This is a genomic window from Paenibacillus sp., from assembly GCF_035645195.1.
GTDB lineage: Bacteria > Bacillota > Bacilli > Paenibacillales > YIM-B00363 > Paenibacillus_AE.
This window is the reverse complement of record NZ_DASQNA010000022.1, coordinates 1-115,343: the sequence shown is the minus strand read 5'-3', so window position 1 is coordinate 115,343 and position 115,343 is coordinate 1. Positions and strand designations below refer to the sequence as shown.

Here is a 115,343-nt window from a genome sequence, read left to right as displayed (position 1 = left end):
TGGATACGTTTTATTTAGGCGCTCTCTTAACGAACGAGCTGCCCTCCTTAATGGAAACCGCAGCCGAGGCGCGCGGGCGAGGAACCGGCATCCTGGCGGCCGGGGCGGTCCCTGAAGAGCGGAAACTCGAGTTCATGCTCGCGATCGAAAACATCGAGCGATCCGTCTCCGAAATGATGAAAGCTCGCGACCAAGCGCTCGCCTACAATCCCGCTTTGAAGCAGGAATTGGAGCAGCCGGCGGCGGCCAGCCTCGAGACGTCCGCGGAGTTCTCCAACCTTGTGCAGGAGCAGTTCGTCGAAGGCGCGTTGTCGATGCGGCCGGCCGACTATTTCGAGACCGGCACGCGGACGATCGACGCGGCGTCCGTCTTGTTCGACGCAACGGCCGCGTCGCTCGACCGGCTGCTCGACGAGCGGATTCGCGAGGTGCGTACGCGCGCCGCCGTCGTAGCGGCCGCCTTGCTATTGGCGTTCGCGGCGGCGGCGCTGCTGTTCGCCGGGTTTTACCTCAGCGTTCGACGGACCGTGCGGGAGCTCGGCTCGCGCGCCAAGGAGCTGGCGGAGGGGGATTTGTCGGTCCGGGTCGCCTTGGAGACGAAAGATGAACTGCTTGCCGTCGGCGCGGCGTTCAACGAGATGGCGGAGCGCATCGGGAGGCTGATTCGCGCGAACCGCTCGATGATCGAGCAGACGACCCATTCGGCGATCCACCTTCGCTCGACTTCCGAGCAAACGATCGCCGCCGCGGAGGACATTACCGAAGCGTCTCAGCAAGTCGCCGTCGGCGCCGAGCGCCAGCTCGACGCTGCGTCCGAGACGTCCCGGGCGATGGAGGAAATGGCGGCCGGCGTGCAGCGTATCGCGGAATCGACGTCGGAAATTTCGGATTTGGCCGGGTCCGTCGTTTCGAAAGCGCGGAGCGGCGGCAACCTGCTCGGCCTCGCCGTCGAGAAGATGGAACACATCCACCGGACCGTCAACCGTTCGGCGGCGACGGTGCGCGAATTGGGACTCCGCTCGGAGACGATCGGCGCCATCACCACCGACATTACCGAAATCAGCGCCCAAACGCAGATGCTCGCCCTGAACGCGGCGATCGAGGCCGCTCGGGCCGGAGAAGCCGGCCGCGGATTTTCGGTCGTCGCCGACGAAATCCGGAAGCTCGCCGACCGCTGCAAGGAATCGGCGGACTCGATCGCGCGGTTGGTGACGGAGATCGTCGCCTCCGTGCAGGAGGCCGACGCGGTAACCGGCGAAGGCAAGGCCGCGACGGACGAAGGCATTCGCGCCATCGACGAGGTGAGCGCCATGTTCAAGAACATCATGACGTCCGTCGAGCAGGTGGCTGTCGAAATCGGGGAGGCGTCCGCCGCCTCCGAGGAGCTGTCGGCCGGCACGCAGCAAGTCGCCGCCTCCGTTGCCGAGCTCGCTTCCATCGGAAGAGAGGCGCTCGGCCGAACGCAGACCGTCTCCTCCTCCAGCGAAGAGCTGCTGTCCGCGATGGAGGAAGTGCAGGCGATCGTCGACACGCTGACGGAGACGTCGGTCCGACTCGACGAGGAAATGAAAAAATTTACGATATGACGGAAAAGCCCCTTCGGGCGAACTGCGGTCCCGTAAGACGAACGCCGGCGACAAGCGGCCTCTTGCGCGCGCAATTCCATGCCGAAGGGGCTTTTTTTTGTCTTGACTTTCCAGTATGGCGATCTTACAATCTCAAGTATTCAATAAAATAATTGAATAGATAGGCGGTGTCCGATGCATTCCCCTCCAGAGTGGAAGGAATCGTTTTATCAGGAGCTCTCGCGAATCGGCAAATGCTTCTCCAGCCCGAGGCGTCTGGAATTGATCGACCTGTTGGCGCAGAGTCCGAAATCCGTCGAGCAGTTGGCGAAGCTCTCCGGCATGAGCGTCGCGAACGTCTCGCAGCATCTACAGCTCTTATATGAAGCAAGGCTCGTCCGATTTACGAAGAAAGGAAATTACGTCATTTACGAGCTGGCCGGCACCGACGTCGCCGCCGTCGTCTTGTCGATGCGCGAGGCGGCCGAGCGGCGTTCGGCGGAGATGCGTCTGATCAAAGAACGGCTCGTCCGCCCTCACGACGCGCTGGAGGCGATCCCGCTGACGGAGCTCAAGGCTCGCCTGGACCGGGGCGAAGCGCTGCTCGTCGACGTTCGGCCTCGCGAAGAGTACGAGGCGTATCACATTCCTGGAGCCGTCTCGATCCCTTTCGACGAATTGGAGCGGCACTTATCATCCCTGCCGGCCGATCGCGATATCGTCGCGTACTGCCGCGGGCCGTACTGCATGATGTCCGCGCAGGCGGTCGAGCTGCTGCGCCGGCGCGGGCTTCGGGCGCATCGCCTCGAAGAAGGCGTTCTCGAGTGGCGGGCAGTTATGGATGCGGAGAAAGGCGGGACGAACGATGTCGCATGAAGCCTATATTGAATCGCCGGACATGAAGAAGCGGCTTTACAAGAGAACGCTGATCATCGTCGTTCTCTCGCAAATTTTTGGGGGCGCCGGGCTGGCCGCCGGCGTCACGGTCGGCGCGCTGCTCGCGCAGGATTTGCTCGGCAGCGACAGTTTCGCCGGCATCCCGTCCGCGCTGCTGACGCTCGGCTCCGCCGGGGCCGCGATGATCGTCGGAAGGCTGTCGCAGCGGTTCGGGCGCCGCGCCGGACTGACCGCGGGGTTCCTCGCCGGCGGTGTCGGCGCGGTCGGCGTCGTCGCCGCCGCCACGATCGAGCATGTCGCCCTGCTGTTCCTGTCGCTGCTCGTGTACGGCGCGGGCACGTCTACCAACCTGCAGGCGCGGTACGCCGGAACCGACCTCGCGAAGCCTGCCCAGCGGGCGACCGCCGTCAGCATCGCCATGGTGTCCACGACGTTCGGCGCCGTCGCGGGACCGAACCTGGTCGACGTCATGGGCCGCTTCGCCCTTTCGCTCGGCATTCCGGCGCTCGCCGGGCCGTTCTTGCTCGGCGCCGCGGCTTTCCTCGGCGCCGGGATCGTCCTGTGGCTGTTCCTCCGCCCGGACCCGTTCCTCGTCGCCAAGGCGATCGCCGAACGGGAGGACGCGAACCGGGCCGCTTCGCCGTCCGGCCCGGCCTCCGCGACGCCCGTTCGAGGCCGCGGCGTCATCGTCGGGGCGGCGATCATGCTGCTGACGCAAATCGTCATGGTCGCCGTCATGACGATGACGCCGGTGCACATGCAGCATCACGGCCACGGGCTGCGCGAGGTCGGCGTCGTCATCAGCATCCATATCGCCGCGATGTTCCTGCCGTCGCTCGTCACCGGCGTGTTGGTCGACCGCATCGGCCGGACCGCGATGGCGATGGCCGCGGGCGCCGTCCTGCTTATGGCCGGCCTGCTCGCCGCCTTCGCGCCCGCCGACTCGGTGCCGCTCCTCATCGCCGCGCTGGCGCTGCTCGGCCTCGGCTGGAACTTCGGCCTCATCAGCGGCACGGCGCTGATCGTCGACGCGACTCCGCTCGCGTCCCGCGCCAAGACGCAAGGAACGATCGACGTGCTGGTCGCGCTCTCCGGCGCCTCGGGCGGCGCGCTGTCCGGCATGGTCGTGGCGCACTCGAGCTTCGCCGCGCTCTCGCTCGGCGGCGGCATCCTCTCGCTGCTGCTCATCCCGGTCGTCGTCTGGTCGCGCCGCTCCCCGGCGCCCGCAGCAGCGGGTCGGGGAGCGCAGATGTAGCGCCAATATCAAAAAGGCTGCCTCGCGGCAGCCTTTTCCTTTTGTATCAAACTACTTCGTCAGCACGATATGCGCGACGGTGAGCGGCGGCAGCTCGTATTCGAACCGATTGCCTTCGATGCCGTCGACGCCGGGGCGCTCCGTAATGTCGGGGCTCTCCGCGTCGAACGCGAAGACGCGCGCCGACGTGTATGCCGTATCGCCCGCGATGTCGAACACCGCGTTCATCGCATGATCATAGTTTTTGTTCATGACGATCAGGTGCAGTTCGCCGTCGTTCCCTTCGAAGACGGAGCCGTAAATCGAGCTGTTCTCGATATTGTTCGTCTCCGCCTTCACCGACGTATCCCCGAACGTCGATTCGCTGCCGTCGTAGTTCGTGAACAGCTTGACAGCCGCGGAGACGTAAGGCGCGAACTGCAGGTGGTTCGTCATTTTCCAGAAGTTCGCGAGGTACACGCCGTATTTGCCGAAGATCCCCATGACATCCGCGTGCGCCACGCCGCCGTACACGTTGTCTTCCCCGCCGTAGTTATATTCCGTAATGGCGATTTTCGTGCCCGGATTGTATTTATCGATCGACTGCTGGACGCGCGGAATGATTGGCAGGAACGAGCTGTACCATTGCCCGATCCAGCTGTTCTCCGTATACGTCGGATCCCACAGCGACCGCGGCGCCTGCATGCGCGCAAGGTTCGCCTCCAAGTTTTCGTACGAACCGCTGTCCGTAATGCGATAGCCGCCTGCGGAAATTTCCGGATACCAGTGGAAGTCGACCGCGTCGAGCAGACGCTTCCCTTCCTGGGCCGAAGCGGCGCGGAACTGATCCAAGTAATAGTCCAAATACCAATCGTAATTCGACTTCAGCTGTTCCCAATCCGGTGCGGCGTGCATGCTGTGCAGCTCGTCGAAGCTGTAGGCGACCGGGCCGTACATTTCTGCGGCGGGATCGACGTTCTTCACCGCCTTCGTGAGGGCGATGCCCTTCGTCAGCACCTCTTCGGCACCCGGCTTCTCCGGATGCATGTACGGATGCGTATGCTTCCAGAGGCTCGGCTCGTTGTCAATTTCATACCCTTTGATGCCCGTCGCCGCCGACGCGCCGCCGAAACGATGCACTAAGGCGTTCACGAATTCGTCCATATAAACGGCGTTGTCGTTCAAATCCGGCGTCAAGCTGAACGGCGCGTTCTTCGCCGCGTACACAGGCACCCAGCGGTTCGACGGAGCGGTCTCCGCCGCCGACACGGAGCCATTCTTGTCGGCCGCGACGTAGCCGGCCGTTTGCAGCGTCGCCAGCGTATACGCGCCCTGCTCCAGCGACTTCTGGTGGAATCCCGCGATGCCGATGCCCGGTTCGTCCATGTTCCCGCCCCACGGCACGCCGCCGTAATACCACGGCACGTAGTTGTCGCTCTGATGGAAATAGTCGTCGCCCGCGTTCGAAGCGTTCGTTTCCCAATTGTACGTCGACATCCGGTTGCCGCCGATGCGGCGCGAGCCCCAGTTTTCCGTGCCCGTCAAGTCCGCGTTCGTGCCGTAAATGTACGGCGAAATCGGCTTTCGGTCTGCCGTCGGATCGACCGTGAACTCAACCGTGAATTCGCCGGTCGGCGTCAGCACCGTGTTCGTGACGATCGGCGCGCTCCACGGTCCGACCGCCGCGCCGTCTTTCGCGCGGACCCGGTACGTGTGCTTCGTGCCCGGCGCAAGGCCGTTATGCGTGTAAGCCGCCGCCCCGCCGACGTCGATCACCGCGCCGTCCGCTTCCACCTCGTACGCGACGTCGGCGTCTTCCAGCCGATCCCACGTCAGCGCAATCGACGTCGACGTCGTCTTGCCGCGCACGTTCTCCGGCGCCGGCAGCTGCCGCAGTCCGGTCGTCTTCACGGTGAGCGGCGCGCTCCAGATGCTGACCGCATCGCCTTTGCGAGTCCGCACTTTATACGTATGCTTCGTGCCCGGCTGCAGCCATTCGTGCAGGAAGGATGCGTCCGCGACGTTGCTCGTCACTTTGCCGTCGGCTTCGACGTCGTACCCGGTCGCTCCCTCCACCGGATTCCATGCGATGCGGATGCTCGTATCTTGCGGCTCCGCCGCAATGCCTTCCGGCGCCGGCGGAATGTCGTACAGCGTCGGCTCGACGCCCCAGACCAACGCGGAACTATGGTAGCCCGTCGCCTGCGCATTGGCCGTCATGGCGCCCGCAGCGTTGTACGAGTAATCGTTCGTCTGGTTGAACGTCGACCAATCGCTTTTGTTGATCCACGTATAGATGCCGACCTTCTTGCCCGGTTCGAGCGAGCCCGCTTCCGCCGCGAAGCCGACCTCCAAGTAATAATCGGCCTTCTCGGACGGAATCGGCATTTTCACGAATTTCGTCTGCACGTACTGCTTCGGCGCCGTCGTCCAGAACCCGATCGAGAGCGGCTTCTCGCCGTCGACCGTGAAGTAGTAGCGCATCGTGACGTCCTGCAGGCGGACCGCAGACGTACCGACGTTGTAGACTTCCAGTTCCGGCGTAATCATCTGCGTCGTCGACGACGCGCCCGTCTTCGTCTTCACTTCGAGCAGCGCGCCGCCGGTCTGCTCGTTCGTCGTGCGCACCGTTACCGCCGGGCTCCATGCGCCCGGAGCGCCCGCCGCGTCCTTCGCCCGCACCCTGTACGCATGCGCGGTGTTCGGCGCGAGGCCTTGGTGCACGTACGACGGGTCGACGACGTTCTCGGTCACGACGCCGTCCGCTTCAACGTCATAGACGGATGCGCCGGACACGCGGTCCCATGTGAGCAGCACGCTTCGATCCGTCGGCTCGCCCTTCACATTGCCGGGAGCCGGCAGCCCCGCGGGAGGCGCCCCGCCGCCCGTAATCTCGAACGTCGCCGCGCCGGCGTGCCACTTGTGCATGCCGCTCCAGCCGGCGCCGAAGATGCCCAAGCTGACGATGTACTTGCCGGCCGGCAGCGTCGACGGGATGCTCCATGCGAACGGCACCGAGGTCGTCTCTTCCGCCGTCAGCTGGATGTCGTCTTTGAACGCTTGATGCACTTTCTTCAGCGACTCGTCGAAAATTTCCACATCCACCAACACCGATGTGGTTTCGGATGACGTGACGTATACGTCCACGGCGACGGTGGACCCCGCTTCCGCCTTCGCGGGCGTCACCTGTGCCGAAGTCTCCATCGTTGCCGCCGACGCCGGCGTCGGCCGAAGCGGCCCCGCGGCGCCGAACAGCGCCGTCGCCGCCACGGCGATCGCGAGCAGCGCCGCCGCTTTTTGTTTCCATTGTTTTTTCATGCGTTTCCCCTTCCTTTGCGGCGCATTCGCCGCGTAACCCTTGAATTCATGTGCCGAAGGTTATTGTATAGGATCGCGCACCGCGTGTTTGTGTTCTGCATCACACTTTGGAAAATATTTACTCGCAAGGGCATCGGACGGCACGGCAAGCCGCGCGCAAGCCGCGAAGCGCCTCTCCCGATTCGGGCGAGGCGCTTCGCTTTGCCGCTTCCGTCACTTCACGATGACCTTCGCTTCCATGGCTGGATGAATGCTGCAGTAATAGACGTATTCGCCGCTTTCCTTGAACGTATGGGACCACGACGCTCCCGCCAATACGTCGCCGCTGTCGAAGCGGCCGTCCAAATCGGTGATCGTATGCGGCTCTTTGTCCTTATTGATCCACGTCACTTTGGTGCCTTTGGCAATCGTCAATTGTTTGACGGAATACACGTTATTTTGAATATATACGGTGGTACCCGATCCCGCCGCTCCATGTCCGGCTGTTCCGTGTCCGGCATCTCCGTTTCCGGTATGATGATCGTTATGCGCGGGCGTAGGCGAAGCCGCAGCCTCCTCCTCCCTTTCAGGAGCGACCTCCATCATCGTGTGCATCCCGCCCGGATACACCCCGTTGTTGAGATTGTCGATGATATTATGGCTGTGGATCGGAAAATGTCCGGCCTGGGTCACCGTCATCAGCAAATCGTAACGCTCGCCCGGTCCGATCAAAATCGTATCCTTCTCGTATGGCTTCGGCAGCGGGCGGCCGTCCGAGGCGATGACCTGGAAATGGTGACCGTGCGTATGGATGCTGTGGGCCTGATAGCCCGCATTGATCAGCCGAATGAGCACCTTCTCCCCGACCTTCGCCCGAAGCATGGTGTTCGGGTCCCGCTCCGTGTCCGGGTACGCCTTGCCGTTAATCGTGAAATACACCGGACGGAAATCGGTTTTATCGTAGGCCCGGCCTTCCTCAACGGCTTTATGCCATACCGGATCCAACTCGTTCAGTTGGAGCGTATACTCCCGGTCGTACGCCGGACCGCCGGTCCACGCTTCCTTCGCGCCGCCCTTGGCCTTGACGATGAACGCTCCGTGCATGCCCATCTGCAGATGCTCCGCCGTATCGACATGGCAGTGGTACCAATAGGTGCCCGCGTGGGTTGCGGTAAACCGGTAGGTGAAGCTTTGGCCCGGTTGAATCGCATGAGACGTATGCGGAACGCCGTCGTTCTCCTGATCGGTGTCGAGTCCGTGGAAATGTACGGTATGCGCCACGCGTTTGATTCCTTTGACGGACGGGCCGATGTTCTCGACGGTCACCTCGACCCGGTCTCCTTCGTTCACCGTTAGCGTGGGAGCGGGGTACGCCGCGCTCCCTTGTTTATTGCTGAGGCTGTATCCCCAAATATAAATCTTCTCGCCGTCGGGCATGGTCGTGTAGCCGTCCGTTGCGTATAGCTTAAATTTCTTGACCGCCTGCTCGGCGGCCGGCTTGGCGGCCGGCGCCGCGGCGAGGAGTCCGCCGGCGGACTTCCCGGAGCCGCCGAGCGCAGCCGACGCCAGAACCAGCAGGAGGATCGCCCAATATACTGCTTTACTTCGCATGATTGTGGCCTGCATTCGCTTGCTTGACGCCTACATTCGCATAGAAGGTCTGGCTGCCCCCATCCCAAGCGTACGAGCCGCCGAGCAGGCGCACGATATCCTCCGGCGAGGCGTAGCTGACGCCGTCGATCGATACGACGGTTCCTTCGTCCGCCCCCAACGCTTTCCCGTTGACGACTACATTTATCCGCTTCCCCTTCTTAAGTCCTGCAGGGAGCTCGTGCTTCCCGCCGACATTCGCGACCACCGCGGACAGCGCGTCATTCCACTGCACGTCGCCGCCGAGCGCTTTCATGAACGGCACGATGGCGGTGATCAGCTCGCCTTGATGGAAGCGAGGGAGCTTGCCGTCGAACGCGAGCGGTTCGCCGTTCACAACGACCTTAGGGGCGCCCTTCGGAACCACGACGATTTTGCCGGTCATGCCTAATCCCGCGAAGATCGGATCTTGATACTCGTAGACGCCTGCTTTGGTGAACGTCAGCTTGTAGGACGAATGGAAGAGCAGGCCGGAGCTGACGAACCCCGTACCGTCGAAGGTCGGACCGCCCGCCGGGGCCATCGCCGCCATATTCATCTGCCCGTCGACCAGCGCGGCAAAATCGTCCGGCTTGTTGAAGACGACCATATGCCCCTCGTGCGTGTCGTTGATCCATTCCACGCTGTCGCCTTCGTTAATGACGATCGTATCCGGCGCATACCGATTGAACAAGATTCCGTCCGCCGCGACGCCGGCGCGCACGGTGTAGGTAAGCGAGCCGTCGTCGTTCCGAACGTATTGGACTTCGTCATGCATCGCGCGGAGCGCCTGCGCATGCTGCTTATAGTTGTGGATGGCTTGGTTGACGGCCGCCTTCTGCTCCGCCTTGCTCGGAATCGGCTGGCCTCGGGGAACGACGACGACAACGCCCTTCATGTCCGGATGCAGCACGCAGTAGAACGAATACGCGCCCGCCGACGTGAATTTCACCGTGTAGGACTGACCCGGGAACAGCATGCCGGAATTGAGCAGCCGCGTTCCGTCCCAAGCGACGCCGCTGGCGTCGGTAGGCGCGGCCGATGCGGGGTTTTCCGGGCTGAGCGGCGCCTCGCCCGCCAGGAACGTGACCGTGTGCGGGGCCAGGGCGTCTTTGTTCGCGAACGTCACGGAATCCCCCTCATGCACATACACAATGTTCGGCACCATGGTCGACAAATGCAGGTCTCCGTCTGCCATTTGCCCTACGGCTACTTCGTAGACGGCGCCTTTCTGCGCCTCCTCGGCCCCTGCCGAGCCGAATGCAGCGAACGCGACGATTAACGACAGTACGACTGAACTCGCCTTTTTCATTCTTCAATATCCTCCTCGTTTATGGAAACATCACTCTTCGGATTATAAAGACGTTGCGAGCGGCCGAATATTATCCTCAGGGTGAATTCGGGAGTATACTAAAGTAGAATCTACGGCCGCCGGGACCGTGCAAAGGCGGCCCGCAAACGACGAATCCCCTCCAAGGAAACCGAGGCGCGCTCATGCGCAGCGGTCGGTTTCCTTGGAGGGGATTGTATTTTCGCTCATGCGCCGAACCACTCCGGCAGCTCGCGCCCCGGCAGCGAGCGGTCGACGACGAAATATTCGTACGCCTTGAACCGGCGGACGGCGTCCTTCCCGGCCTCCCACAGCCAAGAATCCATCTCGGTTTGGGACCGATGCGCGCGGAACGCGTTCAGCTTCTCCCGCAGGCTGTCCCGGACGTCGACGCGGACGACGTCCGCCGCGGCGAGCGACGCCGCCCACTCGGCATGCCGCAGCGGGTCGCCGAACGAGATGTACAACAGCGCCGGCCCGTCCGCGCCGAACGTCTCGACGGCGGAGCGCGCCGCTTCGCCGATCGCGCAGTGGTCGGGATGCCCGCCCCACGCCGGGTGGAACGTCAGGACGACGTCGGGCCTGCGCTCCTGGATAATAGCGGCGAGCCGCGCGACGAGCGCCGGCCGGTCTTCGTATTCGACCGTTTTGTCGCGGATGCCGAGGAAGATCGGCGCTTCGATGCCGAGCCGGCGGCACGCTTCGCGCAGCTCTTCCTCCCGAATCCGCGGCATCGATTCGCGGGTGATGCGCGGCGGATAGCCCATGCGCCGCCCCATCTCCCCGCGGGTCGCGGAGACGACCGCGACCGACGCGTCCCGCTTCGCGTAATGCGCCAGCGTGCCGCCGCAAATGAACGTTTCGTCGTCGGGATGGGCGAACAGTCCGAGAATGCTTTTTGTTCCTGCAGTCATGTTTTCCTCCGCCCCCTTATGCCTCGAAACGTTCCGTACTCAGCTGCAGCCCGCACGTGAGCCGCCCCAGCTCGTCATGCCCGGCGAGGAGCAGCCGCCCCGGCTCTTCCGCCATGTGCGTCAGGCCTTCCGCGCGAATCCACCCGTCGCCCTTAAGGCGCAGCGCCACCCGATAAGGGCCGGAGCCGCGCACGTAAGCTTGTTCGATCGCCGCAGTCACGTTGCGCACGAACGCCCCCGGCGTCACCTCTACATGAATGTAAGGAGTACGCCCTTCATACGCTTGAAGGACCGTCTCCAATCGTTCGATCTCGATCGGCTGCATCGTGCGCCTCCCCTTTCTATCGCTTGCCCTTTCGTTCGCCCTACAGCAACGGCAGCTGTCTTGCCTCCAAAATTTCGTTCGCCGTCATAACTCCCGTCTTCTCTTGCACGCAGAGGCTAAGCAGGCGATCCCGCTCCGTATTGCCGCAAAGAATGTACCCCGCCCGCGACATCAACTCGTTCGCCTCCAGCAAATCGAGCTCCAGCGCGAGGCACAGCTTGATCGTCAAATCCCGGCTGATCGTCGCGTTCGGCCGCAGTTTGTTGTTCAGCAGCTTGTTCAGATAGCTGTACTCGATGTTGGAGCGCTCCGACAGCTCTTTCACGGTCGATACCTTGGCGAACGCGATGCGGTTCAGCTCTTGCGCGAAGCTGGCGTGCGTCGCCTCTTCGCGCAGCATCTCTTGGATTTTGTAAACCATCGCATGCTTATCGATCGCGGCGACCGCGCCGACGGCGGCGCCCGCTCCGTTCAAGCCCGGCGGCGTTCCCCCGCGTTTACCGGCCAAGAGCGCCTGCGATAACGTCTTCACCAGTTGGATCGCGAAGGTGAACGGTTGGAAGGCGATTTTCGATAAAGCGTTCTTTATCGCCAGCGACGACCGAATATCGAGTTCCAGATACGGGAGTACGCTCTCGAAGCGATGCCGGTGCTCCTTATATACTTGCAGCTCCCGAACGTCGGGCATCAACATAGTTTTCTGCGTGCTTAAAAATTGCTCCGTCATCAGGATTTTGTCGACGATGCTTTCCCCGTTGCGCATGCTCATCCTCCAACTTTATGGTCTGCCAGACCATCCCTGCTTCAAAGTATCCTCCTATACTAAAAATATAGCAAGCACACAAACGAACCTTTAGGAGGAACCCCATGATGAGCAACGACGAGAAGCAAGTGAAGAAAAACTTTTGGAAAAAGGCGAAGCAGACCGCCGGCAAAGTCCCCTTCGTACTGGACGCCGTCGCCCTCTACTTCTGCGCGCTGGACCCGAAGACGCCGACCGGCGCGAAAATCGCGATCTTCGGCGCGCTCGCGTACTTCATCTCTCCGCTGGACGCCGTGCCGGACCTTCTGCCGGGCGGGTTTCTGGACGACGCCGCAGCGATCGCGACCGTCATCATGACAGCCAAAGCTTACATTACGGAGGACCATCGCCGGCAGGCGCTGGCGTGGCTGCGCGACGCGGACGCGGACGAAGAGCTGCAGACGGCATAAAACAGGCGCGCGCCGGGTTCGGCGCGCGCCTTCATTTATGATATAACGTTCCGCCAGCTGCCCGCTTCCGTAATATCCTCCGCGCCGCGGACCGCGTACGCTTCGCACACGAAGCCGGGCACCTCGCGCCCGTCCGCGAGCTCCACCTTGCCGATGCCGAGCGGCGCCGGGATGGCGGCGGCGAAGCCGCCGAAGGTCTTGAGCGGCATCCGCCACAGCTCGAGCCGGATCGACGCGCCCCCTTCCTCGCACCGAATCAATCCGGGCTTGGCGGGCGTCGTCGGCAGCTTTACGAACCGGTACGCCGGAGCCGTGTCGGCCTCCTCGACGAACGCCGCGCCGCACGCGCGCATTTGCGCTTCCAGTGGAAAGCCGCGCATATGGAGGCCGCAGACGGCGACGAGCGTCGAAGGCTCCTCGGCCGCGGACCGCCCGACCCACAGCTCCGCTGCGCCGCAGACGAGGTGCTCTTGATCCGACAAGCCGAACAGCGTAATGCCGAACGGCATGCCTTCGTCCGCGAGCCCCGCCGGCAAGGCGACCGCGCTCAGGTCGAGCAAATTGCAATGATTCGTGTATTTCCCCAAATTGCTGTTCGTCGCGATCGGATCGTGCCGCACCTGCTCGCGCGTGTACGTGCCGCCGACCGTCGGCATCGCCAGCACCGCGTTCCGCAGCAGCTTGCGAGCTTCCGCCTTATACCGCTGCAGCTTGTGCATCGCTTGGAACGCGGCGCTGGCGGTGTGCCGCTCCGCGGCGCCCGACCGGAGCACCCGCTCGGTCACCGGGAACGCCGTCCCCGGATGGCCGTCGACGAATTCGCCGAGCGACGCCCATCGTTCGGCGACCCAAGGGCCGTCGTACAAGATCGACGCTGCGTCCTCGAACAGCTTCGTATCGATGGTTTCGACCGGCAGGCCGAGCGACGTCAGCCGCCGGACCGCCTCGCCCCAAGCTGCGGCGTACTCCTGCGCGAGCGGGCCGAAGAACGCGGGCGGCTCCGCGGGCAAAAGGATGCGCGAAGGCGGCAGCGAGTCCGAACGCGCGATGTCGCGCGACCACGGGTCGCCGCCATGCGCCCCTCGCGCCGCCGCGTCGACGGCCAGCGCGTCCGCGAGGCTGTGCGCGAACACGGTGATGCAGTCGAGGCTCGCGCACGCCGGGACGAGGCCCTTCGTCGGCCATGCGCCGACGCTCGGCTTGTAGCCGACGAGCCCGTTGAGCGCCGCGGGCACCCGGCCGGAGCCGGCGGTATCGGTGCCGAGCGAGAACGCCGCGTGCCCTCTCGCCACCGCGACCGCCGAGCCCGAGCTCGACCCGCCGCTCAGCCATTCGGGCCGCAGCGCGTTCCGCGTCTCGCCGTACGGGCTGCGCGTCCCGACGAGGCCGGTCGCGAATTGGTCGAGATTCGTCTTCCCGACCGGAATCGCCCCGGCGTCGACGAGCCGCCGCACGACCTCGGCATGCGCCTCAGGCACGTACGCGAACTCCGGGCACGCGGCCGTCGTCGGCATGCCCGCGACGTCGATATTGTCCTTCACCGCGAACGGGACGCCCCAGAGCGGCGCGGCGGAGCGATCCATCCGCTCGAGCCGCTCGAGATACGGGCGAAGCGCGTCCGCCGAAGGCGGCGTGATCCAGATCGGGTTGTCCGCGTCCGCCTGCGCGCGCCGGACGACCTCGCGGATCGTGTCTTCGGGCGCGATCGCGCCCTTCTCGTACATGTCCTGCAGCCACTCGATGGTCAACTGCTCCGGAAACCGAACCTCCCCCATATCGCCTCGCTCCTTTCTCTATTGCGCCAAACCGATCAACAGCTGCCCCGCTTGGACGCCGTCGCCCGGCGTCACATGCACCGATTCGATGCGTCCGTCGCCGGGCGAACCGATGGAGAACTCCATCTTCATGCTCTCGACGACGACGAGGACGTCGCCTTTGCTTACCTGCTGCCCAGGCTCCACGTTCACCTTCCAGACGCTGCCCGGCAGCGAGCTCCGCACCGGAACCGCGCCCTCCGGCAGCTCGTCGTCCGCGAGCGGCTTGCCTGCGTCCTGTTCGCTGACGTATTCGTCCAATCCGAGCGCCTTCCAGTTCTCGCGCTCCTGCTGGAACGCGGCCCGCTGGCGCTCCTTGAAGTCGCCCGCCGTATCCTCGATCGACTGCAGGAAGTCCAAATATTCACCGAGATCGAACGTCGTCTCTTCGATCTCGACGTCGAACCGGCCGCGCAGGAAATCTTCGCGAAGCTTCTCCAGCTCCTCCGCGGACACCGGGTAAAAGCGGATTTGATCGAAGAAGTTGAGCAGCCACGGCTTGCCGGCCGGGAAACTCGCCGTCGACCGCAGCTTGTTCCACATCTGCACCGTCCGGCCGACGAATTGATATCCGCCCGGCCCTTCCATGCCGTAGACGCACATGTATGCGCCGCCGATGCCGACGGCGTTCTCCGGCGTCCACGTGCGCGCCGGGTTATATTTCGTCGTCACCAGCCGATGACGCGGATCGACCGGCGTCGCCACCGGCGCGCCCAAGTAGACGTCGCCCAGCCCGAGCACGAGGTAGCTCGCGTCGAACACGATCCGCTTTACGTCGTCGAGGCTATCTAACCCGTTGATGCGCCGGATAAATTCCAGGTTGCTCGGGCACCACGGCGCGTCCGGCCGCACGTTCTGCTGGTACCGCTGAATGGCCAGCTGCGTCGACGGATCGTCCCACGACAGCGGCAGCCGAACGATGCGCGACGGCACCTTCAGCGACGCGAGCGGCGGCAGCGTACCTTCGAGTTCGAGCACCCGCTCGCACGCCTCGCGCGACGTCATGCGCGCCGGGTCGAAATGGATTTGCAGCGACCGGATGCCCGGCGTCAAATCGATCGCCGGGAAATCGGCGCAGCCGCGCACCGCTTCCATGAGCGCGTGCACTTGGAACCGGAGCTTCAAATCGAGCTCCATCTCGCCGTACTCGACCAGCAAATATTGGTCGCCGCTGCAGCGGACCGTCAGCGGGACCTGCCGTCCCGGCCCCGCCTCGAGGCGCGCCAATACAGGATAAGACGGCGCAAGCTCAAGCTCCTCGCTCGTCGCCGCGGACAGCGTCGACAGGCCGTACGCCGGCAGCGCCTCCGCTTCGCCTTCGCCGATCGCGGACAAGAATCGCTCCTGCGCCTGCCGCAGCGACTCCGCCTCCTCCAGCGTGACGAGGCGGAACGACACTTTATCGCCCGGATGCAGCTGACCGAGCTTCCAGAACTCAGCGGACGCGACGGTCACCGGGCAAACGAATCCGCCGAGGCTCGGGCCGTCCGGTCCGAGCAGGATCGGCATGTCGCCGGTGAGATCCAAGGCGCCGATCGCGTACGCGTTGTCGTGAATGTTCGACGGATGCAGCCCCGCTTCGCCGCCGTCCTCCCGCGCCCAGCGCGGCGCCGGCCCGACGAGCCGCACGCCGGTGCGGGAGCTGTTGAAGTGGACCTCCCACACCGTCGACGTCAGCTGAGCCAAGTAGCTCGAGTGCAGGAACTCCTCGGAGCAGTGCGGCCCCGGAATGGCGCCGATCGTCCAGCTCCGGGCGATGCCCGGGCGGGACGCCGCGGGGAGCGGCCGATCGAAGGCTCCGGCGGAATACGCCGACGAGTCCGCCGACGCCGCCGCAGCCGCCGCTTCTGCCATAGCCGCAGCCGCGTCTCCCGCCGGCTCCGCCACGCCGAGCACGTCGCCCGTGCGAAGCGCCCGCCCGCCGTGCCCGCCGAAGCCGCCCAGCGTGAACGTGGACGCGCTGCCGAGCACGAGCGGCATGTCAAGGCCGCCTTGCACGAGCAAGTACGCGCGCATCCCTTCCGCGGCTTCGCCGAACTGCAGCGTCTGTCCGCGCCTTGCCGCCATCGGGCGGTACGGCTCGACCGGCTTGCCGTCGAGCGTCGCCTGCATGTCGGCGCCCGCGACGCAGAACAGCAGGTCGTCGCGGAACCGATAGGCGCCGCCGCGCAGCGTCATTTCGAGCCCCGGCGCCCCGTCGGGATTGCCGAGCAGCCGGTTGCCGATGCGGAACGACAGCGGATCCATCGGCCCGCACGGCGGCACGCCGACGTCCCAATAGCCGATGCGGCCCGGCCAATCCTGCACCGTCGTCTGCACGCCGCCGTCCAGCACTTCGAGCGCACGCTCCGCCGGCTGGAAGTCGTTCAGCATGCGGGTGAACACCTCGCCCGAACGGCAGCCTTCCGACGTAAGCAGCGCCTGAATATATTGCAAATTCGTCGTCAACCCATAAAAACGCGTCTCCCGCAGCGCCTCGCCGAGAAGCTCCAGCGCCTCTTCGCGTGTGTCGCCGCGCACGATGATTTTCGCCAGCATCGGGTCGTACAGCGTCGTCACCGTCATGCCGTCCCGCACCCACGTCTCCACCCGCGCCGACGCCGGCAGCTTCGCTTGATCGAGCTGCCCCGCGCTCGGACGGAACCCCTGCAGGCAGTCTTCCGCGTAAATGCGCGCCTGAATGCTGTGGCCCTTCGGCTCCGGCACGAGGGAGGCGAGCCCGGTCAATTCGTCGGCCGCCTCGCGCACCATCCATTCCACCAGATCGACGCCGAGCACCTCTTCCGTCACGCCGTGCTCGACCTGGAGGCGCGTATTGACCTCAAGGAAGTAAAACTCGCACGTCTGCGGGTCGTACAAAAACTCCACCGTGCCCGCGCTCCGATACCCGACCTCGCGCGCCAGCCGGACGGCGGACGCGAGAAGCTCCGAACGAACTTCGGCCGGCAAATGCGGCGCCGGGCTTTCCTCGATCACCTTCTGGTTGCGGCGCTGAATCGAGCAGTCCCGCTCCCCGAGCGCGACGACTTCCCCGAACCGGTTGCCGAAAATCTGCACCTCGACGTGGCGCGCCCGCTCAATGTATTTCTCGAGAAACACCCCGCCGTTCTTGAAATTCGCCTCGGCCAGGTGGCACACGGCGTCGAATGCGCTGCGAAGCGCTTCTTCGTTCTCGCACACGCGCATGCCGATGCCGCCGCCGCCGGCCGTGCTTTTCAGAATGATCGGGTACCCGATCCGGCCGGCTTCCCGCACCGCTTCGTCCAAGCGCTCGATGAGCGCGGTGCCCGGCAGCAGCGGGACGCCGGAGCGAATCGCGAGCTCCCGCGCCGAATGCTTCAGTCCGAACTGCTCCATCTGCTCCGGCGTCGGTCCGATGAAGGCGATGCCGAGCTCGCGGCACCGTTTCGCGAACGCCGCGTTCTCGCTGAGGAAGCCGTACCCCGGATGGATCGCTTCGGCCCCCGTCCGAATCGCCGTCTCGAGGATCAGCTCCGCGTTCAAATAACTGTCCTTCGCCGGTCCTTCGCCGATGTACACCGCCTCGTCGGCTTGGTCGACGTGCAGGCTGTCTTGATCCGCTTTCGTATATACGGCCACCGAACGAATCCCCATGCGGCGGAGCGTTCGTTCGATCCGCACGGCGATCGCGCCGCGGTTGGCGATGAGCACCTTCGTAAACATGCGCGTTCCCCCTCTGCTGCCAGCGCGAAATTTATCGATTTATCGATCCCAAATCAGCAAACGAATCGGCGTCGGGTTGTAGGCGTTGCACGGATTGTTCAGCTGCGGACAGTTGCTGATCAGCACCGTCGTCGCCGTCTCCGCCCGCAGCTCGACGTACGCGCCCGGCGAAGAAATGCCGTCGGCGAACGTCAAATCGCCCTCCGGCGTCACCGGCACGTTCATGAAGAAATTAACGTTCGGGGCGAGATCCCGCTTCGAGAACGGCTCGCCGCGCTCCGCCAGCTGCAGTATGAACGTGTCGCGGCAGCTGTGCATCGGCAAGGTGTCGTGCGAATACCGCACCGTGTTGCTCTGCGCGGAGCACGCACCGCCCACCGTATCGTGGCGGCCGCACGTGTCCGCGACGATCGTCAGCAGCGTCTTCCCGGATTCGGCGAGCAGCTTCGACCCGGCGGCCAAATACAAGTTGCCCTGCGCCAAAATCGTTTGGGCTGCGCTGTAATGGTCTTCGGGATTGTTCGTATCGTAAAAGAGCGTATCGGCCGCTTGGTTGCCTTCGAGGTCGACGATGCGCAGCACCTGGCCCGGCAGCAAATCCTTCATCCAGCCTTCGCCCGCCGGAATCGTCACATCGTACACGGCATCTTCCGCGGCGCGGTCGCTCTCGACTCGTCTGATCTCCGTCGTCATCGCGCATTCCCCCTCAAAGCGAGATACTCCCATGTATTTTCGAACGCGCGGCGGTTCTCCCCGCGGTGATTGACGCAGCGGTCCGTCGCCGGATCGACCGGCTCCGCCGGCAGCACTTCGATCGTGACCGGCACGGAAGGGTACGTCTCGCTCGGATCGAGCGGATGCGGCGTATTCGAGACGACGAACAGCGTATCCAGCTCGGTACGCAGCGTGACGGTCGCTCCCGCCGGGCAATGCCCGGGCACGAACCGAAGCGCGCCGCCTTCCTCGCATACGACCTTGGAGAACAAGTTCACGACCGGTACAAGATCCCTCAGCCCGAGTCCGTTGCGCGTAAGCTCCGCCGCGAAATTGTCCCGTGCGTTCTTCAGCCAGCCGTTGCGCAGTTCCTGGTACGTCGTCTTGCCGTATTTGCGCTCCGTCAAATCCTTCGTCGTGATGCCGCCGAGCGGGTCGTGCCAGCCGAGGCTGTCCTCCACGATGCTCGCCAGCGCGCGTCCGTTGTCGCTCATGAGCACGTTCCCCGCCGTCAAATGCGCGGTATACTGCGCCTTCAGCGTATCCGGCATGTTGTACCGCTCCGTCAAATCGTCCGCATGATACAGCAGCGCCGCCACATTCGCCCCGGCTTCCGCCGTCGTAAACCGGACGAGCTTGTTTTTACCGACCGTCCCGGACCATTTGCCCCCGGGCGGAATCGTTTTGCTCCAGATGATGTCGTTCATGCGCGTCGTCCTCCTTCGAGATGAATAAGAAAAAGCCGGGGAACAAGATCTCCCAGGCTTTTATCCTTCCGTGTTAATACGAATCCGCGGACCCGTATCCCCGTCTCTCGGACCAGCCCCGGCGCGGCGCCGGCGGAACCCTAGACAGGTATTCGATATGGAATTGTGCGGAAAAATCCCGGACTATACGGCAAGCGCCCGTTTGGCGAGCAAATACACGAGGGCGTGCGCCGCCAGCAGCGCTTCGACGCCTGCCATCCACAGCGCCAACGCGACTCGCCGTCCGGCGCGCCCGAGGTACCGCTGCCTGCCGACTACCCCCTCGGCCGCCGCGTGCGCCTGCCGCCGAAACCGGCTCCGTCCTTCGCGGTAAAGCTCATCCATCGGTTGCATCCCGCTCGCCTCCTTAATGCTTCAGCAGCGCCTGCAGCTCTTTCTTCAGCGCCAGAAACTCGGGCAGCTGCCGCGTCGCTTCCGATCTCACCCCCGGGAACTCGACCCGATGCTCGCTGATGATGCGCCCCGGGTTCGCTCCCATGACGCAGATGCGCTGCGACAAAAACACCGCTTCTTCGATATCGTGGGTGATGAACACGACGGTCGTTTTCTCCTTCTCCCACACCTCGAGGAGCAGCTCTTGCATCTCCAGCTTCGTCTGCGCGTCGAGCGCGCCGAACGGTTCGTCCATGAGGAGCACTTTCGGCTTGTTGGCCAGCGCCCGCGCGATGGCCACACGCTGCTTCATGCCGCCGGACAGCTGTTTCGGGAACGCGGTCGCGAACTTTTCGAGCTTGATCATTTTCAAATAGTAATCCGAGATCTGCCGGCGCTCCAGCAGCGGGGTGCCGTTCAGTTTAGGGCCGTACTCGATGTTTTGCCGGACGTTCAGCCACGGGAACAGCGTGTACCCTTGGAACACCATGCCGCGGTCCGCGCCCGGGCCGACGATGGACTCGCCCTCGAGCCGCAGCTCCCCTTCCGTCGCGTCTTCGAGCCCCGCCAAGATGCGCAGCAGCGTCGATTTGCCGCAGCCCGAAGGGCCGAGCAGCGTCAGAAATTCGTTCTTTCCGATCGTGAGATCGATGCCCTTCAGCGCTTCGTACGCCGCTTTGCGGGCGCGGTACGTTTTGCCGAGACCGGCGATTTCGATTTGCTTCGGTCCCGCCGCTTGCAGTGCAGCCGTCATGCGTTCCGCCTCCTTACGCCCAAGGGAATAATCGTTTTTGCAAGTATGCGAAAATTCGGTCGCTGATCAGGCCCAGCAGGCCGATCACGATGATGCCGACGAAAATTTCTTCGGTATTAAGGAACCGCTGCGCCTTCATGATCGCGTAACCGAGGCCGCTGTTGACCGCCACCAGCTCGGCGACGACGAGGTACGTCCACGCCCAGCCGAGAATGAGGCGAAGGGTCGTCACGAGCTCGGGACGAATCGCCGGCAGCAGCACCGTCTCGATCGCCTGCCAGCGGCTCGCGCCCAGCGTGAACGACGCCTGCAGCAGATCGAGCGACACGCGCCTCGTCACGTCCGCGACCATCAGCACGAGCTGGAAGAAGCAGCCGATGAAGATGAGCAAAATTTTCGCCCATTCGCCGATGCCGACCCACACCATAAGCAGCGGGATGAAGGCGACCGCCGGCATGTAGCGGATGAATTCCATCGGCGGTTCGATGACCGCCGAGCCGACCCGGAACGTCCCCGCCAGAATGCCGATCGGGATGCCGATCAGGCAGGCGAGCAGGAAGCCCGCGCTGACGCGGAATACGCTGATGCCGATATGCGCCCAATATTCCGCCGTGCCGAGCTGATGCAGCATCTCTAACAGCACGAGGTGCGGCTGCGGCAAAAACACGGGGTTGACCAGCTGCAAGTAGCTGATCAGCGACCAGATCGCCACGATAACTGCGAAGGAGGAGATGGCGAGGCCCGTGAACAGGGAAGGACGAATCTCTTTAAAAATCCGCATTTTCTTCGGCCCCCTTGCCTTGGCGACGCTCGTCACGCCGTTTGCGATTTGCATCTTCTCACCTCTCCGCTAAGTCTTGCACGAACTTCGGCTCCAGCACCTTCGTCAAATCCGGAATGTCCTGCAGCATATCGAGATTTTTTAAAAATTCGGCCGTCGTTTGCCCGGTGTAATGCAGCGATTCGTACGTGTCGCCGTGCTCGAACGCCTTCAGGTTATCCTCCAGCGTAAACAGCTTGATGCTTTCCATGCCGAGCTTGAAGTCCTCGACCGTCGTTTCGGCCTTCGCCGCCATGATTTCAAGCCCTTCCTGTTCGTTGTCCGCGTACCAAGCGACCGCGTCGAACCAGGCGTCGACCACCTTCTGCACGTCGTCCGGCCGGCTCTCGACGACGTCTTCCTTGAATACGAGCAAATCCGGAATCAGGCCGGGCGTATCTTTCGAAGAGAACAAAATTTTGCCGTTGCCCTCTTTCACCGCGATCGTCTGGAACGGCTCCCATAATACCGACGCGTCCGTCTTGCCGCTGATGAATGCAGGCCCCGCGTCGTTGACCGTCATGTTCACATAGTTGACGTCGCCCTCCGACATGCCGTGCTCCGCCAGCGCGGTCAGCAGCAGCAGATGGTCGACGGTGCCGAGCTCGGTCGCGATCGTCTTCCCTTTCAACTCCTCGATGCTCCCGATCTCTTGCTTCGCGACGATCGCGTCGCCGCCGAACGAGTTGTCGTTGACGAGCACCGCCTTCAGGCCGATCCCTTTGGACGCGGGGGCCAGCGTGTCGCTGAGCGTCTGGCTGTTGGCGTCCACCTTGCCCGTCGCCAGCGCTTGGAGCGAATCGCTGTATACCGGAAACCATTCCAGCTGCACCTCGACGCCGTGTTTATCGAAGAACCCCTTCTCTTCGACGACGTACCAGAAAAACCAACCCGGCCAAGGGCTGAGCGCGATTTTGAGCGGTTCGTCAGACGATGCCGCCTGCTTGCCGGAGCATCCGCCCAAGATCAGCGCGATGGCCGTTATGAAGGCAAAGACGATCCGCAGCGTGCTTGTTTTGGTCCTCTCCATGTCCCCACGTCCTTTTTTTTCATCGATTTTTATAAGAGATAAGACACGGCGGTGCATTCTTATCTCTGAAATGAAAAAAGCCGCGGGAGTGTGTGACCTCCCGGGCTTTTATCCCTCCGTGTTATATGAACGTTCACCGCGTTCATACGCCGTCTCTCGGACCAGCTCGGGCGTTTGCCCAACGGAACCCTAGACAACTTCATTTTATGTTATTATTTCTTACATCCAACCTCGTTTGCTGCTGTTGACTGAATTATATGTTACATTCCCGAGGCGAGTCAATACGTTTTTTATCGGTTTTCATGACTTTTGTTTGAATACATAACACGGCGAGTTACGTTGTAGCCTAACTATCCATTTATTTGAGGTTCGCACCGCGCGAAAAGACCCGAGCGGGCTGCTCGGGTCTGGTCTTATGTCCCTCGCTTTTTCTCAAGGAACGCCTGGAATTTCTTTTTATCCAATACGTAGGCATACCGCTGCTCGGAGCTTTCGTCGACAAACACCGTGCCGACTCCCGTGACCTCCAGCCTTCTTTCCGCCCCGTCGCGCCCCTCAATTACGATCGTATAGTTCCAGTCGGCAGCGGCTTCGCCCGCGGCCGGACGGGCGCGATGCAGAATATCCCCCAGCTCGTTCAAGTCCTCGGCGCCGCTCGCGACGGCGACGACCTTCTCTGCTCCTGGCGTATAGACCGTCACTCGGACGACTTCGCCGCGGCGAAAGTCGAACGGCTCCGCCTCCTCGAACAACTTCCCGATCGGATGCGCGCCCGATGTTCCCGAAGGCTCGCCGCCGCCGGACGCCGGTCCGCATCCGCCGAAGACAAGCGCCGCCGACAACAGAATCGCCCACCGTTTCCCCACGATACCATCCCCCCTCACCACACATTGACGCGCGTTGGGGAAAGAAGGTTGCCGCTATGCGCCCCGCCCGAAATACCGGTTTGCGAGGCTGTCGTACAGCCGCTGCGTCGCGTCAAGCGCCTGGCGGACCGCCTCCCGCTGCGCATCGATGTCCGCGGCGATGTCCGCGAACCGGCGCTGCAGCTCGAGCGGCGGGACGACGATCCGGCAGCCGACGATGCCGTCCTGTCCGATCGTCGTCATCGTCGATCGTTTCGCCTTCGCCGCTATCTGCCTCCTGAACCCGTCGGTCATCGTCTGCGCCTGCATAAATACCGGATGCACTCGGCGCAAGTCCAGCCTCGTCCGGATGATATGGCATTCGAACATCGTGTTCGGCCTCACGTCCCGCGGCACATAGGCGCATTTCCCGACGCCGGCTTCGGTGAGCGACGACCTGCAGAACAGCAAATCCCCGTAAGCCGCTTGAAACTTGGCGATTTGCGCGGGATCGGCCTTGACCCGCCGCAGCTTGCCGAGTTCGCAGGCGCGGCGGTCGAGGAAGTCGTTGATCCACACGATTTCGGCGTTGCCGTCCTCGGCGTAGGCGTCGGTTTTGGCGAAGAAGCCGTTCTGCGCCTTCGCCGCGAGCACGTCGCCGAACCGAGCGGCGTCCCATCCTTTCTCATTGACGGCGGGATCGCCGAACAGGTCGTGAAACGCCGACCGCGCGAGCAGCTCCAGCTCGTTCAGCTGCCGCCGGCGCAGCTCCGCCAGCTCGGCCGCCTCGCGCATAACCTCTGCGATGCGGCGCTGCTCGTCGGTCGGCGGCAGCGGAACGGCCGCTTCCGTCAAATGGCCGAGCTTGATATATTTGACGACCCCGCCGACCGATCGGCTGCGCAGCGCTTCCACGTAATGGTTCAAGAAATGGTACAGGTAAGGCACGTGCAGAACTTCTTTATCGATCGATTCGATAATGTAAGTTCGCTGGTAGGCATCGAACTTGCCGTCGTAATATTTCACGTGCAGCTCCCCGTTGCCCCCGACGAGGACGCACTCGCAGTCGTAGCTATAGGTATCGATTTTCAAGGTTTCCCTCGAGCAGGTGAAGAACGGATACCGCCCCTCCGCCGAGCTTGCGCCTGCGTCGAGCTTCCCGGTTCGGATGATCGCTGCGTCGCCGAGACGCGCCGTTACCCGGCTACTCACGGAGGAGCCCCCTCAGCCTCTCGGTCTTCGCGGCGATGTCGGCGTTCATGCGTTCCAGACGGTCGAGAATGACCTCGGGCGGTTCGAAGTCTGCCTTCCCCTGAACGACCTCTTTGTACCGCCGTATCGACAAATCGTAATCGTTCGCGGCGATCTCGGCCTTCTCGACGAAGAAGCTTTGCTCCGTCCGCCGCCGAAGCGCTTCGGCTTCGAGCTTGCGGAAGCGCGCTTCGATGTCGGGGAGATCGCCGGCGTCGATTGGCGTCCGTTTGTCGTCCAGCGAGTACCCGTCCGATTTCATATCGTAAAACCAAACGCGGTCCGTGCCGCCTTCGCCCGTTTTCGTAAACAGCAGAATCGCCGTGCTCACGCCCGCGTACGGCTTGAACACGCCGCTCGGCATCGCGATGACCGCCTGCAGGCGGTGGTTGTCGACGAGCTCCCGCCGGAGCGCTCTGTGCGCCTTCGACGCGCCGAACAAGACGCCCTCCGGCACGATGCAGGCGCAGCGCCCGCCCTTCCGGAGCATGCGGAGGGAGAGCGCCACGAACAGCAGCTCCGTTTTCTTCGTGTCGCACACGGACTTCAGGGCGTCGTGGATGGCGTCGCCGTCGACCGTCCCCGTGAACGGCGGATTCGCCAGGACGATATCGAACGCGTCGGAGAGATCGTTCCGCTTCGATACGCTGTCCGCGTAATCGATGTTCGGCCGCGTGATCGCGTGCAGCATCAAGTTCATCGCCGACAGGCGCAGCATCGTCCGGTCCGTGTCGAATCCGGTGAACATCTCCCCCGCGGCATGCGCCCGCTGCTCGGCCGTCATGCTCGGCCCGCAGTTCGCCCGGACGTATTCGGCCGCGGAAACGAGGAAGCCCGCCGTCCCGCAGGCCGGGTCGCAGATGGTTTCGCCCGGCGTCGGCGCGATCAAGCGCACCATCAAATCACGAATATGCTTCGGCGTGCGGAATTGGCCGTTCCGCCCGGCCGTCGCCAGCTTCCCGAGCATATACTCGTACACGTCGCCCTGCATGTCCAGCTCCCGAACGTCATGCTCGTACAGCTCGTCCAAGCCGGCGACGATTTTGTGCAGCACATGCGGGGTCGGGATCAAGAAGACGGCATCCTGCATGTACCGGGCGAACGCCGTCGCGTTGTCTCCGTTCAGCGTTTTGATGAACGGGAACACCTTCGTCCCGACGATGTCGAACATCCGCTGCGGGTCCATCGTCTTGAAGCGGCTCCACCGCATGGACTGGCCTTCCTCCGTGGGCGGAAACCGCCTCGGCTCCGGCCGGCCGCCGGCCGCTTCGGCGCGTTCGGCCTCCCGCTCCTTCTCGTCCAGCGATCGGATAAACATCAAATACGTCAGCTGCTCGATCGCCGTCAACGGGTTGGCGATGCCGCCCGCCCACAGATCCGTCCAGAGGCGGTCGACTTTGTTGCGAATTTCTCCCGTCAGCATGACTTCCCCCAACTTTCCGCAAGCCTCTCGCTCGTGTTATGTATGCTCAATACATTCAACGCCGCTCCGGAAAAACCTTTTTCGGCTTGTCCCTAAGGGCTCTCGACCAACGAAAAAAGGGCCTTGCGGCCCCTCTTCGTCCTTTACGCCGACGCCGTCGCGTCGACATGAAGTTTGCCTGTCCGAAGCCCGCGGACGAGCGCCGCGCCGAACGTCAGATGCGCGCCGAGCGTCACCGCCCAGTACGCCGGAATCAAGACGAACGGGAACGGATAGCCGACGACATGCGACGCGAATACGCCGAGCATGACGAACGCCGACAGCGCGTACAGCGCGGCCGTCGTCTTCGGCATCATCCCCGCCTCCCGCGCCATGGAAATCAGCAGAGCCATGCCGAGCACCCACAGCAGATTGGAAAAGTCGATCCGCGACTCGACGATTTGGAAGACGGTCAGCTGAATTTGCCGCAGTGTCTCCCGCTGCTCCTCCGTCGCGGCGGCGCCGTACCGCCGGGCCATGTCCATCGCCGCCGTCCACTGCACGTTCCCCGCCGACATCGGGATCAAGAAGCCGAGGCCGGTCGCGCCGAGGAACGTGCCTCTCATCGGATACCGCCCCTTGAACGCCCCCGCCGCGGCGATAAAAAACACCGCTACGGTCCCCCACAGCAGCGTGATCGCAAGGCCGAGCAGCCGCAGTCCAAGCGGCTCCTGCGACGCCGCGACCATGTACGCCTGCTCGACGGGAACGCCGCCGGCTCTGCTCAGCAGCATGCCGATCGAGACGAACAGCAGCAGGACGGGAACGGGCATGACGAACATCCACCGGGACAAAAAGCGCATCCACCGCATTTCTACATTTTCTTTCATCGTTATCTCTCCTTTCCATCACAGCTTACTGGAAAGGAGAGGCGCACGATATTACCCGGTAGTAGAAGACCGCAGTATACTTTAGGAGGCTTACAAGAAATACTCGGGGTACAAGTCGCGCACGGACGGGTCGAGCTCCATGCTTTCAATTTCTTGCAATTCAGCCTCGCCGGCAAGACCGAGCGCGTCCAACAGCGCAAGGTAGTGAAGCCGGCGTTCGCCCGTCAACGGCTGGAGCAAATCGGCGGCCTCGTATTCCAGCTTCGCGGACGTCAGCTCGCAGTTTCGATGATGCAATCTGGCCAGCCGATAATGATGCTCGGCGCGCATCGGCTCGACGCGGGTCGCCTCCGTCCACTCTTCCTGGCTACGAGGCATCCCTTCATAGACGCTCGGCCGCTCCGGGACGGAATAATCGTCGAAATGATCGACCAGCACGCCCACTGCGCGTGTGCCGACCTCCGTCGCCGCCTCTACGCCTTTGTTCAAAATCGGAGCCATAAAGGAAACCATTTTTTTGACCGAAAACGATTCGCTCATGACCGCCGTTCCTCCTCGGAAATTCGGATTTGGAAGAGCGCGCGTTTCGCCCGCGCGGAGCTTCCGAAACGAATGAGCTCCAACAATCTGTGCGGCGCATACGGCAGCGGCTCGTCCAACTTCGTGTATTTCATTACCGTCGTGTCGAGCTCCGCGATGTCGTCGGACTGGGCAACGAACGAGGTCAAATCCACTTCGTCGACAAGCGCGGGGTTGTTCAGCACCAGCTTTTTCACCGCCGCTACCGACGCCGCTATCGAGCCTGAGCACAGCAGGCCGCAGGCGTCCTCGGAGTATGTGGCGATCCGCTTCCAGCGGTTCGCGTAGGCCTTTAAATACTCCTGATAAATATCAAGCGTATACAGCTTGTTCATAATATTGACGAAAGGGATTCGCTCCGCGAACTGGGACGTCTTGACCGCCGCTTGGTAGATCGCGTCATACTCAAAATGGCGCCCTTGGATATGCCCGAGCTCCCTGCCGAGAATGAACGCCAATTCGTCGTTCGTAAACTCTTCGACGAGCGCCGAGCTCAATTCGATCCATTGGAAGTCGACGCCTTCGGTATGAGAACGGTAATACAATTCCTCATAAATAAACACTCGAGGCGTCGGAACGCCCAGCAGACGCGACAGCTGTTCCGTCATCCGATATACTCTAGCGAACTGCTTTGGTCCTGCTTCCGCCGTCTTGCCGAGCAGATCCGGAAAATTCGCTCCTTGCTCCATCTGTCGGTAGTAGGTTAATAACGATTGACGATGCGGAACGAGCTCCATATACTCTTGCAGCGCCCGATTCGCTTCGGAATGAGCGTACGTTTCCGGACGGAGCCGGAATTGGCCCTTTATCAACCTTTCCCCGGGTTCCAACCAATCCTTCAATTCGGCCTCAAGAGCCTTTCGCATGCGCTTCCTCGGCCTCCTTCTCGATGCTGTCAATCGCCTGCCGAAGCTCCTCCAAGGCGGCAAGCCGCTCCGGCCGATTCTCCCGGTTTGCGTACTCGCGCAAAGCCGCCCTCTCCCTCCGGACGGCGGCGTCCGCCCATGCGGCGACGACGCTCCGCAGCTTTGCCGCAGGCGAATCGCCGCCGGACGCCGGACGGGCCAAGCGCGCCGCGCCCTCCATCTCGCCGTCTTCCAGGCGAAATCTCTCTTGCGCCGCCGCGCGGACGGTTGCGGCAAGCCGCTCCCAATCCCCTTGCTGTTCACCTATGAACGCGACGATTTTCTCGGCGTCCTGCAGCGCTCGGCGAATCGCCGAGCGGGCTTGCTCTTTCCGTTCGGCCTTGTGTCGCCCCGCATGCCGCAGCTCATCGATCTCCGCTTGCAGCGCTTGCCGAAGCTGTCGAATTCGCCGCCGGAGGCGGAAGCGTTCCGTATCGGCCTGAACTTCCGCCCGCCGGCTTGCCAGAACGCGAACGGTTTCCGCGACCGCCTCCAACCCTTCCCCGGTTTTAGAGGAGATGTAATATACTGGATCCAAGGACGGCTTTACGACGTTTATTTTCTCTTCAATATAACGGCTAACTTCCGCCTGCTCTTCCGGATCGATCCGGTCCATCTCGTCCGCAGCGAACCGGTGGCGTTCGTTCGGCACCCATTCCTTCAACGAATCGTACCCGATGCCGTCGCTCCGGCTGACCGGCTGCGTAGCCCGGATGACTTGGACGACGAAATGCGCCTCCGCTTCCAGATCGTAGCGGCCGCTCGCGTCCGGCTGCGCGAAACGCACCTCGCTGTCCCCTTCCGCGAGCGCTCCCGCCCAAGCCTCGTAGGTCTTCGGGTGCGCCCCGGCAACGCAGACGCGAAGCGCTCCGCCACCCCCCGATCCCGTCAAAGGCGCCTCGGCCTGTTCATGCGTTCCGTATAGCTCCCGAACGCACGCATTCAGCCGCTCATGCCATTCGGCATAATTGTCCATTCTCGATGATCACTCCTCGGCTGACTTGGCATGTCCACAATTTCATTCGATGCCGGGCGTCGGCGAACGCTTCTGCCATGCGTTCGCGTTCCCGCTCGAGCTCCGCCGCGGACCGAAACAACTCCTCCGCTCGCGTCTCGACAAGCTTCGTATCGCCTTTCAGCAGATGAGCCGCCTCGTCCGGCAACTTCCGCACGGCAGCGGACAACGCATCGGCGAAGCCGCTGTAGGAGGAGAACGCCGCCGCATGCAGCCGCTCCGCCGTTTTCCCCCCGGAATCCGAAATTTCGCGCCTCAACTCGGATCGCACATCCTCCAGCACCTTGTTCGTTCCGTTGAAGAAGGAAGAGATGCCATGGAACAACCCCGCAAACATGCCTCCGGAACCGAGCACCCGGACCGAATACGTCTGGCTGTCGACGAAGCGCCGCGCCGGCTCGGAAGCGGCTTGAACGATGCCGAGCCAAGGAACCGGTTCGGAGACGACCGCTCGGCGTTCGTCGAATTCGCTCTCCTCCCCCAACGCAAGCAGCCGCCGCGCCATCGCCCGGTCGACGCAATACTGCATCGCCTCGTATGAAGGCTGGATTCGCTGCATCAAGCCCGCTACATTCTCCCGCAACTGCGGCGTTACATGCTCTTCGGCCCACGCACGAACAATCTCCTGCAGCTTGCGCTCCACTTGCTCGCGCAGCGTTTTATAATCGAAGCCGATGTAGACGCGGTCTGTCTGCTGCTCCATCAAGGCGGGGAGTTGCTCGTGGACGTACCGTTCCAACCGCCCCTTCAGTGCCGCATGCTCGGCAGCGAGCGTGCGCTGCAGCTTCGTTAGCTCCCCCCGGACATCTTCGCGCTGCGTCTCTAATCGCTCTGTCAGCGCCCGATACCGTTCCGCTTGCCCGCGCATGGCGGACGTCCGTTCCGACGCGGCGCGTTCCTCCTCCGCCATCGCCTCCGCGAACCGGCTTGCGAATCGCTCGAACCGAACCGCGTACGGGCGCGGCGGGATTAGTCCGGCGAAGTCGCGCCGAAGTCGTTCCGCCATCGACGGATCCCTGCTGTTGAACACGAACAGCGGAGGCTCGCTCCCTAGCAATTCGGACAAACCGCCCCGCACATGCGCGACGATGTCATCCAGTTCCTCCGGATCCAGCATGTCGCTTTTATTGAGCACGAACGCGAATCGATCCGGTTCCATATCCGGCAACGCCAGCAAGCCTCTGAGGATGTCCGATTCCGATCCGGTCAGCGGTTTGGTCGCATCGATGACCATGACGATGCGGTCGGCCGCTTCCGCATGTTCGTTCACGAGTTTGGCTTGATTGCTAAAATCTAAAAAACCGGGCGTGTCGATCAGAGCAAGCCGGTTATCGGCCAGCCATGCGTTCGGCAACCGAAGCCGAGCCAGCCAATCCTCTCCAGGATTGCGCTCGGCGTTGAACGCAGTCAGCTCGGCCACCCGTTCCCACGGCACTTTCTGCGTTTCCCCGGCGTCCGGGCGGAACAACTCGGCGGCTTCCTGCTCGCCGGCGGAGAGAAACACGAGCATCGACGTAGTGGGGAGCGACTTCGTTTTCAGCACTTTCCCGCCAACTAGGGCATTGATCAAGCTGGACTTCCCGTTGTTAAACGTGCCGATCAGCATGATTCGATAATTCGGATCCCGCTCCCATCGAACCAGCCGCCTGAACGGCTCCCCGTTCCCTCCGCAATCTTCGATGGCTTCAGCCAACTTCTCAACCTCGTGCAGCCAAGGAAAATCCGCGGCGACGGGGTCCTCCTCCGACGGGACGCCGACGCGGAGCAGCGTTTGGTCCAACAAGGCGCGCCTAGCGTCGCCGGGATCGCCCTTCTCGAGCGCGACCTGAAGCCGGACGCCCCCTTCGAACGCCGCAGCGCGCCGTCGCAGCAAAAGACCGTATACCATCATAATCCAAGCAATGTCGGCCGAATGACGCTCGCGCAGCTCGCCGTCCCCGTCGAACAACCCGCTCAACTCGGCAAGCAGCTCCACAGCGTCCGCAAGACGCGGGACGATGGCGGACTGACGTACCGTCGGCAGCAGCGTTGCTTTAACATATGCGGCAAGTTCATCGAGAGCTTCGTACGGTACGGCGTCGTACGCCGTGTTCGCAGCTTGCGACCATCGCTCTAGGCGGCCATCGCGGAATAATGCCTCCAACAGCGTGCGGCACGGCGCGAACGACGCGATTTCGCCAACCTCCGTCAGAAGTCTAATCGCTCGGTCCGCCCAAATGTCGCCGGGCGCGCGTACATACTGCTCCGTACAATGCTCGAATGCAATCACGAAATTCCCGCCCGCCGTCCAAAACCGATACGCCTCTTCCGCAGCATCCTCGTAATCGGGCTCCGAACGCAGCACGTCGCGGAGATGGGACTCCGCCGAGGCCGCTTCGCCCAAGGCCGCATAAAGCCGGTACAAGCGCCAGTGCTTCTCCAAATATAGCAACGTGCCGGGCGAACACGTCATCGCCTTGGCATAGACGATTGCCGCCGCCGTCTCGCCGGCCGCTTCCGACTGTCGGCTCCGGTACAAATACGTCCATGGGTGGAATGCCTTCGGCAAGCCCGTCCACTCTTTCATCGCCTGCTCGCGTTCGTCCGCCGCCCAACAGGTTTCCCCCACGGCATAGTGCAGCTCGGCAAGGGAATGTTGGATGCCGTTCAACCGGTTTAATTTCTCCGAATCGTACGACCGCCCCGACTCCGCCTTCCATTCCGTCTCCAGAACGGCTAGCTCCGAGCGAAGCCAAGCCAGCATCTCGGAGGGTTCGGACGGGGGCGGCACGTTCCGCCGCACCGCGAGCCACATCGAGAAACGCCCGGCCAGCAGGGCTGCTTCCCGCGTCGCGTCCGTCCCCTCGGCCCGAACGGAACGCGCAGCCGCCCCCTCCGATGCCTTCATCGCGCGATATAGCCGTATCTGTAAGTCAAGTGACGGCATAGTCCGCTGCGACCCCTCGGCGGCCGAGCTCCTTCAGCACTGCTTGAAGCTTCGACGACACCGCGCCCGACTGACGCAGCCGCTCCTCGTAATAAGCTTTCTTCGCGTCGATTTCGCCGGCCAATTTCCTCTTATTCTCGATTGTTTCCTTTTGCGCGGCTTGCATATTTTCGATCCGGGCATTCATTTGACCGCTTAAGGCCGCGACGAATTGTTCGCAGGCGTCCTCCATCTTCTCCGAGATCGACTGTTTAATTTTAAATGCGATCTCAGGCTCCATTTGACGCAACTTCTGCACGATCGCTTTTTTCTCTTGACGATCGCCCCATACGACAATGCCGAAAATGGATGCAGCCATGCCGATCGCCCACGGAATGAGAGCCAGTCCTCCCGTAGCGAACAGACTGACGAGGAACGGGACGCCGAACCATGCTCCGATGCCCATCAGCAGCTGCTTGCCCCCAACGGAGGCGTCTCGTTCGAACACGCCGTTCAGATCGTACAACCGCGTTGAATCCAGCGCATCGATGGAGAGCTGATCGTACCGAAACCGCTCCAACTCCTCCATTAACCGTTCGGATCTCGTTTGCGCCTGCTCCATCATGTCCCTGAGCTGCTCGGAAATGCGCGGCAGCACGGCGCGTTCAAGCTGCTTGCGTAGCGCTTCGTGGAAGATTGCCTCGACTTCTTCCTTGAATTGCCCGGATTTGTATCTGTTGTGGTCGATGCGCTCGATATCGTTCACGGCCATCGCCGTCGCCTGACGGATGTCCGCTTCGTACAGGCTCGGCAGACTTTGGAAGCCGGAACGAACGTCGGCGATCAACTGATGCCGATGCGTTTCGAACTGCCGCAGTCTTTCGGCGAACGCAGCCTCTTGCTGCAGCAATTGCTGCAGAGGCGTATCCAACCCCGCGTGCTTGACGACGATATTGTCGTACAGCTGTTTCAGCTCGAGCAGCGCCTTCACGACGGCATTGCGGATCATGAGAATGCCTTTTTCATTGACGAGGAAATCCATTAAGTCGCCCTCGAAAGACAGAAATTGGGCCAGATAGTCGTTATTCGAGTCGCCGTTCACCTTGGCGGAAAGCGCCTCCCTCGCCGACAGCGCGTACAAGCGCGGTCGTCCGATCGCGGGCAAGCTCTCGATCAGCTTCTCTCTCGTGTAATCGACGATTTCCTCGGGATCCTCGCCGTCGTCGATGATCGAGTCGATAAAATTGAGCGCAATGAAAATTTTTCCGATCTGGTTGGCCAGCAGACGGTCCTCCAAAAACACTTTCTCGCTGTACTTGTACGGACGCCTAGCGTCCATCAGTAAAATCGCCGCGTCCACCTTCGGGATGAGGTTGTAGGTAACTTCCTCCCGCTGCTTGTCCAACTCGTCGACGCCAGGCGTATCGATGATGACGACGCCGTCCTTCGTGAAGGCGCAGGGGTACTGAATCTCGATATGCTCGATCTTGCGCGCTTCTTCGGCGCCCGCCCGGTCAAGCGCGGTGGCGAACGTTTTGATCTCTTCCAGCGGGATCGGTTTGCGGGTTCCGTCTTTGTACACGGCCGTAGCTTGGGGCGCCCCGTCCTGAATGATGCCGAGCGTTGCCGTTGTAGGCTTTACTTTGGAAGGAAGAAGAGCTCTTCCTAGGAGACTATTTATAAAGGTAGACTTCCCTGAGCTAAATTCGCCGACCACGATAATTTGGAATCGGTTATCTTGCAGCTGATTCGACAGGCGTTGAATCTGGTTCGTATTCATGCCTTCTTCCCAAAGCAGTTGCCTAATTTGTTCAAAGCGGGCCAGCGATTCCTCCCGCAATGAGCCGTAGCGTTCCTTCGTCAGTTGTTCACCGTTCATCATGCAGCTGTCCCCCGACCGTTGAAATGGTGAAATAGACCCAGACCCCCTCAAAACCCTTTCGGCTGCTAGCCTCTGCTGTTCTTACGCTTGTAGCCGATACGCGAGTCGATATTCGGGTGTCCCCCGCCGTTGCGGTACGAAGGACCAATAATATTGGTGCCGCGAATATGCTGCTTTACGTAATGCGGCCTTACCGTTGTCGTGGACGGCGTATAGTTCGGGATTTTTTGTTTCGATTCCATCGTTGCGCCCTCTCCCTAATATTGATTAGTAAAGTTTGGTAAAGCCTGCCTACATTATAATGAGCGCATTCGCAGTCTGTCTACCGGCTTTGCCGTGCGTCAGTCTCGTCGGAATGCAACATTCAGCCGGAATGCGTCTCATCAAACAACAAAGAGATTCGTTTGCGGCGGAGGCGGCTATCGCCTGTGGATATAGCGGTTGTTCGCTCAGTTTTTATCCACAGCGTTATCCACATGATACACACAGCATGTTAATAACTTATCGGATAACAAAACGTATGCTTTGTATATCCCACCCCATTCAGCCATGGTAAGATGGAAGAACTATGAAATTTGTACTAGGATGTGAACCTTTTGTTCGTGCTGCGCTTTGCGCTTCGGCTCTGCCGTCCGTACTGGATCTCGCTGCTGCTGGTTGCGGCTTGCATTATCGTCGAGACCGCATACATTGCCGCCTCCCCTCTTAGCTTCCAGTTCCTGATCGACGGCGCGTTCCCGGCTAAGGACGTCAGCCTGTTTTCGCTGGTTTTAGCGCTGCTCGTCGTCGGCGGAATCGTCTACCTCGGCGCGGGCCTTCTCAGCGATCGCCTGTTGGCCAAGGCGAACGAGCGGGCCGTTTACGACTTGCGCGAGAACATATTCCGCCACGTGGCGGCGCAATCGGAAGAGTTCTACCATCGGTTCGACCAAGGGTCGCTGATGAACCGGCTGACTTCGGACATTGCGGCCGTCGACCGGACCATCTCGGGCATTCTTCCGCGCTCGTTCCGAGAAACGCTCTCCCTTCTGATCGGGTTGAGCTTGCTGCTGCAATTAGAATGGAAGCTGACGATCGTCATGGCGGCGGGGTCGGTCCTGCTGTTCGCAAGCCCGTATTTGCTCCGGCGCAAAGCCGAGCGGAGCTCGGAGCATTATCGGGTCGAGAATGACGCCTATATCGGCTTGATCGACGAAGTGCTGAAAGGCCGGCGCGTCGTGAAAGGCATGCATGCGGCGCCTTATATCCTCGGCAGGGTCGAACAGCGGTTAACCTCCCTGATGAGCGCCGGCATCCGGGTCACGTTCGTCTATGCTCTGCTCGACCGCCTTCCGTTGACGGCTTTCCTCGCGCTTAACGCAGTCATGATCGGCTTCGGCGGGTATTTCATCTTGCAAGACGACTTGTCGGTCGGCGCGTTCATCGCCTTCTATACCATCTTCCTGAACGTCGGCCAATCCGTCTCGTCGTTATCGCAGATCGTGCCGAGCCTGATCGAAGCCGGCGTCAGCTTTCGGCGCATCGACGAGGTACTGCGGCACCGCTCCCCTCTGGCGCTGCCGAGCCGGCCGAAGCCCTTCGCGGGCGTTCGCAACGAGGTCCGCTTCCGAGATGTCTCCTTCGGCTACGACGAGAGTTCGCTCGCGCTCGACGGCGTATCGCTCGCGATTCCGGCCGGCGGCATGACGGCGTTCGTCGGGCAGAGCGGCTCCGGGAAGAGCACGGCGCTGCAGCTGCTGCTGCGGTTCTACGACCCGAAACAAGGGGCGATCGAGGCGGACGGCGTCGACCTGCGGGAGCTGAGCGAAGCCGATTACCGGCGGCACACCGGCGTCGTCTTCCAGGATTCGTTCTTATTCAACGACACGATTTTCGAAAATATCAGCCTATCGCGTCCCGGCGTCACCCTTGAGGAGGTCCGCGCCGCGGCCGAAGCCGCCCGCATCCGCGAGCTGATCGAGCGAATGCCCGACCAGTACGAAACGATGGTAAAAGATTTCGGCGGCCGCTTCTCCGGCGGCCAGCGGCAGCGGCTCGCGATCGCCCGCGCTCTGATCGGCGATCCGCAGCTGCTTGTCCTCGACGAAATTACTTCCGCGCTCGACCCGGCGACGGAAGCCGACATCAACGAGCTGATCTGGCGCCTCCGAGGGGAACGGACGATCGTGACGGTCACGCACCGTCTCGCTTCGGTAAGGAACGCCGACGTTATCGTCGTCTTCCGGAACGGCCGCGTCGCGGAGAGCGGCACCCACGACGAGCTGCTGGCGCGCGGCGGGCTGTACGCCGATATGTGGGAGAAGCAGCACGGGTTCGTCTTGTCCGCCGACGGCTTCCTGGCCAAAGTCGAGGGCGAAAGGCTGTCGAAGCTGCCGTTCTTCCGAGGCATTCCGGCGGAGCAATTGGAATCGATGTCCGGCTTGTTCATTACGGAGACATACGATGACGGGCACCGGGTGGTCCGGGAGAACGATGCCGGCGATAAGTTTTACATCATCGTGCGGGGCCGCGTCGCCGTGGAGAAGGCCGGAGTGCGCGTGGCCGTGCTGGAGGACGGGGATTATTTCGGCGAAATCGCCCTGCTGAAGGATATCCCGCGCACGGCCGACATCGTCGCGATCGGTCCGACCGTCCTGCTGTCCCTGCGCCGGGATCAGCTGTTGGAACTGACCGCCGCATACCCGTCCATTCGCGGCGTGTTGGAACGAACGCTGGAGGAGCGAATGAAATGACGCCTTTCACATATATGTTGTGCGGGGAAGACGATGCGTTGTGGGACGATTACTTCCTGCTGCTGATGGGACGCTATGCCGAATTGAAACTGCCTTACGAGTTTCGCGTGGCGTTCAGCTTTATCGGCGACCCGATCATCCAGGGCGATGCGCTTCTCGTTCGCGATGCCGACGGCCGTACGGCAGGCGTCCTCGGGTTCATCTTCCTTGACGGAGAGGATGGAACGCCTGCCGCCGTCTGCCAAGCGGAAGCGTTGTACTTGCGGGAGGAGGTTCGCGGCTCCGCTGCGTTCTTCCGGCTGCTCCAAGCGTTCTCCGCTTACCTTGCCGAACAGGCGCCGGGGGCGGGGACGATCCGGTTCTGGTCGCCGGCCGACCGGGCGGACCTGCGCAGGCTGTTCGGAAAGTTCTGCCGGCTCGTCAAGACGAACGACAAAAGTTACGGACGCATCGACCTGTTCGAGACGTCCCCGGCGCGTCTTGAGCAGTATACGTCCCGAAGGGCGACGACGTCTTGATCGTGGCGAACAGCCTGCTTCGAGGAAGGAGCGAACGAACATGAACCCTTTCCGAACCTATATTTGCGAGGACGATGCGGATTTCGGGCGATGCATGACGTTTTTGTTGGAAACGAGGCGCTCGGCCGACCCCGAACTTCGGACGGCGGACGCATACACCGCGATGCTGCGCATTCTCACGTACGGGACGTTACTCCGTTTCGAGGATGAACGGGGGGATGTGATCGGCATCGTCGGGTATACGATGGGCACGCCCCAAGGAGAGTACGAGGATCGCCAGATCGCTTACATCGAATACTGTTTAATGCCGGTTTCGCGGCAAGGCACGACGTTCTTCCCGAAAGGCCTCGGCATCTTGGTACGGACGATTCAAGAACGGCATCCGGAGGCTGTCTGGATGACTTTCGCCGCCGCGGAGAACCATCGCCGAAACAATCGGCTGTACGCCAAGTTCTCCCGGCCGAACGGGCAAATCGAAGCTCCGGGAGTAAAACTTAATCTGTATACCGCCCTGTTGGCAGACATTGCCAACTACGCCGCAAAATTCGATTGACAGTCCTTCCCATCTCGCATAGTATGGGAGGAACAGGAAAAGGGGGGGATTCGTTGTGGTGGTCATGCCGGGGAACTGGAAAACTTCAAGTCAGAAGCTTGGAAGCAAATCGGATCCGAAAAGTATTTCGTCGAATAACGGGGATAAGCGCGCGTAAAATCCTGCCGCAGTCACGAAACGCATATAAATATCTCGTAAAAAAACGCTCCAGACCCTTATGGTCGCGGAGCGTTTTTTGTCGATCGCTGCGTGATCGTCGTACCTCTTACGAAACCCCCGGAAAGCTCCCGTCCCCGCCCGACACGGAACGCGCGGCCGCGCCGGAAGAACCGGAGGCCGAAGCATCGCTTTCCATGTAAATCTGGCGGAGGACGTCGATGCCGTCGAACAACAGCCACTCCTCGACGATTTTGCCGGCCTTGATTTTGTAATGATTCACGCCGAAAATTTCGATCGGTTTGCCGCTCGGACGGCCGAAGTAACCCATGCCCTCGTGAATTCCCTGAATGCGCCAACGGACCGCCACGTCCCATTCCGTATCGGAGCCCCGGCGGTTGCAGGTGATGCGGTCGACGTGCGTTTTGCCGTTCGGAATGGAGGCGAACAGGCTGACGAACATGCCCTTAATTTCCGCCGCCCCGATCAGGTCCCGGTTGCACACGTAGTGAACCACCGCGTTCGGATCGTAAAATTCATGCACGTAATTGAACGATCGGCGCTCCCAGATCCGGTTGAGCATGGCCAGCATGAAATCGCCGACCTCGAATTCCTCGAACTGCCGCTGGTAAATTTTCGGCGGCAAGCCGATTTCGGCCGTTTCGGGGAAGCCGAAATGAAGCGGAGCCGTCAGCGTCTTCGTCCCTTTGGCGAGCCCTTTCGCGACCTCGACCGGATCCAGCCCGAGCTGCTGGACCATATGGTACGTGTCCATCACGAGCCATTCTTCGTAAATTTTATTGTTCAAAATCATGCAGTCCGCCGTCGTGCGGAAGACCACCTTTTTGTTCGTGGCCGGCCCGTACAGGCTGTCGCCGATATTCGTGCCCATCGACTTGCCCCGATGCGAGGTGAAGAAGCCCTCTTTATCGTTCCCCGACCAGATGACGCTCCACCCGAGCCCTTTCCGATCCGGAAACGCGTGCAGCGTCTGCAGGGTGCCCGATACGACTTCGTTCACCCCGTGGCTGTTAATCATTCCCTTATGCACGGAGACGTTATGGCTGTACGTTTCGTAGATAAGACCGATGTCTTTCTCTTTCCAAATTTGCCGCGTAATCTTGACGATGTAATCGACGATGTTGTTATAAGCCGGGTCGAAGCCTTGCATACTCTGTTTCTTCTGCAGGCTTTCGGGCAAATTGATGTAGTCGTAATCGTCGTTCGCGTCGATCATGTTTACTTCTTCCGCGTCCGCGTAGAACACGTTGCTCTGCGTTACGCGTCTGACCGTCCAGTCGCTCGCCCGCGCCGCGGCCGCATCGCCGCCGTTTTTCAATTTGCCCGCGGACGCTTCCGCCGCCGCGCCGTTCGCGGACAAGCCCGTTTCCTTCGAACCGGCGTTGCTCTTGTTTTCCATTCCCAACCCATCCTTTTCGCAAAAATGTCATGAGCCGCAAGTAACGGCTCCTCAGCGGCGCCGGATCATCCCCGCCCGGCTTCGCTTGTCCGCGCGAGAGCGTCGAACATGCGCGCTTCCCGCTCCGCATAAAACCCGGCCAGCGCGGCCTGCTCGTACGCGCAGGCCGCGCGAATCAACGTCTCCTCGGCCCGGTGGGCGGCGGCCAGCTGCAAGCCGACGGGCAATCCGTCCGGGGTCAGCCCGCAGGGCATCGACAGCGCCGGATGGCCGGTGATGTCGTATAAGCAGGTGAAGCGGATCATGCACAAGTCGACCGACTCCGCCGAGCCGTCCGGAAACAGGCATTCCCGCTGCCCGATCAGCGGAGGCGGCGCCGGCATCGTCGGCGTCACGATGACGTCCACCGACTCGAACAGCTTGTCGAGCTGCGCCGTCATCTCGCTGCGCTGCCGCATGGCTTCCATATACGCATGGGCGGACGCCGCCTTGCTGCGGGCGAACGTCTCGGCCGCGCCTTCGCCGTACAGCTCAAGCGAAGAAGCGATCCGTTCGCGATGCGCGTACCCGACCTCCGGCGTAGCGATGCCCGTCGCGACGGCGACCGCATCCTCCGCGAACGACAAATCGATCTCGACCGGTATCGCGCCCAGCCGTTCCAAGTCCGAGAGCGCGGCTTCGAACAGCGCTTTGACGGCGGGATCGATGCGCCGATAGACGAAAGCTCGCGGCACGCCGACGCGCAGACCCCGGATATCGCCTCGGATCGCGCCCGCGTAACGCCGTTCCGCCGCGCCTTCGAGCAGCAGCGCGAGATCCGGTACGTTCCCCGCGATCGGTCCGGCATGATCGAGCGTCCACGACAGCGTGTCGATGCCGTCCATCGGAAGCAGCCCGCGCGTCGGCTTCAGTCCGACGACGCCGCAGCAGGCGGCCGGCACCCGGATCGAGCCCGCCGTATCCGTACCGATGGAACCGAGGCAGAAGCCCGCCGCGACCGAAGCGGCGGAGCCGCTGCTCGATCCCCCAGCCGTCCGCCGAATATCCCAAGGATTGCGGACCGTGCCGTAGAACGGGTTGTCGGAGGTAATGCCGAAGGCGTACTCGTAGAGATTCGCCTTGCCTATAGTTACGCAGCCGGCCCTCTCCAACCGGCTCGCGATTGTCGCGCTCCGATCCGGCACGCGGTCGCGGTCGATCCGCGAGCCGTTGGTCGTCCGAATTCCCGCGGTATCGATGTTGTCTTTGTGCGTAATCGGCACGCCCGGAAGAGCTGCGTTCCCGCCCTCGGCTAACAGGCGGCTTGCCGCTACGGCCTGGCGAAGGGCCGATTCGGCGGTGACGGTAATGATCGAGCGATAGTCCTTGTCGAGCGCCTCGATCCGATCCAGATAAGCCCGGACGATCTCCGGCGGCGAGAACAGGCGCTTTCGGTAGCCTTCCAGCAAAGCGCTAATGGTGTTCCATTGCACGAAAACTCTCTCCTTTGCCGCTCGGGCGGTTCGCATCCCCGCTAGCAGGCCGCGCCGAAGCAAGCTCCGGCTTCACTGCGGCCTCTTGCCGCGCAGGCAGCAAAAGCAGCGTCAACGCGGCGCCGGCGGCCGACAGCAGCCCCCACGCGATAAATCCCGCCGCTTCGGACGCGCTTTGGACAAGCAGTCCGAGCAGGAGCGGTCCCGCGAACACGCCCAGCGAATACATGCTCTGAAAGAAGCCCATGCGCGTCGTCCGCTCCTGCGGCTGCGCGCGCGCCAGCACGACCGACATCAGGAACGTGAACGCCATGCCGTAGGCGACGCCGGCGACGGCCTGCAGCGCGAACAGCGCGGGGAGCGCGTTCGCCGCCGGCATCAACAGGATGGCGGCGCCCTGCGCGGCGAAGCCGACGACGCCGGTCCGGGTCAGCCCCAAGCGGCGGTACAGCCACGGACACAGCGCGGTGGACAAGGCGAACAGCGCCAGATGGGTATTCGCCAGCCAGCTGACGGCGATCGGGCCCGCCCCGAGCCGCTCGGCCATGAGCGGTGTGAACGTATCCCGCGTCCCGTACATCGTCATCTGCACGACAATGCCGAGGAGGGAGATCGCCCACAGCCTTCGGTCCGCGCACTGCCGGCTCAACGTCTACCGGTCGTAGGCAGGGCCGCCCGGCCTCGTCTCCTCCTCTCTCAGGAAGACAGTGAGCGTCAGCGCTAGCAGCGCGGCGACTACCGCCACGGCGAAGCCGGCCGAATAACCGCCGGCATGAATGACGAGCCCGCCGATCGTCGAGCCGGCGAGCGAGCCGAGAGGCGTGGCCGTCGAGATGAGGGCCATCGCCTTGGCGCCGTCGCGGGCTGCGAAGTACGAAGCGAACATCACGGTGTAAATTACCCAGACGGCGCCGGCGAGCCCGTTGCTCAGCTTGCCGATGAACAGCGTCGCCGGACCCGGCGCGAGCCAGGCGGCGGTCCAGCACACGATCGTCAGGACGAACCCCGCCTGAATGAACGGCTTGCGCCTCGCGACGAAGCCCGACGCAATGCCGAGCGGCAGCCTCGCGAACACCGAAGCCAGCCCGGTGACGCCGACGACGGTTCCGATCATCGCCGCCGGAATGCCCAGCGAAGCCGCATAAGAAGCTACGAACGGATCGAACGCCGTAATGCTGACGAAAAACAGCAAGCTGATGACAAAAAACAATGCCGCTTCTTTCGCGCGGGAGCGGCCCGTAACGGCCCCGCTCATATGCAGGCCGCCCCGCCGCGGCTCCATCCCTTTCCGCTCAAGTGGCTCCCTGCCCCCGTTCCCTTATGAGCCGAAGCTCGTTCCGCCGCGGCTCGGACGGGTCCGATACTCGCTCGGCGTCACGCCTTCCGCCCGCTTGAACACTTTGATGAAATATTTATCGTTCTGGTAGCCGACCGCATCCGCGATCTCATAAATTTTCAAATGCGGGTTCTCGAGCAGCTCCTTGGCTTTCTCGATCCGCACCTGAGTGACGAAATCGGTAATCGTCAGGCCGAACTCCGTTTTGAATTTTCTCGAGATATACTCCCGGCTGAGGTAGAAACGGTCGGCGATCTCCTGAAGCCCGACGTCGCGCTTGCAATTGTCCCGCAAATACTGCGCGATTTCCTGCATGCTGTTCTTTTCCTTCTTGAACCGCACATCATGCAGCTTGCGGATCAGCTCCCTGAACTGCTTTCGCTTTTCCTCGCGGAACTTGGGGAAGGAGAACGCGCCGTCCTCGTCCCAATACGCATGGCCCGGATATAAGCCGGCGCCGTCGTAAATATCGTATTCCTGCAGACAATTGGCCTGCAGGAGCGCATGCTGGCTCTCCCAATTGTTCAAGCGATCCAGCGTCATGCCGCCCGAATTCCGCACCGCTTCGAAGATCGTATCGAGCAGCCGGTCCATGCTTTCCGCGCTGCCGCTCTGGAGCGCCCACTTCAGATCTTGGGCGTAATCGAGCAGCTGATAGGCCGGACGCGTCTCGGCCGTTTCGCAGTCGACGGGCGGCTGCCGGTCGAACGCCGTCTCCAGGTTCGACTTCATCAGCGCCGCGCGCGCCGATTCGTAAGCGTCGACCGCATGCTTCGACTCCCGTCCGGCGGCGAGGAGGACTTTAATCCCAAGCTTCTGCCGAACGGCGGCGACGAGGCGCCTTGCGATCGCGTTCCTCTCCTTGCCTTGCCATAGCAGGATGACCAGCTCGTCGTGCTTGGCTGCGTGGCGGAATGCGACGCCGGCCCGCTCAAGGGCATCGTTGCAAACGGGCAGCAGCGCCGCGAAAGCTTGTTCGACATTGCCTTCGAACCGTGTGCAGGCCAGGGGCCGAACGGTCATAAGCCAGATCGTCAGCATATCGACCCCGAGCCGCAACCCGAACTCGCGCTCCAGCTTCTCCGCCGCGTCCGGCGCCGGAGAACGCTGCAGGAGATCGGAAAGCAGCCGGTCCCAGTACAGCGGCTTCGCTTCGTTCGCGACGCGGACGCTCTCCAGCGCCGACTGCCGGCTCTCCGCGTCCCGCTTCCATTCGTTCACCGCGCGCTCCAGCGCGTCGTTCAGAACGTCCGGCTCGATCGGCTTCAGCATATAATCGAAGCTGCCGTACAGGATCGCATTTCGCATATAATGGAAATCGTCATACGCGCTGATGACGATCGTCTTGCTTCCCCCGGCGTGGCGCGCCAACCATTCGAGCAGCCCGATGCCGTCCAAATTCGGCATGTTCATGTCGGTGAAGATGATCTCCGGCCGGTGCGCTTCGATCAGCAGCTTGGCTTCCTCGCCGTCTCTCGCCTCCATTACCTCTTCAATGCCGAACCGCTCCCATTGCGCAAGCATGCGGATCACGTCCCGCACGTGCTTCTCGTCGTCGATGATGATAGCTCTCATTCCGCTCCATCTCCTCCTTCGAACTCAATGGGAAGCCGAATCGTTACCAGCAGCCCGCCTTCCCTCCGGTTCTCGAGCTGCAAGCTGCCGCGGGCGCCGTAGTACAGTTTCAGGCGCAAATAGACGCTCCGCAGGCCGATATTCGCTTCCTCGCCCGGCTCGCTCCGTTTCTCCTCGCGCAAGCGGCGGTCAAGCTCTTGCATGCGCCCGGGATCGATGCCCGGCCCGTTGTCGGCGATCCGGATGACGAGGCTGTCGCCCTCTTTCCGGCCTTCGACGCGGAGACGGCCTTTCTTGCCGGTCTCCGTGCCGATGCCATGCTTGAAATAGTTCTCGATGACCGGCTGCAGCAGCATTTTCGGCAAGAGGGCGCGGAGCGCCTCCTGCTCGAAGTCGATGGCGTACTCGAACTCGTCGCAATACCGCTCCTTATGAAGCAGGAGGAACGCCTCCGCATTGGCAGCCTCCCGCTTCAGCGTCACCTTGTCTTCGTCCGTATTCATGCTGTAGCGCATAATCTTCGATAGATTCGTCACGAGGGTATACACCTCCGCGCCGCGATTCTTCAAGGCGAGCGAGCCGATCGACTGCAGCGCGTTGTGAAGAAAATGAGGGTTGATCTGTGACTGCAGCACCTTCAACTGGTTCGTTTTGTTCTCGATTTCAAGCTTATACTCCCGGTCGATCAGATGGTTGATCCGACCGATCATCTGCCGGAAGCTTTCGCCGAGCACCCCGATTTCGTCGTGACCCAGCGACTTGAAGCCGACTTCCATCTTGCCCTTCTCGATGCGACGAATGTTTTCCACGAGAATGCGTAGCGGCGACGTAATCCGGAAGGAAAAGAGCACGGCCGCCAGGACGGCGAGACTGATGCCGACGACGCCGAAGGCGATGTTGATTTGCGTAATCCGGTTGCCCTGCCGGAACAAATTTTCGTACGGAATGCTTTTGAGCAGAATCCAGCCCCCGCCTGACCGTTCGATCCGTTCATAGATGACGATTCCCCTCCGGTCGCCGCGGCCCCACACCAGCGTCCCGCTTCTCTCGCGGGAGCTGATGACGCGTTCCACGAGCTCGGGGTCGCTGCCGGCGGCATCCGAGACGAAGACGGGTTCCCCCTCGGACGTCAGGATCGAGAAATGCTCCTGCCCGTCCGTATACAGCTTTCGGCCGATCTCGGCAACCTGATCGGTCGCGACCTCGATCGTGAAATACGCGAGGAGATCGCTCTTCGGCGCGTCGGTCAACGAGCGCATAATCGTGAAGGCGCGGCTTCCCGCCGCCCCGTCCTGGATCGTCTCGATATAAATCCGATTCGGGCTCCGTGCGACCTTGGCGAAGTCCACCCGCTGTTTTTCCGTTATGCCGGTGAACGTCACCTGGCTTTTCGACACGAGAATCGTCCTGTTGTCTTTGATCAGGGCGATGCTGACGCGCCGGATCCCCTCGTTGGCATACAGCACCTGCGTCAGACGGCTTCGGACCGTCCAGAACGTCTCGTAATCGTCCGCTTGGTCCGCCGTCCGCAGGAAGGCGATAAAATTGGGATCGCTATAGAAGGTAAGCGTAATGTCCATCAGTTCATCCATATAGCTTTCGAGATGAACCTTGCCGAGACTGAGCAGATTCACGTTCTCTTGGACGAATTGATCCTTAAGCGAATCCCGAGTGTAAAAATAGGTGAACAGCACGGAGGACGCAAACGGCAGCACGCTGATGGCCAGAAGCAGAATGACAAGTCGGTTTCGTAGGTTGGTCCGGATCATCGGAAATCTCCTGTCCCTGTCTTAAATTCGCTATGAATCTACTATAACAAATAGCAGCCTCTGTCCGTCGCGCAAACCGTCCGGCCTCCGCCTGATTCCTATTTCAATTTGTTCCAGCTCGCCTGCATCGCGTTCAACACGTCGCTCCACTCGGTGCGTCCTACGGAATATTCCTGCAGCGCGGAGGCGAATTCCTTGTTCGCGCCGTCCGGCCAGCTCGTCCAAATCATTGGGATCGTCTTCCCGGCTTTGGAGTACGAGACGATGTCCTGGCTCAGCGGCGAAAGTTTATCCGTCGAAATGTTGTCGAACGCCGGGATGAAGCCGAATTGTTCCGTCATGTAGCGCTGCGCCGTTTCGGAAGATACCATCCAGTTGAGGAACGTCTTGGCTGCCTCCACATGCTCGGAGTTTTTGTTGACCGCCCAGTTGTTCGGGACGCCCGCCACGATGCGGTCGGATGCCGGTTCGTCGTTGATCGGCATCGGCAGAATGCCGATATTCAAATCCGGCGCGATATCGGCGATCATGCTTTCGACCCAGTTGCCCTGCTGAAGCATCGCCGCCTTGCCGGAGGCGAACAGCGTAACCTGCGTATTGTAATCGGTCGTCAGCGGATTTTCATTGCCGTACTCCATCGTCGTATCCATTAGCTGCTGGAACTGCTGGAAGATCGCGTTGTCCGGGATGGTCGCCGCGCCTTCGTTCAGCTCATTGATGAAGCCCGCCGGATCCTCCTGCTGCCCGAAAGCGACGTTCGTGAAGTGGCTGCCGATAATCCACCATTCCGCGAAGCCGTTCGCGAACGGGGTAATGCCGGCGTCCTTCAGCTTCTGGGCGGCCGTCCGCAGCTCCGTCAGCGTCGCCGGCGGCTTCTCGATGCCGGCCTTCGCGAACAGATCCTTGTTGTACAAATAACCGTAACCTTCCATATTCATCGGCATACCGTAAATTTTCCCATCGGTATCGGTCATGCCGTCGCCGGTTCCCGGCAGCAGATGGCCGACCCAAGGCTGGTCGGAAAGATCGGCCAGATGTTCCTTCCAAAGCTGCATTTCCTTCGCGCCGCCGTTGTTGAAAATATCCGGACCTTCGCCCGAGGCGAATTTCGCTTTCAGCGCGTCCATGTAGCCGGTGCCTCCGCCGACCGTCTCCGCTTTGACCTTAATGCCCGGATGCTCCTTCTCGAATTCCTTGACCATGGCTTCGAATTTGTCGGCGATTTCCACCTTCAATTGGAATACCGTAATCTCGACCGGTTCGCCCGATGCCGCGCCGGACGCGGCCTCGTTCGCATCGGCGCTTCCGCCCGCGCTGCCGTTCGAACTGCCCCCCGTGCCGCCGCAGGCAGCGACCAAGGTCGCCAGCGCGAGCAAGGAAATGCTCATTAATTTTGCTTTCTTCATGTCCCTAGACCTCCCAAAAGGTTGTATGTAGTTTCCTTCAGCCGTTATACGGCCGTGGATGCTATACCGCTTACTTGCCCGAGCCTGCCGCGATGCCCCTGATAATGTGCTTTTGCAGCAATAGGAAAAAGACGACGATCGGCAGCGTACCGATCACAAGACCCGCCAGGCCCAAATCCCATTGTTTGTTGTATTGGGCGAACAAAGCGCTCATCGCCACGGGGATCGTCCGAAGCTCCGCGTCCTGCAGCATGAGACGGGGCAGCAGGTAATCGTTCCAGAACCACAGCGTGTTCAATATCAACACCGTGACGGTGATCGGCTGCAACAGCGGAAATACGATCCGCCAGAACACCCCGAACGGGCCGCAGCCGTCGATGCCGGCGGATTCCTCGATTTCCAGCGGCACGGTCTTGACGAAACCGTGGTAGAGGAACAGCGTCATGGAGACGCCGAATCCGAAGTACATGACCACGAGGCCCGGGAGGCTGTTCACCAAATGCAGCGACGCGCCGAGCTTGACGAGCGGAATCATGATCGTCTGGAACGGGATGACCATGGCGGCAACGAAGAGCGCGAACAGCGCCTGACTGAATCGGCCCGGCGTACGAACGAGATGCCAAGCGGCCATCGAGCTGATGATCACGAGCCCTACGTTGCTAAGGACCGTGACCAGCAAAGAGTTCCAGAACGCCCTCGGAAAATCGAGCAGCGTCCAGACGCGCGAGAAGTTGTCCACGACCAGTTCCTTCGGCAGCGCCGCCGCGTCGATCAGAATGCCCGCATTATCCTTGAACGCATTCATGACCACGAAGTAAAAAGGAACCAGGAAGAGAAGTCCGAGCATAATGGCGAACGTTTCGAGCGCGAAGGTTCGCGCCGTGTAGTTCCGTTCCATCTACGCCTCCACCTCCCTTCTCTTCGTCAGCGTCACCTGCAGGAGCGTAATGACCGCGACGACGACGAAAAACACGAGCGCTTTGGCGGACCCGATGCCGTAGCGGTTATTCGTAAACGCTTCGGCGTAAATGTTCATGGCCACCGACTCCGTCGAGTTGAACGGCCCGCCGCCGGTGAGCGAGTAATTCAGATCATAGATTTTAAAAGCATGGGACATGGACAGGAAGAGACAAATCGTAAATGCCGGCGCGATCAGCGGCACGACAATCTTCCTTAAGACGGTCCAACCTCTCGCCCCGTCGATCCGGGACGCCTCGAGAATGGATTGGTCCACGCCTTGCAACGCCGCGATATAGATGACCATCAAGTACCCGCTCTGCTGCCAGGCGAAGACGATGACGATGCCCCAGAATGCCGTCCCGGCGTCGCCCAGCCACGGAAGCTGGAAGAACGGAATTTGGGTGGCGCTGCCGACGGCCGCGAAGCCTTTGATGAAGATGAACTGCCAAATAAAGCCGAGCAGCAGGCCGCCGATTACGTTCGGCATGAAGAAGACGGTGCGGAGCGCGTTCCTCGTCTTCAGCGCCCCGTTGAGGAGAAGCGCTAGGCCGAAGCCGACCAGATTGCTGATCAACACGGCGGCAAACGTGAATTTGAAGGTGAACAGGAACGACTTCGCAAACTTATCGTCCTTCGTGAACAAGTCGACAAAGTTCTGGAGTCCCACCCAAGAGACGGCGGAGCTCACGCCGTTCCACGACGTAAAGGAGTAATAGATGCCTACGGCAAACGGAATGATCTGAATCAAGAGGAAGCAGAGGAGCGCCGGTCCCACGAAAGCCGCGAACACCAGCCACTTGTTCGGCTTCGCCCTGCGGTCGGTGGAGGCGCGCGGCCGGACGGCTTGCTTCGCAACCGCAAGTTCGTTCATGTTGCTTCACCTCTCCCGGTAGTAATGATTGCTTTCGGTGCGTTTCATCGACTGCCTGTTAACGTTTTCAAATATAACATCCTTCGGAGCCGAAAGTCCGTTCCTCCATCATGGAAATTGGAGGAACGGCTTGCCATGTCTCCCGTCCCTATTTACCGGCCGCAATCTCCTGACGAACGTCCAGCTCCCCGGTAAGACGGATGTTGGCCGACCGCAGGTGACCGATGAGCCCTTCGCGTTCCGACTGCCGCACGCAGTGCGGCGCAAGCCGTTCGACGCCCGCCTGCTCGATGCGCTGGTACGTGACGACCTTCAGGAACGTACCGACCCAAACGCCGCCCGTATATTTGGCCGCCTGGTTCGTCGGCAAAATGTGGTTCGTTCCGCACACTTTGTCGGAGAAGACGACCGTCGCCTCTTCGCCCAGGAACAGCGAGCCGTAGTTGGTGAACTTGTCGCGGTGCAGGTAAGCGTCCTTAATCTGGACATGAAGGTGCTCCGACGCCAAATCGTTAGCCGTCTCGATCGCTTCTTCCAGCGTACCAGTCACGATCACCCGTCCGCGCTTCTCCCACGACGCGCGTGCCGTCGCCGCCGTCGGCAGCGTCTCTAGCTGCTTCTCGATTTCCTCCATTACCGCGAACGCCAGCTCGCGGCTCGTGGAAACCAGAATCGCCTGCGTATGAACGTCGTGCTCCGCCTGAGCCAGCAGATCGGCGGCCACATACGCCGGCTTAGCCGTTTCGTCCGCCACGACCAGCACTTCGCTCGGACCTGCCAGCAGGTCGATGCCGACCGTACCGTGAACCTGCCGCTTCGCCTCGGTGACGAACCGGTTGCCGGGACCGGTGATCTTGTTGACCGGACGGATCGATTCCGTACCGTAAGCCAGCGCGGCGATCGCCTGGGCGCCGCCGACCGCGAAGATTTCGTCCGCTCCGGAGAGATGGGCGGCGACGAGGACCGCGGGATGGATGCGTCCTTCCTTCGTCGGCGGCGTGCACACCCGGATCTGGGAGACGCCGGCGACCTTCGCCGGAATGATCGCCATCTGCGCGGAAGATAGCAGAGGATAACGGCCGCCAGGGACATAAGCGCCGACCGCCTCGATCGGGATGACGCGCTGGCCGAGGAACACGCCCGGGATCATCTCCTGTTCAAACTCGGTCAGGGTGCGGCGCTGCGCTTCGGCGAACGCGCGAATGCGCTCGATCGAGAACGCCATATCTTCGAGCAGCGTAGCGGGCAGCTGCTTCTTCGCCGCCTCGATGTCGTCCATGGAAGCTTTCAGATCGTCAAGCTCCACGCCGTCGAACTGCCGCAGGAACGATTTCAGCGCGGCGTCCCCTTCGCTTTTGACCCGTTCGATGATAGAGGATACCGTGGCTTCAAGCTGCCCTTTCTCCGCTTGCGCTGCCGGCTCCTGCTCTTTTACGATTTCAATCATGCTTGCTCCCTCTTTCCATGGCAGAATTGCTTTCGTGTGATTTTCATTATAGAGAGATATGGCATAGGGAGACAGAAACGTAATTGACTGAAATGGTATACTCCATTGATCGATGTGAGAATACGTTACATTTTTGATTGACAGCGCTTCAACCGCCCGGCTATATTTACGACGATAATATTCAGGCCAAGCCGTGTTGGCCGACTTTTTGGGCGGGGGGAAAGAGGCGTGGCATTTAACAGCCTGGTCATTCGAATGGAACTTGATCATGAGAAGGTACATTTCGGCGAGGTGGCTTCGCTCATCGGGCGAAGCGGCGGCGACATCATCTCCGTCGACGTCATTCGGTCGGATCGCGCCTATTCGGTTCGTGACATTACGATCGATGCGGAGGAGCGCCAGCAGGACGCCGTCGTGGGCGCGCTTCGCGATCTCGCGGGGATTCGCATCGTCAACCTGTCGGACCGTACTTTCCTCGCTCATCTGGGAGGGAAGATTTCGATCCAGCCGAGCATGCCGATCAAAAATCGGGACGATCTTTCCAGGGTGTACACGCCTGGGGTAGCCCGCGTATGCGCCGCGATTCACGAAGACGAGAGAAGGGCTTATTCGCTCACCATCAAGCGGAACACCGTGGCCGTGGTCACGGACGGCTCGGCGGTGCTCGGGCTGGGCGATATCGGTCCGCATGCGGCCGCGCCGGTCATGGAGGGCAAGGCGATGCTGTTCAAGCAGCTGGCCGGCGTCGATGCATTCCCCATCTGCCTGGACACCCAGGATACCGAAGAAATCATTCGCACCGTCAAGCAAATCAGCCCTATCTTCGGCGGCATCAATCTCGAGGACATCAGCTCGCCTCGATGCTTCGAAATCGAGTCCCGATTGATCGAGGAACTGGATATCCCGGTCTTTCACGACGACCAGCACGGCACGGCCATCGTGGTGACGGCGGGTCTGATCAATGCGCTTAAGCTTACGGGGAAACGTATGGAAGACATCCGCGTGGTTGTGAACGGAATCGGGGCCGCGGGAGTTTCGATCTGCAAAATGCTGCTTGCCGCGGGCGTTACCAAGCTGGCTCCCGTAGACCGGGACGGCGCGATCGTCAGAGGATCGGACTATGCGCATCCCATGTGGAGGTGGCTCGCGGCCCAGCCTCAGGTGGAGCCGGAGGCGGGTTCGCTGAAGGAAGTCATTCGGGGGGCGGACGTCTTCATCGGCGTATCGCGCGGCGGCTTGCTCGACCAAGACGATCTGAAGAACATGGCCGAAGACCCCATCGTGTTCGCCATGGCCAACCCCGTGCCGGAGGTCGCGCCGGAGCTCGCCCTCCCCATCGTCCGCGTGTTCGCTACCGGCCGAAGCGATTACCCTAACCAGATCAACAATGTCCTGGCGTTCCCGGGCATTTTCCGGGGCGCGCTGGACTGCCGGGCAAGCATCATCAACGAAACGATGAAAATGGCGGCCGCGCAGGCGATCGCCGACACCGTAACGGCTCAAGAGCTGGACGAGTCCTACATCATCCCGAGCATCTTCAATGAGCGCGTCGTTGCCGACGTCAGAAGCGCCGTCATCGCCGCCGCGATTCGTACCGGCGTCGCGAAACGCATTCCGCCCGATTTCAGAATGTAGGAGAAGCTCAAACTAGACTTGATGAGGTAGTCCATACGAAATTCTCCCCCTTCGCATAACTTGTTCTTAACAATTTCTTAAAAAAGAGTGATGTAGAATGGGGAGCGTTCCAAAACGAATCAAACGGAAATTGAACAAGGACGTCAGAAAGTGGATAAAAAAGAAGAAAAAAATAAGCTCCGGCAAAAACCGAGTCGTGTACGATCTAAATAACGGCTATGTCCTAAAGGTCGTGAGAAGCAAAGCCGGAATCGGGCACAATCGGCGCGAGATCAAAGTGTACAGGTCATCGGGCTCTTCTATTAGAAAACACCTTGCCGAAATCAAAGATTACGGGAACCTGTGGTTAATCATGAAGAAGTATGATAAGAAGTTCCCGAAATCATCGAAAGCGTACAGGAAAAAATTGAAGAAGCTCAAATCGAAGTTTCGCAGAAAAGGGATCGATCCCAAAGATATGTTTAATCGGAACCATAATCCGAAAGTGAAAAACTTGCGGTTGAACCGCAAAGGAAGGATCATTGTCATCGATTACGGGGATTTTAAATTTAAGAGGTAAGCGCGCTTATACGTTTCAAGCCGGCAGCCCCTTCGGCTGCCGGCATGACTTTGCTCGGACTGTACTAGTCATCCATTCCCTTACCGTCGAGAATATGAGGCAAATATTTCTCGATCCTTGCCTCTCGCGTTTTGGACTGTTTGGGTTGCGAGAAATGAAGGAGGTACGCCCTTTGGCGCCCCGGCGTCAACGATTCGAACGCTGTCTTCAAATCCGGGATTTCCACGAATTTATTATGTAATTCTTCCGGAATGGCGTAATCCGTATTCTTTTTATACTCCACTTGCAAGCCGGCCTTTTCCGCTTCGATGGCTTCGTCGATATACGCTTTTATGATCAGCTGCATCTCGTCGATTTGTTGAATGTTCGTGAACCGAATCTGGCGCGCCGCCTGTACGTTCTCCGTTTGTTGGACCAGAATCCCATGGGGATCTTTCAGCAAGGCGCCCTTGTGAAACAGAAGCGCGCAATACTCTTTAAATCCATGAATGAGAACGACGTTCTTGTTCTGGTACGTGTAACAAGGATGCATCCACTTAAAATCCTCGGTCAGTTCGCAGTCAAGAACGATATTTCTTAACCTCTCGAACTCTTCCTTCCACTTTTGGGCCTTGTGGAAAAACGGGTCAATTTTAGGGTTTCTTATCCCTTTTGTCATCAGGACACGCCTCTTTTCGCATCGCACTCATAGCGCTTATCGTTCCAATGCCTTTTCAAGCTCGCCGCACCATTTGCTCCACCCGTACTTTGCGCCATTGAGCGCTTGGTCATTCGAAATTCCGGTCTGTTCGAGATGAAGGTTCACCGTTCCGTTCCCTAAATCCTGCAGCGTCCAAGTGACCGTATGCTTCTCGCCGCCGGCCCACGTATAGGACAACCGGGTGGGTTCCTCCACGATCAGCACTTCGCCTTCGATGACCCCGTTCCAATATTCGGTCGGCTCCGTCCGAAACTGAAACCGGTGACCGACGACCGGCTTAAAATTATTTTCCATCGGCTGTCCGGTGTGGATGTTGCATACCCATCGGGCGAGCTTGCTCGAATCGGTCAAGGCGGACCACAGCTTCTCGATCGATGTCTTGTACTGAAAATCCAAGGATAATGTAAGACTCATAGTTCTTCCTCCTCCAATAATTGGTTTAGGCGCCGCAGATTCGTACTCCAGAACTTGCTGTAGAAGGCCACCCAATCATGAACTTCGATCAAAGGGGCGGCGTTGAGACGATACCGCGTTTCCCTGCCGACCTTGCGGTCGACGACCAGTCCGGCCTCTTTCAGAATGGACAAATGTTTGGATACCGCGGTTCGTCCCATCGGAAAGTGCGGCGTTAATTCATGAAGCGGCTTCTCCCCCGCCTCTGCTAACAGACGAATCAATTGGCGCCTCGTGGGGTCTGCGATTGCATCGAACACATCCCGCGCCGTTGTATGATCGTTCACAACAGCCCTCCCCGCCGTGATTTCGGTATAAGATTCTAAATGTAGTATGAAGGGACAGCCGTTACTGCAACACCTCCTGATAATTCCAACCGGACACCATTTAGTTTCCTTTTTGATTGTATGACACCTTTAGGTGTCCTGTCAAACGCAAAAGAAAAAAGACTGCGGAGCCCGAGAGATGCCCGGGACTCCGCAGCCTTTTCCTGTTATGAATGAATCGGGGTCAACCTTTGACCGCGCCGATGGTCATGCCCTTTACGAAGTACTTTTGGAAGAACGGATATGCGATGAGAATCGGCACGACGGCGATGACCGCGATGGCCATGCGGAACGTTTCGCTCGGGAGCTGCGCGACGCTTTCGCTCGCGTTCGAGGCGAAATCGCTGTTGCTAGCCAGGAACTGAATATCGCTCATCAGCCGGTTCAGCACGTTTTGCAAACTGAACAATTGCGGGTCCGTCACATAGATTAACCCGTTGTTCCAGTCATTCCAATACGCCAGCGCTTGGAACAGCCCGACCGTAGCCATAATCGGGAGCGACAGCGGCAGGACGATCTTGTAGTACATCTTAAACTCGCTCGCCCCGTCGATGCTTGCCGACTCCAACACCGGTACCGGAATGGTCGTCATGAAAAATGTTCGCATGAGCAGCACATTAAAGCCTTTCATCAACAGCGCCGGGACGATCAACGCCCACAACGTATTTTTAATTTCGAACACCTGCGTGTAAATCAGATACGTCGGCACGAGTCCGCCGTTAAACAGCAGCGTGAAGAAAACCAAGAAGGCGAAGAACGTGCCGCCCGGCATGTCCCGGCGCGATAACGGATAAGCGAGCAGCGAAGTGATCAGCAAGCTGACCGCGGTTCCGACGACCGTGATGAACACCGTAATGCCGTACGCATTAAAAATCAACGCAGATTGCTGCCATAAATACTCATATGCGGCAAAGCTGAATTCCTTCGGGAAGAAGGAATACCCATGCTGCAAAATCGCCTGCTCGTCCGTAATGGAGGACATCGTCAATAACACGAACGGAAGCAGACACGAGAGAGAGAACAGAATCAAGACTGTATGGGCCGCCACCCGCCAAGCTGCAATTTCTTTATTCACGGAGATCCTCCTTAGAACAACGCGTTCTCTTTGTTGATTTTACGGACGACATAATTGGATGCCAGGACGAGCGCGAATCCGACGAGCGATTGGTAGAAGCCCGCCGCCGAGGACATTCCGATGTTGCCGAGCTGCAGCAGGCCTCGGAACACGTACGTATCGATTACGTTCGTGGTGCTGAACAATGCGCCCGCGTTCATCGGCACTTGGTAGAACAATCCGAAGTCGGAGTAAAATATGCGTCCGATCGCAAGCAGCGTCAGCATAATGATGACCGGCATAATCAGCGGCAGCGTAATCTTACGGATTTGCTGCCACTTCGATGCGCCGTCCAGCGTGGCCGCCTCGTAATACTCCGGATCGATGCCGATAATGGCCGCCAAATAAATGATGCAAGCGTACCCGGCCCCTTTCCAAACCTCGACCGCGGTCAGAATGAACGGCCAATACTTCGGTTCGTTGTACCAAGCGATCGGGTCGATGCCGAGCAGCGGCAAAACCGTCTTGTTCATGAAGCCGCTCTCCATGCTCAGCAAGGAGAATACGAGATAACTCACCAACACCATGGAAATGAGGAAAGGCAGAATGATGACCGTTTGGTAGAACCGAGAGGCGAGCTTGCTTTTGATTTCATTGAGCAAAATCGCAAGGCCCACTCCGACGATCAGATTGAACACGATGAAAGCCACGTTGTACAAAATCGTGTTGCGGGTAATGACGTACGCGTCCGACGTTTGAAAGAGAAACTTAAAGTTTTGAAGTCCGACCCAATCGCTTCCCCAAATGCCTTTCGCGAAATTGATATCCTTGAAGGCGATGACGAGACCGAACATCGGCAAGTAGTTATTGATGATCAAATATACGACTCCCGGGATCATCATCAAGTAGAGCGGGCTAAATTTCCAAATTCGTTTCACGGCCGCGCTCCGCGCGAGTTTGATCTTGGGCGCGTTTTTCACCGCCACGCTGTGGGTGTGATTTGTCATGCGGTACGATCCCCTTTCAGGCGAATGCTTATCTGATGTACTCTCATCATAGAGAAATCCGGACAGCCTAACTACCGTTCCTCCGACTTCCGATTTGCACTTTGCCGACCACCCCGGAGGTCAAAAAAACGACCCCTGCAACGGATACATTGGCAGGGGTCCTCGTGTCTCGCCGATTACGGTTTCGCCGACGGTTCGGCCGCGAGCTTCGGAATTGCATTCAATTCTTTATTAATCGCAATCAATAGCTCCGGAACGATTCGGTAAAACTCCAGCTGCGCCATCTTCTCGATGGACATCACGTTCATCGTCACTTCGAAAAACGGATTTCCGGTGACATGCGCGAAATATTTGAGGAATACGGCTTTCGCCGCTTCGCTGCGGTAGAGCTCCTCGATCGTATCGAACGTCGAATAGTATCCGTCTTTTAGAGGGACGGCTTCGGTATCCGATAAATCGAATTTCTCGAACCAATTCACGACATGCTTCGTTCGGTCTTCGGCAACGTGGATATAACTTTCATCGGGCTCGCTTACGCGGCGCAGCGCCATTTCGTCCTCGCACATGAAGCCCCGGTCATCGACGCCCTCGACCCGCACAAGGTTATCGCCTTCGGACAACAAGACATCCTTCGCGATTTTCACCGGTTCGTCGCTTTCGATACGAGCGATCAATTCGTTATTTACATACACACGGATATCGCGCAAGTTGGTCAACACGACGATATCGTTCTGCGCTTGATGCCGATTTACAAAACGGCGGCCGGCAAGATGCACGAAAGGCTCCTTGGACCAATAGGCTTTATACAGATAAAACGCGTCCTTCTTGGTCGTTCGGTCGAATGTTACGAGGCCCTTTAGGTTTTTGCCGGTCTCGCCGCCTTCATTCCGGTTCGCGCTGCCGAAATCGAACATATTCCACACGTAACCGCCAATCACATATGGACGCTCGCCGATCGCATCGATGGCGTTGCGATGAAATAACAGCTGATATTCTTCCGTGTAATCCTTCACCTTCGGCGCATACGAATGAAACTTGGGATTCGTATCCACGCCGTACTCGGATAAGATCAGCGGGAGCTCCGGGTTCGCGGCGTGGAACGAGTCGAACCGCTTTTGCAAATCCTTCACTTCGCCGTAATACCAACCATAGTACAAATTATAGCCGGCCAAATCGGTGTAGCTATGAAAGACGCTGTCGTCTTCCACCCCGTTGATGTTCGCTTGGACCGTATAACGGCCGGGGTCCAGCTCGTTGACCATACGAACCAATTTTTGAACTGTAGTGTGCGTGTGCTCCGTCTCCACCGCGATGGTGATTTCGTTCTGCACGCCCCAGCAATAGATCGAGGTGTGATTGAAAGCCTGCTTCACGAGTCTTTCCAGCTGCTCGACCGCATTTCGATTTTCCGGATCTTTGGTGGAAGGGACGCTGATGAACGGGATTTCGGCCCACACCAACAAGCCGTGACGGTCGCACAAGCTGTAAAAATAATCGTCATGCTGGTAGTGAGCGAGCCGGACGCTATTCGCGCCAACCTCCCGGATCAAAGCCATATCCCGCTCCATATGCGCCTTGGTAATGGCGTTGCCTGCCCCCGCGAAATCTTGATGGCGGCACACGCCGTTCAATTTCAACGGTTCCCCGTTTAAGAGCAAGCCTCGGTCGGTCGTAACGTCGATCGTGCGAAAGCCGATTTCGATCTGCCGCGAATCGCGCGTCTGTCCGCCCGCCGCGACGGTAATCGCAGCCGTGTACAGATAAGGTCGTTCGACCCCGTGCCAAAGAATCGGGTCGACAATGTCGCTTCGCAGCTCGAACGTAGTTTCGCCATCGAATGCATGTTCTGACGTCGCCGTCGATACGACGTTCCCGTCTTGGTCCTTGAGCTCCACCTGAACGATTCCCGCTTCGGCTTGAGAGGATTCATTGATTACCCTGCCTTGAACCGTCCACTCGAATGTTCGCTCCCCGATCTTCTTTTGCGTGAAATACACGCCGTCCCGGCCGTTGTCCATGACGTCGAAGTGCAGGTCGTCCATCACCAGCAGTTTGACTTCTCTATACAAGCCGCCGTAGAACGTAAAGTCAGCCAACAGCGGGAACACTTCATTGTCGTAACTGTTATCGACCAATATGGAGATGAGATTCTCTCCTGCTTTCAAATACGGCGTTGCGTTCACCCGGAACATGGCGTAGCCGCATCGGCTTTCGCCCGCCAAGCTGCCGTTAATATATACCTTCCCGGTATTGCCGGCGGCTCCGATCTCCAGGTACACCCGCTTTGCCGCATCCTCGGGGGAGAGCGTCCATACGTTCTGGTACCAGCACGCTCCTCGATAATAATTCGGTCCATGCCCGTCCTCCGCATTCCATGTGTGCGGCAGTGTGACGGACTGCCCTTCGCGCATGCGCTCATGCGCATATTCTGGGTCTCCGGTTTTGGCGAACATCCAATTTTCGTTGTACGAAATCTCTCTAACCATCGTCTTCCCTCTCCTCGCGTCGGTATCGGAAAAAAAAGCCCCTGTCAACGAGGTTGACCTGGGCAGAAGCTTACAGGATTATTGGTTGTTTTTCGCCCATTCGTCGAGCTGCTTTTGTTTCTCCGCGATAATCTTGTCGATGCCGGCGGATTTCAACTTCGCAATGAATTCCGGCAACACCTTGTCCGGATCGACGCTCCCCGTCTCGAGCGGCAGCCTGTATTCCGTAATCACGTTCGTGACCGCGGCATACTCCGCCTTCACCGCGCTGGCGTCGAACGTAAAGCCGAGTGCCTTGGATTTCAGCGCCGATTTGTTGAATTCATCCATCTCTTTCCAGATATCCGGGTTATTGCCGGTGAACACATGCGACAGGAACTGATTCCCGAACATCCATCCCAAATTCAAGTTATAGCCCGATGTTTGCGCATTGACGCCTTCAGGATAGTCGATGACATTGTCTTTCACGACATAATGCTGCCCTTCGATGCCCCAAATGAGCAAATTGACGATCTCGGGATCTGAATACATCAGATTCAGGAATTCCATCGCGTTGTCCGGCGTCTTGGAGTTGATCGGGATCCCCCACATGGCGCCCGTGACGTTCAAAGTCGTCGATACGGGCTGAACCAAGGTCGCCGTCACCATCTGCGTTCCGTTATTCTTGGATTCTTGCTCTACGAATCCAGGCTTCATGTTGGCTAAATACGCGAAGGCGCGATTCGCCTTCATCAGATCGGAAACCGTCGTTTTGTTCGTCGCCGCATCTTTCAGGATCAAGTCGGAGGTGTACCAGCTTCTTACCTTCTTCACGAGCTGAGCGTATTCCTCGGTTTCGTAGAGGTTGACGACCTTCAACCCGTTATCGAAATTCGGCAGCACGCCGATCGAATCGCCGAGGCTATCGTACGTGCGGTACCGGTCCAGAATGGAAGCGCCGACATTGCCCGGAATGAGCGGCGTCATATTCGGCTCGTTCGCCTTGATCGTTTTCAAAACCGCCTCTACATCGTCGAGCGTCCGAATTTGGTTGACATCGATTCCGTATTTCTCGACGAGATCCTTTCGCATCGAGATGCCGTTATAGCTCGCGAAGTCCCGCACCGTAGGAATCGCGTAAATCGCCCCCGCGATTTGCGGTGCCTTCAGATAAGAAGGATCGAGCGCTTCCTTGATCCCTTGGCCGTGCTGTTCGAGCAGCTCGTCGAGCGCAATGAGCTGACCCTTGGCGACATAATTGCTGTAGTTGTTGCCTAGGACTAGCATCAGATCAAGTTTTTCATTGCTGCTCAACATCAAGTTCGCCTGTTGATCCCAGTTTCCGATACTGATCGGCGTCAACGTAACGGTCGTATTGATTTTCTCCTTCGCGATCTCGTTAATCGCTGCTTGAACCGCCTCCATATCCTTCGGCACGGCTCCGAAAATCGGAAAGGCTACGGTCAAGTCGACGGTCTGTTCCGTCGATTCCGAGGCTCCGCCGTTCGCTGCCGGCGCGTTGCCGCTATTAGCGCCGCACGCGGATAAGACGAGCGCCGTCGCCGTCGCGAGCGCGCTTGCGATCATAAACTTCTTATTCATCGTACTCCCCCATTTTCTTGGTTCCCGCCGGTTGAAACCGTTTGCGCTGCAGCGGAATCTCCGGCGAATCTGTCCTCATTGTACGTGTTCCGCCCAATCGGCACCGCTCCGCGAACGACTTTTCGTTATACATTTGCCGACCTTATCCCCTGCCGCGTTCACTGATGCAATTGACGGTATTCGTTCGGATTGAGGTCGGTGTACTTCTTGAACATCCGGGAGAAGTGCGAAAAGTTCGCGTAGCCGATGTGCGACGCGACCGCGCTGATCGGCATATCGGTTTTTGTCAGCAGCTCCTGCGCCAGCTTGAGCCGTTCTTGAAACAAATAATCCGATACCGCCATGCCGGTCTCTTTCTTAAAAATCCGAGTCAAATAGTCCGGGTTGAGAAACACGTGATTCGCGATGTCCTCCCTCGACAAGTCTTTCGCGATATTCAGTTTGATAAAATGCTTTACTCGTTCGATCACGCTTTGCGATTGTTCGATCGAGGACACGTATTCGATCGCTTTGCGAACCGCATGGTTCATCCACGCCTCGATATCCGTCACGGAACGGGTCGCACGCGCCGCCAGCTCCACGGAGACGTCGTCGCTGAACAGTTGATGGGCTTGAATCCCTTTCGTTTGGAGCACGTAATAAAGCATCTGTTGGAAATTTTGATAAAACCGGTGCAGCATGTTGGCGTCCAGCGCATCTTGCGTCAATTGCTGCTCGAAATAGCGAGCCGCTTCCTCCAGTACGTTCTCGCCTTTCCCTTCCTTGAGCATGACCCCCCACATTTCCATGTCCGGCAATCGGTTGGCGGGAGGCTGCCTCCTTAGATCGAACGACAAAAACACTTTATTGTTGTAAGCGACATTGTTTTTCTCCAGGACCTGCAGACGATTCACCATCTCGTACATGCCGTGCCCGTGCACGGTGTCTCCGAGATAACAAGAGAGATCGCAATAAAAATACTGCATGCACGTCTCTATATACCGTTCGCATAATGGCTTTAACGTCGATTCGATGTCGGAGTGGCTTTCGCCGGCTAAGACCGCCAGCAGACGCCCGTTCCCGAACGGGAAAATTTGCCCGTCTCGGCGAGAGCCGAGCAGCACTTCTTCGGCGGTCTTTTTCAGCGCGTACTCCAAAATTTTTTCGTCGCGAAGCGTTAACGGCTTGTGCCACCGTTGCACGCTGATCAACACCGGCACGAAGCTCATCTCGTCCGCGTAAGGGATGTTGCGGTCCGCCGCGGCACGCCTTACCGCCGCCGCATCCGACGGAATCGTCTGCGTGACGATGTCCAGCCAGAACCGCTCGATCAGCATCGGTTGGTGCTGGAACCAGAACCGGCCGTACTGGCTGAATTCCGCGAGCTCCGAATCTTTGCCGATCTTCTCGATGGCTTTCCGCAGCACCTTCTCCAATTCTTTGAACGGAACGGGCTTAAGCATGTAATCCAGGCTTCCCAACTGAAGCGCCTGCTTGGCATATTTGAAATCGGCATGGCATGTTAAAAAAATCGTTTCCGTCTTCGGGGAGCGGTTCCGCACCCATTCGGTCAGCTCGAGCCCCGTCGCTTGGGGCATCTCGATATCGCATAGCATAATATCGATGGGTTCGCGCTCGAACACCTCTTGAGCTTGTTTAGCGTTATACGCGGCAAAGACGCCGGTAACGCCGAGCTTCCGCCACTCGACGCCCGAACGGATTCCTTCTACGGCATGAATCTCGTCGTCTACGATGAGCACCTGCACCATTCGTCGCACTCCCCTTTCCTACGTCTCCACATGATAAGGAAGCTTCAATTCGATCACGGCGCCTTGCGGGAAGCCGTTATAACAAACGATAGACGCTTGATCGCCATACAGCAGCTGAAGTCTCTTTCGCACGTTCCATATGCCGATATGTTCGCCCTGTTCGTCGATCACGCGATTTCCCGAGCGAATTTGGGCTAAGGCGCGTTCCGAAAACCCGCAGCCCGTATCGCGTATGATGATCTCGATATAAGGCTCCAGTCCGCTTTCCTTCAAATCGATGTCGACGGACAAATGGATCGGCTCGTCCTGCGTCACGCCATGCTTCATGGAATTTTCCAAGAAAGATTGAATCACGAGCGGCGGCACGGGAACCTGCTCCAAGAAGGCCGGCGCTTCGATTCGGCACGTTAACCGGTTCGGATAACGAAGCTCTTGAATCCTTATATAATTGCGTACATGCTGCAGCTCCTCCCGCAGCGCGACGAACGTCAAATTGCTGCGGAACATAAAACGGAAATATTGAACCAAGCACAAGGTCATTTCCTGAATCAGCTCGAACTTTTTGACTTGCGCCAGATTGTACAGGATGTTTAAAGAATTCATGAAAAAATGCGGATTGATTTGCAATTGCAGGTGTTGCAGCTCCGCCTTTTGCTTGCTCAACTGCTCCTCGTATACGCTGATTTTGAGTTCCTCGATTTGAGACATCATCGAGTTGAACGTTTGATTCACTAAGATGAATTCATCGGATGCCGGATACGGTTCGACTCGCACGTTGACGTTCCCGTCGTTGATTCGTCTCATGACGGAAAGCAGACGTTTCAGCGGCAAAAGCAAAATACGGCGAAGCAGCAGCAAGCTGATCGGAAGCAGCCCGATCGAAGCGATCGATATGATTTCTATGGTCCGAGACAACTTTGGGAGGTTTTGTAATATTTGCTTTTCCGGGATAGCGGCGACGAGGCTGAAGTTTCCTTCTTGCGACGGCTCTCCGACGATCAGCGAGTTGGTCTGGCCGCCGGAAAGATAATATTGCTGTAAACCTTTCGTATAATCGATCCGCTCGTCCGGCAAAGGACCGGTGCTGACCATAGGCTCCCCCCGCTCCGTCACCAGCAGCGCGCTTCCTTCGCCGCCTAGATCGATCAAGTGGAGCGGAACGAGCAGCGTCTTCGCGTTGACCCATGCCCCGATATACAGATCCCCGGAAGGAATCACCTTCAGCATGTAGTAATCTTCCCCGATTTTCTGCGCGAACCAACCGTCGTTGCCGCTCTCCTCCAGAGCCGGTCGGCCTTCGAACCACCGATGCAAATACTGCTCGACTCGATCCCGCTCCGGAAAGGCGACCCCCGCCTTGAAGACGTCCAGCAGATCCTGCCTTGCCTTGGAGTAGACGAAGAAAGCGTCGACAGATTTGTACAGTACGATCTCGTTAGACAATTTCATCGATACGCGGTGTTTCGCCAGTTGGTACTCGTCCCCCGAATTCGGGTTATCCATGGACCGAATATCGTAGTCGTAGGTCACCAAGCTCATCAAATTGCGTTCGGCATCCTGCAGCTGCGAATCGATCTGGGCCATGTACAACGAGATCAAATTCTTATTGGAAAGCGCCACTTGGTTGCGAACGACGCTGATGCTGTAGTAGTTGTTGTAGATAAGCATCGTAATGAGCGGGATCGTCACGAGAAATAACCCCGCTACCAGCTTGAACCGAATGGAATTCCACGATAGATGCGGGATTCGCAATGCCGCCACTCCTTCCCCATGATGCAAAAAACTGCCGAGCATATGCCCGACAGCCCGTTATTCATTGTGTGGTATCGTTTTCGTTTTGGCAATGCATCACTTTTTCCATGTCTCTTCATGATACTGACGCCGACGGCGGCGAACTACCGTTTAGGCGACTTTCCTCGTGCACTTTCACGACTTTGTTCGCGATCCGCTTGCCTCCTCGTTCAGCGCGCTCTTAAGCGTCTATCGGGTCCTCAGGCCCCTTCCGCATCCACCGCATCGCGTACACGGCGACGATCTTCAAGACGGCGTAGCCCGGGATCGCGAACAGCAGCCCGACGGGACCGATCAACGTGCCGACGACGAGCAGCAGCAGAATGATCGTCAGCGGATGGATGTTCAGCCCCTTGCCCATGATCCACGGAGAGAGGAGATTGCCTTCGATCTGCTGCGCGATGACGGTGACGAGGAGCACTTTGAGCGCCATCTGCGGCGAATCGGCCAAGCCGACGATGAGCGCGGGCGCCGCCGCCAGGAACGCGCCCAAGTACGGAATGACATTAGTGATCATGGCGAAGAAGGCAAGCAGCACCGCATAGTTCAATCCGATGATTTCGAAACCGATTAACAGCATGACGCCGACGCTGACGGCGACGGTCATCTGCCCTTGGATGAAGAGGCCGATCGTTCGATCGAGTTCCAGCAGCAGCTCGCGACCTTCGGATTGCCGCCGCTTCGGCAACAGGCCGATCAAGCCTTCGAACATTTTCTCGCCGTCCTTGAGGAAATAAAAGAGGATGAAGGGGACGACCAACACGATCATGAAGACGTTCGCGATAAAGCCGACAATATTCGAGAGGTTTCGGCTCACGACGTCGACCACCGTCATGACGTATCCCGACGCCTGTTCGGCCAACGCGTCCGGATCGATGTTGGATGTAGCTAAGAAGCTGGCGAACGCCTCGGATCGGAGGAGCTCGTACGTCTTCGCGATCGCAAGTTCGATGAAGCCCGGCAGCGCTTCGATCAATTGCGCGAACTGCCCTCGAACCAGCGGTCCAACCGTTAGCGCCGCGATCGTCGCGAAGCCCGCGATGAGGAGATACAGCAGCAGTATCGCCAAAGCTCGGGGCACCTTCCGCGAGACGAGAAATTGCACCGGCGGGCGGAGCAGGAAAAACAAGACGCCGGCCGCGAGCAGCGGAACGAATAACGTCTGGACAATCACAACTAAGGGACGGAAAATGAATTCGATTTGCGAACCGACCCAAATGATAGCGAAGGCAAGCAGCACCCACAATCCCGCGCGAAACCACTTTTGATCGTACAAGGAACCTCACTCCGTTTTCCGTTTCTGATTTCCGCCTGCGCCGCTTCATCCGCCGTTCCTTATCGCTTGGATCATCGGTACGGATTTCGAATTCGCGGCAGCGTTCCTTCTAATACGTTTTAGGCAGTCGACGGTTCCTCGGCGTTGATTTGCCCCGATGCGGTATTATATATAGGATATATTTATAGCAGGCCGCGGCGGCCAGCGACTTTCCATTGTAGCGATAGGAGAAACCCTATGTTCATACTGATCGGTTTGGCATACATCTTACTCTATGCGGCGCTTGTGTACTATATCGGGTGGAGCGGCTGGCGCTGGCTCAGGCCCAAGGCTTCTAAAACTTTGAAGATTCTTTACATCGTCACGGTAAGCGTCGTCGCCAGCGCCTTTATTTGGGGCCTCGTCTTCGATAACGTCGTCCTGCGCATCATCGGCGCTTATTGGATGGCGCTGTTCTACTTGCTGCTCATGGTGCTGCCGCTTGTGCAAATTAGCGTCCGGCTGCTGCGGTTTACCCGCCTCCCGAGGCATCATGTGGAGAAGTGGTCCGGCGTCGCGGCCCTTCTGGCCGTGGCAGGCTTCCTCGGTTACGGCATGTTTAACGCCTACAACCCCGTAGTGCGTACATACGAAGTGCACATCGACAAGCCGAATCCGTACGCCGAATCGATGACGATCGCGATGGCCGCGGATATGCACTTCGGACTGCTGTCGGGTCGAGACCATGCCGAGCGGATGGTTCATGAGATCAATGCGCTGCAGCCCGATCTCGTGCTGTTTCCCGGCGACATCCTCGACGATGACATCGGTCCGTATTTGGAGCAAGGCATACCCGATATTCTCCGCGGCATCTCGGCCCCCCTCGGCGTGTATGCCTCGCTCGGCAACCACGACCGCTACGACGGTTCGACGCGAACGATCGTCGAAGCGATCGAACAGGCCGGCATCACGGTGTTGTATGACGAGGTCGAGACCGTAGCCGACTCTTTGCTCCTTGTCGGCCGCAAAGACCGTACCGAGCGCGACCGCGCCGCCCTTGAAGAGCTGCTTGAAGGGGAGGATCGCTCTCTTCCGCTGATCCTCTTGGACCACCAGCCGTACGAGCTGGATATCGCGCAGCAGGCCGGCATCGACCTGATCGTGTCCGGACACACGCACCGCGGGCAGGTCGCCCCGGGCAACCTGATCACGCGAAGGATTTACGAACTCGATTGGGGTTACCTGCGTAAGGAACAGCTTCATGCGATCGTGACATCCGGGTTTGGCTTCTGGGGACCGCCGATTCGAATCGGCACTCGCTCGGAGATCGTTCGCATCGAGGTGTCGTTCGGGAAGTAACGCGCGAATTCGTCGCGGCGCAACAAAGCCGTCCCGACGGGACGGCTTCTGCGCGGCGGCCGGCATCCGGCCGATCGGTTCGGCTTATTCCTGTTTAATGCCGTAATTGTTGCCGGCGTTCCATTGATTCTCCTCCATCTTCTTCTTCACGCCGTCCACCATGACTTGCTTCAGCTCCGCCAAATACTCCTCCAACGGCTTCGATCCTTCCAAGTACAGCTGTCCCAGTTTCTGGTTGTTTTCCGTCACGTTCTTGTCGACTTCGCCGCCGTAAATGTTCAGCTTCATCGGATCGCCTACGAACTTGAAGCCTTGCAGATGTTCGGGCAGATCGGCCGTGGCCGTCGCCGGCGCGCGGTACAGCTTCTCGGCATGCATGCCTTGGATGCGCGGGGAGGTGACGAAGGCGATAAAGTCGACGGCGGCATCGATTTTCCCCGGATCGATCGACTTCGGAATCGCCAAATTGCCCGCCGGCACCCCGCCGATCTCCATCAGCTTCTCGACGGCGTCGGGGTGGTTCTCCTTCGTGATATACGGCAGCGGGAAGAGCGCCATCTCGAAGTTGCGCGCGCTGGATTCGAACAACACCTTGCTTTGCGAGGATGTCCGCATTACCATGGCGACTTCCCCGCGCAGGAACATTTCGTTCGACGTGTTGAAGTCGATGCCGTTATACCCTCTAGGCCAGTATTGACTCCATTCCTTGATCAGCGGGAAGACGTCCTTGTAAGGGGACTGGGTAATGTCGACCATCCCTTGGTCCACCGCCCGAACGTACTCGTTCACCTCGATGAAGCCGTTGCCGCTGACGTCCAGCTCTTCGTACTGGCTTGCGATCAGCTCCTCCGTGAGAATCCGTGTCGTCCAGCTGTAGTTGTAATCCCCCGGCTTCGTATTCGGGAACCCGAACGGAACGACGCCGGACTGCTTCAGCTTTTCTTGCGCCTCCATGAATTCGTTCCACGTTGTCGGAATGGCCGTGACGCCCGCTTTATCGAATAGATCTTTGTTATACAGAATCCGTACGGAGTCGATGCTCGTAGGCACGCTGGCGTAACGCCCGTCATCCCCCCGCATCCGCTGCAGCACGGCATCCGGGAACGCCTCCTCCCACGTTCTGTCCCCGAGATGCGCTTGCTTCTGGGTGTAATAGGGCGTCAGATCGACGAGCAGCTCTTTCTTCAAATCTTCTTGGTCCCAGATGTACCGGGTCGTGAACACGTCCGGAGCCGTTCCCCCGATCAGCTGCGTGGTTACCCAAGTGCGGTGCTGCTCTACGCCGTCGAAGGATTGGAGCTGGAGGTTGACGTCCACGTTCGGATTCGCTTCTTCGTACAAGGCTATGGTTTCTTCCCAAGCGACCTTCTCCTGCTCGTCGCCGCTCGCATCGGACTGGATGATGACGTTGAGCTCGGTGGTGCGGTTCGAATCGGCTGCCCCTTCGGAGCCCGCGCCCCCGGACGCGTTGCATCCGGCGACGACCAGCGCGATGCCGATCGCCGCGGCGGCCCCGCGCATCGTCAGACGGTTCTTTTCCATTGTTCTACACCTTCCCCTTTTTAAAGTCGCGATTTGTAACCAAAGTGCCGTTCGCAGCTTCCCAAACGCGTTTTCCGCTCCCCCCTCTCCGTTCGGCGACCGCATTCATCCTTTCACCGCTCCCGCCGTAATGCCGCTGATGAACGATTTCGTAGCGAACGCGAACAAAATCAACATCGGCATGGCGGCGATGACGTAACCGGCGAACTGCAGCCCCTGCACTTGATCGAGCGGTCCTTTAATATTGCTCAAGGCGAGGATGATCGGTCGAACCGATTCCCCGGACGTGACGACCAACGGCCAAATGTAGTTGTTCCAACCCGTAAGCGCGTTGATGATGGCGACGGTCGACACCACCGGCTTGGACAGCGGCAGCACGATTTGCCAGAAGATGCGCAGATCCCCGGCGCCTTCCATCTCCGCGGCTTCGATCAGGCTCTTCGAAATGCCTTCGAAGAACGTCCGCATCAGCATCGTGGCCAGCGCCGAAGCGCCCGCCATCGGTCCGAAAATTTGGGCCCAGTACGTGTTCAGCAGCCCGAAGGACCGAAACAAGGCGAACTGCGGAATCAGCAGCAGGAAGCCGGGCACCATCATCAACATCAGAATGAGCGAATACAGTAGACTTTGACCGAAAAATTGGAACCGGGCGAAGGCGTACCCCGCCAGCGTCGAGTTGATCAGCACGCAAACGATGATCCCGGTCGTGATTACAATCGAGTTCCCTATGAAGGGATACGTTTGCAGGAATGCGCCGACGTAGTTTTCGAAGTGCAGCGGGGCGGCCGGCACCCAGAAGGAATGGATCATTTGGTCCTGAAACTTGAAGGAGCTGATGGCTAGCATGTAAAACGGAAATAACGTCAGGAGCAGCAGCGACGCAAGCGCGATGTGATTCGCCGCGGCTCCCAGGGCCCTTTTTCGCATGTTCCGCCCCCCTTAATCCGACGTATCCGCCGGTCTGATCAACTTGTTCGCGCCGAAGGTTACGGCCACCAGGATGAGGAAGATGACCACCCCGATGGCGGAGGCATACCCGAACTCGTTATACTCAAAGCCTTCTTTATATAGATATAGAGCTGGGGTAAGCGTGGAGAATCCCGGGCCGCCGTTCGTCAGCACGAGCACGTTCTCGAAGCTTTGGAATTGTTGGATGAACGCTAGAATGACGACGAGCCGGATTTGGTTTTTGATCAGAGGCAGCTCGATATGCCGAAACCTTTGCCACGCGTTCATGCCGTCCAATTTCCCCACTTCGAATAGTTCCGGAGAAATAGCGATCAACCCGGCCAAATAGATCAGGAAAAAAATGCCCCCGATCCACGGAAAATTGACGAAGACGACCGACCACAGCGCCGTCGCGCTTTCCCCCAGCCACGCGCGGGTCCATGACTCCAGACCGATCCCATCTAAGAACGTATTGATGACGCCGTTGCCCATATAAATCCATCGCCAGAGCAGGAAGATGATGATATGCGGCACCACCAGCGGCACGAGGAACAGCACGCGATACATGTTCTGCATTTTCAACCGGGTGTGGAACACGCCGACGGCCGCATACAACGGGAAAACGAGTTGAATCAGGACGAAGCAGATCGTCAGGACGAACACGTTTTTCAGCGATACGTAAAACGTCGGATCTTGCAGCAGCTGCCTGAAATTTTCCAATCCGACGAACTTGTCGATATTCGCCCCGTTCCATTGGTAAAACGATTTCAAAATAGCGGTGAAAAAAGGGTAGTACTTGAACAAAGCCATCGAAATGAAGATCGGCAAAAGAAAGGCGTAGGCGATGAGGTGTTTCTTGAATTTCTTATTCCGCATGTGCAGCGGCATCCTCGTTCGGGAAACGGCGGCACCGGCAAACCGTTCGGCCAAGGTCCCTGCCCCTCTCGTATGGAATCGCATTGCATCGCTTTCGTGACAACAAGCCGCTTCCGCGCGCTACCTGCCCGCCGGGGCTTTCCAAGGGTCGCGCAGGTAGGTCGCGAACGTTAAATCGATTTCGGGCATTGGGTCTTCCGTCCGCATCCGCCACTCGAGAATGCGCCGGAGCATCGCCTCGACCCTGTCCCGCTGTTCCGGCCGATCGGCCACATTTTCGAATTCGCCCGGATCCTCTTCCAGGTCGTACAGCTCGCAAGGCTGGTCGCTGTAATGCACGTACTTCCAGCGTTCGTCCCGAATCATGATCGCCCTGCACTGTTCGGGGGCGAGGCCTAACAGCCGGCGGGAATGATAATATTGGAAGTCCCACTCGGCGAACACTTCCCTTCTCCATTCCGCTGCGGTGCCGCGAATCAACGGCAGCAAGCTTCGCCCTTGAACGGCGGGAGGGATCGGCAAGCCTGCGGCCTCCAGCAGCGTCGGCAGCAAATCGATCGATTCGACCAGCTCCCCGACTTGCCGGTTGGCGGGAACGACGCCGGGAAGCTTGAGAATGCAGGGGACATGGATCGCTTGTTCGTAGAAGAGCTCCTTCTCGATCATTCCATGATCGCCCAAATATTCTCCATGGTCGGACGTGAATACGATCAACGTATTGTCCAAGACGCCCAGCCGCTCCATCTCGTCGAACAATCGCCCGAGATGGTCGTCCAGTTGGGTGATCATGCCGTAGTAGGCGGACCTGACCCTGCGAAGGCGCCGTTCGTCGTCGACGAACGCGCCGCGGCGTTCTTCCCGGAACAGGCGCTGCAGCGGAGGCTTGCCGTCCAACTCTCCGTTCTTCCGTTGGGGCATGGGCACTTCGTCCGGGTCGTACATGCCGAAATACGGTTCCGACACGCTGAAAGGCAGGTGCGGCTTCCAATACGACAAATGAAGCATCCAGGGCCGATCGGCGGTCTCCCGAATAAAGCGGATCGCCTCATTCGTCATGTAAGCGGTGTCAGAATGTTCTTCGCGAATACGGCATGGATAGTCGGCCTCCGCGAAGTCCTCCGGATACGCTTCCTGCCCCGGCAGCACGGTCAGTTCCTTCGGCCAATACCGGAACCGAATGTCTTCCTCGCTGTAACCGCATCGGCGCAAATACTCCGGATACGCGGAAAATCCGTCTTTGGCCGGCAAACCGTCGTAGTAAGCGTAATACTCGAAGCCGTACGTTTCGGTAATGGGGGTGAAGTGGGTTCTGCCGATCAGCGCCGAGCGGTATCCCGCATCGTTGAAGTAATCGGCGATCGTCCGCTCGCCCGCGCCGAACGGCACCTCGTTGAATCGGACCCGGTGAGAATGAACGTACCGACCCGTATAAATCGAAGCCCGGGACGGACCGCAAACGGCGGATTGCACATACATCTTCTGAAATTGCGTACCTTCGGCCGCCAATTTGTCGATATTGGGGGTTTTCACCATCGGATGTCCGGTATACCCTAAACTGTCGTAACGAAGCTGATCCGCCATAATAAACAAAATATTGATCGGCTTTCCGGGCTGACGCATTTCCAAGATGATCTCCCCCATCAATCCATATGAAATACTTCGTCCAAAAATGTGAATCCCATCTGCCGATCGCGAACGAGCACGTCGGACATGGCATCGCGCCAACGTTGCTGAATCGGGTGCTCATGAAGCGCGGCGAGCGCTCCTCCGACATCGCCTTCGTTCTCTACGTACCCGAACAAGGAACGTCCGGAACGGAAGATCGAATAGTTCCGAAACCCATACGCTTTCATCAGCTCCAACAGCTCCGGCCAAACCTCTTGATGCCTGCGATCGTACTCCTCTTCCATCCCCGGCAAGATCGTTAAGGTGAACGCCGCTCTGCCCATTTCCGCCCTCCTATATACATATATATCAATGTTATTCCATACGTAGTTTTTTTGTCAATCGCAAACAAGCCGCTCCCCGGAATTTGCGCCAAGGACGGCTGTCGAATCGCATTATAAGGATTTAATCGAATTGCCGATATTGAGCCGGCAAGGGAGCAGCACGGCGCCGGGCGTCAGCTCCCGCTCCAGCAGCCGACGGGCCGCCAGCCGGCCCATCTCGTGGAACGGTTGGACGACGGCGCTGACCGATAAATTGCCGTACGGCGCGAATTGCGGCGTGCCGGTCGCGAATAAGGACAGCCGATCCGGCACCGGGATGCCCTTGTCCTGCAGCAATTCCAGCAGGAGCATGGAAGTAGCGTAGTCGGCGGTAAACAACGCCGTGCACTCGGGATGGCGATCGAGCCACTCTTCGTAAATGCGCTTCGCGACGTCCCGTTCTTCGGGCCGGCCGACGATCCATTCGGGGTCCATCCGAACCCCTGCATCTTCGAACGCCCGGCGGAATCCCTCGACCCTTCGGTCGTAATTGGAAAATCCTTCGCGAATGCCTACCAATCCGATCGCTCGGTGCCCTCGCTGAAGCAGGATACGCGTCGCTTCCGTCGCCGCTCCGTAAATATCGGCGTCGATGCACGGGAAAGGCGCGGCATCCCAGCTTGAATTCAACACGACGAACCGATCGCCGCGATTCCGGGCTTCGACGAGCGTCGCCCATTGATCGTTGGAGGGCGTCACCACGATGAAGTCGTTCAGGCTGCTCGGAATCGCCGCGGGTTCGGCCAGGTCCAGAATTCGCACCGAGACGCCCCTGCGGTGGGCTTCGTCCCGCATGCCGTCGATCATTTCGGACATCAAAGCGTAGACGCTCGGGAACGGGTTGCATACCCATACGTTGACGGTATCCAATGTCCGCTCTTGCTCGCCCGGTTCGGAACCGCGGTTGGAGACGTACGTCCCCTTCCCCTTCTCCGCCGTTAACACGCCCTCCAAAATCAGCTCGTTCACCGCTCGGTTCAGCGTGCTCCAGCTGCATTGATACTGATCGCACATCGACTTTCGACCTGGCAGAAGCTCGCCCGGAAGAAGGACGCCCTTCGCGATTTTCTCTTTAATATCTTGCTTGATCGCAAAATAGGTAGGGACAAAGTTCCAATTCATTCGTTCGTCCGCCGCTTCCTTAAGGTTTATAAGGAATAAGTTACACTATAATCGTTCCGTGTGGCAAGGAAGCTTCTAGTTTTTGGTAACGTTCCCTCTACCGTTCCGCGGCCGCTTCGGCGAATCGTTCGAGCGGCTCCGGCCGGCCCAAGGCATACCCTTGCCCTACGTCGACGTCCAGACTCCTCGCCGCCTTGGCGTCTTCTTCGAATTCGATCCCTTCCAGCACCAGCGTGAAGCTGCCTTCGGCCAGCCTCCGATAGCTGTCCACCATGCGCTGCTTCGCCGGCGACTTCGACAGCTCGAACCCGAAATATTGGTCCAGCTTGACGATGTCGGGCTCGAACTCGACGATATTGCGATTGCAAGCCACGCCGCTTCCGACGTCGTCGACGGCGATCGACGCGCCCAGCTCCCGCCGGATGCGCGCTACCGCGTCTTTCAGCGCGTTCCCGCTCCAGAACGAAGCCTCGACGATCGTCTCGGTCAATTCGAACACGAGCGTTGTCGGGTCGAACCCGGTGTCCGCGAATATTCCCTCGAGGTAGGGAAAGAAATCGCGTTCGACCAATGTCGAGGGAAGCACATTGACGAACAGCTTCGTTCCGACTCCATGTTTCCGAAAGCCCTCGACCGCCAGTTTCACGGCATGACGATCCAGCGCATAGACGCTTCCGCGCCCTCTCGCGTTCTCGAATAGCTCGCCCGGCGCCGCGCCCGTTTCGCTCCGCAGCAGCGCTTCGAACCCGAACAACTTATCGTCTTTGAACGAAATCAGCGGTTGATACATGGTAAACATTTGCGACAAATCCATGGTTCTCTCCTCCGGTCTTCAAGCCATCGTTCCGTATTTTCCCCAACCTTCGGATAAAGTCTCCTGATTCGGATAATCTTGCGTTCATTGGCCAACATGATGGATGCGTCCCTCGCATACATGACCTATGCCGTTTGCACGGCAGACCCTAAGTCTGTTACAATAAATATTACAGTTTGAGAGCTCAACTCACACGTGAGGAGGAATCCCCATTTTGACGACATTATCCGTATTGGACTTGGCGCCCGTCGTCGAGGGCGGGACAGCGGCGGATTCTTTCAAAAATACGCTCGATTTGGCCCAACATGCAGAACGGTGGGGCTATCACCGGTACTGGCTTGCAGAGCACCACAACTTCCCAGGCATCGCGAGCTCGGCTACGTCGCTAGTGATCGGCTATGTGGCCGCCGGCACCACGAAGATCCGCGTAGGCTCCGGCGGCATCATGCTTCCGAATCACGCCCCGCTCGTCATTGCGGAACAGTTCGGCACCTTGGAATCCATGTACCCGGGACGGATCGATCTCGGCCTCGGCCGGGCGCCGGGCACCGACCAACTGACTGCCAGAGCGCTGCGGCGCGGACTGGACAGCGACGGGCAGGATTTCCCCAGATTGCTTGAAGAGCTGCGCGAATTTTTCTCCCCTCCTCCGGGGAACAGGTCGGTTCGCGCATACCCTGGAGAAGGGCTGAACATTCCGATTTGGCTGTTAGGCTCCAGCGGATTCAGCGCTCGGTTAGCCGGGCAATTGGGCTTGCCGTTTGCGTTCGCAAGCCATTTCGCCCCTGAATATTTGCTGCCGGCACTAGATCTCTACCGGTCCAGCTTCCGTCCTTCGGAGGCGCTGGAGCAGCCGTATGCCATGGTGGCCATCAACGTCGTCGCGGCGGACACCAATGAGGAAGCGCAGCGATTGGGCACCTCTCATCAGATGGCGTTCCTGAACATCATTCGCGGCCGCACCGGAAAGCTTCGGCCTCCGGTGGACTCCATGGCTCCGCTCTGGAGCGCGCACGAAGAAGAAATTGTGCGAAGCCAGCTGAGATACACGGTAACTGGAGATAAAGACACGGTGCGCGAAGGGGTGCAAGCGATCGTGGAGGAAACGGGGGCGGACGAGATTATGGTCACAGGCCAAATCTATGACCATCACGCCCGCTTACGCTCCTTCGAAATTTTAGCGGATGCTTGCGGGCTGAAGGCATCGGGCGAATAATCGACAAAAAAAGAACAGCTCCGGCTGTTCTTTTTCGTCGTTAGGTGTCGTAAACGCTTCGTTCCACGACTTCCGGGATTTCCTCGCGCTGCGCGAGATATGTTTCTTCCGTGATGCTGCCGCTCGCGTACCGCTGCTCAAGCAGCGCCAACGCCTCCGCCACTTGCAGTTCGACCACGGCCGCGGGGTCTTTCCCGCCGGCGCGCGCGATATCGGCGAGCGAGAACCCGTCGTAGATCGCTTCCCGCAGCTGCTCGTCGTTCTCAAGTCCAAGCGCTTGCAGCAATGCGTCGCCGTCGTCCGATTCGGAGTCGGCGGAAGCCCGGGGTGCTGCGTCCGGGAGCGTACCTTCCTTGTATAGCGGATGTCCTACCGCGATCGCTATCGCCAAAGTACCCAGCATCATCCATCGTTTCGCGTTCATCGGTTCCGTTCACCCTTTCCCTGGAAACGCCTCAGAGACAGTATAACGCGCGAACCTTAAATCCACATGAAATAGGCTGCATTAAAAAAAGAGCAAGCCCGTCGCAACGGACTTGCTCGCGCATAAAAAAACGCTAAAAGCGCCGTGTGCGCTTTTAGCGTTTTGCTGCTTAATACGTATTTACCGACCAGCCCGCATCGATGGCTGCGTTGTACGTGCTGTAGTGGACTGTCGTCTTATCATAAGGGATATTCTGCACGCTTGATTGGTACCAGTCTACGTACTCGTCTGTTTCAAGGTCGATGAGATCCAAATAGACTTCTCCGTCAAATTGTCCCTGGGCGTCTAATTCTGCATCGAGAACCAACTCGAGAGCGACCGACGAATTGTTAACTTTCGCTGTTTTTCCGTGGCAATCGGTGCTATTCTGACGCCAACGCTGTTAAGATTTGTTTATGTCCATATTGATGGTTTACGACTTCATCATCAACCGGAACGCAACAAGCATAAGCATGACCGCTAACACCTTCACAAGGACTCCTGCCGGAATCCGCTTGGCGAGGCGCGCGCCGATTTGTCCGCCAACGAAAGCGCCCGGAGCGAGCATCAGCACTTTCATCCAATCAATATTCAATAAAAAAGCATGGGTCGTCGTGCTTACAACAGCGGACAGGCTAATTTGGAACATGGAAGTCGCGACGGCGATATGCGGGGGAAAGAGGAGCAGCAGCGTCATCGTCGGTACCATCAGACTGCCGCCGCCCACCCCGAACAAACTGGATAAGAACCCCACGAAAAAGCTGATGGCAACGCCGACGGGAAGATGATACGCCAATGGGAAGCTTTCCCCCGAGGCATCCACCAATGTCCTGGACACGGTCGGCCGGAAGTGCAGCGCGCCAATAGACTGTTTCGGTTTAAATATAAGCAGCAGCGAGACGAATATAAGAAATGCGCCAAAACCTATATAAAAAGCCTTCCCCGTCATCGATTCCACCCAGAAGGCCCCAATCACGGAGCCTGGGATCGAGGCGGCGGCAAACCATAGCGCGGCTTGGTATTCGATTCTTTGTTGCTTGGCATACACATAGGTGCTGGAGATGGAATTCACGAGCAGCATCGCCATCGAGGTGCCTGCCAGATGCGCCGGGAGCATGTCCGGAAACAAAAAGGCCAGAGCGGGAACAACGATAAACCCTCCCCCAAGCCCCACCAGGGAGCCCGACATGCCGGCGAGGAGTCCAATAAGCAATAGCATAAGAAGTTCGATGATCAATGCTCGTCCCCCCTTCTCGGCAGTTGTTTATACTGCAAGATATTATATACAAACAGCGAAGGCGCCCGGTGGAGGGCTCCCTTCGCCTCGCGTGTAACAATTGAATTAGGGCTTCCAGAAGAATCGTCCGGCAAATATTTGATCCTTAATCCAAGCCTTCTGTTCCGCCGAAAGACTCGGATCCGCTTCCATCTCGGCAAGAATGTCTTCGTTCTTCAGGTATTCGGCAGACATGGCAACGATCGCCTGCGCATCATCCGCATCCAGCTTCAGGATTTTCTCCGCGTTGTCTTCGTCGCTCCATTCGTTCCAAAGCGGAAGTCCTTCGCCGTTCGGATTGCCGGTATAAAGGAATTGCTTCACGTACCCTCGTACGATGGCCGTCAAGGCTTCTCGACCAGGCTCGTTCTCTTCCGTAACGTACCCTTTAGGGAAATACTGCGTTACAGTCGCAACGTCACCCGTATAAAACATTATATCCGCTCCGTGCCTTGCGCCCATCAAGAACCGGTGGCCCGGATCAATGACTCCATCCCTTGTTCCCCAACCGAACCGGTACGCATACACCGGCGGCTGACCAGGTTGTCCCGCAAGCCGCTCTGCCACCCGCTCCGCGTTGAATCCGGCATACAAGCCGCTTCCGTACTTCACGGATGCGCTGTACAGCTTCATTTTTTGGCTGTCTTTAAACAAGCTTCCATCCATGATGGATGGCAGGAAATCCGGGTCCGACAGCGCGAATACGGAAAATTCGGTTGCCGTGCTCCCTAGTATCACGGGGACTTTGTGATAATGACCGGAATCGATCCGCTTAAACCCTTCCTTCGGAATGACCGCGCCGTCTTCGAACAAATGAGGGAACGGCTCCATTTGGATCGAAACCTGTCCGTATGCCTGGGCATACTCTGCCGCGTCCAATCCGCGCAAGAAGGCGTCGATCGCTTCCGCGGATTGCGACTGGATCCACTCCCGTGCCTCTTCCGCGTCCCCCGCCTTCCCGTGCTTGATCAGCAGCATGCTTAATATCTCATCCGATTTGGCATCGCCTTTCGAAGGGTCCGCCGTGGTCAAGCCGCCGCTCAGAACGACCGCTTTATGGAATAATCCTTCCCCTAGCGGAGAAATCATGGCAGCAAGTACATTCCTTGCGCCTGCCGATTGACCGGACAGCGTAACATTGTTCGGGTTCCCGCCGAACGACTCGATGTTGTCGCGCACCCATGTCAAGGAGTGCAGAATATCCAACAACCCGTAATTCCCGGAATCGTCGATTGCGTCTCCTGTTCTAAGGGCGGGGTGGCGAAAGAATCCCATCGCGCCTAACCGATAATTCACGGAAATAATGATACTGTTTGTTTCCCTAGCCAACTGATCTCCCTTAAAGTCCTGTCCGGAACCGCTCATATTGCCGCCGCCGTGCGCGAATACGAGAACCGGAAGGTTAGAGCTGGCGTTGTCCGGACGCCATATATTTAAGTAGAGGCAATCCTCCTCGCCGATCGTCTTGCCATTGGCGGACTGCACGCAGCTATTGCCGTATCGGGTCGTCTCTATAACGCCGTCCCAGCTCGCAAGCTCGCGAGGCGCTTTCCAGCGAAGCTCATGAACCGGGGATTGTGCGTAAGGGACTCCCAGCCACTCTAAGACTCCAGCCTCAGCCTGCCGCGTGCCTCTGATCTTTCCATATACCGTTTCGATCAGCGGCTGCGGCTTAAAATTCGCTTTATTTCGACTGGCCGTATATTGCTCTGCCAGTGTCTCGTTCCCTTGGTTGATCTGCATCGATAAAGCCTCGTATGTAGCTTTGATTGTACGTTCGTTGTTCATGAGTCCACCTCCGGCAATCACGTTCAACCCCTTTTCCTTCGCAAAAGAGAGCACTTCCTCACGCGGGTAATCGATATTCTCATAATAACCTAGGAGCGTTAATAGAACTCTCCCATATTCCTCTGCGCTGATTTGACCTAGAGGCTCGGAGTCGCTCCCCCATCCGAGATAAGGGTGTTCAAATAAATAGGCTAGGAGCGGCTGCATCTTTGTTGATACGGATGCGTTCTCGTAAGAAGAGGAGGCTGCGTAAGATAAAGCTTCTTCCTCCAAGCCGGCGATCCGCAAGTAAAGAATGCCGGCCTGAAGTCTTGAGGTCGGCTTGCGCAAATAAGCCTCCGTAATGCCGTACCCTTCTCCCTGGATGACACCTGAATCTACAAGCTTCTGAATCTCTTTGCCGGTCACATCATTCCTTGTCGCCGCTTCCATGCTCATTGGAATGAGCGATTGCACCGCTAAGACCCCCGCTAACGCCCACGCAACCGTTGTCTGCCGAAATCCCGACATAGTCAGCATTCTTCCCCCTTACCAAGGTTTGCTTTCAAACCTAGTATAGGGTTGTTTTTATATAATTTAAAATATATCATTATATATATAGTTCATATGTATTTTGTTATAAAGAAAGAAGGGGATACCATCGATCTCTTGTCGCTCAAATATTTTCAGACTGTCGCGCGCCTTGAACATATGACGAGAGCCGCAGAATCGCTGCAGATCGCCCAACCCGCCCTAAGCAAAATGATCGGAAACCTGGAAAAAGAACTGAACGTGAAACTGTTCGATCGTACGGGGAAGACGATTCAGCTCAACGAGTTCGGAAGGCGGTTTTTAGCCAGAGTTGACGCGGCTTTGCAAACGCTGGAGGATGGCAAACAGGAGCTTCTAGACCTCGCGGGACGACCTACAGGAAACCTTGTCTTTTACATTCAAGTCGGATCTTATTTGTTGCCCGATATGATTTCGAAGTTCCGGCAGCAATATCCGGAAGTTGAATTTAAGCTGCTGCAGCATGATTCGGGGAGCTCCGTCTACCCGTCTTTTGATTTATGCATCTCCTCATCCCCATTTACTATTCCCGGAACCGAGTCTGTGCCGGTGTTGACGGAAGAGATTAAGCTCGCGGTCCCAAGCGGCCACCGGCTGGCACACCGCCAAACCGTACGCTTGCATGAACTTGCGGAGGAACGATTTATCGGGTTAAAACCGGGCAAGCGGCTGCGCGAAACGACAGATTCCCTCTGCCGATTCGCAGGATTTATCCCGCACATCATTTACGAGTGCGACGAGCCCGCAATGGTCCGCAGTTTAATTCGAGCCGGCCTCGGCGTCTCTTTTATACCTTCGTTAACGTGGGGCGGCTCCGAGGGCTCCTCCGTCGCTCTTGTTTCCATCGAAGAGCCCATAAGCACCCGAACGATCGAGATTTCATGGTATACCCATCGGTATATGACCGAAGCGGCAAAGAAGTTCAAGGAATTTGTTCTGGAATATTACAAACAATTGGGAGAGGGCCTTCCTCAAAGGATAAGCCCTGAATGAGATTCGGGGCCAATTTTCTGGAAAAATCCAGTTGTTTTTAAGCACTTATACGGGGATATCGATAGACAGGTCCATCGCCACACTCTCGTCCCTATTTTTCAGAATCTTTCTTATCGCATAATATCAACCCAATAACAAAAGGGATTAATATAAGTATATAAACCCAAACTGGTAATTGACTGAAATAGTCATTACTATATGTCCCGTCGATTTCATCGACATTTTGAGCAAGCCCTGCAAGTGCCAAGACTATTGCTGCTGTAAGTGATGAAAAGCCGATAAGTACCAGTCCCGCTAGCCGATTCATTTAAACCCACCTTTCGCTTTAAGAACACGCCTCTTACAAGTATACTGACCGGTTTTTGGTATACCTTTAAAAGCCAACAATTCTACACCTTTATATAACAAGTACGCTCCACCTAACAAAACAATTAAATAGATGAACTTATCCTTAAACATTTTCTTCCTCCTACGATACACCACCCTCATTTTAACAGATTTAACTAAACTATACTGCCCGATAGCTCAGTGGCCTCGCTACAATGCAAAAAAAAAGCGATGGATCGGGTCCACCGTCGCTCTCTCGAGCATAATCAACGTCCGTCAGTCTTCTTGATGCTTAGCAGCTCGGGAGCTCCCCACATTCTGGTTTTATATGAAATGTAATACTGCCCCCCCTCCTGTACTAGTTCACTAATATTTACAGCTGTTTTAACTGTGGTACGTACACCGCTGTAGTCTGCAACTACAATGGCATTAACCCCGGTTTTTTCAAGTACCACCGCCTGGGCCGTTAGTGTGGTTTTTGAGAAATAAACAAACATTCCGAATAAAAGTAATGCAGTGATTAGGGAAATAATTTTAACAGTTGGTTTCTTCGATTTCAGCCACACCACCCCCATCTTGTATATTTTACCACAAAGTGGGATGCTGAAATTGTAGTATATGCCCAGTTAGCTTAACGCCACCGCTGCCAGTCTAGAACTTTATTTTCACGGTCTAACACTTTATTTTCTCAGTCTACAACTTTATTTTCATGAGACAATAATTAGCGGATCTTGATTATTCAACGGTTGTTTCTTTGCCGCGCCGTTCCGGGTTCCGTAGCGTAGGGAACCGGCCCGTGCCTCATCCGCATCGACACAAGGCAATTTTCTCCCATTATTAACACCACCTAAATCCTTTAGCTCAATGCCGTTTCCGCCAGCCTAGGATTTAAAGTGCTCCCCCTCCCCCAAAATAAGCCAGTTCAAATTAACATTAAAGCCTGTGGCTAATGAGATTAAGGTGTCGGCAGAAGGTTTGCAAATATTCTTTTCAATTTCACTTAGACGACCCTGTGATATGTTTATAGCTTTCGAGAATTCTTGTTGATTTAACTTATGTAATTTTCTAACGTGCTTTACACGTTCACCGATATTAGTCATATCTAGCCTCCCCAAAGGAAAAGCCCCGGAAAGCATCTCCGGGGCCGTTCTTGCTGTAAAACATTCTCGTCAAACTTACTTTCCTACATTTCCAACTACTCTCCGACTATTTCAACTGCTTTCCGAGTTTCCCAACTACTTTCCGTCTTTTTTACGAACGGATGTTTAGTGACATTAGAGTTGGGAATTGAAGAAACCTGTAGTATTAAGGCTTTGTTGTTTTATTCATGCTCACCATTTTTACATTAGAGTTGGTAATTACGTTGGACGGTAAACCTTAGACATTGACAATAGAGTTGGGAAATACATTCTGCATACCCCTTTTACATTGGAAATACGCTGGGTAATTCGTCAAAAGACTTCTTACGGCTTCCTCATTATCGTTTAATTGTATTATAGTTGTTTCTTTATAAGTACCTCCTACTCCCAACAACTCGGTTAGCTGTTGTGCAACAACTCTGTCTGAAAATCCAAGTTCATAAAGAATCACAGCTTTTCGAGACGGCAAACCATACTTGAGCTTTTTTTGAAAATCCTCGATCAGGTCAGATATATTTTCAAGCCCCTCGTTCCTAACTAAGGGCAATAGTTCTAAAACCGCACCTAGTATCAATGCCCCTTCATAGGATAACGAGTTGTCACATATCTCTACGAGATTCTCCATCTTGAGTGCCTTCGGTCGCTTCCCACTTAGCACCACACCGGATTGACTTACAAACTCAAATAATTCCCCATAGGTTTCACCCGAAACCCATCCTTTACAAATTCTTCCCAAAACCTCAGGAGGATCACATTTATTAAAGATGTTATTCTCTGTATTTTCATAAAATTCTTCGATTGGACGGATCTCCGTAGCATCTACAGCTCCCATAAAATCATCGAGATCGTAGCTCTTCATCTCATCTAACGTATACACAAAGTCATCTTGTTCTTGAGTTGCATGGCAAGAAATGCAGCTTCCGATTTTTCTATTGGTATTAACTGACTTGTCAGCTGTGAAAGCCTGGTACCGCCAATCACCATTACGTTCCTCGGGAGGAGTCTCGTCGCCCCAGTCTGAGCGTTTTCATTCACGAAGATATCGGTTAATTCTCCATCCCTGTAGATCTCAAGTGTGATGACAGAACCACTGGGGATAGGCTGTCCATCCTTCACTGCTTCAATCGTTTCCCGACTTGTATATAGCAGTTCTTTGGCATTTCCACGAGTCACTGTCGTATAGAGCACGTCCTTATCATAATTCTCCGGGAGTTTAACTTGTTCACTAGCATCTCCAGACGGTTCCGCTTCTTGAGCACTGTTTGTCATGGCACTGTCAGCTCTTGACTGTTCCGCTTCTTGAGCAACGTTTGCTATCTCATTGTCGTTGCTTCCACAAGCAGAAAATGCGAAAGCTGTAACCAACCCGAGGGCAAGACTAAATAGTTTCTTCAAAGTTTTCCTCCTCCAAACCCGCTGTAATGCGTTTCCACCGATCAGCGGAACCATAAAGTATAGAACTATACCCAAAACGATTACTCTACTTTAATGAGCCTTCTATTTACCCACTCTTTTTGCGTAATCCGAACCCGCCGGATAGCGTTCTCCTGAAATCTCGATCTTAGAAAGCGCATTGTGTATATCACTTAATTCCTTGGGAGTCAGTTCACCGTTGGCCGCGCCAAGATTTTCTTCCAGGCGTTCCAGTCTGCGCGTGCCAGGGATCGGGACAATCCAAGGCTTTTGGGCAAGTACCCATGCGAGTGCAATTTGAGCAGGCGTTGCGTTTCTCTCTGCGGCAATCTTCTTTATGAGTTCGACCAAAACCTGATTTGCCTCGAGATTCTCTGGTTGAAAGCGGGGAGCCATGCTACGGAAGTCGGATTCAACAAAGGTTGTATTCTTTTCAATTCTTCCGGTAAGGAATCCCTTGCCTAGCGGGCTGAAGGGAACGAAGCCAATTCCGAGTTCTTCAAGCGTTGGTAGCAGTTCTTCTTCAGGAATCTGCACATCATTGAGTATTCACTTTGAATTGCCGTGAGTGGTATAACCGCGTGCGCGCGGCGAATCGTACCTACACCTGCTTCGGAAAGTCCCCAATACTTTACTTTGCCTTCCTGAATCAGATCCCGAATAACTCCGGCTACTTCTTCTATCGGCACATTCGGGTCAACTCGATGCTGATAGTAAAGGTCAATGGTATCCGATTTAAGGCGTTTGAGCGATCCTTCGACGGATTTCCTAATTTGCTCCGGCTTGCTGTCAAGTACCTGTTTGCCATTTTCCATTTGAATTCCGAATTTGGTGGCGATGACCACCTTCCCCTTGAATGAGGCAAGTGCTTCACCTAAGAGCTCTTCATTTACAAAAGGACCATAAACTTCGGCGGTATCAAAAAAGGTAACACCGCGATCTATCGCCGCATGGATAAGAGAAATCATCTCTGCTTTGTCTGATGCAGGACCATAACCATGGCTCATGCCCATGCAACCAAGCCCAATAGCGGATACTTCTAAACCGCTATTTCCTAGTTTTCTTTTTTGCATAATTCAATCTCCTTCCACTTAAGCGAATTACTGTATTTATTCAGGCTTGTTTACCCCTAAGCTGCGGCGAACTTCCAAGCTCGGAGTTACAGCTAGTTTAACAACCAAATCTGCAACACTCTTACGCGATACATCATTCCCCTTAAATGGTTCGCCTTTCTGGGTCGTCTCGTAGTCAATTTCATCTTTATTGGTAAACCAGCCCGGTCTCAAAATCGTGTAATCCAGGTTCGAAGCTTCAATTACCGCAGCTGACTTACGATATGGGTCTAAAATGCTGCCATGTTTCTCACCAGGGACTTCATCATAAATTCCCATTGAACTGATCCAAATGAGGCGTTTGACTCCGGAAGCGTTCATTGCTTCGACAACATTCTTTGCCATTTGCTCTAAAGCACCAGCTAAATTTGCATAAACAACGTCCTGTCCATTCATTGCTTCTTTTAATTTTTCAATATCCATTACATCGCCTTCGATTACTCTAACACGACTAGAATCCACTCTTCCTAGTCTGCGTGGGTTGCGCAAATAAAGTGTCAGCTGCGCATCAGTTTCTTTAAGGAATAAATCAATGGCAACGCGAGCGATTCCCCCGCTTGCTCCAAGGATTAAAACATTTGTCAAATTTAAAACTCTCCTTCGTTTAGTTGTCTGCTTGTTGCGCGTTTCGTGAACGTACGGGTTAGCCTGAAGGAAACGGACGCAACGATGACAGCCGTCGCGACCGCAGCAGCAGCAGTTTCGTGCAGCTCTGCTTCGCTGTTGGTGCTGGCATCGGAGGAGTAGCTGTGGGCGATTCATCGATATTATCGATCTGTTGGATCGGCCTGTTCATGCTAAGCATGATGCCGGAAGCTTCCGGAGCAAATGAAAGCAGGTTAAAGTTCTGCGTCGGTCCGAACGTCCATGCAGCAACCGCCCAAAGCATGAGTATAAAACGGCAGCCGAATCACGGCTGCCGTTTCTACTTGGTAATTCATTCACTTGAGATTGTTATATTCTTCATCACTTACGGGTTCCAACCATTCCGGCTTTCCTGCGGTAATTGCAATGTGTTCAAACCAGCTATCTTTTGTAGCACCATGCCAGTGTTTTACACCATCATGGGTGACAATAACATCACCGGCTTTTAAGAATTTAGCAGGTTTACCTTCTTCTTGGTACCAACCTTCGCCACCGGTTACTAATAAAAGTTGAAATCCATCACGATGAATATGCCAGTTATTGCGGCATCCCGGTTCAAAGGTCACATTCCCAACACCAACATTCACTTTAGGATCAGCTATTAATGTTTTCATATAACTTTGTCCCACAAAATATTGTGCATATGCTTCATTTTTTTCGCCCACCGGGAAAATAACGCCATTTTTTACTTCTTCATGTTTTACCATTTTGCCTTCCTCCTGTTTTTAATTTCCCGCCAAATACCGGGAAGAAACTATGCTCACCATAATTCTGGATGTGCTCTACATTCTTCAAAGACTCCATATCTGCATCGCTGATAACAAAATCAAGCTCTGCATTGTTTCTCATGTGATCTGGATTTGCCGTCTTAGGAATTACTACAAGACCAAGCTGAATATCATAACGAAGGCAAAGCTGAGCAACAGATACTCCGTACTTATCAGCTATTACCTTAATCTCTGCATTATCAAGGACTGCACCGTGTGCTATTGGTGAATATGCCTCTACCAGGATGTCATTCTTCTGGCAGAATTGAATCAGCTCCAAAGGAGTATTGCTCACATGTGCTAATATCTGATTTACCATAGGCTTAGTCTCACAGCTTGCAAGAATATTCTCTACATCATCCTGAAGGAAGTTAGAAAGACCGATTGTCTTTACTCTGCCGGCCTTATAAGCATCCTCCATTGCTTTCCATGCTTCTTTGTTTTCCTCAAAGTATCGGTTTTCCTCACCGAACTCCTTCCAAGGCTGTGGGCTGTGGATAATCAAAAGGTCAATGTAATCCAGTCCTATTTTTGCTAATGACTCATCAATGGACTGCGTAACTGCCTCATAGGTCTTTAATTCTGCAGCAACCTTTGTCGTTATGAAAGAGTTCTTCTCTTGTGACACCGCAGGAACGGATTCCTTCGCCAACACCAGCTTCATTTCTATAAGCCTGAGCAGTATCTATATGGCGATATCCGATAGATACCGCATCACGCAATGCTTGTGCCGCCTCTTCATCGTTAAGCAGCCAAGTACCAAGACCTAATTTTGGAATTTCTACACCATTTGATAATTTTTAAGTTTCGTTAAACATGTATTTCTCTCCTTTGCTTCTTAAATTTAAGGAATAATTTCATTAACGCATGCTAGTGCGTTCAGCGTTCTCGGAAAGCCCATATAGGGAAGGCAGTGGGAAATAACCGTAATCAATGTTTCCTTGTTATTGCCCACATTTACGTTGCCCTGCACATGTGCCTTCACTTGACCTTCAGCACCGCCCAAGCTACTTACGATACAAAGCGTCAGCAGCTCGCGTGTTTTCAAATCAAGTCCGCCGCGAGTATAGAAATCTCCAAAACAAAAGGCGGAAAGAAACCCCTGTATGTGCTTTTGATTTTCCGGTGCATTTACGCGCATTTTTGCAATGACATCACCAAAGATCTCTACCTGCACGGCAAGCCCCTTGTCAAACCGATTATTTTCTTCGACCTGTGTTTGGTTTTCAAGCGGCAATGCAATATTTCTCGCTTTGAAAACCTCATTAACTTCATTTATCGTATTCAGTGTTTTGGGAAATCCAATGTATGGCGCACACTGATAAATTGCTTCCTTGATTTGCACTGGTGTCAGCCCAACGTTTAGCGCGGCGTTTACATGATCCTTTAATTGGGGCAACGTTTGGTTTGTCGTAAGCACCACTAAAGTGATAAGCTCCCGTTGTTTATCGTCAAGGTTACCTTGATGGAAAATTTCCCCAAAAATGAAGCGGCTCAAGATTTCCTGAAAATCAGGGTCGGTACGTATGCGGCAGGTACCCCAGTGCCAAATAGCTGTTTATATTTCTGTTCACTCAATTCTTTTCTGTTCATTTTAGGCTCTTCACCATCCATTCATAAAGCTGCTCATCGACTTTCAAAAAAAATTGAGGAACTTAATCCTATTCCTAACAAAAATGCTAAAAATTCAAAACCAAATCTATAGCTAGCCGTGCGATTCCGCCGTTTGCACCTAGGATCAAAACGTTACTTAATCGAAAAACACCTTCCACTAAAAAGCTGCCCTCAAAGAATACTTCGGGGCAGCAATTTTTTTATTTTATAGCTCTTGGATAGTAGAAGAATTAGAGCAAGTCCCCTTATCAATCCCGATGGTTTGGCACTGATTCTGGTTTATTTACCTAGTCCCGTTAAGAATTCAACCGTTTCTGGGTCATAATGTGAGAAAAATAAACTTTGACCCTGATCCAATTTGGCGATTTTATCCATGTCTTCGTTTGATAATGCAAAATCAAAGACATTAAAATTTTCAATCATTCGTTCTTTATTTACAGTTTTAGGAATGATAATAACATTGCGTTGAATGAGATAACGAAGAGCCACTTGAGCAACAGATTTACCATATTGCTCACCAATCTCTTTTAGGGTTTCATTGTTAAAGAAATCATTTCTTCCTTCTGCAAAAGGTCCCCAAGATTCAATTTGTGTTCCGTATTTCTCCATTATTTTTTGTGCTTGTTTTTGTTGGTTGAACACATGCGTTTCGACTTGGTTAACCATTGGTGTGATTTCGCTAAACTGAGCGATATCAATGAAACGATCAGGATAGAAATTACTAACACCAATCGCTTTGATTTTTCCGGCTTTATAATACTCTTCCATAGCCCGATACGTACCGTAGTAATCATTGAATGGTTGATGAATCAACATTAAATCAATGTAGTCTGTTTGCAGTTTACGCAAAGACTCGTCTATGGAGGTTTTCGCTTTTTCATATCCGGCATTGGAAATCCAAACCTTTGTCGTAATGAAGAATTTTTCACGCGGTATGCCGCTTTTACGAACTGCATTGCCAACTGCTTCTTCATTCCCATAAGCCTGAGCAGTATCGATAGAACGGTACCCCACTTCAATAGCTTCACTCACTACCCGTTCGCATGCTTCAAGATCCGGAATTTGATATACTCCAAAACCTAAAATCGGCATCTTAGTTCCATTAGATAAAGTAACCATTTGCATTGAAAAGCCCTCCTGTTTTATCTACCAAAGTAAGGTGCCCAAATTATCGCCAGCTAATTACAATGTAGACATATCGATCACGAATCGGTAACGCACGTCATTGCGGAGGATACGCTCATACGCTTCGTCAACCTGATCAGCACGGATTACCTCAATCATTGGAGCAATACCATGCTGAGCAAAAAAATCGAGCATCTCTTGTGTTTCCGGAATTCCACCGACGTTGGAAGCAGCGATGCTGCGGCGCCCTGCAAATAAGGAGAAAACATTGTACTGATCTGGTTGATTTGACAGACCGACATTTACAAGTGTACCGTCTACATCAAGCAGGGATAAATACGCATCAACGTCAATATTTGCGGATACGCTGTTTAAGATGAAGTCAAATCGTCCAGCCAATTCATTGAAAGTTGCCGGATCATTGGTTGCAAAGAAATCGTCTGCGCCCAATTTCAGGGCTTCATCTTTCTTATTCATCGTCTGGCTCAAGACCGTTACTTCAGCACCCAAAGCATGCGCGAATTGGACTGCAATGTGCCCGAGCCCCCCCATCCCTACGATGGCAACCTTCTTGCCCGGCCCGATGTTCCAGTGTTTCAAAGGAGAGTAGGTCGTGATACCTGCACACAACAGCGGGCTAGCCACATCTAGTTCCAAACCGTCAGGAATATGGACAACAAAGTTATCCTTTACAACAATTTTTTGGCTATATCCACCGTATGTCATTTGCCCATCGTAGTCTAACGAATTAAATACAATAACGACGCCCTTTGTACAAAATTGCTCCTCCCCACGGACGCAATATTTGCATTCTCCACAGGAGTCCACAAAGCAACCAACGCCAACGCGATCCCCAACAGCGAATTTAGTTACGTTTGTTCCGACCGCCGTCACGACCCCGGTAATTTCATGACCGGGGACCATTGGATAGATCCCACTGCCAAAATCATTGTGAGCAAGGTGAATATCAGAGTGGCAAATGCCACAATACTTAATATCAATGAGTACATCTTCCGGTTTTAACTCTCTGCGTTCGATTGTCGTCTGCTCAAATGCTGTTTTGGCACTTGGTACGCTTAGCGCACGAGTCAAATTGTTTGCATGATTATTGCACATACTAAAGAGCACAATCCTTTCTTATCATTAATTTTGGAACATACCGAGCACCGGATGCGGAACATACAGTTCTTCCAGGAATGCAACCTCATCAGGTGTCAATTTGATCGAAAGGGCGCCGGCAGCTTGTTCAATATGAGAAATTTCCGTCGCGCCAACAATCGGAGCCGCTACCGGTTCTTTCTGAAGCAACCAGGCAAGTGCAATTTGCGCCATTGGTACGCCGCGTATATTCGCTAGTTCCTCTAGGCGGTCGACAACTTTTCGGTCAGAATCGGCTGTTGCCGAATAAATTATTTTTCCAATTTCATCTACTTTGGAGCGAAGGTCGGCTGCTGTCCCCCATGGCTGGGTTAATCTTCCCGCAGCGAGCGGGCTCCACGGTACCACAGCGATTTTCTCTTCCTTACAAAGCGGCAGCATCTCTCTCTCTTCCTCACGGTAGAGGAGGTTGAGGTGATTTTGCATGCTAACAAACTTGGTCCATCCGTTCTTCTCCGCTACATGGTTAGCCTTCATTAACTGCCAAGCGTACATGGAAGAAGCACCGATGTATCTCGCTTTTCCTGCTTTCACCACATCATGTAATACTTCCATCGTCTCTTCAATGGGAGTGTCGTAATCCCAGCGATGGATTTGATACAGATCTACATAGTCGGTCCCAAGGCGCTTAAGACTTTTATCGATTTCACTCATAATTGCTTTACGGGAAAGCCCGGCACCATTTGGACCTTTCCGCACGCGAAAATAAACCTTTGTCGCAATAACAATCTCATCCCGGTTTGCATAATCCCTTAAAATTCGCCCGGTAATTTCCTCGCTTGTCCCGTCCGAATAAATATTTGCGGTATCAAAAAAATTAATCCCTAACTCCAGCGCTTTTTTAATCATCGGACGACTGCTTTCCTCATTAAGAGCCCATGGAAAATCGCCACGTTCTCCAATACCAAAGCTCATACAACCGAGACAAATCCGCGATACATCCAATCCCGAATTGCCAAGTTTCACATATTCCAATCTGATTCGTCCTCACTTTCCTATAGATGTAATCGAGCCAAAGTAAATGCTCGTAGAAAAATACCCATTGATGAATTAGGTGACATGTGTGTATTATTATAAAAAGTATCAGGTTCTTCAATGGTTAAATGAGCGCGATTCGTGTAGTAGTACACAAATATAACGAAAGTGTATAATTACTGGTTTAAGAAAGTGTGGTGACATACAATCATGGCAAAGGTGGACAGAAGAATAGCCAAATCTCAAGAAGCAATAAAAAAAGCTGTTCTAGAACTGATGTCTGAAAAAGATTTTAATCAGATCACGATCCAAGATATTTCCGACAGGGCAAATGTGAGCCGAAAAACCATCTATCTTCATTACATGGACAAATACGATCTGCTAGATAAGTTGATTGAAGAGCATATTAATGAACTCCAGATTTTGTGCGAATCATCAGCTGAAATGGATTTTATAGACGGAAATACCGTCTGGTTCGAATACCTTGAAAGTAATTATTTATTCTTTTCGACGATGCTAGAGAGTAAAGGGGCCCCTTCATTTCGTAGACAGTTCCTTGAGTTTGTCATCGAACAGCTAGAGGCTGAAGTGAATATATCAGAAGGAAAGAATCAGGGATTAAGTAAAGATATTATTCTTCGATTTATTGGAGGGGCATACGTAGAAGAAATAGAATGGTGGTTCAAGAATGAAATGCCTTATCCGCCCCGTGTAATGGCAGAACAAGTGGGGATTTTAATTGAAAGGATCTTATAATCGAAAAAAAGCAATTTGCGCCGGATACTGATGTGATATCCATACAGTCTACAAAAGGGTCAAGTTTTTGTCGCGCATCAACAAAGGGGTCAAGTTCTTGTCGCTCGTCAGCGACAAGAACTTGTCCGAAAAAACAAAAAAACCGCATTCTCAGCGGTTTTTAATCGGGTATGTTCTTGTCGTCCGACAGCCTCTGAAAGCGACTTTACCCGGTTCATTGTATGAAACTTTCCATCGTCCTTAAATTCTAAACCATGAGAAGCAAGAAGGCCACGCGCTGCTTATTGCCGGGCAAATGAGGGTTTCCGGCCAGAAACCTTGCCGCCCACTCTTGCAATGTATTCAACATCCGTACCTTCTACAGATGGTCCGATATAGATTTTATGAACAAACAAATCTACTCGATGCGCAAGGAAACGATTGAGCGCGTATTTGCAGACATGAAAGAGAAGCATGGCATGCGGTGGACGACCTTACGAGGGCTACGTAAAGTCTCCATGCAGGCGATGCCCGTTTATGCTTGCATGAATCTCAAGAAATTAGCCACCTGGCTTTGGAGGTCAGGTGGCTCGAAGCGGAGATTCGATGCATTTTTACTTCTCATAGCCCTTAAACAAGACAAACTCCTGAGTTCCGTCCCGGAACAAAGGGGTTTGTCTGCAATCTGCGCTGACCCACGGTCAGCCTCCCTTAGATTAAAGAGGTTTAAACTTTTCATCTACTTGTTTCAGCATGCTACATAATTATGACGTGACTTCAACTACTAAAGTTTCCCTTGCAACGCAGCCGAGTTGGGACGAAGAAAAAGCAATGGATTGGTTCCATCGTTGCGTGCTCGTATCCGTTAGCGGACAGGCCATTGCAGTTTGTTGACGAGTACATTATATCAAAGTACCCTCACCCCCCCTCCCATTTTGGTTGGCTAGTGTTCGTCAGTCGAAACGTGGTCCCTGAACAATACGGTTGAGTTCGTTGTGTAATTCATCAACTTCTTGAGATAACTGTAAGGTCTTGGGGTGAGTCAACCCCAACCGAATGCCTATATTAATCAGTACTTGCCGTTTTTCTTCTATCTCAGCCTTTACCGTTTGCAAGTTTCTCACGCCGGAACGGCCCCTCCCAATTCCACACCAAACTGACTAACAAACACCGGGGCCACCTCAACTGATTCAATGGTCACGATTCTCAATAAATTTTAACCAAGCACTCTTTCTCTGTTGTAGCTCTTGCCGAAGATGTTGTAATTTATGCGAGAAAGCCACCATTTCCTCGTTGCTAAAAACCCCATTGCCATATTTAGCTTTCTCGAAGAACGACAGTAATGACTCTAAATCCTCTTTCTCTATCCGCTGATTACCATCGAACCATCTCCACAACGCTTCCCTTGCCGTTTCATGCTTCTTGCGGGTATACCCTCTTCTCTTGGCATAGAGAAGGAAACGTTCGAATTCGAGTACGGCAAAACGGTTGGCGGCTAATTGGTCCCTGCCCGGCCAGATCTTGCGATAAACCAACCCCAATGCCAACAGCATACACGTCCAAACGGCACCAACTGCCCAAACGAATGAATGAGGAAAGCCGCCATTTATTATAGACGCAGGCACGTCCGACTCTAGCTCAGTAGATATTTCTATGTCAGAGTTCGGCTCCTCTTCCAGCACGAGTTCCGGCACGGGTTCCGAAGGTAGGTCTGCAATAGCGCCTTCGTCCGGATGATGAACGGGAAGTTCGAACCCTGCTGTCGGTTCGAAAGGAATCCAACCATATCCGGGAAAGTACGCCTCGACCCAAGAGTGGGCATCGGAATTACGTACGGTGTACACCCCGTCACCGGTTAATTCACCCGGAGCAAATCCTTTTACCCAACGGGCCGGGATGCCAATCGAACGCGCCATGACGACCATCGCTGTTGAATAATAGTCGCAGTAGCCTTCCCTAATTTCGAACAAAAATCGGTCGACAAAATCATGGCTTTGACCACGGCTCTGGTCTGGAGCAGTGGTATACGCATAAGAACTGGATAAATACTGCTCGAGCAGTTTGGCCTTGTCGTACATACTTTCACCCGACTCCGTCACCTGGAGGGCCAAGTCCGTTACTCTGGACGGGAGCGTCTCCGGCAAAGCCAAGTACGGTTCGAATTCGGCCTCGATCGGGAGCCCTTCAGACACGCTCCGTAGCGCTTCTTCGTCGATGATGGGCACCTGGGAAACCAACGTGTAAGTATCCGGGTACGCTCGCGAGTCGTCGCCGACCCACCGTACTTCGGACAACCTCGGTGACCATCGAAGAGAAGAAAAGTCCGCGTCCGCTCCGCCGCTTGCGACGCGTTGCACCCTGTCGATCGCGTACGCTCCAAACAGTACCGGATACTCCTGGTCCGAACCAGGAAGCATCGTTATCGTCTGCGTAACTTCGAGTGTTCTATGGCTCGCGCTTTCCGGAAGAGAGGCCCCCCGCGCAATGGCGGTCGTCGCAGCCTGGCGCTCCGCCTCGCTCACGACCCATCCGGTGCCTGTATATAACGCGCGGGTTTCGCCGCGCCAGTATGTTCGATGCGAAGAGACAGCCGACAAAACCGGCGTCTCGTCGAAGGCGATCGTTCCGCCGAGCGACGAATCGTCTCGGCTGTACCCGGAGGTTGAAGCAATGCTGGAAGACGAAGCTGACCGTTCCCCGTCGCTCGTAAATACGACTCGATCGCCTCTCATGGTTTGCCACATCGTATAGGGATCTGTCAGTACCGGTCGGGTATCCGGCGCCAGAGCTCCAAGCGTTACGACGACCGTGATCAGGAAGAGTATCGACAGGACGATAAAGGGCGAGAATTTGACTAGATGCGGCCAACCAGTCGGATGTTTTTGCTTCAAATCGGAGAAATGGCGTACGGTCAACAACAATAAGCCGCAGACGATCACCGTCACCGCCTGTTTCCAAAGGTTGAGTGTACCGTAAGAATCTCGAATGGCGAAGGTTGTGACCGTGAATACGAGTACGGTTATTATATATTTCTTTTCCTGCATTAGCTTCGCTGCGAACAGCGTAATTACCCAGGCCGATAAAGAGAACCAGATGAAAGGCGGCAGCGCCATGAAATTGTCGCGTAGAAGGTCGACCGCGTCTGTGAAACGAACAACGTCGCGGCGGACCGGAACATACTCCAAGACGAACCCCGTCGCGGATACTAGCGCCGCCAGCTGAAGGCACCATCGAACCACTTTGCGCTTCCGAAGCATCGCTTCAATGACGACCGTCGAGAGAAGGGTCAATTTCACGATCACAACCGTTTCCGGTAGCCACATCCCCTCTTCACGCTCAATCCAAAGTACATATTGCAGAAGGAACAACCCCGTAAGCACGACTGATAGCCGCTCGTGCCAATCCCGCGGCAGCCATCGCTTCATTTTCACTTATTTGTTCCCTCCTACAACCAAAGGCAGCCTGTCCAGCGACGTTACAACACAGCCCGATAAGCCGGCCGCTCGCAAATACTGAACCCACTGCTCGTGCACGTTCAGCGACACCTCTGCAGCGATCCACATATGGAAAGGCATCATGCGGCGCTGCTGGAGTAAGACCAGGGAAGGCGCCAACGCATCCCCGAATTCAGGGCTGACGACGACAAAAAGTGTTCCAGGAATGAATGTTCGGACTCGTTCTTGCAGGACTTCCCGCAACGGATTCATACCGTCAAGTTCCACTTCAATGAAATGGTTCATGATCGCGTTCTTCTGGCTATCGCCGCGTTCGGGTTCAAGAACCTTCGTTTCTTTCCCGGCTGACAATAACCCCACAGCCATGTCGCGGCATATTGCGTAATCTAGCAGGGAAGTCGCAACGGAGACGGCCAATTCGAACTGTTCTTGATTGCGATAACCGCTCATGTTCCTGTCAAGAACGAAAACGATCTTGGGAATGGCTTCCCGTTCGAATTCCTTCGACTTCCAACTCCCCGTCTTAGCCGAAGCGTGCCAATGAATTCTAGACAAGCGATCCCCATTGATGTATTCACGTATGCCATTGACCTGCGCCGTCTCCCGATAGAATCGTGTTCTCGCCGATGTATGCGGATTGCCGCGAAACATATGATGTAGCTGTTTCCAATCACGAATGTCCACCCTTTGCGGAAACACCTTGAAGGCGTAGGGCAACCGGAGGCGCCCTTGATGTCGAAACAAACCGAAAATGTCTTCGGTCGCACAATCGGTGTCTTCGAATCGGTACACTCCTCTTCGCAACGGGGGCGTTACGTAGGAAACTTCCGCCCGTCGCTTCCAATCGGGAATGAGGATCGTCTCGATCGTATACTCCTCGCCCCCGCTATGTGTAAGCTTCTCCTGAATTGTTACGTAAGGCACGGGCCAGAAGCCGGGAATGTGCACTTGCACATGCACGGCAACCGATGTTCCTGCCTCAATCGTCCCTCCGCTTACGGTGTCCGGTAGCGTTCGGACGCCGCGCACATTCGAGACCCCGCTCCAACGTCCCAACAGGATATAAAGACTTAACGCAGCAACGATACTGAAAAGCATGAAAGCGAACTTACCGCCTTGAAACAGAAGAAACAACAAACTAATGAACAACAAAGCCACGATGCCCCAATAACGAGCCGAAAACGCAACGAACATGCCCATCCTATTTCCCCATGGCGACGGGTACGCCCACTTGCAGCAATATCGACTCAATGATTGACTCAAGACCGTTCCCGTCAAATTTCGCCTCTGGGCGTAAAATCAGCCGATGCCCGAGCACGAACGGCGTCAAATCTTTGATGTCGTCCGGTATAACGTAGTCCCGGCTTCGCAAATACGCCCTCGCTTTCGCCGCTTGCATCATGGCGACCGAAGCACGTGGACTGGCTCCAAGATAGACGGCTGGATGTTCGCGCGAGCTTCTCACGATCGAGACGATATAGTCAACGATAGCTTCATCGACGTGCACGCGTTTCGCCCGTTCCTGCATTTGCGTCAGACGCTCGATCGTCACCACGGGCTCGATCCGGTCAACCGGATGATCAGTTTCCTGAGCGAGCAGAATCCGCTTCTCGGTTTCGTGGCCGGGGTACCCAAGATGAAACTTCAGCATAAATCGGTCCATCTGCGCTTCCGGCAGCGTGTACGTACCTTCGAAATCGATTGGATTTTGCGTCGCTAACAGCAGAAAAGGCTCCGGCAGCGGATAACACTCGCCGTCCACGCTAACCTGGCGCTCTTCCATAGCCTCAAGGAGCGCGGACTGCGTCTTTGTCGAGGCCCGGTTGATCTCGTCGATCAGTACAATGTTGCTAAAGATCGGCCCAGGCCGAAATCGAAACATCTCCTGTTTGGGATGGTACATGGATACTCCTGTCACGTCGGTAGGCAGCAAATCAGGATTGCATTGGATGCGCTGGAAGCGGCCTTGCACAGATCGTGCCAACGCTTTAATTAGAACTGTCTTTCCGGTTCCGGGCACGTCTTCGAGAAGTATGTTCCCGCCTGCAAGAACGGCTGTCAGCAGCAACTCGACCTCCCTTTCTTTGCCCATAATGCAGCCTTCCAAGTTCGATTGGAGCTGATTTAAGATGTTCACATCTTCTGCGAATGCAGTATGCATCTTCTCTATCTCCTCATCCTCTTAGTGAACTTTGTAACTTACCTTTCCGGTAGCGAAATTCGATAAAGCTTATCGTCATTTTCCTGTGGCGTGCCGCGTCCATCTGAATTATTGCTGATGAAATAAAGATTGTTGTCCTCAATCCGCACATCCGAATTCTTCCGAAATCGGTTACGATTTCACGTTGTTCACCCGTTGCAAGATCGAATTCTAGAACGGCGCTTCCTCGCAATGCCGCAACATACAACTTTTCGTTGGATTCGTTCATCCCGGACGCCGCCCAAGTCTCTCCGTCGCCGGACGTGAATTGCGGCACGGCCGTCCCCTCTTTTTCCTCAAAACCTTGGATCACCGGCCAGCCGTAATTTTGACCGGATTCGATGCGGTTGATTTCATCATTAGCGTTATTACCGTGTTCACTTGCATATAACGTCCCGGCAGGTTGACAAGACATTCTTGAGGATTGCGATGCTCATAACTATATATAGGAATTCGGGATCGGGTTATCGCTAGGAATTGATCCGTCTACACTCATTCGTAAGATCTTCCCGCCTAGCGAATCCAGGCTTTGAGCAAGCTACTCCGTTTCAATCTTTACGATATTTCCTGGTCTTTCCGTTAAATAAAAGGTATTCCCTAACTTTTCGATGGACCAAGGAACATCTAGATTTATCGCGATCACTTCAGGTGCTTGGACAGGTGCAAGCGTCCCTTCCTGCCTTACATTATCCTCCCCAATGAAAGTCTCTTGCTGCACATTGAAGCATTTCCCTTCCCATCTGCGGGATTTCCATTAGCAGAACGGCCTAAGATTAGTAGGACTGCAAGCAGGAGGGGCAATTTCGTACTCAACTCTATCACCCTTCCTTTATTGCATATTTTCTATCGTTACAATAAAGTCAGCATTTATCCCTCCGAGTTTTTTCACGAGCTCGTCCAAACCGGATTCGATCTTACCTAATTGGATCAGTCCGGGGGAATATCTCCGATTCTCATAGAAAATAGTCACAACTTTCCACGGGGCGTAATAAGCGAAATCTCCGGTGATAGGAGTGTTGCCGTCCGGAGCATCTTCCATAGATAGCCCCTCTTCTAAGACGCTCATTTTTTCGAATCCACCGAAATCTTCGAATGATAACGTAAGCGGGAGTTTGCTCAAAAAGTCCCTACTCGTTGGACTGTCATACATTGTAAAAATGAATTCCTCATTTTCGATCTTCAACCGAATCTTAGCACCTTCTATACTCTCGCTTTCAACCGTTGGACCTTGACTTCTGTCTCGGATTCGTTCATCCGTTGGAGCTTCTTTTTCAAACTCTGTTCCATTGGGAGTACTTTCTTCCTCATTGCCGCTGCAACCAGTGAGGGTGTAGACGATCACCAGGGCAAGAGTCACCGATAACATTTTTTTCATATGAGTTCACTCCTCGACCGCAAATTCTCCATTTATTCGATTGTAATTTCATTTTCATCGCGAGTCCTTTCCAGAGGTTCATGCCTGGAGTGCCTGCTTAGACCTTACCAGTGAGAAATATGCGATCATTGCAGCGGTACTAGACGATAATATGATGACGCCAAGAGGAACGGCAGTGTCTTCTCCCGCAATGCCGACCAACGGAGCGACGACCGCACCTAGCAAGAAAGGAATGACGCCAAGCAACGCAGCAGCACTACCCGCCATGTGGGCTTGACTTTCCATAGCAAGCGGAAATGCAGCAGTTGATGTAATCCCGATTGCGGCTACAAAGAAAAACAATGGGATGACCAATGTGAAAAGTGGGCCATGGAAAATGGCTACCAATAAGACAACGACACTTGCCACTAAGGCAAGCCATAGGCCGAATAACACGAAGGCGTGTTCGGAAACACGATGCGCCATCCGTCCGACAACTTGGGATCCTATGATCAGTCCAATGCCGTTAGATCCAAAAAGAAGAGCGAATACAGTGGGGCTGGCTCCATAAATATTTTGATAAATAAAGGGCGTTCCGGAGACATACGCGAAAACCCCAGCGATCATAATACCTTGTGCCAGCATGTAGCCTAGAAACTGGCGATCTCGCATGAGCACACCGTAGCTGTGCAGTTGATGCACGAAATTTGTAGAGCTGCGGCGATCGGGTGGCAAACTCTCACCTAAACGCCATTTTGTCATCACTAATAAGTACATTCCTAGTAACGATAACGCGATAAATACACCGACCCATGTCGTGAAAGTAAGAACTCCGCTGCCGGCAACCGGAGCTACGAGTGGTCCCAAATTACTAACAAGCACGAGCATCGAAAAAAATTTGGTGAGTTCTTTACCACTGTACAGGTCGCGTGCGATCGCACGGGAGATAACAATGCCCGCTGAAGCAGCGAAACCCTGCACGAATCGGAAAACGATCAACAACCCGATATTCGGTGAGAATGCGCAAGCTAATGAAGAGATGACATAAACGACCATGGAGATAAGCAAAGGTTTTCGCCTTCCGTATCCATCGCTCAGCGAACCCATAACGAGTTGGCCTACGCCGAGCCCAAGTAAACAAGCGGTGAGACTAAACTGAACGAGTGAAGCAGTCGTACCGAATTGCCTCGTAATCGCCGGAAACGCCGGTAAATACATATCGATCGTGAAAGGCCCCAGTGTCGAAAACAAACCCAATAGTAAAGCCAGTCTAACCACATGCTGATTGTTGATATTGGTCATGGTCTAAAAAAACCCCTAATCTTCTTTTCTATGGTAAAACTTTAAAAAGAATTAAGTCCGATTGGGCGTGGTATTGATCGTCGTCGCTGACTTTCTCCATCCAATCGACCGCCTTGCCGTCCAGACGTTCTTGAATGGCAATGTGAGTCATCGCTGTGGTTGGAGAAGCACCATGCCAGTGTTTCTCGCCTGGCGGGAACAGATCACGTCGCCGGGACGAATCTCCTCCATCGGACCTCCCCAACGTTGAACCCGTCCGCCAAAGGAATTCTTATTAAAACTCCTCGTTCTGTCTCCAAATCATTGATTGACAATCCAGTAATATATGAAAGGAAAGTTGGGTACAAAGGCAAACGTGCACAGAAAGGATAAAAATCCAACACCGAATGCTAAGAATAAGTTTAGCTGTCTACTAAGATACAACTATCATTTTCATGATTTTATTAATTCCATGTAATTTGCTATATCCTTCTCAGTCATAGCGCCGGTTATCACCTTTAGAACTTTTCCATTCTTATCGATTAAGAATGATGTCGGAATTGGGATAATATCATAAGCTTCAGTCACTGCCTGGTCTTTATCTTTCAGAACGGGAAAGGTAAGTCCATGTCTTTCAACGAAAGATTCAATGGCAATGTCGCTTTCCGCAATATTAACAGCTAATATTTCTACACCCAGGTTTTTATAGCGATGATACTGACTCTCCATATAAGGCATTTCCTGCTCACATGGTTTGCACCATGTCCCCCAGAAATTCAAAAAAACTCCTCTTCCCTTTAAGTCTGATAGCTGAACTTGATTTCCTTCCAGATCTTCAAGTACAAAATCAGGTGCTTGATCTCCAGCCTGAACCCGATCTTTTTCAGTAAAGAATTGCTGATAAAACGCGTAAGTTATGGCCGAAATCATAATAAGCAGCAGACCCAAGCGAAAAAGAAATCTGGTCTTTTTGTTCCCCATCTGAACCTCCTTACTTATCAGGCGTAAGAATGTAATCCCGCGATAATCAGGTTTACAAAAACCAGGTTGAACATAATGATTCCAAAACCAATGACTCCAAGCCATGCCGATCTTTCTCCATGCCAACCTTTAGCCAGCCGTAAATGTAAATATGCTGCATAGAATAACCATGTAATTAGTGCCCATACTTCCTTAGGGTCCCATCCCCAATAACGTGTCCAAGCAATTTGAGCCCATATCATCGCAAAAACGAGTGCGCCCAAAGTAAATATCGGAAATCCGATCGCAACCGATCGATATCCAATTTCATCAACCAAATCAAGCTTAATATTCTTTGTTAAGGGCTGAAGAGCTGCAGAAATTCTTTTCCTTAAAATCAGCCTAAGGAATAGGTATAAAAGAAAACCCGAGATAACAGACCAAATGACTGTATTTAATTTTCCTGCGTCGATAACAGCCGGTACCTCGACGAAAGCTTCCATTTTACCTTCTGTAAGCAACTCGCCTTGATTAGGCCCTATAAGTGAAGGAAGGTTGTAAGTGATCTCCGTCTCCCGGCCATTTTGATCGAACCCTTGATAAACAGCTTCATATTGCAATCCTCTAAAAACCAATGTAATGATAATAAAAGCAAGTGTTGCCACGATGGAATACATGATTACTTCAAGCCAGAAGGTTTTCATGGACGGTTTCGTCTGGTCGACAGAACGAAGTAAATAAATGATACCTGCAATACAGCTGCTGGCTAATACTGCTGAACCTAGTGCCGTTGTCGTTACATGGATCGCAAGCCAATCCGATTGCAGTGCCGGTATTAATGGAGAAACATCTGTCGGGAACAAGCTTCCATAGGCAATCATTAATAACGTAATCGGCAAGGTGAATGAACCCAAGATTGACACTTTATACAAAAAATAAAGGATGATGAATGCCAACACGAACATCATCGAAAATGCGGTTACAAACTCGAACATATTGCTCACCGGCGCGTGTCCGGCAGCCATCCATCTTGTTACAAAATATCCCATATGGGCAATAAAGCCTAGAATGGTCACACTTATTGCGGCTGCAGCCCATTTACTTGGTTTATCGTATTGTTTTCTCCGATCGCGAATCGCTCCACCAAACAGAAAGGTGGAAAGTAAATATAACAAGAATGCTGCATAAAGCAGGTTACTGCTAATAGCGATCATTATTTACCTCTTTCCTATCTATTTTCGCTTATCCTGTTTGATCAGTTAATTCTTGAAAGCCGGTTTCTTTTAAAATATGGTTTATTTCATTTCCGATCCCATACCAATTTTTATTTGTATGCCCTGCAATTAAGATTGCGTCGCCGCTTCTCCTAATCCATATTCTCCTATGGTTCCAGTACATCCCTTGTATAACTCCAATCATGAAAATAGCTCCTCCCAACCCAAGAAACCATAACGTATTGTCCTTACGAACGGTAAGGGCCGATACATTTTTCGTTTCAACATTTTCAAATTTCATTTGGAATTGATTATCTCCGTTTGGTTCAAATGTATTTCGTATGGCAACAAAGCTTGTTTCGCCATCCGGGTTTTCTGGAGAGATCATGTTAAAGAAAAATGCCGGATTGTCGGGAACCTGTGACCTTGTTGCAGGCCGGCCTGCACGATCAAAATAAAAGTCGGGGTAATATTCTAAAATCTCAACTTTATATTCATTGCCCAGATCATAATTTTTTTCCGGATTTAATAAATCGATCGTAATCTGGCCAAAGCTTGTTTCCGTCTCTTTATCCTCTAGACGAAAGGTCATCTTATTGAGTTCATTTAATCTATAGGAAGTTTGGTAAAGAGCAAACGAATTATGTTTCAAAGGTTGATTCACTTTGATTTGGTAATCCTTTACCTTTACGAGCTCGGGTGTGATTCCAGGTAGGATCTCGCCGTTACGTTCATACAAGGTTACATTCGTTTGAAAATTTTTAACGATATTTCCGTCTCCAACTCGTGACAGGGCATTCGCAAATACTTCATCCTCTTGCTCGATTTGATAAGTTTCCAAAATAAACTTGTCGCTGCTTAAATAATACTTTCCATTCGTTCCCGGAATAACGCTTGTTTCACCGTCACGAATCCAAAGCATTTCGTCTACATACATCCCCGGTATAAATCGGAGCATTCCTCCGATAAGGAAGATAATAAGGCCCGTATGATTTACATACGGTCCCCATCTTGAAAATCGATTTTTCTCGGCCAAATAATTTCCGTTTTCTTCCAGAATACGATATCGTTTATTCTTTAATTTGGTTATGAGAACATCCAGCTGTTCATCTGTATTTTCTTTCACTCTTGTTTCACTGAAAAGACGTTGTCTTCGCATGAAGCTTTCATGCCGCGTAACGCCTTGATTTTTCAAAGCGCGATATAGAGGAACCACTCGATCCAAACTTGCGATCACAAGCGATATTCCCAGAGCGGCCAACAGCAGGAAATACCACCATGAACCATATAGATTGTTAAAACCCAATTGATAGTATATTTGGCCCAGAAAGCCGTATTGATCTTGATAAAAATCTTCCGGCGCAACATTTTGGGGAATATACATCTGCTGAGGAAAAATGGTTCCCATCGCAGACGCGATTACAATAAGAGCAATAATCCAGATCCCCACTTTTACGGACGAGAAAAAATTCCAAATCATATCCGGAGGCGTTTTTTTATACGTTTGTGAACGTCTTGCACTTCCTTCATAACGCATATCGAATGATCTTTCCGGAAGTGCTTCACCGACTTGTTTCCCGCATGATCCGCAAAGAATGGTTCCGTGCGGGTTCGCATGTCCGCATTCGCAAATTACACGTTCATTTACATGTTCCATTATGAAAAACCCCTATATAAAAGGACTTGATAGTCACCTGTAGTTGTATAAGTTGCCCTGTGAAAAGGCAAGCTTCCGGCGAATGAAAATCCCGAGATCGGGGTATATTGAAAAAGGAAAGACTTGGGCGGCTTGAAAAATGAAAGCTCAACCGCCCCAACAGCTGCATCGGGTATCAATTTAGTTGAACTGCTCTTTGTTCCTGCTTCTGAAAAAATTTCAAAGCATAATGTGTCCCGCAAATATAGATGCCCATGATCGATAAGTGGTCAATTAAAAAGCGGATCATGGTATCATCATCGAACCAATAAAATGGGTCATAAACCATCAGCTTGGCCCCCATCTCTCTCTCGATGGAAGAGCGTACCCCATAGATCACAATGAACACCGACAAAATACGCAACGCAATGGTGCGAAAACGGTTAGTGCCTGTGATTCCCGTCATCCTTCTTATTGAATGGATAATGATTCCCCAAGAAAAGCCGATGTGTATCGCCATGATGATAAACCCCCAATAGGCAGTCTGAACATGGATTTGCCTGAAAATCATGTCATTATCTACCGCAAGAAAGGGAAATACATCGCTGGATATGAGTATTCCACATATGATCATCACAGCCATTGCCAGCAGAAAAAGCAAATTGAGTCCGATTTGCAGAATACGCCTTGGATTGAGCTTTCCCTTTAGTATCGCACGATACCAGTATCGATTTAGAAAATTATGGGCGATAAATAATACAAAGACCGAAACACCGACGAATTCATGGATTCTATTCTCCGTAATTTGGTAAGCCATTGCGATTAACATAAGAACAGTCATCACAACGTCTATTACCAGCTTGAATAACATCTTTCGATTCAAAGCATAGTCCTCTTTCTGTTCGGAATGCAAAATATCCTTACATGGCAACACATCTATTGGTTTATATTTTGTTGTAAATACATCGTCAAAAGAACGTTCGCGATTATTCCTGCTTTACCCTCATTGCCTATTAATCTACTTTTTTCATTATGAGGAGATATCACGTTTACCTCCCAGTCCTCCGTAGGGATACCTGCGAACCTAGATTCTGTACTACTGTCCTTCGATCCTGTAACATCCTCAAGTTCATAACTCTTCATCTCATCTAACGTGTACACGTGGTCATCCCGTTCCTGATTCGCGTGGCAGGAAAAGCAGCGACCGATGACGTCGTATCCCAACGACTTGTCAGCATTGAATTCCTGGAATAGCCAATCCCCGTTACGCGGGTCCTCGGGGGGTTTCTGGTCGCCCCAGCCAGTGCGCTTTTCCATCACGAAGATGTCAAAAAGTTCTTCATCCTCATAAATCTCAAGAACAATTACGGTACCGCTCGGGATCGGCTGGCCGTTCTGCACCGCTTCGATCGCTTCCCGGCTCGTGTAAGCCTCCTCCCTGATATTTCCTCGAGTCACAGTCGCGTAGTTCACGCCCTTATCGTAGTTCTCAGGGAATTTGACAAGTTCGCGGTCATACCCAGATGGCTCCGATGGCTCTTGTTGGGAAGTGTCACCAGATGCATCCTGTTGGGAAGTGTCAGCAGACGCATCCTGTTGGGGAGTGTTACCAGATGGCTCCTGTTGGGACATGTCATTTGTGTCATAGTTGCTGTTGCAAGCGGCAAGCGTGAGGGATAGCAGCAATAGGAGTGCCGAAATTATTTGTTTTTTCATATTATTTCCTTTCCCCAAGTTAAGATAATAGTTGTTAGGAATTTGTAATGGTTATTCCCTTCATGTATTTAAATGGTGCAGGAATAGATTAATCCTTAGAGTTCACTCTATATCAAGTGTTTTTTTTATTTTTTGAATACCAAGTTGCCTCGGCAAGTCTTTCCGTTGATATTTAAATTTTAATCAGCGCCAGCGCCTTAGATAGTTTCGCCGGGACTCCACCCTGCTTGCGAAAAAGGTATTCAATTCAAAATCAATGAATTGAATACCTTTTTGTCTACCGTCTGAAAGAAGTCGGTGCGACGACTTCTTTTTTCATTTACATTTTTTCACTAAAGAAAGTCGTCAACTTAGTAACAGCTTGGTTTACATATTGAGGCACATCATACATGTCTACATGAGTTGCTCCCTCAACAAGCACCAATTCTTTATCACTCGTAACTGCTTTTTCATACGCACGTTCCGAATAATAACGTGATTCCGAAATATCGCCAGAAATCAGCATTAACGGTTGTGTCAGCCATTTATCTATATTTGCGAACGGATCAAAGTTCATCATATATAAAGTACTTGTTGCCAACATTTTATTCTGTGAATTTGGGTGGGAACCGCGGTCTGTACGGTAGTATTCATACGCCTCTATTGCAGTTGTTGGCGAATCTTCCGTAAGTTCATCTTCAGAATTTGGCACATAAGGAAGATATTCTGGTTCACCGCCGTTCGCAATTGTTGTACGAGCATCACTTGCAGATTTCAAAGCAGCAAGTTGGTCTTCCGGATTTCCGGATCCCTCATTCGGAAAACCATCCCGAAAAGCTGCTCCATAATCGTAAGTACTTACCCCAGCGACCGCTTTAATTCGGTGGTCAAGTGCACTTGCGGCAATTGTGTATCCTCCACCGGCACAAATTCCAACTGCGCCAATTCTCTCCTGATCCACATATGGTAGTGTCGTTAAATAATCAACTGCCGCAAAAATATCGCCCACACGTTCTGTTGGGTTTTCCAAAAAACGCGGCTCGCCTTCGCTTGCACCTTGGTGACTCGCATCAAAAGCTAAAGTAACGAAGCCTTTTTCCGCCATACGTTGTGCGTAAAGTCCTGCTGTTTGCTCCTTAACTCCACCAGCCGGGTGCGTGAACACGATTGCTGGGTACTTTTGTTTTTTATCAAAATTTTCTGGATAAAACACATTCCCCGCCATATCCCATACACCATTTTTAAACGTAATGGTTTCCATAGTAACTTTATCATTTTCTTTTTTACCTGCTTTTTTACCTGAAGCCTCTGCACTTCCACCAGTCAGTCCCGCATTAAAGCCAGCTAGTAAAAATGCAAACAACATGGAAACAATCGCAAAAGCCTTAATTTTTCTCATATTAAATCCTCCTTTTTTTCAAATGCATTTTAATAGTCGGGTCAGAAAAAGTGTTATAGCCATATTCGCTACCCCTTGTCCAATGGTTATATGAAATTGTTCATTTCCCCTCCTTTTTATAACCTTAATCTCATTTTAAGTTTTTAAAATTAGAAGGAACTTATAGAATGATTAGAAATTGATTAGAGTTTTGTTAGAAATCAAAAAAAAAAGAAGAGCCCTATGACTTCTGGGGCTCTTCTCACAATTTAGATCCTGCTCGAATATTTGATAAAGAGACAATCTTTTCACCTGAAATTTTTTCTGAATTTTCAGTCAAATATTCTTTCAATTGTGTTACATGTAAATTCTCCCCCGAAAAAGCATCTATTTTTAAAGTTACAGTAAAACTTGTTCCTTCTCCCTCTTTACTAACGACATTTATGTTTCCTCCATGAGAATCCACAATCTGTTTTGCAATGGATAAACCAAGTCCAGTTCCCCCAGTTTCCCGATTTCTCGCTTTATCGACCCGATAAAAGCGATCAAAAATATGTGCGATATCTTCTTGCGGTATGCCAATCCCATAATCCTTAACAGTGAAAAAAACGTTCCCTTTCTCATATCCAACATTTAGCTCAATAGGTGATGTGCTGTATTTTATTGCATTATCAAGCAAGATAAACAATAGTTGCTTCATTTTTTGCTTATCTGCACTTGCGATAACTTTGTCATGTATAGTGTTTACAGAAATCTCTTGGCCATAAGCATTTTTAATCAGTTTACTTGTCTCTTTACTGAGCGAAATAAAGTCCACCTTTTTTATATCTAAATTCCATTCTGCATCATGATTTGCAAGCATAAGCATTTGCTTTGTCATTTCTTGCATTCTGACGGCTTCTGAATAGATTGCATCTATAGATTCCTCCAATAGAGCCTGATCTTTCATCCCCCATCGTTTCAGCATGCTTGCGTTGCTTTCAATAACAGTTAACGGTGTTTTTAATTCATGAGAAGCATCAGACACGAATTGCTGTTGTTTTTCAAAGTTTTTTGCTAAGATATCCATCATCTTATTAAACGTACTTCCCAATTTGTATAATTCATCTTTTGATTGTGTTTTTAACTCAAGCTTTTTAAATATGCTCTTTCGCTGAATTTCCTCCATCGTTTCAATCATTGATTTAATTGGTTTTAAAATGATATTGCTTATCATTCTTCCGGCTAAAAATGAAGGAATCAGAACAATAAGTGAAGCGGCAATTAACACAAGCTTCAAAATTTTTAAACTATCGTATGATGATGCTAAACTTGCTGTAACTTCTAACATCATAATATTTCCGTCGTGCCATATGATTGGAAAACTCGCAACGGCATACTTAACTTTGTTCACTGATATTAATTCAACTGTTTGCGAGTGTTTAAATATTGGTTTAAACTCTGTAAATTCCGTTTCTTTTGTAATGGTCATAACGGGATGTGAATCATCATTCACAACACGAATCATTCCATTCAACGGTAATTGCGAATTTAAAATATAAAATATTTTCGCATCATTAGTAACAGCTTTCAATTGACCAACAATATTTTCAGCCTGTAAACGAACGTAATTTAATTTATCGTTGGTTGTAATGGTATAGAAGAAAAAATAAATGGATGTATTAATCGTAATGCTGATCAATAGCACTGAAACAGTTAACAACAAAATGATTTTATTTCGGATATTCACAAACATTACTCCTTTATGACATATCCAACTCCACGCACTGTATGGATAAGCGGAAAATGAAAGGAATCCTCTATTTTTTTACGCAAATACCTAATATATACATCTACAACGTTTGTATCTCCGTAATAATCAAAGCCCCATACATGCGTTAAAATTTGCTCTCGGTTTAGAACTTGGTTTTTATGCCGTATCAGATAAACAAGCAAATTGAATTCTCGAGGAGTCAATTCAATATTTGTGGAATCACGTGTTACTATTCGTGTTTTTTTATCAACTTTTAAATTTGCAACAGTTAATATTTGTTCGTCTACTTTTTCCTCCATCATTTGGTTTATTCGTAAACACGCACGAATTCTTGCCAACAATTCCTCAATTTGAAATGGCTTAGTAATGTAATCGTTCGCTCCATGATCAAGCCCGCTCACTTTATCAGGAATTGAATCCCTTGCTGTCAATAAGATAATAGGTGTCATGTCCCCTGAAGTCCGAATTCTTCGAAGGACTTCCATCCCGTTTAACTTTGAAAGCATAATATCGAGTAACACAAGGTTCCATTGTCCGTTGCTAAATTTTTCAAGCCCTATTATGCCGTTTTCTGCTGTTTCTACCTTGTATCCTTCATGTTCAAGCTCTAATTTAATGATTCTCGCAATGTTTATTTCATCTTCAATGATTAAAACTTTTTTGATGATTGGATCAAAATCTCCTATTATTTTCTGTGTAGCAGTAAGTCCCTTTGAATTTGACATTTAATAATCCTCCTTTCATTTTTAAAATCCTTAGATTTAACTGAATTTCTACAGGAATCCCCGAAAATATAAATCAGGTTAGAATAAACACTTTTCTCCATAGGCGTTCCAAGTTGTATTCCTTCCCATTTATCAAACCGGGCCGGAGAGGAACTCCCCGGCCATCATCTGAAAAACCTGTATTTCTGTGCTCTTATTGTACAAGCAAATCGGAAGACAGATTACCCGAAAAATCAAGAAATGATGTTGAAAAAATCAAGTACTTCGCACATCGCGAAATTGTGCAGCGGGTTCTGATTTGACTTTCTTAGTCATGGTTACATAAATAATAATAGACAACAAGCTGGTCGTAATAAGAATGACACCGAGCGGTACTGCGGAGTATTCACCCGCAAGCCCCACAAGCGGGGAAGCAATAGCACCTAATAAAAACGGAAGGATGCCTAGAATGGCGGAAGCGCCGCCGGCAATATGCCCTTGCAATTCCATTCCTAATGTAAACGCAACCGGTCCAACGATTCCAATCGATGTAGTAAAAAAGAAGAGTGGAATAATCAGTGCAAAGAATGGACCCTGATATAAGACTACGCAAAGAACCGAAACGCTGGTAATAAAGGCTAATACCAATCCGATCAGAAGAATGTGGCGTTCGGATATTCGTCCTGCCAATTGTTTGACTAGCTGAGATCCTATCATAATACTGATTCCATTCATGGCAAACAGCATCGAGAATACTTGAGGCGACACACCGTAAATGTTTTGATAAATAAATGGCGTTCCTGATACATAGGCAAACACGCCTGCGAATAAAAATCCTTTTACAAGAGCATAACCCATAAATATCCGATTTCGGATCAAGGTTTTATAGTTTCCCAATAGCTCCATGAAGTTATTCGGAACACGCTGCTCTACAGGCAAACTTTCCTTTAATCCCCATGTTGTTATGGCGGTTAAACAGATTCCCAGCAGCCCTAAGAAGATAAATACACCCTCCCATGAGGTAAAAGTAATGACGGTGCTCCCGGCAAGTGGTGAAAGCAAGGGAGCGGCGCTGCTAATCATCGTAAGAAGCGCAAAGAATTTAGTCAACTCTACTCCGTTATACATATCGCGAACAATTGCTCGAGAAATAACAAGCCCAGCAGAGGCGGCAAATCCTTGTACAATTCGCAAAGCAATGAAGATTTCAATATTAGGCGCAACAGTGCAGCAGAGAGAAGAAAGGAGATACAACATCATGGAGAACAACAGTGGTTTGCGTCTGCCATGTATATCGCTTAAAGGACCAAATACAAGCTGCCCCAAACCCAATCCCAGCAAGCAGGCCATTAAACTTGCCTGGATCATCGATGCGGTTGTATCAAAAAAAGTCATCATCTGCGGAAATGATGCGAGATACATGTCGACTGTAAATGGCCCGAGCGCAGAAAAAACTGCTAACAGCAGAGCTAACCTGAGTGGATGGTTATTGGCCTTATGATCCATTTTCAGAGTCTCCTTCGTCATACAATCTCTCCGCTCGGTCCCGCAGCGATACATGCTTTACATATTCCATTTCATTCCCTCACTTTCGAATCGGTCCAATTCTCTGAGCAATTGATCGACCGAATTAGTCTTCGCGCCGGCCATCAACTCTTGAATCACCTGGAACAACTTACCCTGGGCGCCTGGCGGCCAGTTTTGGTTAAGAAAATAGTAGGTCCCCGTCTTGAATGCGGGTGAAACCGGCTGCGAATGATGCTTTGGTAGTGATCCACCGGAGCATATTCGACTAGAACCTCAATATTGGGATATTCCTTTTGGAACCTTTCGTTGATCTCCGACACCACGGTTCCCGACTTGGTTTCGATCCAATGCACCATTTTAAGTTTGACGGGCTCGTTCCCTGAAGTGGCAGGATTATCATGCTCGGACTTTCCGGGCACAGTTATCATTCGGTTTTTTACCATCTCTAAAATACATACCATTGGGTCCATCAGGTCCAATCGTCGCCAACCAAAGGATTGACTCTGCTGCTTGTTGCGGAGTTCGTGTAGCAAACGCACCACCCATATCCGTATCTGATGAAACATTGATAATTCTCCCATATCTATGCTTTTCCATGAGCGTGGTAAGCGCCGAAGAAGTTTCCCAAAGGTATGGGATGATCCTCCTACTCCTTATAATTCCAGCAAATAAGGTGCGTACTTTTGCGCTATTTCACGATTCACGCAGACCGCAATCCATCAATTGCTTCAAAAGACGAGACAACATCCACTGTTTATTTGATGCTTTTTACATTCTGCTCTTTTCACGCACAATAACTTCACTTACATCCACATAATCCGGTTGCTCAATCGCATACGCCATGGCATTAGCAATGACTTCCGGAGGAAGAACTGTTTTACGATATTCCTTTAAGACAGCAGCGCTGACTTCGTCGGTAATATCGTGTCCAACGGCATACAAATAGCACAATCGTTTCCGTCCACGAGGTATCGTAGAGTCAGCAGTCGAAGAGTATTTGAGAACAAAAAAACTTTCATTGATGATTAAGTCCCAATTTTGTAATCATTGAACAGAGCCCAATGCTGCAACATGGCGCTTGGTCCAAAACCCATATATGCGGAATAAACCAGGAGAAAATTTCACATTAGTTGGAAGGTTCTATTTTGTTACAACATATAGCATGCTATAAATAAGAACAGCTTCCCCAAGGTCATAAACGGTTTTATCCATAAGCACAAGGAGCCCCCAAAAAGTGGGACTCCTCATTACAAATATGTTGATTTTACAGTTCTTGGATGGTTGGACGAATAATCATCTCATTTACCGCTACATCTGATGGTTGTTCAATGGCAAATGCAATGGCACGAGCAATGCTAGCAGGCTCGATTTGAACTTTTTTATTAGCTTCAACGAATGTAGATTTTAATTCTAAATCTGAAATGGCATCTAGTAATTCTGTATCAATAGTCCCTGGCGAGATAATGGTTGTACGAATATTGTTGCTATACTCTTCCCTACGAAGACCTTCTGTAATGGCTCGTACAGCAAACTTTGTACCACTATATACTGAACTAGTAGGGAATACTAAGTGACCAGCTATTGAGGAAACGTTAATGATATGCCCTTCTTTTCTTTCTCTCATGGACGGAAGAACAGCAGCAATACCATATAATACACCCTTGATGTTAACATCAATCATTGTATCCCATTCCTTAACTTTCAGCTGAGAAATAGGTGATAGTGGCATTACACCTGCATTATTAACCATTACATCTACTTTCCCATATTCTTTAAGAGTATATTTAGCAAGCTCTTCCACTTGTTCTTGTGAGGCAACATCGGTCACTTTGTAAATGACTTGCCCACCTTTATTTTGGATCTCTTCTTGTAATTTTCTTAATCGATCTTCGCGACGAGCTGCCAGTACCAACTTCGCACCTTTAGATGCAAGTTCTTTTGCAGTAGCTGCACCAATTCCACTAGAGGCGCCCGTAATAATGACAACCTTATCTTGGATATTTGACATTTAAATGACATCCTTTCTTATTAAAAACTTGGTAATAGTAAACACTTCCATCTTTCTAAGGTGAAAGGGGGAGAACACTTACCCACGTAACCATCTTTTCAAGAGTAAGCTTGCTGTGTTTTGGTAAATTGTTGCCACTTATTCACAAGGTTTCCTGTTATGCCGATCATCTGACCAGTAGCCTTATCACTGCAAAGAAGTGCCCGGCGTACCGGTGGCTCCACCTGGCTCGCGATCGTAATCAACGCCTTAGCTAGCCGGACCTCTCCACCTTATACATAAGATTTATTCTTCTATACTATAATGTTACCAATCGATTCGTTTTCCATCTCTAAAGAACCCCCCATTAGGCCCCTCAGGTCCAATAGTCGCTAACCAAAGGATAGACTCAGCTGCTTGCTTTGGGGTTCTTTGAGCAGATGGGCCACCCATATCTGTACTTACCCATCCCGGACAGACCGCGTTAATTTTGATATCTCCTTTGACTTCTGCACTTACCAATTGTGTCAATCCATTCAAAGAAAGTTTAGACAACTTATAGGCGCCTACTCCTTGAACGGCCATTTCTCTCATTGTCCCATATCCTGAAGAAACATTAATAATTCTCCCATAGCCTTGCTTTTCCATGAGTGGGATAAAGGAATGGATGACATGGTAAGCACCGAAGAAATTAGTTGCCATTGTTTTGTCTAGAATAGAAGGGTCCATAGTTAATAACTTTTCATTCTCATCCAAATACACGCCAGCATTATTAACCAAAACGTCTAATCTTCCATATCTATCATTTACTGTAATAGCTGCTTGGCGTATGCTTTGTCGATCGTCCACATCCATCACCATAAACGAAACGTCCAGATTTGACTCCTTAAGTTTTTGCGCAGCTTCATGACCGATTTCAGGATCCCGACTTGTCAAAATGACCTTAAAACTATTCAAAGCCAATTGTTTGACCAGTTCATATCCAATTCCTCGATTCCCACCAGTGACAAGTGCAACTTGTTTATCCGAGGACATTGAAATCCTCCTTTCTCATAACTTTTTGGGTGTATGATTAAAGTGAGAGATTGCAATCTTATGAAGAAGATAGTTTAGGGATAATACAAACATATACAGTCCTCAAAATGAACGGTCTCACGCCGAGCAACCGTTGCCGTTATAAAGGAGAAGGTCGCAAATCCAAGGGATCGCTGGTTACTTACTAATTAATTAATGTGTTACTTCAATTCAGGGAGCAGTTACTGAGGTGATCTGCTCCCTATTGATTCCATTAACGTGTCCAGTTAGCTTATTACAAACTGTTGCAATTCAGAATATCAGCATCGTTAACTCGTAATTATGCGTCTTCATGTGCAAGTGAAGTTGATAAATCACGGTAGGCATTGATCTGCTGTTGGAGTTCTGCTACCTTCTGCTCAGCACCAGCAATTGCATCAGCTCCAGCTATCCAGCGTACCGGAGGCTCCTTCTCGTCTGCAATAATGAGCAGCGCCTTAGCAAGTTTGGCTGGGTCTCCAGGCTGTCTGCCATTTACTGACTCAAACATAGTACGGCTTTTATTGGAGCGCTCGGCATAATCGTCGATTGTCAACTCAGGCCAGAATGTCGACTCCGGCTCCAACAATTCGGTGCGGAAGAAGCCCGGCTCAACGATGGTGGTTTTTATACCAAACGGAGCGACTTCATGGTGCAGAGACTCCATCCATCCCTCTAGACCGAACTTCGAAGCGCAATAAGCAGAAACATATTCTTGTCCAACAAGACCCGCGATTGATGAGATGGAAATGATGTGGCCGGAACGATTTTTACGCATCATAGGTAATACAGCACGGGTGACGTTCATCGGGCCAATAAGGTTGGTAGCAATTTGACGCTCGATATTTTCAGGAGTCAGCTCCTCAAAATATCCTGCATAGAAGTTGGCAGCGTTGTTGACCAGCACATCAATGCTGCCAAATCGATCAACTGCTGCCTTGACAGCAGCTTCTGCATCGGAAGGATTAGTAATGTCCAGTCTTACGACCAGCAGGTTATCGTTCTCGCCCAGAACTTTGGATACCTTGTCGGTATTACGCCCGGTAGCAACTACACGATGTCCAGCCGCAAGAGCAGCTTTTGCAATGTCAACCCCCATACCGCGACCGGCACCAGTGATAAACCAAACTTTATTGTTGGCCATAAATTACTCCTCCTAATTTTGTAATCTTAATTTTCTCCATTTTTTCACCGCGTATTCCTTCCTGAATCTAAATGGAGCAACACTAGGTTACTCCTTAGAGTGCACTTTAAAGCAAGTGGTTTTTCACTTTAATTTTTTTCCTTTTGGAAAAAGCAACAGGCTACTTAGAGAAACAGTCTCCCAATTCATTTTCATAAAAAGTAATTTTATCATCCAGAAACTCTAAACTTTGTTGAAGCTTCTTCAATTCTTCCACTACTTTTTTGCGATGATTTTTAAGTAGATCTAATCGTTCTCCCATTGTTTCATTCCCCACATGCCCCCACATGGCAAATTGCTTCATGTCTTTTAGTGACATCCCCGTTTTTTTTAGGTGGAGCAAAGCTTCTACCCATGTTTTATTTTCTTCCGAATAAACCCTGATATTGTTATCGTCTCTGTTTACTTTTATTAAGCCTTCCCTTTCATAAAACCTCAAAGTATGTTCGCTTACCCCAACGATTTTTGAAAGTTCGCCAATAGAATATGTCAACGCAATCGTCTCCATTAATAAATTTGTCGCACAAAAAGAGACTAACACTTAGAGTACACTCTAAGTCAATAAGTAGCGGTGCCCTCCATTTGTAACTTAGGTTGTCCGTTTACTCATTGCATTATCCTGCCTGCCGGCCAAAGGGAAAGGGATATGAAACGATTTATCAGTCTAGATATTTCGAAAAGTAAGAGTCAAGGACAAGCCATTCTAGATCGCGGAAAACCTCATGGCGGGGTCATTTTCATTACTCACACTCAACAAGGATTTTCGACTTTTCTTTAAGGATACAGACTCTCGTAGTCTTAATCTGCCGCTTGCCTTAAATGGAAATTAGGACCTATACTGGTTCCCTCCGCCAAAAAACGTGTCTGTAGAGGGTTTACATATATTCTTTTCAATCTCGCGGATTCGCCCCTACGAAATGTTAATTGCTGCAGAGTAATCTTTTTGATTTAACTTATGTAATTTTCTAATGTGCTTTACTCGCTCACCTATACTGCTCATCCCTGACCTCCAAAAAAGAAAAAGCCCCGCTTTATATGAAGTGCACCCCTTATAGTGGACATTGGATAAACACCCTGTGTTTAAAACCGATGAATACTATAGGGGGTGCTTTTCGTCATGGTAAAGAAAGGGCAGAAGCTTGAAACATATAGCTTTGATGTAAAGAAACGAGCCATT

The 115,343-nt window shown here is 54.3% G+C and carries 98 protein-coding genes, 4 pseudogenes and 2 riboswitches (1 of these 104 running past the window's edge); of the genes and pseudogenes, 13 read left to right on the top strand and 89 right to left on the bottom strand.

Annotated elements, in window-relative coordinates; translation table 11 throughout:
• From VE009_RS11985 to VE009_RS11975, 3 genes are all read left to right on the top strand, one after another.
• Positions 1-1,586, top strand: partial view of a HAMP domain-containing methyl-accepting chemotaxis protein gene (locus tag VE009_RS11985; protein ID WP_325007853.1) — the 3' portion only. The gene continues 532 nt to the left of window position 1, outside the view; the window shows 1,586 of its 2,118 coding nt (coding positions 533-2,118); its start codon lies off the left edge, out of view; its stop codon occupies positions 1,584-1,586.
• A gap of 174 nt (positions 1,587-1,760) precedes the next feature.
• A complete protein-coding gene (locus tag VE009_RS11980) occupies positions 1,761-2,441 on the top strand; it encodes a metalloregulator ArsR/SmtB family transcription factor (RefSeq protein WP_325007851.1) in 681 nt (226 codons plus the stop codon).
• Positions 2,431-3,717: an MFS transporter gene (locus VE009_RS11975; RefSeq protein ID WP_414694836.1), complete on the top strand. Its 1,287-nt coding sequence runs from the start codon at positions 2,431-2,433 to the stop codon at positions 3,715-3,717. Before VE009_RS11980 ends, VE009_RS11975 begins: the two co-directional genes overlap by 11 nt.
• Positions 3,718-3,768: 51 nt before the next feature.
• Here the strand turns inward: VE009_RS11975 and VE009_RS11970 are convergent, their stop codons facing one another.
• From VE009_RS11970 to VE009_RS11945, 6 genes are all read right to left on the bottom strand, one after another.
• The gene (locus VE009_RS11970) at positions 3,769-7,014 is read right to left on the bottom strand and encodes a glycoside hydrolase family 44 protein (RefSeq protein ID WP_325007847.1); all 3,246 of its coding nucleotides are present in this window, start codon (positions 7,012-7,014) and stop codon (positions 3,769-3,771) included.
• 213 nt (positions 7,015-7,227) lie between these two features.
• Positions 7,228-8,604, bottom strand: coding sequence for a multicopper oxidase domain-containing protein (locus tag VE009_RS11965; RefSeq protein WP_325007845.1), 1,377 nt, complete (start codon positions 8,602-8,604; stop codon positions 7,228-7,230).
• On the bottom strand, positions 8,594-9,934 hold the full coding sequence (locus tag VE009_RS11960; RefSeq protein ID WP_325007843.1) for a plastocyanin/azurin family copper-binding protein: 1,341 nt from the start codon (positions 9,932-9,934) through the stop codon (positions 8,594-8,596). The genes VE009_RS11965 and VE009_RS11960 overlap by 11 nt, the downstream gene beginning before the upstream one ends.
• A gap of 224 nt (positions 9,935-10,158) precedes the next feature.
• Positions 10,159-10,866, bottom strand: a complete 708-nt coding sequence (locus VE009_RS11955) for a PIG-L family deacetylase (protein ID WP_325007841.1) — start codon at positions 10,864-10,866, stop codon at positions 10,159-10,161.
• Between the two features lie 16 nt (positions 10,867-10,882).
• Positions 10,883-11,191 (bottom strand): DUF1806 family protein, encoded by a 309-nt coding sequence (locus VE009_RS11950; RefSeq protein ID WP_325007839.1) that lies wholly within the window; start codon positions 11,189-11,191, stop codon positions 10,883-10,885.
• A gap of 40 nt (positions 11,192-11,231) precedes the next feature.
• Positions 11,232-11,954: a hypothetical protein gene (locus VE009_RS11945; RefSeq protein WP_325007837.1), complete on the bottom strand. Its 723-nt coding sequence runs from the start codon at positions 11,952-11,954 to the stop codon at positions 11,232-11,234.
• A 104-nt stretch (positions 11,955-12,058) separates the two neighbouring features.
• Between VE009_RS11945 and VE009_RS11940 the strand changes: the two genes are divergently transcribed.
• Positions 12,059-12,403: a YkvA family protein gene (locus tag VE009_RS11940; RefSeq protein ID WP_325007835.1), complete on the top strand. Its 345-nt coding sequence runs from the start codon at positions 12,059-12,061 to the stop codon at positions 12,401-12,403.
• A 35-nt stretch (positions 12,404-12,438) separates the two neighbouring features.
• Here VE009_RS11940 and atzF read toward each other — a convergent pair whose 3' ends face one another.
• The 18 genes from atzF to VE009_RS11850 form a co-directional block, all read right to left on the bottom strand.
• A complete protein-coding gene (gene atzF / locus VE009_RS11935) occupies positions 12,439-14,178 on the bottom strand; it encodes an allophanate hydrolase (protein ID WP_325007833.1) in 1,740 nt (579 codons plus the stop codon).
• A gap of 18 nt (positions 14,179-14,196) precedes the next feature.
• Complete coding sequence (gene uca / locus VE009_RS11930) at positions 14,197-17,901, bottom strand: urea carboxylase (protein WP_325007831.1); 3,705 nt, start codon at positions 17,899-17,901, stop codon at positions 14,197-14,199.
• A 39-nt stretch (positions 17,902-17,940) separates the two neighbouring features.
• Positions 17,941-18,594, bottom strand: coding sequence for an urea amidolyase associated protein UAAP2 (locus tag VE009_RS11925; protein WP_325007829.1), 654 nt, complete (start codon positions 18,592-18,594; stop codon positions 17,941-17,943).
• Positions 18,591-19,322, bottom strand: a complete 732-nt coding sequence (locus VE009_RS11920; protein ID WP_325007827.1) for an urea amidolyase associated protein UAAP1 — start codon at positions 19,320-19,322, stop codon at positions 18,591-18,593. The genes VE009_RS11925 and VE009_RS11920 overlap by 4 nt, the downstream gene beginning before the upstream one ends.
• Positions 19,323-19,369: 47 nt before the next feature.
• A riboswitch (guanidine-I (ykkC/yxkD leader) is annotated at positions 19,370-19,477 on the bottom strand.
• A gap of 28 nt (positions 19,478-19,505) precedes the next feature.
• Positions 19,506-19,715: a hypothetical protein gene (locus tag VE009_RS11915; RefSeq protein ID WP_325007825.1), complete on the bottom strand. Its 210-nt coding sequence runs from the start codon at positions 19,713-19,715 to the stop codon at positions 19,506-19,508.
• Positions 19,716-19,728: 13 nt separating this feature from the next.
• Positions 19,729-20,508 (bottom strand): ABC transporter ATP-binding protein, encoded by a 780-nt coding sequence (locus VE009_RS11910; RefSeq protein WP_325007823.1) that lies wholly within the window; start codon positions 20,506-20,508, stop codon positions 19,729-19,731.
• 13 nt (positions 20,509-20,521) lie between these two features.
• Positions 20,522-21,343, bottom strand: coding sequence for an ABC transporter permease (locus tag VE009_RS11905; RefSeq protein WP_325007821.1), 822 nt, complete (start codon positions 21,341-21,343; stop codon positions 20,522-20,524).
• A 4-nt stretch (positions 21,344-21,347) separates the two neighbouring features.
• Positions 21,348-22,358 (bottom strand): ABC transporter substrate-binding protein, encoded by a 1,011-nt coding sequence (locus VE009_RS11900; protein WP_325007820.1) that lies wholly within the window; start codon positions 22,356-22,358, stop codon positions 21,348-21,350.
• Positions 22,359-22,453: 95 nt separating this feature from the next.
• A riboswitch (guanidine-I (ykkC/yxkD leader) is annotated at positions 22,454-22,562 on the bottom strand.
• A gap of 209 nt (positions 22,563-22,771) precedes the next feature.
• Positions 22,772-23,224 carry a hypothetical protein gene (locus VE009_RS11895; RefSeq protein ID WP_325007818.1) on the bottom strand — a complete coding sequence of 151 codons (453 nt, stop codon included), beginning with the start codon at positions 23,222-23,224 and terminating at the stop codon, positions 22,772-22,774.
• A gap of 54 nt (positions 23,225-23,278) precedes the next feature.
• Positions 23,279-24,415, bottom strand: coding sequence for a restriction endonuclease subunit S (locus tag VE009_RS11890; RefSeq protein WP_325007816.1), 1,137 nt, complete (start codon positions 24,413-24,415; stop codon positions 23,279-23,281).
• Positions 24,408-25,877 carry a class I SAM-dependent DNA methyltransferase gene (locus tag VE009_RS11885; RefSeq protein WP_325008025.1) on the bottom strand — a complete coding sequence of 490 codons (1,470 nt, stop codon included), beginning with the start codon at positions 25,875-25,877 and terminating at the stop codon, positions 24,408-24,410. Before VE009_RS11885 ends, VE009_RS11890 begins: the two co-directional genes overlap by 8 nt.
• A gap of 143 nt (positions 25,878-26,020) precedes the next feature.
• Positions 26,021-26,746 (bottom strand): hypothetical protein, encoded by a 726-nt coding sequence (locus VE009_RS11880; RefSeq protein ID WP_325007814.1) that lies wholly within the window; start codon positions 26,744-26,746, stop codon positions 26,021-26,023.
• Positions 26,747-26,836: 90 nt separating this feature from the next.
• Complete coding sequence (locus VE009_RS11875; RefSeq protein WP_325007812.1) at positions 26,837-27,286, bottom strand: hypothetical protein; 450 nt, start codon at positions 27,284-27,286, stop codon at positions 26,837-26,839.
• A complete protein-coding gene (locus VE009_RS11870; RefSeq protein WP_325007810.1) occupies positions 27,283-28,191 on the bottom strand; it encodes a M48 family metallopeptidase in 909 nt (302 codons plus the stop codon). The genes VE009_RS11875 and VE009_RS11870 overlap by 4 nt, the downstream gene beginning before the upstream one ends.
• Positions 28,175-29,206: a hypothetical protein gene (locus VE009_RS11865; RefSeq protein ID WP_325007808.1), complete on the bottom strand. Its 1,032-nt coding sequence runs from the start codon at positions 29,204-29,206 to the stop codon at positions 28,175-28,177. The genes VE009_RS11870 and VE009_RS11865 overlap by 17 nt, the downstream gene beginning before the upstream one ends.
• Entirely contained in the window at positions 29,181-32,132 is a 2,952-nt protein-coding gene (locus tag VE009_RS11860; RefSeq protein ID WP_325007806.1) for a dynamin family protein, read from the bottom strand. Before VE009_RS11860 ends, VE009_RS11865 begins: the two co-directional genes overlap by 26 nt.
• Before the next feature lie 25 nt (positions 32,133-32,157).
• A complete protein-coding gene (locus VE009_RS11855) occupies positions 32,158-34,032 on the bottom strand; it encodes a dynamin family protein (RefSeq protein WP_325007804.1) in 1,875 nt (624 codons plus the stop codon).
• Positions 34,033-34,097: 65 nt separating this feature from the next.
• Positions 34,098-34,274 carry a hypothetical protein gene (locus VE009_RS11850; RefSeq protein WP_325007802.1) on the bottom strand — a complete coding sequence of 59 codons (177 nt, stop codon included), beginning with the start codon at positions 34,272-34,274 and terminating at the stop codon, positions 34,098-34,100.
• A 360-nt stretch (positions 34,275-34,634) separates the two neighbouring features.
• Here VE009_RS11850 and VE009_RS11845 point away from each other — a divergent pair, with 360 nt between their 5' ends.
• Genes VE009_RS11845 through VE009_RS11835 form a run of 3 tightly spaced genes read left to right on the top strand, consistent with a single transcriptional unit; the run spans position 34,635 to position 37,835 of the window.
• Complete coding sequence (locus VE009_RS11845; RefSeq protein ID WP_325008024.1) at positions 34,635-36,764, top strand: ABC transporter transmembrane domain-containing protein; 2,130 nt, start codon at positions 34,635-34,637, stop codon at positions 36,762-36,764.
• A complete protein-coding gene (locus tag VE009_RS11840) occupies positions 36,761-37,282 on the top strand; it encodes a hypothetical protein (protein WP_325007800.1) in 522 nt (173 codons plus the stop codon). The genes VE009_RS11845 and VE009_RS11840 overlap by 4 nt, the downstream gene beginning before the upstream one ends.
• A 40-nt stretch (positions 37,283-37,322) precedes the next feature.
• Positions 37,323-37,835 (top strand): hypothetical protein, encoded by a 513-nt coding sequence (locus tag VE009_RS11835; RefSeq protein WP_325007798.1) that lies wholly within the window; start codon positions 37,323-37,325, stop codon positions 37,833-37,835.
• 265 nt (positions 37,836-38,100) lie between these two features.
• Here VE009_RS11835 and VE009_RS11830 read toward each other — a convergent pair whose 3' ends face one another.
• The 10 genes from VE009_RS11830 to hisD form a co-directional block, all read right to left on the bottom strand.
• A complete protein-coding gene (locus tag VE009_RS11830; protein WP_325007796.1) occupies positions 38,101-39,411 on the bottom strand; it encodes an ester cyclase in 1,311 nt (436 codons plus the stop codon).
• A gap of 65 nt (positions 39,412-39,476) precedes the next feature.
• Complete coding sequence (locus tag VE009_RS11825) at positions 39,477-40,883, bottom strand: amidase (protein ID WP_325007794.1); 1,407 nt, start codon at positions 40,881-40,883, stop codon at positions 39,477-39,479.
• Positions 40,864-41,532 carry an MFS transporter gene (locus tag VE009_RS11820; protein WP_325007792.1) on the bottom strand — a complete coding sequence of 223 codons (669 nt, stop codon included), beginning with the start codon at positions 41,530-41,532 and terminating at the stop codon, positions 40,864-40,866. The genes VE009_RS11825 and VE009_RS11820 overlap by 20 nt, the downstream gene beginning before the upstream one ends.
• A 3-nt stretch (positions 41,533-41,535) precedes the next feature.
• Positions 41,536-42,138 (bottom strand): MFS transporter, encoded by a 603-nt coding sequence (locus VE009_RS11815; protein WP_325007790.1) that lies wholly within the window; start codon positions 42,136-42,138, stop codon positions 41,536-41,538.
• A gap of 63 nt (positions 42,139-42,201) precedes the next feature.
• Complete coding sequence (locus VE009_RS11810) at positions 42,202-43,794, bottom strand: helix-turn-helix domain-containing protein (RefSeq protein ID WP_325007788.1); 1,593 nt, start codon at positions 43,792-43,794, stop codon at positions 42,202-42,204.
• The gene (locus tag VE009_RS11805; protein ID WP_325007786.1) at positions 43,791-45,563 is read right to left on the bottom strand and encodes a sensor histidine kinase; all 1,773 of its coding nucleotides are present in this window, start codon (positions 45,561-45,563) and stop codon (positions 43,791-43,793) included. Before VE009_RS11805 ends, VE009_RS11810 begins: the two co-directional genes overlap by 4 nt.
• A gap of 98 nt (positions 45,564-45,661) precedes the next feature.
• Positions 45,662-46,969, bottom strand: a complete 1,308-nt coding sequence (locus tag VE009_RS11800) for an ABC transporter substrate-binding protein (RefSeq protein WP_325007784.1) — start codon at positions 46,967-46,969, stop codon at positions 45,662-45,664.
• 70 nt (positions 46,970-47,039) lie between these two features.
• On the bottom strand, positions 47,040-47,867 hold the full coding sequence (locus VE009_RS11795) for a carbohydrate ABC transporter permease (RefSeq protein ID WP_325007782.1): 828 nt from the start codon (positions 47,865-47,867) through the stop codon (positions 47,040-47,042).
• Positions 47,868-48,800 carry a sugar ABC transporter permease gene (locus VE009_RS11790; protein WP_325007780.1) on the bottom strand — a complete coding sequence of 311 codons (933 nt, stop codon included), beginning with the start codon at positions 48,798-48,800 and terminating at the stop codon, positions 47,868-47,870.
• A 148-nt stretch (positions 48,801-48,948) separates the two neighbouring features.
• Positions 48,949-50,247, bottom strand: a complete 1,299-nt coding sequence (gene hisD, locus VE009_RS11785; protein ID WP_325007778.1) for a histidinol dehydrogenase — start codon at positions 50,245-50,247, stop codon at positions 48,949-48,951.
• A 228-nt stretch (positions 50,248-50,475) separates the two neighbouring features.
• Here hisD and VE009_RS11780 point away from each other — a divergent pair, with 228 nt between their 5' ends.
• Entirely contained in the window at positions 50,476-51,882 is a 1,407-nt protein-coding gene (locus tag VE009_RS11780) for an NAD-dependent malic enzyme (RefSeq protein WP_325007776.1), read from the top strand.
• Between the two features lie 623 nt (positions 51,883-52,505).
• Here VE009_RS11780 and VE009_RS11775 read toward each other — a convergent pair.
• The 10 genes from VE009_RS11775 to VE009_RS11730 form a co-directional block, all read right to left on the bottom strand.
• Positions 52,506-53,099, bottom strand: a complete 594-nt coding sequence (locus VE009_RS11775) for a YdeI family protein (protein ID WP_325008022.1) — start codon at positions 53,097-53,099, stop codon at positions 52,506-52,508.
• Between the two features lie 36 nt (positions 53,100-53,135).
• Positions 53,136-53,555 (bottom strand): SRPBCC domain-containing protein, encoded by a 420-nt coding sequence (locus tag VE009_RS11770; protein ID WP_325007774.1) that lies wholly within the window; start codon positions 53,553-53,555, stop codon positions 53,136-53,138.
• Positions 53,552-53,881 carry a metalloregulator ArsR/SmtB family transcription factor gene (locus tag VE009_RS11765; RefSeq protein WP_325007772.1) on the bottom strand — a complete coding sequence of 110 codons (330 nt, stop codon included), beginning with the start codon at positions 53,879-53,881 and terminating at the stop codon, positions 53,552-53,554. The genes VE009_RS11770 and VE009_RS11765 overlap by 4 nt, the downstream gene beginning before the upstream one ends.
• Positions 53,882-54,104: 223 nt before the next feature.
• Complete coding sequence (locus tag VE009_RS11760) at positions 54,105-54,995, bottom strand: carbohydrate ABC transporter permease (protein WP_325007771.1); 891 nt, start codon at positions 54,993-54,995, stop codon at positions 54,105-54,107.
• Between the two features lie 11 nt (positions 54,996-55,006).
• Positions 55,007-55,981 (bottom strand): ABC transporter permease, encoded by a 975-nt coding sequence (locus VE009_RS11755; protein ID WP_325007769.1) that lies wholly within the window; start codon positions 55,979-55,981, stop codon positions 55,007-55,009.
• A gap of 176 nt (positions 55,982-56,157) precedes the next feature.
• Complete coding sequence (locus VE009_RS11750; RefSeq protein ID WP_325007767.1) at positions 56,158-58,467, bottom strand: glycoside hydrolase family 2 protein; 2,310 nt, start codon at positions 58,465-58,467, stop codon at positions 56,158-56,160.
• Positions 58,468-58,545: 78 nt separating this feature from the next.
• On the bottom strand, positions 58,546-60,048 hold the full coding sequence (locus VE009_RS11745) for an ABC transporter substrate-binding protein (RefSeq protein WP_325007765.1): 1,503 nt from the start codon (positions 60,046-60,048) through the stop codon (positions 58,546-58,548).
• A 158-nt stretch (positions 60,049-60,206) separates the two neighbouring features.
• Positions 60,207-61,796, bottom strand: coding sequence for a response regulator transcription factor (locus tag VE009_RS11740; protein ID WP_325007763.1), 1,590 nt, complete (start codon positions 61,794-61,796; stop codon positions 60,207-60,209).
• An 18-nt stretch (positions 61,797-61,814) separates the two neighbouring features.
• On the bottom strand, positions 61,815-63,557 hold the full coding sequence (locus tag VE009_RS11735; protein WP_325007761.1) for a sensor histidine kinase: 1,743 nt from the start codon (positions 63,555-63,557) through the stop codon (positions 61,815-61,817).
• A gap of 211 nt (positions 63,558-63,768) precedes the next feature.
• On the bottom strand, positions 63,769-64,863 hold the full coding sequence (locus tag VE009_RS11730; RefSeq protein WP_325007758.1) for an AI-2E family transporter: 1,095 nt from the start codon (positions 64,861-64,863) through the stop codon (positions 63,769-63,771).
• 237 nt (positions 64,864-65,100) lie between these two features.
• Between VE009_RS11730 and VE009_RS11725 the strand changes: the two genes are divergently transcribed.
• Positions 65,101-66,201, top strand: coding sequence for a metallophosphoesterase (locus tag VE009_RS11725; protein WP_325007756.1), 1,101 nt, complete (start codon positions 65,101-65,103; stop codon positions 66,199-66,201).
• A gap of 84 nt (positions 66,202-66,285) precedes the next feature.
• On the opposite strand, the gene VE009_RS11720 is transcribed toward VE009_RS11725, so the two are convergent.
• The 7 genes from VE009_RS11720 to VE009_RS11690 form a co-directional block, all read right to left on the bottom strand.
• Positions 66,286-67,743 (bottom strand): ABC transporter substrate-binding protein, encoded by a 1,458-nt coding sequence (locus VE009_RS11720; protein WP_325007755.1) that lies wholly within the window; start codon positions 67,741-67,743, stop codon positions 66,286-66,288.
• A gap of 105 nt (positions 67,744-67,848) precedes the next feature.
• A complete protein-coding gene (locus VE009_RS11715; RefSeq protein WP_325007754.1) occupies positions 67,849-68,670 on the bottom strand; it encodes a carbohydrate ABC transporter permease in 822 nt (273 codons plus the stop codon).
• A gap of 12 nt (positions 68,671-68,682) precedes the next feature.
• Complete coding sequence (locus VE009_RS11710; protein ID WP_325007753.1) at positions 68,683-69,567, bottom strand: sugar ABC transporter permease; 885 nt, start codon at positions 69,565-69,567, stop codon at positions 68,683-68,685.
• A 120-nt stretch (positions 69,568-69,687) separates the two neighbouring features.
• Positions 69,688-71,187: a sulfatase-like hydrolase/transferase gene (locus VE009_RS11705; RefSeq protein WP_325008020.1), complete on the bottom strand. Its 1,500-nt coding sequence runs from the start codon at positions 71,185-71,187 to the stop codon at positions 69,688-69,690.
• Positions 71,188-71,207: 20 nt separating this feature from the next.
• Positions 71,208-71,516, bottom strand: coding sequence for an L-rhamnose mutarotase (locus tag VE009_RS11700; protein ID WP_325007751.1), 309 nt, complete (start codon positions 71,514-71,516; stop codon positions 71,208-71,210).
• Between the two features lie 111 nt (positions 71,517-71,627).
• Entirely contained in the window at positions 71,628-72,677 is a 1,050-nt protein-coding gene (locus VE009_RS11695) for a GntR family transcriptional regulator (protein ID WP_325007749.1), read from the bottom strand.
• A 97-nt stretch (positions 72,678-72,774) separates the two neighbouring features.
• The gene (locus tag VE009_RS11690) at positions 72,775-73,491 is read right to left on the bottom strand and encodes an EAL domain-containing protein (RefSeq protein ID WP_325007747.1); all 717 of its coding nucleotides are present in this window, start codon (positions 73,489-73,491) and stop codon (positions 72,775-72,777) included.
• A gap of 214 nt (positions 73,492-73,705) precedes the next feature.
• Between VE009_RS11690 and VE009_RS11685 the strand changes: the two genes are divergently transcribed.
• Entirely contained in the window at positions 73,706-74,707 is a 1,002-nt protein-coding gene (locus VE009_RS11685; RefSeq protein ID WP_325007745.1) for an LLM class flavin-dependent oxidoreductase, read from the top strand.
• Positions 74,708-74,747: 40 nt separating this feature from the next.
• On the opposite strand, the gene VE009_RS11680 is transcribed toward VE009_RS11685, so the two are convergent.
• From VE009_RS11680 to VE009_RS11670, 3 genes are all read right to left on the bottom strand, one after another.
• A complete protein-coding gene (locus VE009_RS11680) occupies positions 74,748-75,131 on the bottom strand; it encodes a hypothetical protein (protein ID WP_325007743.1) in 384 nt (127 codons plus the stop codon).
• 472 nt (positions 75,132-75,603) lie between these two features.
• Positions 75,604-76,407, bottom strand: a complete 804-nt coding sequence (locus tag VE009_RS11675; protein ID WP_325007741.1) for a sulfite exporter TauE/SafE family protein — start codon at positions 76,405-76,407, stop codon at positions 75,604-75,606.
• Between the two features lie 105 nt (positions 76,408-76,512).
• Positions 76,513-78,666: a carboxylesterase/lipase family protein gene (locus VE009_RS11670; protein WP_325007740.1), complete on the bottom strand. Its 2,154-nt coding sequence runs from the start codon at positions 78,664-78,666 to the stop codon at positions 76,513-76,515.
• A 216-nt stretch (positions 78,667-78,882) separates the two neighbouring features.
• Between VE009_RS11670 and VE009_RS11665 the strand changes: the two genes are divergently transcribed.
• A complete protein-coding gene (locus tag VE009_RS11665) occupies positions 78,883-79,776 on the top strand; it encodes a LysR family transcriptional regulator (protein WP_325007738.1) in 894 nt (297 codons plus the stop codon).
• Positions 79,777-79,867: 91 nt separating this feature from the next.
• Here the strand turns inward: VE009_RS11665 and VE009_RS11660 are convergent, their stop codons facing one another.
• From VE009_RS11660 to VE009_RS11600, 12 genes and pseudogenes are all read right to left on the bottom strand, one after another.
• Entirely contained in the window at positions 79,868-80,083 is a 216-nt protein-coding gene (locus VE009_RS11660; RefSeq protein ID WP_325007736.1) for a hypothetical protein, read from the bottom strand.
• Positions 80,084-80,369: 286 nt separating this feature from the next.
• Positions 80,370-80,678 carry a hypothetical protein gene (locus VE009_RS11655; protein ID WP_325007734.1) on the bottom strand — a complete coding sequence of 103 codons (309 nt, stop codon included), beginning with the start codon at positions 80,676-80,678 and terminating at the stop codon, positions 80,370-80,372.
• A 306-nt stretch (positions 80,679-80,984) separates the two neighbouring features.
• Positions 80,985-81,203 (bottom strand): helix-turn-helix transcriptional regulator, encoded by a 219-nt coding sequence (locus VE009_RS11650; RefSeq protein ID WP_325007732.1) that lies wholly within the window; start codon positions 81,201-81,203, stop codon positions 80,985-80,987.
• A 277-nt stretch (positions 81,204-81,480) separates the two neighbouring features.
• The gene (locus VE009_RS11645) at positions 81,481-82,119 is read right to left on the bottom strand and encodes a hypothetical protein (protein ID WP_325007731.1); all 639 of its coding nucleotides are present in this window, start codon (positions 82,117-82,119) and stop codon (positions 81,481-81,483) included.
• Between the two features lie 620 nt (positions 82,120-82,739).
• A pseudogene (locus VE009_RS11635) lies at positions 82,740-83,728 on the bottom strand (aldo/keto reductase).
• Between the two features lie 36 nt (positions 83,729-83,764).
• The gene (locus VE009_RS11630; protein ID WP_325007727.1) at positions 83,765-84,352 is read right to left on the bottom strand and encodes an SDR family oxidoreductase; all 588 of its coding nucleotides are present in this window, start codon (positions 84,350-84,352) and stop codon (positions 83,765-83,767) included.
• Between the two features lie 356 nt (positions 84,353-84,708).
• Positions 84,709-85,119: a cupin domain-containing protein gene (locus tag VE009_RS11625; protein ID WP_325007725.1), complete on the bottom strand. Its 411-nt coding sequence runs from the start codon at positions 85,117-85,119 to the stop codon at positions 84,709-84,711.
• Positions 85,106-85,843, bottom strand: a complete 738-nt coding sequence (locus tag VE009_RS11620) for an aldo/keto reductase (RefSeq protein ID WP_325007724.1) — start codon at positions 85,841-85,843, stop codon at positions 85,106-85,108. Before VE009_RS11620 ends, VE009_RS11625 begins: the two co-directional genes overlap by 14 nt.
• A 180-nt stretch (positions 85,844-86,023) precedes the next feature.
• Positions 86,024-86,677, bottom strand: coding sequence for a carboxymuconolactone decarboxylase family protein (locus VE009_RS11615; protein ID WP_325007722.1), 654 nt, complete (start codon positions 86,675-86,677; stop codon positions 86,024-86,026).
• 395 nt (positions 86,678-87,072) lie between these two features.
• Positions 87,073-87,918 (bottom strand): aldo/keto reductase, encoded by an 846-nt coding sequence (locus tag VE009_RS11610; protein ID WP_325007721.1) that lies wholly within the window; start codon positions 87,916-87,918, stop codon positions 87,073-87,075.
• A 57-nt stretch (positions 87,919-87,975) separates the two neighbouring features.
• Positions 87,976-89,034, bottom strand: a complete 1,059-nt coding sequence (locus VE009_RS11605; protein ID WP_325007719.1) for an NAD(P)-dependent alcohol dehydrogenase — start codon at positions 89,032-89,034, stop codon at positions 87,976-87,978.
• A 27-nt stretch (positions 89,035-89,061) separates the two neighbouring features.
• Positions 89,062-90,051, bottom strand: a complete 990-nt coding sequence (locus VE009_RS11600; RefSeq protein WP_325007717.1) for an aldo/keto reductase — start codon at positions 90,049-90,051, stop codon at positions 89,062-89,064.
• Positions 90,052-90,261: 210 nt separating this feature from the next.
• Here VE009_RS11600 and VE009_RS11595 point away from each other — a divergent pair, with 210 nt between their 5' ends.
• Both VE009_RS11595 and VE009_RS11590 read left to right on the top strand, forming a co-directional pair.
• A complete protein-coding gene (locus tag VE009_RS11595) occupies positions 90,262-90,807 on the top strand; it encodes a TetR/AcrR family transcriptional regulator (RefSeq protein ID WP_325007715.1) in 546 nt (181 codons plus the stop codon).
• Between the two features lie 389 nt (positions 90,808-91,196).
• Positions 91,197-91,550, top strand: a pseudogene (locus tag VE009_RS11590) (transposase); the annotation flags it as partial.
• Positions 91,551-91,739: 189 nt separating this feature from the next.
• On the opposite strand, the gene VE009_RS11585 reads toward VE009_RS11590, so the two are convergent.
• From VE009_RS11585 to VE009_RS11475, 23 genes and pseudogenes are all read right to left on the bottom strand, one after another.
• Positions 91,740-91,910: an aspartyl-phosphate phosphatase Spo0E family protein gene (locus VE009_RS11585; protein ID WP_325007713.1), complete on the bottom strand. Its 171-nt coding sequence runs from the start codon at positions 91,908-91,910 to the stop codon at positions 91,740-91,742.
• 66 nt (positions 91,911-91,976) lie between these two features.
• Positions 91,977-94,211, bottom strand: a complete 2,235-nt coding sequence (locus VE009_RS11580) for a transglutaminase domain-containing protein (RefSeq protein ID WP_325008019.1) — start codon at positions 94,209-94,211, stop codon at positions 91,977-91,979.
• A gap of 6 nt (positions 94,212-94,217) precedes the next feature.
• A complete protein-coding gene (locus VE009_RS11575; RefSeq protein ID WP_325007712.1) occupies positions 94,218-95,441 on the bottom strand; it encodes a DUF58 domain-containing protein in 1,224 nt (407 codons plus the stop codon).
• Between the two features lies 1 nt (position 95,442).
• Positions 95,443-96,402, bottom strand: a complete 960-nt coding sequence (locus tag VE009_RS11570; protein WP_325007710.1) for a MoxR family ATPase — start codon at positions 96,400-96,402, stop codon at positions 95,443-95,445.
• Between the two features lie 13 nt (positions 96,403-96,415).
• A pseudogene (locus VE009_RS11565) lies at positions 96,416-96,937 on the bottom strand (PQQ-dependent sugar dehydrogenase).
• A gap of 333 nt (positions 96,938-97,270) precedes the next feature.
• Entirely contained in the window at positions 97,271-97,816 is a 546-nt protein-coding gene (locus tag VE009_RS11560; protein WP_325007708.1) for a cyclophilin-like fold protein, read from the bottom strand.
• A gap of 78 nt (positions 97,817-97,894) precedes the next feature.
• Entirely contained in the window at positions 97,895-99,097 is a 1,203-nt protein-coding gene (locus VE009_RS11555; protein ID WP_325007706.1) for a multidrug effflux MFS transporter, read from the bottom strand.
• A 28-nt stretch (positions 99,098-99,125) separates the two neighbouring features.
• Positions 99,126-99,355, bottom strand: a pseudogene (locus VE009_RS11550) (cupin domain-containing protein); the annotation flags it as partial.
• Between the two features lie 174 nt (positions 99,356-99,529).
• Complete coding sequence (gene resA, locus VE009_RS11545) at positions 99,530-100,057, bottom strand: thiol-disulfide oxidoreductase ResA (RefSeq protein ID WP_325007704.1); 528 nt, start codon at positions 100,055-100,057, stop codon at positions 99,530-99,532.
• A gap of 17 nt (positions 100,058-100,074) precedes the next feature.
• Entirely contained in the window at positions 100,075-101,250 is a 1,176-nt protein-coding gene (ccsB, locus tag VE009_RS11540; RefSeq protein WP_325007702.1) for a c-type cytochrome biogenesis protein CcsB, read from the bottom strand.
• Positions 101,251-101,278: 28 nt separating this feature from the next.
• Positions 101,279-102,907 carry a cytochrome c biogenesis protein ResB gene (locus VE009_RS11535; protein WP_325007700.1) on the bottom strand — a complete coding sequence of 543 codons (1,629 nt, stop codon included), beginning with the start codon at positions 102,905-102,907 and terminating at the stop codon, positions 101,279-101,281.
• A 175-nt stretch (positions 102,908-103,082) separates the two neighbouring features.
• Positions 103,083-103,769, bottom strand: a complete 687-nt coding sequence (locus VE009_RS11530; RefSeq protein WP_325007698.1) for a DUF4405 domain-containing protein — start codon at positions 103,767-103,769, stop codon at positions 103,083-103,085.
• A 53-nt stretch (positions 103,770-103,822) separates the two neighbouring features.
• On the bottom strand, positions 103,823-104,602 hold the full coding sequence (locus VE009_RS11525; RefSeq protein ID WP_325007696.1) for a cytochrome P460 family protein: 780 nt from the start codon (positions 104,600-104,602) through the stop codon (positions 103,823-103,825).
• Positions 104,603-104,921: 319 nt separating this feature from the next.
• A complete protein-coding gene (locus VE009_RS11520) occupies positions 104,922-105,842 on the bottom strand; it encodes an alpha/beta hydrolase (protein ID WP_414694842.1) in 921 nt (306 codons plus the stop codon).
• A 379-nt stretch (positions 105,843-106,221) separates the two neighbouring features.
• Positions 106,222-107,688, bottom strand: a complete 1,467-nt coding sequence (locus tag VE009_RS11515; RefSeq protein WP_325007693.1) for a HAMP domain-containing sensor histidine kinase — start codon at positions 107,686-107,688, stop codon at positions 106,222-106,224.
• Between the two features lie 5 nt (positions 107,689-107,693).
• On the bottom strand, positions 107,694-108,380 hold the full coding sequence (locus tag VE009_RS11510) for a response regulator transcription factor (RefSeq protein ID WP_325008017.1): 687 nt from the start codon (positions 108,378-108,380) through the stop codon (positions 107,694-107,696).
• Positions 108,381-108,692: 312 nt separating this feature from the next.
• Positions 108,693-109,922: a multidrug effflux MFS transporter gene (locus tag VE009_RS11505; protein WP_325007691.1), complete on the bottom strand. Its 1,230-nt coding sequence runs from the start codon at positions 109,920-109,922 to the stop codon at positions 108,693-108,695.
• Between the two features lie 155 nt (positions 109,923-110,077).
• A complete protein-coding gene (locus VE009_RS11500; RefSeq protein WP_325007689.1) occupies positions 110,078-110,509 on the bottom strand; it encodes a hypothetical protein in 432 nt (143 codons plus the stop codon).
• A 202-nt stretch (positions 110,510-110,711) separates the two neighbouring features.
• The gene (locus VE009_RS11495; RefSeq protein ID WP_325007687.1) at positions 110,712-110,894 is read right to left on the bottom strand and encodes a hypothetical protein; all 183 of its coding nucleotides are present in this window, start codon (positions 110,892-110,894) and stop codon (positions 110,712-110,714) included.
• Between the two features lie 313 nt (positions 110,895-111,207).
• Positions 111,208-111,951 (bottom strand): SDR family oxidoreductase, encoded by a 744-nt coding sequence (locus tag VE009_RS11490; protein ID WP_325007684.1) that lies wholly within the window; start codon positions 111,949-111,951, stop codon positions 111,208-111,210.
• 306 nt (positions 111,952-112,257) lie between these two features.
• On the bottom strand, positions 112,258-112,965 hold the full coding sequence (locus VE009_RS11485) for an SDR family oxidoreductase (RefSeq protein WP_325007682.1): 708 nt from the start codon (positions 112,963-112,965) through the stop codon (positions 112,258-112,260).
• Between the two features lie 319 nt (positions 112,966-113,284).
• Complete coding sequence (locus VE009_RS11480; protein WP_325007680.1) at positions 113,285-114,127, bottom strand: SDR family NAD(P)-dependent oxidoreductase; 843 nt, start codon at positions 114,125-114,127, stop codon at positions 113,285-113,287.
• Between the two features lie 160 nt (positions 114,128-114,287).
• On the bottom strand, positions 114,288-114,659 hold the full coding sequence (locus VE009_RS11475; protein WP_325007678.1) for a MerR family transcriptional regulator: 372 nt from the start codon (positions 114,657-114,659) through the stop codon (positions 114,288-114,290).
• Positions 114,660-115,343: the final 684 nt, after the last annotated feature.

Excerpts from the sequence above, each read along its gene's own strand:
- VE009_RS11980 (WP_325007851.1), top strand. The coding sequence starts at position 1,761 with ATGCATTCCCCTCCAGAGTGGAAGGAATCGTTTTATCAGGAGCTCTCG.
- VE009_RS11975 (WP_414694836.1), top strand. The coding sequence starts at position 2,431 with ATGTCGCATGAAGCCTATATTGAATCGCCGGACATGAAGAAGCGGCTT.
- VE009_RS11970 (WP_325007847.1), bottom strand. The coding sequence starts at position 7,014 with ATGAAAAAACAATGGAAACAAAAAGCGGCGGCGCTGCTCGCGATCGCC.
- VE009_RS11965 (WP_325007845.1), bottom strand. The coding sequence starts at position 8,604 with ATGCGAAGTAAAGCAGTATATTGGGCGATCCTCCTGCTGGTTCTGGCG.
- VE009_RS11960 (WP_325007843.1), bottom strand. The coding sequence starts at position 9,934 with ATGAAAAAGGCGAGTTCAGTCGTACTGTCGTTAATCGTCGCGTTCGCT.
- VE009_RS11955 (WP_325007841.1), bottom strand. The coding sequence starts at position 10,866 with ATGACTGCAGGAACAAAAAGCATTCTCGGACTGTTCGCCCATCCCGAC.
- VE009_RS11950 (WP_325007839.1), bottom strand. The coding sequence starts at position 11,191 with ATGCAGCCGATCGAGATCGAACGATTGGAGACGGTCCTTCAAGCGTAT.
- VE009_RS11945 (WP_325007837.1), bottom strand. The coding sequence starts at position 11,954 with ATGCGCAACGGGGAAAGCATCGTCGACAAAATCCTGATGACGGAGCAA.
- VE009_RS11940 (WP_325007835.1), top strand. The coding sequence starts at position 12,059 with ATGATGAGCAACGACGAGAAGCAAGTGAAGAAAAACTTTTGGAAAAAG.
- atzF (WP_325007833.1), bottom strand. The coding sequence starts at position 14,178 with ATGGGGGAGGTTCGGTTTCCGGAGCAGTTGACCATCGAGTGGCTGCAG.
- uca (WP_325007831.1), bottom strand. The coding sequence starts at position 17,901 with ATGTTTACGAAGGTGCTCATCGCCAACCGCGGCGCGATCGCCGTGCGG.
- VE009_RS11925 (WP_325007829.1), bottom strand. The coding sequence starts at position 18,594 with ATGACGACGGAGATCAGACGAGTCGAGAGCGACCGCGCCGCGGAAGAT.
- VE009_RS11920 (WP_325007827.1), bottom strand. The coding sequence starts at position 19,322 with ATGAACGACATCATCTGGAGCAAAACGATTCCGCCCGGGGGCAAATGG.
- VE009_RS11915 (WP_325007825.1), bottom strand. The coding sequence starts at position 19,715 with ATGCAACCGATGGATGAGCTTTACCGCGAAGGACGGAGCCGGTTTCGG.
- VE009_RS11910 (WP_325007823.1), bottom strand. The coding sequence starts at position 20,508 with ATGACGGCTGCACTGCAAGCGGCGGGACCGAAGCAAATCGAAATCGCC.
- VE009_RS11905 (WP_325007821.1), bottom strand. The coding sequence starts at position 21,343 with ATGCAAATCGCAAACGGCGTGACGAGCGTCGCCAAGGCAAGGGGGCCG.
- VE009_RS11900 (WP_325007820.1), bottom strand. The coding sequence starts at position 22,358 with ATGGAGAGGACCAAAACAAGCACGCTGCGGATCGTCTTTGCCTTCATA.
- VE009_RS11885 (WP_325008025.1), bottom strand. The coding sequence starts at position 25,877 with ATGCTGACGGGAGAAATTCGCAACAAAGTCGACCGCCTCTGGACGGAT.
- VE009_RS11880 (WP_325007814.1), bottom strand. The coding sequence starts at position 26,746 with ATGAAAGAAAATGTAGAAATGCGGTGGATGCGCTTTTTGTCCCGGTGG.
- VE009_RS11875 (WP_325007812.1), bottom strand. The coding sequence starts at position 27,286 with ATGAGCGAATCGTTTTCGGTCAAAAAAATGGTTTCCTTTATGGCTCCG.
- VE009_RS11870 (WP_325007810.1), bottom strand. The coding sequence starts at position 28,191 with ATGCGAAAGGCTCTTGAGGCCGAATTGAAGGATTGGTTGGAACCCGGG.
- VE009_RS11865 (WP_325007808.1), bottom strand. The coding sequence starts at position 29,206 with ATGGACAATTATGCCGAATGGCATGAGCGGCTGAATGCGTGCGTTCGG.
- VE009_RS11860 (WP_325007806.1), bottom strand. The coding sequence starts at position 32,132 with ATGAAGGCATCGGAGGGGGCGGCTGCGCGTTCCGTTCGGGCCGAGGGG.
- VE009_RS11855 (WP_325007804.1), bottom strand. The coding sequence starts at position 34,032 with ATGATGAACGGTGAACAACTGACGAAGGAACGCTACGGCTCATTGCGG.
- VE009_RS11850 (WP_325007802.1), bottom strand. The coding sequence starts at position 34,274 with ATGGAATCGAAACAAAAAATCCCGAACTATACGCCGTCCACGACAACG.
- VE009_RS11840 (WP_325007800.1), top strand. The coding sequence starts at position 36,761 with ATGACGCCTTTCACATATATGTTGTGCGGGGAAGACGATGCGTTGTGG.
- VE009_RS11835 (WP_325007798.1), top strand. The coding sequence starts at position 37,323 with ATGAACCCTTTCCGAACCTATATTTGCGAGGACGATGCGGATTTCGGG.
- VE009_RS11830 (WP_325007796.1), bottom strand. The coding sequence starts at position 39,411 with ATGGAAAACAAGAGCAACGCCGGTTCGAAGGAAACGGGCTTGTCCGCG.
- VE009_RS11815 (WP_325007790.1), bottom strand. The coding sequence starts at position 42,138 with ATGAGCGGGGCCGTTACGGGCCGCTCCCGCGCGAAAGAAGCGGCATTG.
- VE009_RS11810 (WP_325007788.1), bottom strand. The coding sequence starts at position 43,794 with ATGAGAGCTATCATCATCGACGACGAGAAGCACGTGCGGGACGTGATC.
- VE009_RS11805 (WP_325007786.1), bottom strand. The coding sequence starts at position 45,563 with ATGATCCGGACCAACCTACGAAACCGACTTGTCATTCTGCTTCTGGCC.
- VE009_RS11800 (WP_325007784.1), bottom strand. The coding sequence starts at position 46,969 with ATGAAGAAAGCAAAATTAATGAGCATTTCCTTGCTCGCGCTGGCGACC.
- VE009_RS11795 (WP_325007782.1), bottom strand. The coding sequence starts at position 47,867 with ATGGAACGGAACTACACGGCGCGAACCTTCGCGCTCGAAACGTTCGCC.
- VE009_RS11790 (WP_325007780.1), bottom strand. The coding sequence starts at position 48,800 with ATGAACGAACTTGCGGTTGCGAAGCAAGCCGTCCGGCCGCGCGCCTCC.
- hisD (WP_325007778.1), bottom strand. The coding sequence starts at position 50,247 with ATGATTGAAATCGTAAAAGAGCAGGAGCCGGCAGCGCAAGCGGAGAAA.
- VE009_RS11775 (WP_325008022.1), bottom strand. The coding sequence starts at position 53,099 with ATGACAAAAGGGATAAGAAACCCTAAAATTGACCCGTTTTTCCACAAG.
- VE009_RS11770 (WP_325007774.1), bottom strand. The coding sequence starts at position 53,555 with ATGAGTCTTACATTATCCTTGGATTTTCAGTACAAGACATCGATCGAG.
- VE009_RS11755 (WP_325007769.1), bottom strand. The coding sequence starts at position 55,981 with ATGACAAATCACACCCACAGCGTGGCGGTGAAAAACGCGCCCAAGATC.
- VE009_RS11750 (WP_325007767.1), bottom strand. The coding sequence starts at position 58,467 with ATGGTTAGAGAGATTTCGTACAACGAAAATTGGATGTTCGCCAAAACC.
- VE009_RS11745 (WP_325007765.1), bottom strand. The coding sequence starts at position 60,048 with ATGAATAAGAAGTTTATGATCGCAAGCGCGCTCGCGACGGCGACGGCG.
- VE009_RS11740 (WP_325007763.1), bottom strand. The coding sequence starts at position 61,796 with ATGGTGCAGGTGCTCATCGTAGACGACGAGATTCATGCCGTAGAAGGA.
- VE009_RS11725 (WP_325007756.1), top strand. The coding sequence starts at position 65,101 with ATGTTCATACTGATCGGTTTGGCATACATCTTACTCTATGCGGCGCTT.
- VE009_RS11720 (WP_325007755.1), bottom strand. The coding sequence starts at position 67,743 with ATGGAAAAGAACCGTCTGACGATGCGCGGGGCCGCCGCGGCGATCGGC.
- VE009_RS11715 (WP_325007754.1), bottom strand. The coding sequence starts at position 68,670 with ATGCGAAAAAGGGCCCTGGGAGCCGCGGCGAATCACATCGCGCTTGCG.
- VE009_RS11710 (WP_325007753.1), bottom strand. The coding sequence starts at position 69,567 with ATGCGGAATAAGAAATTCAAGAAACACCTCATCGCCTACGCCTTTCTT.
- VE009_RS11705 (WP_325008020.1), bottom strand. The coding sequence starts at position 71,187 with ATGCGTCAGCCCGGAAAGCCGATCAATATTTTGTTTATTATGGCGGAT.
- VE009_RS11700 (WP_325007751.1), bottom strand. The coding sequence starts at position 71,516 with ATGGGCAGAGCGGCGTTCACCTTAACGATCTTGCCGGGGATGGAAGAG.
- VE009_RS11695 (WP_325007749.1), bottom strand. The coding sequence starts at position 72,677 with ATGAATTGGAACTTTGTCCCTACCTATTTTGCGATCAAGCAAGATATT.
- VE009_RS11690 (WP_325007747.1), bottom strand. The coding sequence starts at position 73,491 with ATGGATTTGTCGCAAATGTTTACCATGTATCAACCGCTGATTTCGTTC.
- VE009_RS11680 (WP_325007743.1), bottom strand. The coding sequence starts at position 75,131 with ATGAACGCGAAACGATGGATGATGCTGGGTACTTTGGCGATAGCGATC.
- VE009_RS11670 (WP_325007740.1), bottom strand. The coding sequence starts at position 78,666 with ATGGAAGCGGCGACAAGGAATGATGTGACCGGCAAAGAGATTCAGAAG.
- VE009_RS11660 (WP_325007736.1), bottom strand. The coding sequence starts at position 80,083 with ATGAATCGGCTAGCGGGACTGGTACTTATCGGCTTTTCATCACTTACA.
- VE009_RS11655 (WP_325007734.1), bottom strand. The coding sequence starts at position 80,678 with ATGGGGGTGGTGTGGCTGAAATCGAAGAAACCAACTGTTAAAATTATT.
- VE009_RS11650 (WP_325007732.1), bottom strand. The coding sequence starts at position 81,203 with ATGACTAATATCGGTGAACGTGTAAAGCACGTTAGAAAATTACATAAG.
- VE009_RS11625 (WP_325007725.1), bottom strand. The coding sequence starts at position 85,119 with ATGGTAAAACATGAAGAAGTAAAAAATGGCGTTATTTTCCCGGTGGGC.
- VE009_RS11620 (WP_325007724.1), bottom strand. The coding sequence starts at position 85,843 with ATGAAGCTGGTGTTGGCGAAGGAATCCGTTCCTGCGGTGTCACAAGAG.
- VE009_RS11610 (WP_325007721.1), bottom strand. The coding sequence starts at position 87,918 with ATGCAAATGGTTACTTTATCTAATGGAACTAAGATGCCGATTTTAGGT.
- VE009_RS11605 (WP_325007719.1), bottom strand. The coding sequence starts at position 89,034 with ATGTGCAATAATCATGCAAACAATTTGACTCGTGCGCTAAGCGTACCA.
- VE009_RS11595 (WP_325007715.1), top strand. The coding sequence starts at position 90,262 with ATGGCAAAGGTGGACAGAAGAATAGCCAAATCTCAAGAAGCAATAAAA.
- VE009_RS11580 (WP_325008019.1), bottom strand. The coding sequence starts at position 94,211 with ATGAAGCGATGGCTGCCGCGGGATTGGCACGAGCGGCTATCAGTCGTG.
- VE009_RS11575 (WP_325007712.1), bottom strand. The coding sequence starts at position 95,441 with ATGGGCATGTTCGTTGCGTTTTCGGCTCGTTATTGGGGCATCGTGGCT.
- VE009_RS11570 (WP_325007710.1), bottom strand. The coding sequence starts at position 96,402 with ATGCATACTGCATTCGCAGAAGATGTGAACATCTTAAATCAGCTCCAA.
- VE009_RS11560 (WP_325007708.1), bottom strand. The coding sequence starts at position 97,816 with ATGAAAAAAATGTTATCGGTGACTCTTGCCCTGGTGATCGTCTACACC.
- VE009_RS11555 (WP_325007706.1), bottom strand. The coding sequence starts at position 99,097 with ATGACCAATATCAACAATCAGCATGTGGTTAGACTGGCTTTACTATTG.
- resA (WP_325007704.1), bottom strand. The coding sequence starts at position 100,057 with ATGGGGAACAAAAAGACCAGATTTCTTTTTCGCTTGGGTCTGCTGCTT.
- ccsB (WP_325007702.1), bottom strand. The coding sequence starts at position 101,250 with ATGATCGCTATTAGCAGTAACCTGCTTTATGCAGCATTCTTGTTATAT.
- VE009_RS11535 (WP_325007700.1), bottom strand. The coding sequence starts at position 102,907 with ATGGAACATGTAAATGAACGTGTAATTTGCGAATGCGGACATGCGAAC.
- VE009_RS11525 (WP_325007696.1), bottom strand. The coding sequence starts at position 104,602 with ATGAAAAAACAAATAATTTCGGCACTCCTATTGCTGCTATCCCTCACG.
- VE009_RS11520 (WP_414694842.1), bottom strand. The coding sequence starts at position 105,842 with ATGGAAACCATTACGTTTAAAAATGGTGTATGGGATATGGCGGGGAAT.
- VE009_RS11505 (WP_325007691.1), bottom strand. The coding sequence starts at position 109,922 with ATGGATCATAAGGCCAATAACCATCCACTCAGGTTAGCTCTGCTGTTA.
- VE009_RS11500 (WP_325007689.1), bottom strand. The coding sequence starts at position 110,509 with ATGTTTCATCAGATACGGATATGGGTGGTGCGTTTGCTACACGAACTC.
- VE009_RS11490 (WP_325007684.1), bottom strand. The coding sequence starts at position 111,951 with ATGTCAAATATCCAAGATAAGGTTGTCATTATTACGGGCGCCTCTAGT.
- VE009_RS11485 (WP_325007682.1), bottom strand. The coding sequence starts at position 112,965 with ATGTCCTCGGATAAACAAGTTGCACTTGTCACTGGTGGGAATCGAGGA.
- VE009_RS11480 (WP_325007680.1), bottom strand. The coding sequence starts at position 114,127 with ATGGCCAACAATAAAGTTTGGTTTATCACTGGTGCCGGTCGCGGTATG.